This window comes from Mesorhizobium sp. M0772 (assembly GCF_040320135.1).
In the GTDB taxonomy this organism is placed as follows: Bacteria; Pseudomonadota; Alphaproteobacteria; order Rhizobiales; family Rhizobiaceae; genus Mesorhizobium.
The window spans coordinates 1-85,886 of sequence record NZ_JAMYPB010000025.1 but is presented as its reverse complement, the minus strand read 5'-3'; the positions used below and the strand labels follow the sequence as shown (position 1 = coordinate 85,886).

The 85,886-nt window shown below is 63.7% G+C and carries 82 protein-coding genes, 1 tRNA gene and 3 pseudogenes; 45 read left to right on the top strand and 41 right to left on the bottom strand.

Annotated elements, in window-relative coordinates; translation table 11 throughout:
• Positions 1-223: 223 nt before the first annotated feature.
• Entirely contained in the window at positions 224-721 is a 498-nt protein-coding gene (locus NKI06_RS18055; RefSeq protein WP_023689155.1) for a hypothetical protein, read from the top strand.
• 26 nt (positions 722-747) lie between these two features.
• Here NKI06_RS18055 and NKI06_RS18050 read toward each other — a convergent pair whose 3' ends face one another.
• The 5 genes from NKI06_RS18050 to NKI06_RS18030 are packed head-to-tail and all read right to left on the bottom strand — an operon-like array spanning position 748 to position 3,104.
• Complete coding sequence (locus NKI06_RS18050; RefSeq protein WP_023671231.1) at positions 748-1,053, bottom strand: urease subunit beta; 306 nt, start codon at positions 1,051-1,053, stop codon at positions 748-750.
• Between the two features lie 8 nt (positions 1,054-1,061).
• Positions 1,062-1,655 carry a HupE/UreJ family protein gene (locus NKI06_RS18045; protein ID WP_352986471.1) on the bottom strand — a complete coding sequence of 198 codons (594 nt, stop codon included), beginning with the start codon at positions 1,653-1,655 and terminating at the stop codon, positions 1,062-1,064.
• A gap of 29 nt (positions 1,656-1,684) precedes the next feature.
• Complete coding sequence (locus NKI06_RS18040; protein WP_023671229.1) at positions 1,685-1,939, bottom strand: DUF1272 domain-containing protein; 255 nt, start codon at positions 1,937-1,939, stop codon at positions 1,685-1,687.
• A 10-nt stretch (positions 1,940-1,949) separates the two neighbouring features.
• Complete coding sequence (locus tag NKI06_RS18035; RefSeq protein WP_023693076.1) at positions 1,950-2,252, bottom strand: urease subunit gamma; 303 nt, start codon at positions 2,250-2,252, stop codon at positions 1,950-1,952.
• Positions 2,253-2,282: 30 nt separating this feature from the next.
• Positions 2,283-3,104, bottom strand: a complete 822-nt coding sequence (locus tag NKI06_RS18030) for an urease accessory protein UreD (RefSeq protein ID WP_502900597.1) — start codon at positions 3,102-3,104, stop codon at positions 2,283-2,285.
• 235 nt (positions 3,105-3,339) lie between these two features.
• Between NKI06_RS18030 and NKI06_RS18025 the strand changes: the two genes are divergently transcribed.
• From NKI06_RS18025 to NKI06_RS18015, 3 genes are all read left to right on the top strand, one after another.
• A complete protein-coding gene (locus tag NKI06_RS18025) occupies positions 3,340-3,594 on the top strand; it encodes an acyl carrier protein (RefSeq protein ID WP_023671226.1) in 255 nt (84 codons plus the stop codon).
• A gap of 5 nt (positions 3,595-3,599) precedes the next feature.
• Entirely contained in the window at positions 3,600-4,808 is a 1,209-nt protein-coding gene (locus NKI06_RS18020) for a beta-ketoacyl-[acyl-carrier-protein] synthase family protein (protein WP_352986467.1), read from the top strand.
• 154 nt (positions 4,809-4,962) lie between these two features.
• The gene (locus tag NKI06_RS18015) at positions 4,963-5,667 is read left to right on the top strand and encodes a glutathione S-transferase family protein (RefSeq protein WP_352986465.1); all 705 of its coding nucleotides are present in this window, start codon (positions 4,963-4,965) and stop codon (positions 5,665-5,667) included.
• A gap of 25 nt (positions 5,668-5,692) precedes the next feature.
• Here NKI06_RS18015 and NKI06_RS18010 read toward each other — a convergent pair whose 3' ends face one another.
• From NKI06_RS18010 to NKI06_RS17995, 4 genes are all read right to left on the bottom strand, one after another.
• Positions 5,693-6,064 (bottom strand): hypothetical protein, encoded by a 372-nt coding sequence (locus NKI06_RS18010; protein WP_023711378.1) that lies wholly within the window; start codon positions 6,062-6,064, stop codon positions 5,693-5,695.
• A gap of 85 nt (positions 6,065-6,149) precedes the next feature.
• Entirely contained in the window at positions 6,150-6,770 is a 621-nt protein-coding gene (locus tag NKI06_RS18005) for a nucleoside triphosphate hydrolase (RefSeq protein WP_023689152.1), read from the bottom strand.
• Positions 6,771-7,039: 269 nt separating this feature from the next.
• On the bottom strand, positions 7,040-8,131 hold the full coding sequence (locus tag NKI06_RS18000; RefSeq protein ID WP_352986463.1) for a hypothetical protein: 1,092 nt from the start codon (positions 8,129-8,131) through the stop codon (positions 7,040-7,042).
• A gap of 236 nt (positions 8,132-8,367) precedes the next feature.
• A complete protein-coding gene (locus NKI06_RS17995; protein ID WP_352986462.1) occupies positions 8,368-10,179 on the bottom strand; it encodes a methyl-accepting chemotaxis protein in 1,812 nt (603 codons plus the stop codon).
• Between the two features lie 267 nt (positions 10,180-10,446).
• Between NKI06_RS17995 and NKI06_RS17990 the strand changes: the two genes are divergently transcribed.
• The 13 genes from NKI06_RS17990 to NKI06_RS17930 all read left to right on the top strand — a co-directional run bounded on the left by NKI06_RS17990 (position 10,447) and on the right by NKI06_RS17930 (position 23,009).
• The gene (locus NKI06_RS17990; protein WP_023707757.1) at positions 10,447-11,415 is read left to right on the top strand and encodes a D-alanyl-D-alanine carboxypeptidase family protein; all 969 of its coding nucleotides are present in this window, start codon (positions 10,447-10,449) and stop codon (positions 11,413-11,415) included.
• A gap of 431 nt (positions 11,416-11,846) precedes the next feature.
• Positions 11,847-12,749, top strand: coding sequence for a DUF1003 domain-containing protein (locus NKI06_RS17985; RefSeq protein WP_352986459.1), 903 nt, complete (start codon positions 11,847-11,849; stop codon positions 12,747-12,749).
• 164 nt (positions 12,750-12,913) lie between these two features.
• Positions 12,914-12,990, top strand: a tRNA-Arg gene (locus NKI06_RS17980).
• Between the two features lie 265 nt (positions 12,991-13,255).
• Positions 13,256-13,522, top strand: coding sequence for an acylphosphatase (locus tag NKI06_RS17975; protein ID WP_023689148.1), 267 nt, complete (start codon positions 13,256-13,258; stop codon positions 13,520-13,522).
• 157 nt (positions 13,523-13,679) lie between these two features.
• Positions 13,680-14,333: a Rieske 2Fe-2S domain-containing protein gene (locus tag NKI06_RS17970; protein WP_352986456.1), complete on the top strand. Its 654-nt coding sequence runs from the start codon at positions 13,680-13,682 to the stop codon at positions 14,331-14,333.
• Positions 14,330-15,175, top strand: coding sequence for an aromatic ring-hydroxylating dioxygenase subunit alpha (locus tag NKI06_RS17965; RefSeq protein WP_352986454.1), 846 nt, complete (start codon positions 14,330-14,332; stop codon positions 15,173-15,175). Before NKI06_RS17970 ends, NKI06_RS17965 begins: the two co-directional genes overlap by 4 nt.
• Positions 15,172-15,831: a glutathione S-transferase family protein gene (locus tag NKI06_RS17960; protein WP_023699368.1), complete on the top strand. Its 660-nt coding sequence runs from the start codon at positions 15,172-15,174 to the stop codon at positions 15,829-15,831. Before NKI06_RS17965 ends, NKI06_RS17960 begins: the two co-directional genes overlap by 4 nt.
• Before the next feature lies 1 nt (position 15,832).
• Positions 15,833-17,212 carry an amidohydrolase gene (locus tag NKI06_RS17955; RefSeq protein WP_352986452.1) on the top strand — a complete coding sequence of 460 codons (1,380 nt, stop codon included), beginning with the start codon at positions 15,833-15,835 and terminating at the stop codon, positions 17,210-17,212.
• Between the two features lie 26 nt (positions 17,213-17,238).
• Positions 17,239-18,336: a BMP family ABC transporter substrate-binding protein gene (locus NKI06_RS17950; protein WP_352986476.1), complete on the top strand. Its 1,098-nt coding sequence runs from the start codon at positions 17,239-17,241 to the stop codon at positions 18,334-18,336.
• Between the two features lie 3 nt (positions 18,337-18,339).
• Positions 18,340-19,863 carry an ABC transporter ATP-binding protein gene (locus NKI06_RS17945; RefSeq protein ID WP_352986450.1) on the top strand — a complete coding sequence of 508 codons (1,524 nt, stop codon included), beginning with the start codon at positions 18,340-18,342 and terminating at the stop codon, positions 19,861-19,863.
• Positions 19,860-20,960 (top strand): ABC transporter permease, encoded by a 1,101-nt coding sequence (locus NKI06_RS17940; RefSeq protein WP_023734808.1) that lies wholly within the window; start codon positions 19,860-19,862, stop codon positions 20,958-20,960. Before NKI06_RS17945 ends, NKI06_RS17940 begins: the two co-directional genes overlap by 4 nt.
• Entirely contained in the window at positions 20,957-21,868 is a 912-nt protein-coding gene (locus NKI06_RS17935; protein ID WP_023744942.1) for an ABC transporter permease, read from the top strand. The genes NKI06_RS17940 and NKI06_RS17935 overlap by 4 nt, the downstream gene beginning before the upstream one ends.
• A 547-nt stretch (positions 21,869-22,415) precedes the next feature.
• Positions 22,416-23,009 carry a hypothetical protein gene (locus NKI06_RS17930; RefSeq protein WP_352986447.1) on the top strand — a complete coding sequence of 198 codons (594 nt, stop codon included), beginning with the start codon at positions 22,416-22,418 and terminating at the stop codon, positions 23,007-23,009.
• A gap of 359 nt (positions 23,010-23,368) precedes the next feature.
• On the opposite strand, the gene NKI06_RS17925 is transcribed toward NKI06_RS17930, so the two are convergent.
• Entirely contained in the window at positions 23,369-23,566 is a 198-nt protein-coding gene (locus NKI06_RS17925; RefSeq protein WP_352986445.1) for a hypothetical protein, read from the bottom strand.
• Positions 23,567-23,762: 196 nt separating this feature from the next.
• Positions 23,763-24,872 (bottom strand): LacI family DNA-binding transcriptional regulator, encoded by a 1,110-nt coding sequence (locus NKI06_RS17920; RefSeq protein WP_352986444.1) that lies wholly within the window; start codon positions 24,870-24,872, stop codon positions 23,763-23,765.
• 580 nt (positions 24,873-25,452) lie between these two features.
• Between NKI06_RS17920 and NKI06_RS17915 the strand changes: the two genes are divergently transcribed.
• From NKI06_RS17915 to NKI06_RS17905, 3 genes are all read left to right on the top strand, one after another.
• Positions 25,453-26,415, top strand: a complete 963-nt coding sequence (locus NKI06_RS17915) for a sugar-binding protein (protein WP_023672352.1) — start codon at positions 25,453-25,455, stop codon at positions 26,413-26,415.
• A gap of 122 nt (positions 26,416-26,537) precedes the next feature.
• Positions 26,538-28,076, top strand: coding sequence for a sugar ABC transporter ATP-binding protein (locus NKI06_RS17910; protein ID WP_023672351.1), 1,539 nt, complete (start codon positions 26,538-26,540; stop codon positions 28,074-28,076).
• 44 nt (positions 28,077-28,120) lie between these two features.
• A complete protein-coding gene (locus NKI06_RS17905; RefSeq protein ID WP_023672350.1) occupies positions 28,121-29,107 on the top strand; it encodes an ABC transporter permease in 987 nt (328 codons plus the stop codon).
• A gap of 2 nt (positions 29,108-29,109) precedes the next feature.
• Here the strand turns inward: NKI06_RS17905 and phnN are convergent, their stop codons facing one another.
• From phnN to NKI06_RS17860, 9 genes are all read right to left on the bottom strand, one after another.
• Entirely contained in the window at positions 29,110-29,739 is a 630-nt protein-coding gene (gene phnN / locus NKI06_RS17900; protein ID WP_023703740.1) for a phosphonate metabolism protein/1,5-bisphosphokinase (PRPP-forming) PhnN, read from the bottom strand.
• Entirely contained in the window at positions 29,736-30,890 is a 1,155-nt protein-coding gene (locus NKI06_RS17895) for an alpha-D-ribose 1-methylphosphonate 5-triphosphate diphosphatase (protein WP_352986442.1), read from the bottom strand. Before NKI06_RS17895 ends, phnN begins: the two co-directional genes overlap by 4 nt.
• A gap of 34 nt (positions 30,891-30,924) precedes the next feature.
• On the bottom strand, positions 30,925-31,632 hold the full coding sequence (locus NKI06_RS17890) for a DUF1045 domain-containing protein (RefSeq protein ID WP_352986440.1): 708 nt from the start codon (positions 31,630-31,632) through the stop codon (positions 30,925-30,927).
• 154 nt (positions 31,633-31,786) lie between these two features.
• The gene (iolB, locus tag NKI06_RS17885; RefSeq protein WP_352986438.1) at positions 31,787-32,599 is read right to left on the bottom strand and encodes a 5-deoxy-glucuronate isomerase; all 813 of its coding nucleotides are present in this window, start codon (positions 32,597-32,599) and stop codon (positions 31,787-31,789) included.
• 192 nt (positions 32,600-32,791) lie between these two features.
• Positions 32,792-33,040, bottom strand: a complete 249-nt coding sequence (locus NKI06_RS17880) for a hypothetical protein (protein ID WP_023728866.1) — start codon at positions 33,038-33,040, stop codon at positions 32,792-32,794.
• A gap of 9 nt (positions 33,041-33,049) precedes the next feature.
• Complete coding sequence (gene iolE / locus NKI06_RS17875; RefSeq protein WP_352986436.1) at positions 33,050-33,967, bottom strand: myo-inosose-2 dehydratase; 918 nt, start codon at positions 33,965-33,967, stop codon at positions 33,050-33,052.
• Between the two features lie 141 nt (positions 33,968-34,108).
• Positions 34,109-35,959 (bottom strand): 3D-(3,5/4)-trihydroxycyclohexane-1,2-dione acylhydrolase (decyclizing), encoded by a 1,851-nt coding sequence (gene iolD / locus NKI06_RS17870; protein ID WP_352986434.1) that lies wholly within the window; start codon positions 35,957-35,959, stop codon positions 34,109-34,111.
• A 33-nt stretch (positions 35,960-35,992) separates the two neighbouring features.
• Positions 35,993-37,927, bottom strand: coding sequence for a bifunctional 5-dehydro-2-deoxygluconokinase/5-dehydro-2-deoxyphosphogluconate aldolase (locus NKI06_RS17865; RefSeq protein WP_352986432.1), 1,935 nt, complete (start codon positions 37,925-37,927; stop codon positions 35,993-35,995).
• Positions 37,928-38,079: 152 nt separating this feature from the next.
• Positions 38,080-38,925, bottom strand: a complete 846-nt coding sequence (locus tag NKI06_RS17860) for a MurR/RpiR family transcriptional regulator (protein ID WP_023672343.1) — start codon at positions 38,923-38,925, stop codon at positions 38,080-38,082.
• A gap of 213 nt (positions 38,926-39,138) precedes the next feature.
• Between NKI06_RS17860 and NKI06_RS17855 the strand changes: the two genes are divergently transcribed.
• Positions 39,139-40,248 carry a Gfo/Idh/MocA family protein gene (locus NKI06_RS17855; RefSeq protein WP_023748282.1) on the top strand — a complete coding sequence of 370 codons (1,110 nt, stop codon included), beginning with the start codon at positions 39,139-39,141 and terminating at the stop codon, positions 40,246-40,248.
• 12 nt (positions 40,249-40,260) lie between these two features.
• On the opposite strand, the pseudogene NKI06_RS17850 reads toward NKI06_RS17855, so the two are convergent.
• Positions 40,261-40,949, bottom strand: a pseudogene (locus tag NKI06_RS17850) (helix-turn-helix transcriptional regulator).
• A gap of 126 nt (positions 40,950-41,075) precedes the next feature.
• Here NKI06_RS17850 and NKI06_RS17845 point away from each other — a divergent pair.
• Positions 41,076-41,711 (top strand): LysE family translocator, encoded by a 636-nt coding sequence (locus tag NKI06_RS17845; protein WP_352986430.1) that lies wholly within the window; start codon positions 41,076-41,078, stop codon positions 41,709-41,711.
• Positions 41,712-41,826: 115 nt separating this feature from the next.
• On the opposite strand, the gene NKI06_RS17840 is transcribed toward NKI06_RS17845, so the two are convergent.
• From NKI06_RS17840 to NKI06_RS17790, 11 genes and pseudogenes are all read right to left on the bottom strand, one after another.
• On the bottom strand, positions 41,827-42,342 hold the full coding sequence (locus NKI06_RS17840) for an SRPBCC domain-containing protein (protein WP_352986428.1): 516 nt from the start codon (positions 42,340-42,342) through the stop codon (positions 41,827-41,829).
• On the bottom strand, positions 42,320-42,679 hold the full coding sequence (locus NKI06_RS17835) for an ArsR/SmtB family transcription factor (RefSeq protein WP_023687408.1): 360 nt from the start codon (positions 42,677-42,679) through the stop codon (positions 42,320-42,322). Before NKI06_RS17835 ends, NKI06_RS17840 begins: the two co-directional genes overlap by 23 nt.
• Positions 42,680-42,754: 75 nt before the next feature.
• Complete coding sequence (locus NKI06_RS17830) at positions 42,755-43,846, bottom strand: 3-deoxy-7-phosphoheptulonate synthase (protein ID WP_352986425.1); 1,092 nt, start codon at positions 43,844-43,846, stop codon at positions 42,755-42,757.
• Positions 43,847-44,319: 473 nt separating this feature from the next.
• Positions 44,320-44,741 (bottom strand): annotated as a pseudogene (locus tag NKI06_RS17825) (type II toxin-antitoxin system VapC family toxin).
• A 6-nt stretch (positions 44,742-44,747) separates the two neighbouring features.
• Positions 44,748-44,996, bottom strand: a pseudogene (locus tag NKI06_RS17820) (type II toxin-antitoxin system Phd/YefM family antitoxin); the annotation flags it as partial.
• A gap of 72 nt (positions 44,997-45,068) precedes the next feature.
• The gene (locus tag NKI06_RS17815; RefSeq protein ID WP_023687411.1) at positions 45,069-45,863 is read right to left on the bottom strand and encodes an SDR family oxidoreductase; all 795 of its coding nucleotides are present in this window, start codon (positions 45,861-45,863) and stop codon (positions 45,069-45,071) included.
• A 30-nt stretch (positions 45,864-45,893) separates the two neighbouring features.
• Positions 45,894-46,889 (bottom strand): inositol 2-dehydrogenase, encoded by a 996-nt coding sequence (gene iolG / locus NKI06_RS17810; RefSeq protein WP_352986423.1) that lies wholly within the window; start codon positions 46,887-46,889, stop codon positions 45,894-45,896.
• Positions 46,890-47,002: 113 nt separating this feature from the next.
• A complete protein-coding gene (locus NKI06_RS17805; protein ID WP_027049093.1) occupies positions 47,003-47,785 on the bottom strand; it encodes an ATP-binding cassette domain-containing protein in 783 nt (260 codons plus the stop codon).
• 2 nt (positions 47,786-47,787) lie between these two features.
• Positions 47,788-48,864 (bottom strand): ABC transporter permease, encoded by a 1,077-nt coding sequence (locus tag NKI06_RS17800; protein WP_352656462.1) that lies wholly within the window; start codon positions 48,862-48,864, stop codon positions 47,788-47,790.
• A gap of 160 nt (positions 48,865-49,024) precedes the next feature.
• Positions 49,025-49,966: a sugar ABC transporter substrate-binding protein gene (locus NKI06_RS17795; RefSeq protein ID WP_023684065.1), complete on the bottom strand. Its 942-nt coding sequence runs from the start codon at positions 49,964-49,966 to the stop codon at positions 49,025-49,027.
• A gap of 375 nt (positions 49,967-50,341) precedes the next feature.
• Positions 50,342-51,373 carry a LacI family DNA-binding transcriptional regulator gene (locus tag NKI06_RS17790; protein WP_023684066.1) on the bottom strand — a complete coding sequence of 344 codons (1,032 nt, stop codon included), beginning with the start codon at positions 51,371-51,373 and terminating at the stop codon, positions 50,342-50,344.
• A 174-nt stretch (positions 51,374-51,547) separates the two neighbouring features.
• Between NKI06_RS17790 and NKI06_RS17785 the strand changes: the two genes are divergently transcribed.
• The 3 genes from NKI06_RS17785 (at position 51,548) to NKI06_RS17775 (ending at position 54,285) form a co-directional block, all read left to right on the top strand.
• A complete protein-coding gene (locus tag NKI06_RS17785) occupies positions 51,548-52,651 on the top strand; it encodes a fatty acid desaturase family protein (protein ID WP_352986420.1) in 1,104 nt (367 codons plus the stop codon).
• A gap of 85 nt (positions 52,652-52,736) precedes the next feature.
• Positions 52,737-53,051, top strand: a complete 315-nt coding sequence (locus tag NKI06_RS17780; RefSeq protein ID WP_023672328.1) for a MocE family 2Fe-2S type ferredoxin — start codon at positions 52,737-52,739, stop codon at positions 53,049-53,051.
• A 16-nt stretch (positions 53,052-53,067) separates the two neighbouring features.
• Positions 53,068-54,285 carry an NAD(P)/FAD-dependent oxidoreductase gene (locus tag NKI06_RS17775; RefSeq protein ID WP_352986418.1) on the top strand — a complete coding sequence of 406 codons (1,218 nt, stop codon included), beginning with the start codon at positions 53,068-53,070 and terminating at the stop codon, positions 54,283-54,285.
• Positions 54,286-54,438: 153 nt separating this feature from the next.
• Here NKI06_RS17775 and NKI06_RS17770 read toward each other — a convergent pair whose 3' ends face one another.
• The 5 genes from NKI06_RS17770 to hslV all read right to left on the bottom strand — a co-directional run bounded on the left by NKI06_RS17770 (position 54,439) and on the right by hslV (position 58,709).
• A complete protein-coding gene (locus NKI06_RS17770) occupies positions 54,439-55,395 on the bottom strand; it encodes a DUF1402 family protein (RefSeq protein ID WP_352986416.1) in 957 nt (318 codons plus the stop codon).
• A 323-nt stretch (positions 55,396-55,718) separates the two neighbouring features.
• Complete coding sequence (gene hslU, locus NKI06_RS17765) at positions 55,719-57,032, bottom strand: ATP-dependent protease ATPase subunit HslU (protein WP_352986414.1); 1,314 nt, start codon at positions 57,030-57,032, stop codon at positions 55,719-55,721.
• 4 nt (positions 57,033-57,036) lie between these two features.
• Positions 57,037-57,636, bottom strand: coding sequence for a DUF2585 domain-containing protein (locus NKI06_RS17760; protein ID WP_023744925.1), 600 nt, complete (start codon positions 57,634-57,636; stop codon positions 57,037-57,039).
• A 4-nt stretch (positions 57,637-57,640) separates the two neighbouring features.
• The gene (locus NKI06_RS17755) at positions 57,641-58,168 is read right to left on the bottom strand and encodes a GNAT family N-acetyltransferase (RefSeq protein WP_352986411.1); all 528 of its coding nucleotides are present in this window, start codon (positions 58,166-58,168) and stop codon (positions 57,641-57,643) included.
• Positions 58,158-58,709, bottom strand: a complete 552-nt coding sequence (hslV, locus tag NKI06_RS17750) for an ATP-dependent protease subunit HslV (protein ID WP_352986409.1) — start codon at positions 58,707-58,709, stop codon at positions 58,158-58,160. The genes NKI06_RS17755 and hslV overlap by 11 nt, the downstream gene beginning before the upstream one ends.
• 257 nt (positions 58,710-58,966) lie before the next feature.
• On the opposite strand from hslV, the gene hisB reads away from it, so the two are divergent.
• The 9 genes from hisB to coaA all read left to right on the top strand — a co-directional run bounded on the left by hisB (position 58,967) and on the right by coaA (position 64,801).
• Complete coding sequence (gene hisB / locus NKI06_RS17745; protein WP_352986407.1) at positions 58,967-59,566, top strand: imidazoleglycerol-phosphate dehydratase HisB; 600 nt, start codon at positions 58,967-58,969, stop codon at positions 59,564-59,566.
• A 4-nt stretch (positions 59,567-59,570) separates the two neighbouring features.
• On the top strand, positions 59,571-60,047 hold the full coding sequence (locus tag NKI06_RS17740) for a DUF2628 domain-containing protein (RefSeq protein WP_352986405.1): 477 nt from the start codon (positions 59,571-59,573) through the stop codon (positions 60,045-60,047).
• Between the two features lies 1 nt (position 60,048).
• The gene (gene hisH / locus NKI06_RS17735; RefSeq protein WP_352986403.1) at positions 60,049-60,699 is read left to right on the top strand and encodes an imidazole glycerol phosphate synthase subunit HisH; all 651 of its coding nucleotides are present in this window, start codon (positions 60,049-60,051) and stop codon (positions 60,697-60,699) included.
• A gap of 1 nt (position 60,700) precedes the next feature.
• Entirely contained in the window at positions 60,701-60,991 is a 291-nt protein-coding gene (locus tag NKI06_RS17730) for a DUF1330 domain-containing protein (protein WP_023681412.1), read from the top strand.
• Positions 60,992-60,994: 3 nt separating this feature from the next.
• Positions 60,995-61,741, top strand: coding sequence for a 1-(5-phosphoribosyl)-5-[(5-phosphoribosylamino)methylideneamino]imidazole-4-carboxamide isomerase (hisA, locus tag NKI06_RS17725; RefSeq protein WP_352986400.1), 747 nt, complete (start codon positions 60,995-60,997; stop codon positions 61,739-61,741).
• Positions 61,738-62,574: an arginase family protein gene (locus tag NKI06_RS17720; protein WP_352986398.1), complete on the top strand. Its 837-nt coding sequence runs from the start codon at positions 61,738-61,740 to the stop codon at positions 62,572-62,574. The genes hisA and NKI06_RS17720 overlap by 4 nt, the downstream gene beginning before the upstream one ends.
• Positions 62,571-63,377 (top strand): imidazole glycerol phosphate synthase subunit HisF, encoded by an 807-nt coding sequence (hisF, locus tag NKI06_RS17715; RefSeq protein WP_352986474.1) that lies wholly within the window; start codon positions 62,571-62,573, stop codon positions 63,375-63,377. The genes NKI06_RS17720 and hisF overlap by 4 nt, the downstream gene beginning before the upstream one ends.
• Positions 63,378-63,385: 8 nt before the next feature.
• Positions 63,386-63,709, top strand: coding sequence for a phosphoribosyl-ATP diphosphatase (locus tag NKI06_RS17710; protein ID WP_352838799.1), 324 nt, complete (start codon positions 63,386-63,388; stop codon positions 63,707-63,709).
• 132 nt (positions 63,710-63,841) lie between these two features.
• Positions 63,842-64,801 (top strand): type I pantothenate kinase, encoded by a 960-nt coding sequence (gene coaA / locus NKI06_RS17705; protein WP_023672313.1) that lies wholly within the window; start codon positions 63,842-63,844, stop codon positions 64,799-64,801.
• Here the strand turns inward: coaA and NKI06_RS17700 are convergent.
• The 4 genes from NKI06_RS17700 to NKI06_RS17685 form a co-directional block, all read right to left on the bottom strand.
• On the bottom strand, positions 64,788-65,924 hold the full coding sequence (locus NKI06_RS17700) for a phosphatase PAP2 family protein (protein ID WP_023681407.1): 1,137 nt from the start codon (positions 65,922-65,924) through the stop codon (positions 64,788-64,790). The genes coaA and NKI06_RS17700 overlap by 14 nt on opposite strands.
• 124 nt (positions 65,925-66,048) lie before the next feature.
• Positions 66,049-66,678, bottom strand: a complete 630-nt coding sequence (locus NKI06_RS17695) for an alpha-ketoglutarate-dependent dioxygenase AlkB family protein (protein WP_023741284.1) — start codon at positions 66,676-66,678, stop codon at positions 66,049-66,051.
• A gap of 158 nt (positions 66,679-66,836) precedes the next feature.
• Entirely contained in the window at positions 66,837-67,271 is a 435-nt protein-coding gene (gene arfB / locus NKI06_RS17690; protein WP_023832656.1) for an alternative ribosome rescue aminoacyl-tRNA hydrolase ArfB, read from the bottom strand.
• Positions 67,272-67,357: 86 nt separating this feature from the next.
• A complete protein-coding gene (locus NKI06_RS17685; RefSeq protein ID WP_023714500.1) occupies positions 67,358-68,968 on the bottom strand; it encodes a phosphoenolpyruvate carboxykinase in 1,611 nt (536 codons plus the stop codon).
• A gap of 347 nt (positions 68,969-69,315) precedes the next feature.
• Between NKI06_RS17685 and NKI06_RS17680 the strand changes: the two genes are divergently transcribed.
• The 11 genes from NKI06_RS17680 to addA form a co-directional block, all read left to right on the top strand.
• Positions 69,316-70,017 carry a response regulator transcription factor gene (locus NKI06_RS17680; protein ID WP_010912942.1) on the top strand — a complete coding sequence of 234 codons (702 nt, stop codon included), beginning with the start codon at positions 69,316-69,318 and terminating at the stop codon, positions 70,015-70,017.
• A gap of 85 nt (positions 70,018-70,102) precedes the next feature.
• Complete coding sequence (locus NKI06_RS17675; RefSeq protein ID WP_023672307.1) at positions 70,103-71,884, top strand: sensor histidine kinase; 1,782 nt, start codon at positions 70,103-70,105, stop codon at positions 71,882-71,884.
• A 12-nt stretch (positions 71,885-71,896) separates the two neighbouring features.
• Entirely contained in the window at positions 71,897-72,358 is a 462-nt protein-coding gene (locus NKI06_RS17670; RefSeq protein ID WP_352986395.1) for an HPr kinase/phosphorylase, read from the top strand.
• A gap of 164 nt (positions 72,359-72,522) precedes the next feature.
• The gene (locus NKI06_RS17665; RefSeq protein WP_023672304.1) at positions 72,523-72,924 is read left to right on the top strand and encodes a PTS sugar transporter subunit IIA; all 402 of its coding nucleotides are present in this window, start codon (positions 72,523-72,525) and stop codon (positions 72,922-72,924) included.
• Complete coding sequence (locus tag NKI06_RS17660) at positions 72,921-73,211, top strand: HPr family phosphocarrier protein (RefSeq protein WP_023672303.1); 291 nt, start codon at positions 72,921-72,923, stop codon at positions 73,209-73,211. The genes NKI06_RS17665 and NKI06_RS17660 overlap by 4 nt, the downstream gene beginning before the upstream one ends.
• Before the next feature lie 207 nt (positions 73,212-73,418).
• Positions 73,419-74,819: an adenosylhomocysteinase gene (gene ahcY / locus NKI06_RS17655; RefSeq protein WP_023681401.1), complete on the top strand. Its 1,401-nt coding sequence runs from the start codon at positions 73,419-73,421 to the stop codon at positions 74,817-74,819.
• A 308-nt stretch (positions 74,820-75,127) separates the two neighbouring features.
• Positions 75,128-77,692 (top strand): sensor histidine kinase, encoded by a 2,565-nt coding sequence (locus NKI06_RS17650; protein ID WP_023672300.1) that lies wholly within the window; start codon positions 75,128-75,130, stop codon positions 77,690-77,692.
• An 8-nt stretch (positions 77,693-77,700) separates the two neighbouring features.
• A complete protein-coding gene (gene tsaE, locus NKI06_RS17645) occupies positions 77,701-79,212 on the top strand; it encodes a tRNA (adenosine(37)-N6)-threonylcarbamoyltransferase complex ATPase subunit type 1 TsaE (protein WP_023687431.1) in 1,512 nt (503 codons plus the stop codon).
• A 14-nt stretch (positions 79,213-79,226) separates the two neighbouring features.
• A complete protein-coding gene (locus NKI06_RS17640) occupies positions 79,227-79,931 on the top strand; it encodes a nucleotidyltransferase family protein (RefSeq protein ID WP_352986473.1) in 705 nt (234 codons plus the stop codon).
• On the top strand, positions 79,928-83,065 hold the full coding sequence (addB, locus tag NKI06_RS17635; RefSeq protein WP_352986392.1) for a double-strand break repair protein AddB: 3,138 nt from the start codon (positions 79,928-79,930) through the stop codon (positions 83,063-83,065). The genes NKI06_RS17640 and addB overlap by 4 nt, the downstream gene beginning before the upstream one ends.
• A partial coding sequence (gene addA, locus NKI06_RS17630) for a double-strand break repair helicase AddA (protein WP_352986390.1) occupies positions 83,062-85,886 on the top strand: 2,825 nt, incomplete at its 3' end. The genes addB and addA, both read left to right, overlap by 4 nt.

Below are 85,886 nucleotides of genomic sequence, written 5' to 3'. Positions count from 1 at the left end.
GCGGCGCCTCACACCTCGGGGCCCCCCTGGGCCACGGTGGGCCGCCTCACCCTCCCCCGCATGGGGCGCGCGTCCCGTGCCCACCAACAGCCACGCGTTAACCATCCGGTGGGGGGCCCCCCCCCGCCCCCCCCAGCCCACAGGGAACCTTCGCCCGACAGGAGGCGTTTCGTTCCTTTGGCGCCGAACGGCGTTGCACAGAAAAGTCCACCAGGAGTGAGCAATGCCTGTCTTTGCCGACACCAGATGGCTCCAGAGCCTTGCTGCCTGCACATTTCTCGCAGCTTTCGGCCCGCAAGCCGCGCAAGGTCTTGAAAGCGCTGACGCCGTCAACCGGGCCGACACCGTCAACAGGATCGTCGGCTCCGATGTCCGGCAGGAGGAGGCGCGGACGGAACCACAGACCAACAAGATCATCACCGCGATCGAGCGGACGCGTGAGAACATCGGCGCCGTGCGCAAGACGTCCAAGCTCGATACTGTGGATATCGTCTTCCTCACCGACGCGGCGCGCAGCGAAGGAGGCCCGCCGCCGGCGGTCGAGAGCAAGGTCGAACAGCATCAGGACGACATTGCGGAACTGCGCAAGGAGATCGACGCCAACGCCTTGCTGTTCAACGCCATCGATTCGCGGCGCGTGCTTACGGAAGACGTCCTTGCGGTGGAATTCGACGGCTCGGCAAGAATCGTCATCTACGCGGCGGCCAGGCCGTCGAACTGACCTCAGGGCGCCCGACCCCGTCGATCTCACAGCCTGCCCATGATCTTCTGCTGAAAACCGTAGACCTCGCGTTTTCCTCCGAACGGCACCAGCGTGACGTCCCGCTCTTGTCCCGGTTCGAAGCGCATCGCGGTGCCGGCGGCAATGTCCAGACGCATGCCGCGCGCTTTGTCGCGATCGAATTTCAACCCCTCATTGGTCTCGAAGAAATGGTAGTGGCTGCCGACCTGGATCGGCCGGTCGCCGCTGTTGGCCACCTTCAGCGTCACCGTCGGCAGCCCCTTGTTGAGCTCGATGTCGCCGCTTGCGGTGATGATTTCGCCGGGAATCATCGTTAGCCTCACAAAACGCCGAAGACCAGGCCGCCGCCGACTGCAGCACAAGCGGCGCCAGCGGCGCGGGCAAGCCCGCGAAAGCGCATGCCGAGGCCAAGGCCGGCAGCGATGCCCATGGCATGGAGAAGTGCGGTGGCAACGGCAAAGCCGGCCATATAGTCAAGCCCACCTGCATTTTCCGGCACTTCGGTGCCGTGGGCATGGCCATGGAACAGCGCGAACAGGCCGATGATGGCGACTCCGGCCGAGACCGGCAGATCGACCGCCAACGCCACCAGCAAGCCAAGCGCGACGACGGAGGCAAGGATGCCCGGTTCGACGAAAGGCACCGGCACGTGGAGCATGCCGAACGCGCCGCCGACCAGCATGACGCCGACAAAGGCCAGCGGCCAGGCCCAGATCGCCTTGCCGCCCTTGAGCGCCGCCCACAGGCCCACGGCGACCATGACGGTCATATGGTCGAGGCCGGACAGCGGATGCGCGAAGCCCGCCGCGAAGGACGAGGTGGTGGCGATGCCGACATGGGCATAGGCGGGCATCGCCGCCGCCAGCAGCAGGATCGCTGCAAGCGTGGTGCGTTTGGTTGAAGCAGAGATCATCGGTCTTCCCTTCGAAGTCACGAAAACAATCACGCAGCCTTGCGCGGGCCGCAGCCCTCGGCCTTGAGCACGCGTTGGGTCGAGGCCGGATATTTCACCAGTTTCTCCACTGGGCGGATCGGGCGTGCGGAAAAATTGCCGCCGCAGTTCGGGCAGACGCCGCCCAGCACATGTTCAGCGCAGTCAGCGCAGAAGGTGCATTCAAAGGTGCAGATCAGCGCGTCCGCCGCTTCCGGCGGCAGGTCCTTGTCGCAGCATTCGCAATTCGGTCGCAGTTCCAGCATCGTTTTCTCCTCACCTGATCGGTTCGTGCACGGTCACCAGCTTGGTGCCATCGGGAAAGGTCGCCTCGACCTGCACGTCGTGGATCATCTCGGCGATGCCTTCCATCACCTGCGCGCGGGTAACCACATGGGCGCCGGCCTCCATAAGTTCGGCGACCGGGCGGCCGTCGCGGGCGCCCTCGACGACGAAATCGGTGATCAGCGCGATCGCTTCGGGGTGATTGAGCTTGACGCCGCGTTCCAGCCGCTTGCGCGCCACGATCGCCGCCATGGCGATGAGCAGCTTGTCCTTTTCACGCGGCGTCAGGTTCATGCGCTTTCCTGGATTTGGCCTGGATTTGGCTCAGAGTGACCATAATTTGGGCAGACCCGCCCGCCCGTTGAGCAGTTCGACGAGCGGAACCAGCCGCTTGCGCAGCTGATAGCCGTCCTCGGCAAACAGCCTCGCAAGAAGCTTGCCAGATTTTTTGACACTCCAGGCGCTGGCATCGCCGTCGGCGCCGATGATGTCGCGGGCCGGTTCGAGCAAGGCTTCTGCCTGCGGCGAGACCATCAGCAGCGTCGCTGCGGCAATGGCGCCGCCGGCGACCGCCGGGCGGCCAAGTGCCGCCGCGATAGCCGGCCCGATGCGGGAATCCTCGGCATGAACGAGCGCATCATCCTGGCGGACACGCCAACGGTCGTGGAAATGGCCGTGCGCGGCCTCTTCGCCCATGGCGAGGCGGCCGAATACGGTGGCTTCAAGCAGCAATGCCTCGGCGCCTGCGGCAAGCTCGACCTCGAGCGTGCGGGCAAAGGCCGAGCGGTCGAAGACGATGGTTTCCTGGGGCAGCCAGGCGATACGCCCGCCCGCGCCGACGCTGAGCTTCACCCGAACTTCGGCGCGGTCGCTTGCGGCACGATAGATCTTTTCGCAGGCCTGGGTGGTTATCGAGGCGGAGGCACCTGGCCCGACATCGATTTCCCAGCCGAGCCGATCGCCGCCGGTCAGACCGCCGGCGGTGTTGATGAGCACGGCTTCGAGCGGATCGGCCGCAACGGCCGGCATGCGGATTTTGGCCGAGCCGTCCTGATAGAGGCGCAAAAGCCGGGTGCGTCCATCCCTGACGCCGCACGCAAGCCGGGCCGCCCCGGCCGCGCGCTGGGCCGGAAGAGCTGAGATCAAGACATGCTGCAACGTATCCACGGCGCTAACGTTAAGCACTCCCGGCGCTTTGTCGATATGGTGCTTGTTGATATAGCTTGTTGCTTGACAGCGTTTCCGTTTCTATAGAGGGAGCCTCTTTGGAACGGTCATGCTGCGCCTGGCGGGTTTTTGAAGGCGACGGCGATTTCAGTCCAGGCAACAGGGGCGCCAACCAATCGGCACCGCGACGTTATAAAATTGGGGAAGGAATCGAATGGCTGACGAGCTGGCAACGGAAATCATCGCCAAGATCAGGGCACATGCGGAGCCCGGTGGCGAAGAGATCACCACCAATACGGAATTGACCGCGCTTGGCATCCATTCCTTGGAACTGACCGAGATCATCTTCGATCTCGAGGAGCAGTACGGCATCGAGATCGAGATGAACACGGTCGATGCCTGGAGCAATCTCAAGAATGTCGGCGATATGGTTGAGGCTGTTCGCGCGCTGATTGCGAAAAAAGCCTGAGCTGAATGCAAAAGCGCGTCGTCATTACCGGCATCGGCGGCATATGCGGGCTCGGCGCCAATGCGCCTGCAATCTGGAACGAAATGCGGGCCGGCCGATCGGCCATCGGTCAAATCAGCAATCCCGGTTTGCATGATTTGAAGGTCAAGGTCGGCTGCGAAATCAAGACGCTGCCCGACCATGGCATCAGCCACAAGCAGACCGTGTCGATGGACCGCTTCAGCCTTTTGGCGACGATTGCCGCGCGCGAAGCCATGCAGCATGCCGGCCTGACATCGAATGAAGCAACCACCTACCGGATGGGCGCGGTTGTCGGCGTCGGCGTCTGCGGCTGGGAGGCGATCGAGGAGAACTACCGCGCCATCCTGGTCGACGGCAAGAACCGGGCCGGCATCTTCACCGTGCCAAAAGTGATGCCGAGTGCGGCGTCCGGCCATGTCAGTATGAATCTCGGCCTGCGCGGGCCGGTGTTCGGCGTCACTTCGGCCTGTTCGTCGTCGAATCATGCCTTTGCCTCGGCGGTCGACCAGATCCGGCTCGGCCGCGCCGATGTCATGGTCGCCGGCGGCACCGACGCGCCGCTGCTCTGGGGCATCCTGAAAGGCTGGGAAGCCCTGAGGGTGCTGGCGCCCGATACCTGCCGGCCGTTCTCGGCCGATCGCCAGGGCCTGTCGCTCGGCGAAGGTGCTGGAATGGCGGTGCTGGAAACCTATGAACACGCCATGGCCCGCGGCGCGACCATTCTGGCCGAATTTGCCGGAGCCGGCCTTTCCGCCGACGCTTCCGATATCGTCGCGCCGACTGTCGAGGGACCGACTGCGGCGATGCGCGCCTGCCTGGTGGACGCCGGGCTCAATCCCGAGGACGTCGATTATCTCAACGCCCACGGCACCGGCACCAAGGCCAACGACCAGATCGAGACGGCGGCAATCAAGCGCGTCTTCGGCGACCATGCCTACAAGCTGTCGGTGTCGTCGACCAAGTCCATGCATGCACATTGCCTCGGCGCCTCGGGCGGCTTGGAAATGATCGCCTGCGTGATGGCGATCCGCGAAGGCATCGTGCCGCCGACGGCCAATTTCCGGCAGGCCGATCCCGACTGCGATCTCGACATCACGCCGAATGTGGCGCGCGAGCGCAAGGTGCGCGCGGCGATCAGCAACGGTTTTGCCTTCGGCGGCACCAATGCCGTGGTGGCGTTCAAGGCGGTCTGACGGCAAGCGACTGGCCCTGAGCGACTGGCCCTGAATGACTGCGAAGACGGTGTGCGCACCGTCGGCCGGGTTGATCGGCAAAGACGCCGAGGATAATCCTTCGCAACACGCCAGATGGCGCGATACCGCGCCAAATTCCCGACCGGAGCTTTCGATGACCGACCTGTCCGCCTTTCCGATCACCAAGCGCTGGCCGGCCAGCCACCCCGACCGCCTGCAGCTCTATTCCGCGACGACGCCGAATGGGGTGAAAGTGTCGATCGCGCTGGAAGAACTCGGCCTGCCCTACGAGGCGCATCTGGGGGATATCGGCAAGGACCAGAGCTGGACGCCGGAATTCCTGTCACTGAACCCGAACGGCAAGATACCCGCGATCATCGACCCCGACGGTCCAGGCGGCAAGCCGCTCGGCCTGTTCGAATCCGGCGCCATCCTGCTCTACCTCACCGACAAGACCGGCAAGCTGATCCCTGCCGATCCGGCGCGGCGCTACGAGACCATCCAATGGGTGTTCTTCCAGATGGCGGCGATCGGACCGATTTTCGGACAGGTCGGGTTTTTCAACAAATTCGCCGGGCGCGAGATCGCCGACAAGCGGCCGCTGGATCGCTACCGCAATGAATCGCGGCGGCTGATCGGGGTGCTGGAGACGCGGCTGAAGGGTCGAACCTGGATCATGGACGACGACTATACGATCGCCGACATTTCGATGCTGGGCTGGGTGCGCAATCTGATCGGCTTCTACGAGGCGCGCGAACTCGTCGGCTTCGACGACTTCCCCACCGTCGCGGCATGGCTGGAGCGCGGGCTGGCGCGGCCCGCGGTGCAGCGCGGCCTGACCATTCCCGCCAGGAATTAACCTCGGCCGGCCGAAGCAACCAGGTCTATTTCGCCTTGGCCTTGCTTTTCGAGCCGCCCTTGCCGATGACGGACGCAGCGAGCGACGCGGCGCCCCTGGCTGTCGCCGCCACCGCACCAGCGGCGACATTGGCGGTCGCCTTGACCGTGCGCATGGCCCCGCCGGCCATCGAGCCGCGGCTTGCCGGCTTCTTGGGTTTGGCGGTTTTCACCGCCACCTTCGCCGTCGCGACCGGTTCTACCTTCTTTGGCGCCGCTTTGCCGAAAGCCGGCTTTGCGTCCTTGGACCGCTCGGCGATCGCCGGGCCGGCGCCTGCCTTGGCCTGCGTGGCCTTTGCCTGCCTGGCTTTGGGTTGAGCGGTCTTGCTCTTGGCGGGTGTTTTTGCCTTGGTTGCCATCTGACGGTTCCCTCACGGCGGCACGATTGCCGATGAGAGATAACGACCTGAAAGTCTTAAGGTTCCCGTTCCGAAGTCCAGCGAACTATGCGGGATCGCCAACAACCAGGTCGGCGGACCTGCGACGGCCGAGCACGCGATCGATGTTGGGCATGTCGTTGGAAGCGATCCAGGCGCGGGCGTCTTCGTCGGAGCGGCCATGCTCGTGCCAGCGCACCAGAAGGCGGCGCTCGAGTTCGGCCCGCGGCACATCGACAAAGATGGTGAAGTCGAACAGCGGCGCCAGCCGCGACCACGGCTCCTCGTCGAGCAGGAGGTAATTGCCTTCGACCAGGATGAACTTGGTCTCGGCGGCAACGATGGAGGCGGCGGCGCGCGACAATTCCATGCTGCGGTCGAACACCGGAATGGCGATGTCTGGCTCGCCCGAACGGATGCGCTTCAACAGCGTCTCGAAGCCGGCGAAGTCGAAAGTCTCCGGCGCGCCCTTTCTTGGCCGCAGGCCGCGCTGGTCGAGCACGATGTCGTCATAGTGGAAGCCGTCCATCGGCACGACTTCAGCCGCGCCCTCCGGCAGCAGATCATGCAGCCCGGCCGAGAGCGTCGACTTGCCGGCGCCGGGCGGGCCGGCAATGGCGACGATGAAGCGTTTCGCCTTGCCGGCGCGCTTGAAGATGGTGGCGGCGAGATGGGCGATTTCGGACATTGGGCGCTTCCAGCTATGCTTTGCATCTTGTCGGCAGTTTGAGGAAATTTCAAACCGCGATTTGGGCAATCTCACGACATCCGCCACGTCAGCGCCGCCCCTCGTCGCCCTGCCGGTGTCCAGCCGATAGATGGGTAACACTTCTCCCCCTATGCGTCCGCCGCAGCGCCAAGCAGATTGGTTGGCGCGGCGGTGCGGCGGACGAGCTCCATGTGCCGTGTGTCGAGGATGCCGGCAGGCAGGTGAGGGGCAGGGCCAGCGTTCGAAAATCAGCCGGGCTGGCCGATCCGCAGGAAATCGCTGTCGAACCTGACATCGCGGGTCGAACCATCGGCTCCGGTGAGACGCATGTGACCTGAGGCTGTCCCGATATCGCGCGGCGGCTCGCCGTTTGCCTGCGGCAGCGCGCCGATGACATGGCGGAAGGAGACTTCGCCGCCGAGGGTAAAAGCGGTCGCGACCCCTTCGCGCTTCAGCCAATTGTCGTCGATCGATGCGGCATGGCCGATGGCGGCGCGGCCGTCCTCGATGCCGAGCACGCCGCGATGGCGGCTGCTCCACGGCGCGTAGTCGCGGCCGCCATTGCTGAACCACAGCATGGTGACCGGAAGCTCCGCCGGGTTCTTCAGCACCAGCACCAGATCCTGTTCGGCCCGGCGCGCCAGCGCCGTCCAGCCCGGACCGTCATGATCGGCTTCGACCAGGGTGATGAAATCCTCGCGCTCATCCTCCATGCGGTAGTCGGTGAGATCGAGCGTGCCGCCGCCAGTGGCTGGAAAGCGCGTCAGATCGGTCGAGTGGGCGGGATAGGAAAGCTTGAAGCGACCGCGGGCCGGATCGGGCTCCAGCGGTGCGTCCAGTGTCCCGGCAAAGCGCTTCGGCGAGAAGGCGAGCCGGCCGCCATCGCGCATCGCCGCCATCGGATGGTGGGCGGCGGAGACCGCGCCGGAACCGCCGGAAAAGACATGCTCCTGATAGAGAAAGGGATGACTGTTGCGGAGCGTGAAGATCTTGTCGACCGTCGCGCCCATCACCGTGCGGCGCAACCGGAAGACGGCCCGCCAGCCGTCGGATGTCGCTTCGCTGGCGGTGACATCCCAGGCGCTGTTGGCCGGCCAGCCATGCAGCGGTGCGGCTTCGATGTCGCTGGCCGAAAACGGTGCGCATAGGAAATCGCCAGACAGCCGCACCGTGCCTTGAGGCAGATCCGGCGGCAGCGTCTCGCCGGCATCGATCCAGGGCGCGCGGTGCAGCGGCTTCAGCTGGCGGCCATCGCTGTCGACCGTCATGTCGGCGATATGGCCGACAGTGAGATCGAGCGTGACCGAAATGCCCTTTGCCTTGATCGTGACCGTATCCATCCGCGCACCTGCTGATTCTGATGGCAGCGAACAAACCCGCTCCGTGACGGATGCGCAAGCACAGCGACCGGCATTTTGCATCAGGGCGATTTTTACCCTCCCCCTTGTGGGGAGGGTCGGCGAGCGCTCGACGCGAAGCGGAGATTGTTCGACGGGGCGGGGGTAGCGCCCTACAAGGACCCCCACCCCGATCCGCTACGCGGATCGACCCTCCCCACAAGGGGAAGGGTGGACGCCTACTGCCGTTTGTACTCCCGGACCGGCGACTTGGTGCCGTCGGTGTAGGTGACCTGCACCGCCATCGATGTCACGTTGTCGGCGACCTTGAAGTAAGGCTGGTAGTCATAAGGAATGGCGTAGGGGTCCTTCTTGTCGCAAGGCGGCAGCTTGATCTCCTTGTCGAGCGCCGTGCCGTTCAGGCTGTAGCGCACCTCCTTGATGCCGCAGCGGAATGACAGCATCTGGGAGAAATAGACCAGGCCGTGATTGCCGCTGGCGTCGAAGGCGATCCACGACGTCCAGAACTGGTCGAGGATCTGTTTGTTGCCCTGTTGCAGCGCCGCGTCCGGATCGAAACTTATGTCGAACGGCCCGGTCTCGCGGCCCCTGAGATCGAGATATTTGACCCCGATGGTGGTGGCCGTGGTGCTGTCGGGCAATTCGAAGCTCGGATTGGGCATCGGCTTGCCGGTGCGCTGGTCGTTCATCGCCATCAGCCCGGTGTCGGTGAACGGACCTGACACACCCATGCGCCAGGAAATGCCGGTCGCGGCCTCGGGCAGCGAGATGGAGATCGTCCAGCCGGCATTGGAGCGCATCGGCGTCAGCGTCGGGGCAAAGCGTGCTGGGTCGAGCACGTCGCCAAGCGCCGTCAGGCGGGTACGGCTGCGGTCGAGCCAGTCGGCGAGCTGCGTCTGGTCGACGAAATATTTGAGCAGCCCGCCTTCCTTTTCATAGGAGACGAACCTGGTCAGCGCCTCGGCCTCGCTGCGCTTGTCGGACAGCGACTGGACGCCGAGGCGATCCTCGGAAAACTCCTGCGCGAGCAGGTAATAGGCCGGTGCGAAATCAGGATTGGCCGCGATGAAGGCGTTGAGCTTGTCGAGACGTTGGGCATCGTCGAACTGCAGGATATGGACCAGCTTGATCGACAGCGCCTTGGCCTTGTCGGCCAGGGCGCCGAACACTTCGCGGGCGCCGGCCTTGCCGTCCTGCACGCGCAGCAGGGTGGCGAACCGTGTGTAGGGATCGACGGCGTCGACGTCGAAACCGGCGAAAGCGAGATAGGAGCGCCGCGCATTCAGCATGTCGCCGGAAAGCTCGTAGACGCGGGCATTGTGATAGAATTCATCCGGCCGCTTCGGCTCGGCGATCGCCCCGCCCTGCGCGGCCAATGCGGCAAAGCCCTTGGCGATGGTGTCGACCGAGGCGGCGATCTGCTCGGTGGTCGCCTGAAGCTTGTCGGCCTGCTCGGCCTGTTTCTGCTGGCCGGCAGCAAGCGTTTCGGTCGTCTGCTTGACCGCCTCTACCGACTTTTGCGTCTGCGCGCCCTGCTCAGCCTGCTGCTGCTGGGTCGACGCAATTTCCTCGGTCTTCTTCGCCACCGCGTCGGTCGATTGCTTGACCTGATCGACCGCCAGCTTCGTCTCGGTTACCGTTTGCTCGATCCTGGCCACCCTGGCCGAGACGATGCCCATCTGCTGCTGCAGGTCGGCGATGGCCGGCACCAGGCCGGCGATCACACCGTTCTGCGAATTGGTCTGCTGCTGCAGGCCATAGACGCCGCCGGCGACGGCGGCAGCGCTGGTGGCAAAGATCAGCGCCGGCAGCGCTTTGGCGGCCAGCACCAGCCGCAGAACGATGGCAATGGCGATGATGGCCGCGGCAACCGAAGCGAGCAGCGCGATATAGGCGGCGAATGGCGCCAGCGGATTGAGGATGTCGGAGGCCGCACCGCCGATAAAGGCGACGCTGCCGGCCCATTTGCCGGTGCGGCTAAGCGAAGCCCTGATAAGAGATGGCGCCGCCGCGCCGATGTCACCGGTCATTGTCAAATCCCCCAAGCAATTGCCGCCTCTATAGCAGCACCGCGACCCCGCAGGCAAAACAGGACAGGAAGCAGGCGATTTCGGGGCGGGTGGGCGGATGTCGAGGTTGCCGTTTCAGCGCCGATGGTTGGCGAAGCCGAAGCGACATCTGATCTCCCCCCTTGCGGGGGAGATTGGCAGCGTCATCGGCAGCTCCGCCGTTAACCAAATGGACGAACACAATGGGTTAGGCTAGGTTCCGGCCCTCTCAGCAACGCCGGACTTGACTTGCCAAATTTCCATTTCCCCTCCCCCGCCCAGAAATTTCTCGCAGCCCTCCTGCTGCTTGTCTTCGTGGCCGGCTGCAGCACCACCGCACCGCCCGACAGCGTGCTGGCGGTGCCGGCGCCGCAGGAGAAATATGCGGCCATCGTCGTCGATGCCGGCAGTGGCAAGACGCTGTTCGAAGTCAGTTCGAGGGCGCAACGCTATCCGGCGTCGCTGACCAAGATGATGACGCTGTATCTGCTGTTCGAGGCGCTGGAGTCCGGCCGCGTCTCGAAGGAAACGCAGATCCCGGTCTCCGACAATGCCGCCCGGCAGCCGCCGACCAAATTGCGCTTCAAGCGCGGCGAGAGCATCGATGTCGATTCGGCGATCCGGGCGATCGTGGTCAAGTCGGCCAATGACGTGGCGGTGGCGGTGGGCGAATATCTCGGCGGCTCGGAGGACCAATTCGCCGCCATGATGACGTCCAAGGCGCGCCAGATCGGCATGAGCAGCACCGTCTTCCGCAATGCCTCCGGCCTGCCCGACGATGGCCAGCACACATCGGCGCGCGACATGGCGACGCTGGGGATGGCGCTGCGCGCCCGCTTCCCGCAGCAGTTCCACTATTTCTCCGAAAGCGACTTCATGTTCCGCGGCCGGCTGGTGCGCGGCCACAACGACATGCTCGGCCGGGTGCGCGGCGTCGACGGCATCAAGACCGGCTATATCAGGGCATCCGGCTACAATATCGTCACGTCCTACAATGCCGACGGCCGGCATCTGATCGTCGTGGTGATGGGCGCCGACAGCGCACGCCAGCGCAACGACCATGTCGAAGCGCTGATCCAGCGCAGTCTTTCGCCGATGCTGGCCGATACGAAGACGCGGCTGATGTTTGCGGGAGATCAGCCGGCCGCGTCGCCCGGCCTGCCGCCGCCTGGTTTGCCGGCGCAGGGGTCGCAGTTGCCTGGTTTACCGCCGCAATAGAACCCGTCGTTGGGTGGAGGAACTCTGAAACGCCGGCGGGACAGCACCCCCCTCTGGCCTGCCGGCCATCTCCCCCTCAAGTGGGGAGATTAGCAGCTTCGGCGTTTCGCCTCTTTTTCGTGTTTGGCGAAGCCATGGCAACATCTGATCTCCCCCCTAGAGGGGGAGATGTCCGGCAGGACAGAGGGGGGTCGTGAAGGATCGCTGCCTCATCTTAACTCTGCAGCAGGCGCGACCTCCGTCGGCAACAGCACTTCGGCGGTCTGGTTGCCGACCAGCAGGCGAGCGAGGCCCCGGGGGGCTGCGCCGCCACAGGCAATTGCAGCAGGCATTCATCACAAGCGCTTGCACAAGCCCCCAATCTTCACCGCCACAGTGGCTATGGCGTGCCGGCTTGGCGTATCGTGGGCGCGACAGCAGGAGCCGGCATCATGAGCCCAAAACCATCCGAACAGGCCGCCAATGAAAACGACAGCGGCGGCGAGTATTTCGAGGCGCCGACCGACCACGACGCCGAGCTGGCGGCCGACGAGGCGCTGGAAGCGCCCGATGTGCCGGACTCCGAACCCCATGGCCGCCTGAAGCCGAAGCGAAAGCCGTCGGCGATTTCGGGCCGCAAATTCCGCAAGCGCGACCTGGTGCGCATCGACGATCTGAGGCCGAGCCTGGCCGACCGCATCCGCTCCGATCATCCCGACGTGCCGCGCGGCGCCCGCATCAGCCGCGAGGAGCTCGGCCGCTACCGCATGCGCTACATGGAGGAGCTGCTGCAGCAGGAGCATGGCGAATTCTCCGAGCTCGACCGCCAGGTGGTCGAATCGATCGCCAGGCAGGACACGATTTCGGAAAACTCGGAAGAGGAGTTCGAGGAGCACCGCTCGTTCGCCGACCGCGTCTCCGACAATATGGCGGCTTTCGGCGGCAGCTGGTGGTTCCTGATCTCGTTCGGCAGCGTGCTTGCGGTGTGGATCGGCATCAATTTGATCGCGGGCGTGAGCAGCGCCTTCGACCCCTACCCCTTCATCCTGCTCAACCTGCTGCTCTCCTGCATCGCCGCCATCCAGGCGCCGATCATCATGATGAGCCAGAGACGGACGGAGGCCAAGGACCGCCTGCGCTCGTTCAACGACTACCGGGTGAACCTGAAAGCCGAGCTGGAAGTGCGCCATTTGCACGAAAAGCTCGACTATCTGATCTCGCGCCAATGGACGCGGCTGGCCGAAATGCAGCAGATGCAGCTCGATGCGATGCACGAACTGACCGGCGCGAAGAAGGCGAAGCGTGCGCCACGCAGGGTGCGCAGGCGGGTGGCCAAGGTGGAGGTGGCGGGGTGAGAGGCTAGGGCTGAGATTGCAGGGCGTACGCGAACTTGCCAAGTCGCGCGACGTGGCTTCGAAAATATCGCCACGCCAATTGCCCGTTGAAGCCCGGCGCGGCTTCCGCTAAGAAGCCGTGGCTGGCCGGCCTATCGGCTGGTTCGTTTTCAGGTTCCCTGAAGGCACCCGTAGCTCAGCTGGATAGAGCGCTGCCCTCCGAAGGCAGAGGTCACAGGTTCGAATCCTGTCGGGTGCGCCACTTACCGATGTATTACAATAGCTCAGATAACCCTAAAGCCCGTCACGCTGAACGGATTCATGCGACGCGCTTGAAGTCTTTGTTTTAATGCATGTCGTTGTCCCAGGACCGCGGCTCACTTCTGGGCGACATGCATGAGTGCCCGGGTCTAGGCACGGGCGATCAGTCGATATTCGGTGTTATTGGCGCGTCGATTACCACTTCCGCCCGTTCAGTCAGACGCTATGCTGCCGACCATGACACCAAGGTGCGCGTTCCGTCCGTGATGAAGCAAAGTCAACACCGCTTGCATGAGCGGATGACCATTCGCGGCCACCTCGAACCCGCGTCCTTCCTGCCCTGGATCATGCGCCATGCGGCCAAGCTCGGTCTCGCGCACCACATCGCTCATGCAAGTACCGATCGCATCGAACTCGATATTGCCGGTGCGGCGGAACTGATCGACATGATGGAGATGGGATGTTCGCTTGGGCCCATTGAAGTCTGGGTCGAGACGATCGACCGCGCGCCTGTCGAGCAAAAAAACATATAGCTTTGGGTGTGGTTACCCTCCGTTTGCACTTAATTTAATCAATATTGCAATTGCGAAATAATTATGCATACGTCAGCCGCATCGAGCGGTTCGCCAACTCCTTGCGCCGGCATCTCTCTGGTCGGGAAACAGTGGTATCAGTACGGAAAGTAAGGTCATGCTGTCCGACAAGACGGACACCTGGGTGCCGGTCGCCCTTACCCAGGATCTGCCAACAGGACAGGTAATGCCGGCGCGGACGCCCGCCGGTCCCATTGCCCTCTGGCGAAGCCAATCGGGGCGCTTGGCGGCATCGGCGGATCGCTGTCCGCATCGCGGTATGCGCCTCTCCCATGGCTTCGTGCGCGGCGAGGCGCTCTCCTGCATCTATCACGGCTGGACCTATTCGCAGGCCGGTCAGTGTCTGCGCATTCCTGCCCATCCCAGCCTCACGCCGCCGGAGACGATTCGCGTCACGACCCGGTTGGTCGAAGAGGCCGGCGGGATCATCTGGGCCGCTGATGGAGAGCCTGACGGCAAGCCACCCCTTTTTGAGGGTTACGTCCCGCTCCGTTCATTGACGGCCCGTGCCGGACATTCGGCGCTCTCGGTCGCTGCCGGTACGAAGGCCACCGTTGAAGGATACGTCTGGCAGGCGCCCGGCGCGCCGGCAATTCGCCTGCTGCCTATCCCGCAGGAAGCCGGCGAGACGCTGATCCACGTCCTTGTTCCAGCCGATTGCGATGCGTCCGAGCGCATCGCCGCCTCGCGAGCCGCCGAGAGCCTTCGGCGCGTGGCCGAAGGGATCGAGGCGAAAGGGGCTGTACCATGATCAACGATGCGATGCGCGACGAATGGTATCCGGTCGGGCTTTTCAGCCGGCTCGACCGCGAAGGACGCGAGACCACCCTGATGGGCGAGCCGATCAAGATTGCGCTCGACGCCAATGGCGCGGCGAAAGTGACAGGCGAAAACGGGCGCGTGCTGCCGGTTTCGGTGCGCTATGGCCATATCTGGTCGTCGCTCGGCGAACCGAAGAAACCGGTCTTCCCGATTCCCGAAGCAGACCAGCCCGGGCGCCGCTTCGTCGATGTCGGCGTGGTGCGGGTGCGCTGCTCGCCGCTCCGCGCCGTCGAGAACTTCCTCGACATCGCACACTTCCCCTTCGTCCATACCGACATCCTCGGCTCGGAGCCGCATACCGAGGTCGAAAACTACAAGGTCGAGATCCGCGAGGAGGAGGACGAGGTCTGGGCGACCCAGGTGAAGTTCTACCAGCCGCAGGCGGCGAAATCCGCGAGCGGAGGTATCACGACGGAATACATGTACCGCGTGCCGGCTCCGACCTGCTCAGTCCTCTACAAGACCTGCCCGCCGCGCCCGGGCGAATGGGATGTCATTACGCTATTCGTCCAGCCGCTTGCCGAGGATCTCTGCGACGTCTGGCCATGGATGGCGCTTTTCGATGACGAGACGCCACAGACCGACCTCATCCATTTCCAGCAGACGATTTTCCTGCAGGACCGCTCGATCCTCGAAAACCAGATCCCGCGTCTTTTGCCGCTCGATCCCGGCATGGAAATCCCGACGCGCGCCGACCTGACCTCGGTCGCCTATCGCCGCTGGCTGAAGCGCCACAATTATACCTACGGCGCGCAATTGGTGGCACAATGAAGCTTTACGACTACATCCTCTCCCCAAGTTGCTACAAGGTGCGCCTGATGGCGACGCTGTCAGGTGTGAAGCTCGAAATCCGCCCGGTCGACTTCCATCCCGGCGCCGAGCATCGCGGCCCCGAGCTTATGGCGCTTAATCCGGGAGGCTCCATCCCGATCCTTGAAGACGGCGACCTGATCCTGACCGAGTCTTCCGCCATGCTTGGCTATCTCGCCGCGAAGGCAGCACCGGCCTGGCTCGGCAGCGGCGCCCCCGAGGAGACGGCGCGCATCCAGCAATGGCTTTCCTTCTCGCACAGGCTGACCGCCAACCTCGGCGGCGCGCGCCTGCATGAGATGCTGCTGCGTCCCGGTGACATCGGTGCGCTTCAGGCCAATGGCATAGCGGCACTGCGTGAGCTGGAAGCCGGCCTCTTCGAACAAAAAATGCGTGGCGATCGGTTTCTCGCATCCGACCGGCCGACGATTGCCGACATTGCCTGCTTTCCCTACGTCGCGCTCGCGCCCGACGGCGGCGTTTCCCTCGATCCGTATCCCACGATCCGGCTCTGGTCGCGAGCGCTCCGCAGCCTCGACAATTTCATCGAGATGCCCGGTATCCACCGGCTGCACGAGTTGAAGCCCGAACCGCGACCCATGCTGGACGAGGCGTGAGGTGACCGGCTATCTCCTGAAGAATTGCGCAGCGGTCATCACCGACGAGGGCAGGGGTCCGATCGTCCGGCGCAATGTCGATGTGCTGACGAATGGCCCGCAGATCGAGGCAATCGGGGAAGGCCTGCACAGAAGCGAGTTACCGGCCGGTACTATCGTGCAGGATGCCGTCGGCTGGTTCGTCTATCCCGGCCTCGTCAACACGCACCATCACTTCTTTCAGTGCTTTGTGCGCAACCGTGCCGAACTCGACTGGACGAAGCTGTCGGTCATCGAATGGCTCGACCGGATCTATCCGATCTTCTCCCGGCTCAACGAGGATTGTTTCTACCACGCCTCGATCACGGCGATGGCAGAGATGATAAAGCACGGTTGCACGACGGCCTTCGACCACCAGTACAATTTTCCACGCCATGCCGGAAAACGGCTCATCGACCGGCAGTTCGAAGCGGCCGACCTTCTCGGCATGCGTTTCCACGCGGGCCGCGGCGGCAACACGCTGCCAAAATCGGAAGGCTCGACCATTCCAGACGAGATGCTGGAGACCACGGACGAATTCATCGCCGACTGCGCACGCCTCATCGACACTTATCACGACACCAGTCCCTTCAGCATGCGTCAGGTCGTGGTCGCTCCCTGCCAGCCGGTCAACTGCTACCGCGAGACCTTCGTGGAATCGGTTGCGCTGGCGCGTGATCGCGGGGTGCAGATGCACACCCATGTCGGCGAGGGCGAAAGCCCGATCATCGAGGCCCGCCATGGCATGCGCACGGTGGACTATCTCGAGGACCTCGGATTTGCCGGCCGAGACACTTTCTATGCCCATTGCTGGGAGCTGACGCATGATGAACTGCGGCTGATGTCGGCGAGCGGCACCGGTGTTTCGCATTGCCCGGAGCCGGTCTATCTGGTGGGTGCGGAGGTGACTGATATTCCCGCCATGTCCGCCTTTGGCCTGCGCGTCGGGCTCGGCTGCGACGGTGCTGCCTCAAACGACAATTCCAACCTCATGCACTGCATCCATTCCGCCTACATGCTGCAATGCCTGGCGGCCTCGACGCGCGCTCATCCCGTGCCTGCGCCGGTCGATTTCCTCGGCTATGCGACAACGGGCGGGGCCGCGCTTCTGGGCCGCAATGACATCGGCCGACTGTCGCCCGGCATGGCCGCCGACCTCTTCGCTATCGACACGCGCCGCATGGATTATGTCGGCACGCGCCACGATCCATTGAGCCTGATCGCCAAGGTCGGCATCGGCATGCCCACCGACATGACCATGATCAACGGCCGCATCGTCTGGGAGAAGGGTGCGTTTACCGGGCTGAACGAGACCCGGCTTGCTGCGGACGCGGAAGCCGCTTTTGCCGCGGTGGAATTCTAACAACTTAAGACAGGGGAACTGACATGCTGAACTATCTGACCCGCAGAACTCTGATCAAGGGCCTTGCCGCGACAGGGCTTGCCGGCGCGCTTGGCAGCCGTCCCGCCTTTGCGGCCGACGAGCCGCTCGGTATCACGCTCGTGCTCCCGTCGCCGGTCGGCGATGTCGGCTGGGGCCATGCGCTCGCCGCCGGGCTCGAGCCGGTCAAGGCCGCCTACGGCGACAAGGTGAAGATCACCGTCATCGAGAACATCGCCGAAGGGCCGGACGCAGACCGGATCATGAACAAGACCGTCGCCGACGGTAACAAGTTCCTGATCGCCGGCTCATTCGGCTACCAGAATGGTGCATTACAGATCGCCCGCCGCGATCCTGGGGTCACCGTGCTGCATGCCTCCGGCTTCCAGACCGCGCCGAATTTCTCGCCCTTCGCGGCGAAGTATTTCCAGGGCACTTACCTGCTCGGCATAGCCGCCGCAGCTCTTTCCAAGACCGGCAAGCTCGGCTCCGTCTCGGCCTTCGCCATTCCGGAGCTGATCACCTCGATCAACGCATTTACGCTCGGCGCACAGACTGTAAATCCCGATGTCGAGGTATCGGTCGTCTGGGTGAACTCCTGGTTCGACCCGGCCAAGGAACAGGAAGCCGCCAAGGCGCTGATGGCACAGAACTGCGACGTGATCTTCTCGAACGCGCAGGACACACCCTCCGTGATCTCGGCCTGCGAGGAGGCTGGCGTCTATGCGTTCAACCTCAATTCGTCGATGAAGAAATATGCGCCGAAGAAATATCTCGGCTGCATCGCGACGGACTGGTCGCCCTTCTTCAAGGCTTCCGTGGATGCCCATCTGGCCGGAACCTTCAAGGGCGCCAACACCTTCCTCGGCGTCGCCGAAAAGGTGGTGGAGGTCGTGGACTGGAACTCAGATATCCCAGCCGACACGATGACGAAGATCAAGGAAGTGGCGGCGAAGATCGCCGACGGCAGCTTCTCGCCCTTCACAGGTCCAATCACCAAGGCCGACGGCAGCGAAGCCGCCGCCGCCGGTGCGACGATAGCGGATCCCGAGATCGTCGCGATGGACTGGCACGTCAAGGGTGTCACCACACCACTGCCGAAGTAAGTCATGACCCCGCCCCTTCTGTCGCTCCGCGGCATCTCGAAGAGCTACGGCCAGATCCGGGCCAACCAAGCCATCGATCTGGACGTGGCGCCCCAATCGATCCATGCGATCCTCGGGGAGAATGGGGCGGGCAAATCGACGCTGATGAAGCTCATCTATGGCGTTGAACAGCCGGACGAAGGCACCGTCGTCTGGAACGGAGAGCCTCTGCGCCTTGCCTCGCCGGCTGAGGCACGGCGCAGGGGCATCGGCATGGTCTTTCAGCATTTCTCGCTGTTCGAGACGCTGACTGTCGTCGAGAACATCCAGCTCGTCGTCCCCGGCGGCAAGGCGGAGCTGGCCGGGCGCATCCGCAGCCTCGGCCAGGATTTTGGCCTTGAAGTAGATCCTCTCGCCGATGTGCACGCGCTCTCGGTCGGCGAACGGCAGCGGGTGGAGATCATCCGCTGCCTGATGACGGACCCGAAGCTGCTCATTCTCGACGAGCCGACCTCGGTCTTGCCGCCGCAGGCGGTGAAGAAGCTGTTCGACACGCTCAGGCGCCTTCGCGACCGCGGCGTGTCCATCCTGTTCATCTCCCACAAACTGGAGGAAATTCGCACGATCTGTGACCAGGCGACGGTCTTGCGTGGAGGGCGCGTTATCGGCACCGTCGACCCGCGCGACTATGATGCGCACGACCTCGCCCGGATGATGATCGGCCGCGACATGCCCGAGGTGATGCCCGCGTTGGCCATGCCCGAGGGGGAGAAGCGGCTGGAAATAATCGACATGGACTACACGCCGGACGACCCCTTTGCCACGCCGCTCTCCGGCATCAGCCTCACGGTACGATCAGGCGAGATCCTTGGCATAGCCGGAATATCGGGCAATGGCCAAGGCGAGCTTGCCGCGCTCATCTCGGGCGAAGCGATGCTGCTGAAGGAACAACGCGACCGGATCTACATGATGGGCCGCGACGTAGGCACACTCGATGCGGCCGCGCGCAGGAGATTTGGCTTCGCCTTCGTGCCCGAAGACCGGCTGGGACGCGGCGCGGTCCCTGAAATGTCGCTCGTGCTCAACACCGTTCTTACCGCCCATCCTTTCGATCTCGTGAGGCGCGGCCTCATCAACAGCGCCGGAGCGACGGCTTTCACCAGCGAATGCATCCGTCGGTACGACGTCCGCGCCTCCGGCCCGGATGCCGAAGCGGGCTCGCTGTCCGGCGGCAACTTGCAGAAATTCATCGTCGGTCGCGAGATGATGCTGTCGCCAAAACTGCTTTTCGTGGCGCAGCCAACCTGGGGTGTAGACATTGGCGCTGCATCCGCCATCAGAAGGCGGCTCATCGCGTTGCGCAACCTGGGCGTGGCGATCCTCGTAATTTCCGAGGAACTCGAGGAACTTTTCGAACTCTGCGATTTCATCCAGGTGCTCCATCATGGAATGCTGAGTCCGCCTCTGGTCACGCGGGACACGCGCCCCGAAGACATCGGCAGATACATGATCGGAGCACATGCCTCGCCAGAGAAGGTTCCTGCATGAGCGTTTGGGCCGCGCCGTTCCTCCCCGCGCTCGTCCGCCGGGAGCATGCCTCGCTCGTCGCGGCCATGCTGGCCCCGGCTGTCGCGCTTGGCATGGCGATCATCCTCAATCTGGGCCTTTATGTGCTGATAGGCCGAGATCCGGCGGCCGTCCTGTACGCGATGCTTCTCGAGCCGTTCCTCTCCTGGGCATCGTTTGCGGAGGTGCTGCTGAAGGCGGGGCCCCTTCTCCTCATTGCTCAGGGGCTGGCGATCGGTTTCCGCGCAAAAGTGTTCAACATCGGCGCGGAGGGCCAGTTTATCCTGGGCGCTATTTTCGCCTCGGCGATCCCCGTCTGGTTTCCGCAGGCGACCGGGCAGTGGATCTGGCCGCTGATGCTGCTTCTCGGTGCCCTCGGCGGTGCACTTTGGGCATCTATCACCGCCTTCTGGCGCGTCAGGCTCAATGCGAACGAGATCCTGGTCTCCTTGATGCTGAGCCTCGTTGCGGCGCAAGTCCTCAACTACCTGCTGCTCGGCCCATGGAAGGACCCGGCCGGCTTCAATTTCCCACAATCCGTCATGTTTCAGAACGACGCGATGGTGCCGACCCTGATCACCGGTACCCGCGTCAACGTCTCGCTGCTCATCACACTTGCGCTCTCGCTGGTGGCCTGGGTTTTCATGCAGCGAAGCTTCATGGGGTATAAGCTCAAGGTCGGCGGCCTTGCCCCGCGCGCGGCCGGTTACGCCGGCTTCAGCGAAGGGCGTGCGATTTGGCTGTCGCTTCTGATCGGTGGCATGGCGGCGGGACTGGCAGGCGCGGCGGAAGTCGCGGGTCCGCTCGGCCAGCTGCAGCGCTCGATCTCGACCGGCTACGGTTATGCGGCCATCATTGTCGCCTATCTCGGCGGCTTGCATCCAGTCGGCATCATCTTTTCCGCGCTCTTTATGGCTGTCCTCTATATCGGCGGCGACAATGCGATGGTGTCGGCAAACCTGCCGATCGCCGCCGTCCGCGTCTTCCAAGGCAGCTTGCTGCTCGCCTATCTCGGCGCTGTGGCCTTCGTGCGCTACCGCATCGAGTGGCGCCGCCCCCATCACCTGAGCCAGCCATGAACGCCGTCGAGTTCATTATTTCGGGCATGCTCGCAGCGGCAACCCCCTTTCTCCTTGCCGCACTCGGCGAGTTGGTGGTCGAGCGCGCCGGTGTTCTTAACCTCGGCGTAGAGGGCCTGATGGCCCTCGGCGCGGTGCTCGCGTTCATCGTCGTCTACCACGGCGGTGGACACCTGCTGGGGTTCGTTGCCGCCGGCCTCGGTAGCGCCGTCCTGTCCCTCGTCTTTGCAGTGCTGGCACTCGGATTCCGGGCAAACCAGGTCGCGACAGGCCTTGCGATCGGCATTCTCGGCCAAGGCCTTTCGGCGCTGTTCGGCAAAAGCTACGAGAGCTTGACGGTGAAGGGGCTCCCGAAACTTGCCTTTCCCGGCCTCTCGGAAATCCCGGTAGTCGGCAGGCTGTTTGTCCAGGACGTCGTCGTATGGCTTTCCCTTGCCGTGACGTTTGCGATCTGGGCGATGTTTGCCTATACGAGAGTCGGCCTTGTCGTGAGGGCAATCGGCGAGAATCCCAAGGCAGCCCACGCCATCGGCTATCCGGTCATCGCTATCCGTGTCGCGGCCATAGCTTTTGGTGGCATGATGGCGGGTTTTGCCGGCGCCTATGCGGCGGCGGTGTACACGCCCCTTTGGGCGGACGGTATGATTGCCGGACGTGGCTGGATCGCGATCGCACTCGTTGTCTTTGGTACGTGGCTCGCTGGCCGCATCTTCCTGGGTGCCTGCCTCTTCGGCGCGGTTTCGCTGATGAGCCTCGCCGCCCAGGCGACCGGTCTGGACCTGCCATCGCAACTGCTTTCCAGCCTTCCCTATCTCGTTACGATCGTCGTGCTCGGTGTCATCTCGGCGGACCGCCGCTTGCTCAGGCTGAACGGTGTCGCCTCGCTTGGCGAACCCTTCGAACGTTAGCCAGGATGCAAAGCGGATTTGCGAAACTGACGTAAGTTGAAGAGATCGAAACGCCAGCGGACGATCGGCATCCGATCCAAAGGGCAGAAACGCCAAACGGGGCGAAGGTATTTCCGCGAGGGTAGCGCTGACGCCGTCGACTGCGAGCAGGGGAACGATGTGGCGCTCAACGCGCCCGACACCGGTGGAGATCGTCGCGGGTTCTTGGATCGTCCCGTTTCCTCAGCACGAGCCCATTCTCGAGGGTCCATCCTCCACCGCAGCCTAGGGAAGCGGCTTCGCAAGACGGCCTGAGGCATGCGCCCGGTAAATTCCCGCATGCAAGCACTCGTCCTGCCTGTCTAAGGTTCCGAGTCTAGCTAACCGCAAATCCTCGATTTTCCCCACCAATCCACAAATATCTATCTGAACCACATTAAGCAACAACAACAACGATTTCCAGCACTACCTATTCTCGCAGAAACTAAAAACGCTACACTCGCGTAATCATATTGGTAACGGATGCTGTTCAACCTGCGCCCAGGCAACCAACACGGGGAGCGGCGTTATGGGTTTCTTTAAAAGTTTAACAAAGGTCTTGGCCGGCGGCGCGGTTACCGTGGCTTTGTGCTTTCCGGCTCGCGCGGGCGGGCTCAGTGTAGGCATCGGCGGCAGCGGCGGGGTGGGTGTTTCGGTCGGCGGCAGTGGCGGCGGGCTTGGCGTCGGCGTCTCGGTCGGCGGCAGCAAGGGCGCCAATGTCGGCGCAACGGTCGGCGGCACCAGCGGCACCACCGCTAGTGTCGGCGCTACGGTTGGCGGCACCAGCGGCGTTGCGGCCGGCGTCGGCGCATCGGTGGGCACGGGCGTCGGGGTCGGGGTCGGCGCAACCGTCGGCAACGGTGTCGGGGTCGGCGCCGGTGTCGGGGTGAGCAATGGGGTGACGGCCGGGGTCGGGGTCGGCATTGGCGCACCGACCGCGCCCACCAGCCCTCGGGATCCCAACACGCCGGCGGTGCCGACGCGACCGGCGGTGGTTGCCATCAGCGCCATGTCGGCCGGCCAGATCGCCAAGATGAAGAAACGCTGCGCCAGCGTGCTCAGCGGCAAGGGCACCTACGACCGGGACCTGAAGGAGCTCTGCCGGATATTGGCGCGGCGCTGAGTACCGCAACATCGCATGTGCCGTGGGGCGTCAGTCTCTCAGCCAGCCCCAATGCCGCAAGGTGGCGGGCATTCTTAGGGAGAGAGCTTTGCCGAGCGGTTCAGCGTTTTCGCGGAAAGGCGGAACCGGTCAGGCTGTGCGCTTTCATCGGCGGCATTCTGCATGGCTTGGTCACCGAGCCGAAGGAAGCGCGCCGCCCGGTTGCGGCCTTGCTCTGACCTCTGCCGTCCGTCCGGTCACCCGTTTGGGCCGGCTCGAAGATTCGCCTCTGGCCTTTTGTATCACCCGCTCTAGCTGCTTTGTGTTAGGCTCGTCATGTTAGCCTTGTCTTGCTGATGGAGGTTTTGATGGATCGGCGATCATTCTTGACAGCATTGTTTGGCGTTGCGGGGGCCGCGGCGCTTGCTACCGCGGTTCGGCCTCTCGAGGCCGTGGCCGGGGTTCCCAATGTCCGTAACGGCATTCTCGATGAACTCGACAAGCAGGATGCCAATTCGTTTGATGACGACGAAGGCGCTGGCGATGTCGAGCAGATCTCGCATCGGCGATGGCACCATCGTCGCCACCACAGGCGGCATGTCTGGAGACGGCACTGCCGCACGTTCTGGCGGCATGGCCGGTTGCGCCGGCGCTGCTATCGCAGGCGCTCCTTTGTCGTCTTGCGGTTCTAACCGCGGCACGTTCCCGGATAGACCCTGCCCTGAGGCGCAACACCAAACAGACCCATCCCGATTTGCATCGGGATGGGCTGGTTCAGCTTAATCCAGCCACCGCTGCCACCGAATCCCGCTGCACCAGCGGGCATTCCAGCTTGGTGATGGGATAGCGGCCGCGGCCGGCAGGCGGCGGCACTTCGAGCTGTTCGATCGCCCATTGGCCCATCGCCATGTGCGGCAGGATCGATGTCGTCAGCGGCGGGAACAGGTGGCGGGCGATCTCCTCGTCGTCATAGCCGACGACGGAGATGTCCTGCGGGATGTGCAGGCCCGCCTCCTTCAGCGCTTCGTAGCAGCCGATGGCCGTGCGGTCGTTCTGGCAGAAGATGGCGGTCGGGCGCTCTTTCAGCGCCAAAAGCTTCACGGTCGCGGCATAGCCGGCGCTCGCCGACCAGTCGCCCTCGACCACCAGTTCGGGATCGAACGGGATGTCGGCGGTGGCGAGCGCCCTGCGGTAGCCTTTCAGCCGGTCCTGCGCGGCCTGCATCCACGGCTCGCCGGTGATGATGGCGATGCGGCGGTGGCCGTGACCGATCAGATGCCGGGTCGAGTTCTGGCCGCCGGCGATCTCCGACGGCACCACGGCCGGGAAGGCATAGTCGGCCGTGTAGCAGTTGAGCAGGATGACCGGGATGTCGAGGCCGTAGAGGAAGTCCGGCGCCGTGATCTCGCGGGTGAAGATGGTCATGTAGATCAGCGCCGAGATGCCGCGCCTGGTGAGCGCCGCAATGGCGCGCGGCTCCATGACAGCGTCGCCCATGGTCTGCGCGACGAGCAACACATTGCCGGCGTTCCACGACGCCTGGCGCGCGCCCTCGATGGCGACAACGGCTTCTGGGCTTGTCGCCAGCTGGTCGACAGCGAAACCGATGACACCGTCAAGTCCATCGAAGGCGGGAACAGGTTTGCGCAGCGCCGAGAAGGCGGGGGCTGCGTAGCCGAGCGCACGCGCAGCGTCGATCACCCGCTCGCGCGTCTGCTGCGACAGCCGGATGCCGGGCGAATCGTTGAGCACGAAAGAGACGGTCGCCTGCGAGCACCCGGCTGCCCTGGCGATGTCGGTCATGGTGACGCGGCCGCCCTTGGCGGCTCTCGCCGGCGCCTTGCGCCGCTTCGCCGTGTCGTCCGGATCCCTCGTCTCGCTCATGGCATTGCGTCCCAATCCCCAGCCTGTCTAGTCGCAAGCCTGCCACGCCGACAAGATGGTGTCGCGCCGTCGACCAATGGAAATAGTCGAAGGCGATTATCTTTATTAGCAGCTTTGAAGTTCCCCGCCATGCCGCTACCGGCTGCGTGAAATTCAAGGACTGCAAGGCATCTGCTTGCGCGAAGCCGATGCTGCACCTGTCGGGCAAACTAGCCCTGGGGCTACCGCCGAGTCTTCGCGCGAGACCTCTGCTAATAGTGTTTACTAATACAAAACGACGCTGTAACGTCAATCCGCCGTGTCCGGTCAGGTGGGACCCGTGCGGCGAGAAGTGCACGTGAATGGCCCGATGGCGAGCGGGGTTTGCCTCCGCAAGCGTGGTCTCGGACATGTGATATGTCAGACAAATCAGACTATTTACGAGCACGGGATGAGTCTCTAATGTCCGTGATCGCGACCGACGACGCCATTCTTCAGCGCCGGGAACCCCTGAGGAGGAGGGCGTCCAAATCGCGAGCGGCAAGTCAGTGAATGCAAGATCGGTTCAGTCCGACGACTGAGCCAAAACGGGAGGTTGAACATGAAATCCTTGATACGACATGCATCCGTGGCCACCGCAGCCCTGCTGCTTGGCCTGACCGCGACAGCCATTGCGCGCGCCGACGACAAGCCGACGCTGGCCTTCGTCGTCAACGGCGCTTCCGATTTCTGGAAGGCCGCCGAAGCCGGCGTCAAGAAGGCGCAGGCCGAATTGCCCGACTACAATCTCGAACTCAAATATCCCGAGCAGTCCTCGGTCGCCATCCAGCAGCGGCTGATGGATGATCTGGTGACCGCCGGCGTCAAGGGCATCATGGTCTCGGCCGTCGATCCCAAGACCTCGACCGACGGTCTGAACAAGATCGCGTCGGAAACGGCGCTGTTCACCACCGACTCCGATGCCCCGCAGACCAAGCGTGTTGCCTATATCGGCTCGTCCAATGTCGACGCCGGCAAGCAGGCGGCCGAGATCGCCAAGAAAGCGATGCCGGACGGCGGCAAGTGCCTCGGCTTCGTCGGCCTGCTCGGCGCCGACAATGCCAAGGAACGCATCCAGGGCATGAAGGACGGCCTCGCCGGCAGCAAGATCGAACTGGTGGACGTGCGCGGCGACGACATCGACCAGGCGCGCGCCAAGAAGAATGTCGAGGACGCGCTGGTCGCCAGCCCCGACATCACCTGCATGGTCGGCTTCTATTCCTACAACACGCCGCGCATCTATGAAGCGCTGCGCGACGCCGGCAAGCTCGGCTCGATCACCGTCGTCGGCTTCGATGACGATCCGATCACGTTGGGCGGCGTCAAGGAAGGCACCGTGGCGGCCACCGTCGTGCAGCAGCCCTTCGAATGGGCCTATCAGGGCATGAAGCTGATGGCCGCCTATCTCAAGGGCGACAAATCAGGCATTCCGGAAGGCGGCCTGATCATCATCCCGACCAAGATCATCGGTAAGGACGATGTCGACACCTATGCCGCCAATCTGAAGGCGATGTCCGGAAACTGAGACCACGAGCAGTTGCGCCGGCTCAGGGTTCGCCTTGAGCCGGCGATCGTGTTGACGGGTCGGCCAAGGCCCGTCAGTCTGTAGCCCACCGGCTGCTGGCAAGCCTGATCAAATATGGCGTGATGAATTATTCCGACCCATCTATCGTCGCAACCACCCCGTTCCTCGGCCTCGAGAACGTGCGCAAAACCTATCCGGGCGTGGTGGCGCTGGACGGCTTTTCCATGGAGGTCAGGCCGGGCGAGGTGATCGGCCTGGTCGGCGAAAACGGCGCCGGCAAATCGACCTTGATGAAGATCCTCGGCGGCGTCACCAGGCCGGACAGCGGCGCCATCACCGTCGACGGCGTTGCGCATGACGGGCTCACCGTCGAAGGCAGCCTGGGGTCGGGCATCGCCTTCGTCCACCAGGAACTCAATCTCTTCGAAAACCTCGATGTTGCCGCCAATATCTTCTTCGGCCGCGAGCCGTTGCGCGGCGGGCCGCTGAGATTGGTCGACCGCGCCAAGCTGCGCGAAATGGTGGCGCCACTGCTGAAGCGCGTCGGCGCCAATTTCTCCGCCGATACGCCGGTTGCCTCGCTGTCGCTGGCGCAGCAGCAGATGGTCGAGATCGCCAAGGCACTGTCGATCAAGGCGCGGCTGGTGATCCTCGACGAGCCGACGTCGAGCCTGCCGCTCGCCGAAACCGACAAGCTGCTCGACGTCATCAAGGCGCTGAAGGCCGATGGCATCAGCGTCATCTTCATTTCGCACCGGCTGCATGAGGTCGAGCGCGTCGCCGACCGCGTCGTGGTGCTGCGCGACGGCATGCTGGCTGGCACCTTGCCGAAGAGCGCCATCAACCACGACCAGATGGTCAAGCTGATGATCGGCCGCATGCTGAAGGAGCGCGAGAAGGCCTCCGAGGCGGCTCGGGCGCCGGGCGCCACTGCGCTCTCGGCCAAAGCCATCCGCACCCCCGCCTACCCTGCCCGGCCGGTCGACCTCGACATCAGGCGCGGTGAAATCCTCGGCCTCGCCGGCCTTGTCGGCTCCGGCCGCACCGAACTGGCGCGGGTGTTCTTCGGCATAGACAGCACGCTTGGCGGTGGGCTCGAACTCGACGGCAAGCCGCTTGTGCTGGGTTCGGCGGCCGATGCGGTCGCGCATGGCATTTTTCTGGTTCCGGAAGACCGCAAGCTGACCGGCATTTTGCTTGACCTGTCGATCGCGCAGAACATCTCGCTGCCCAACCTGCCGGCGCATGCGAAGCGTCGACTGGTGTCGGCAAGCGCCGAGACCGCCACCGCCGAGAAGCAGAAGAGCAATCTCGGCATCAAGGCGCCGTCGGTGCAGACGCGAACCGGCACGCTGTCGGGCGGCAACCAGCAGAAGGTGGTGCTGGGCAAATGGCTGGCGATGAACCCGAAGGTGATGATCCTCGATGAGCCTACGCGCGGCATCGATATCGGCGCCAAGGCCGAGATTTACGGGCTGATGCGAGCCTTGGCCGATGCCGGCGTGGCCGTGCTGATGATCTCCAGCGACATGGAAGAGGTGATCGGCGTGTCCGACCGCATCGCCGTCATGCATGAGGGCCAGATCTCGGGCATTCTCGACAAAGAACAATTCAGCCAGGAAAACGTGCTGTTGCTGGCGGTCGGCAAGCCGGCAAACTAGCGGGCTTCAGGCGATTGCCGGTCCGGCGCATTGGGGAGAAGACGATGAGCAAAAAAGATCTCGGCCTGCTGATCCTGATCCTGGTGGTCGGCGCCGTGGTGACCGCCATCAACCCGCGCTTTCTTTTGCCGATCAACCTCGCCAACACCTCGAACCTGATCGGCCTGTTCGGGATCCTCGCCATCGGCCAGGCCTTCGTCATCATTACCGGCGGCATCGAATTGTCGGTGGGATCGCTGGTGGCGCTGCTCGGCACGCTATTCATCGATTTCATCGCCGTGCGCGACATGCCATGGCCGCTGGCGCTGCCGCTGATCCTGGTGCTGGGCGGCATCATCGGACTGGCGCATGGCTGGCTGATCACAAGGCTGAAATTGCAGCCCTTCGTGGTCACGCTGTGCGGCCTTTTGATCTATCGCGGGGTCGCCCGTTTCTATACCGCCGACGGCACCGCCGGCTTCGCCTTCGGCCAGAATTTTCCCGAGCTCGAATTCCTCACCGCGGGCCGCAGCTATGGCGTGCCCAACAGCTTCATCGCACTGATCGTCATTTCGATCGTCATGTGGGTGGTGCTGCACCGCTCGGTGTTCGGACGCTACCTCTATGCCATCGGCAAGAACGAAGAGGCGGCGAAATATTCGGGAATTCGCACCGGCCGTGTCGTCATGGCCGCCTATGTCATCTGCGGCGTGCTGACGGCGCTGTCGGCGATCTATTTCGCCATGTACACGCGCTCGATCTCGCCGGCCAGCCACGGCCAGTTCTACGAGCTCTACGCCATTGCCGCCGCCGTTCTCGGCGGCTTCTCGCTGCGCGGCGGCGAAGGCTCGCTGGTCGGCGTCATCCTGGGCACCGTGCTGCTGCAGGAGTTGCAGAACCTGGTCAATCTGCTCGGCATCCCGTCCTCGCTCAACTTCGCGGTGATGGGCGGCGTGATCCTGATCGGCGTGCTGGTCGACCAGCAATGGGGCGTGTTCCGCGCAAGGCGGCTGATGCTCGATGCCAGCCGGAAGACTGTCGCGGCGGAGTAGCGCTACATCACGCCGGATATATCCGAGAAGGCCATCGCATTGCGCAGCACCTCGGCGAAGCGTTCTCCGGCGGCTTCGCGCTGGCCGCCATTGTCGATCGAGGTGACGCCGGAGCCGGACAAAGCGATATTGGCGCTGCGGGCGAGCCGAGCCAGCACTTCGCCGCGCGATTCGCGGCCGCGCTGGGCGAGACGCTCGGCGAGGATTTCCGGCGAGGCGGTGATCTCGACGACAGCCAGATTGGCATAGCGCTCCCGCAGCACCGGGATGACTGCGCGCGAGACATTGGCGACCGCGACATAGCCGTTGGCGATGGACGAGTCGACATCGGCCGGAATGCCGTAGCGCAGGCCGTGCGCCTCCCAGGAAATGGCGAAGGCGCCGTCGGCCTCGGCTTCGACAAAGGCCGCGTCGGCCAGCGTGTCGTGATCCTCGCTTGCCGCATCGCTCGGCCTGGTGATGACCCGGCGGACGAACTCCAGCCTCGTCTCGTCGGCAAACAAGGTGCGGGCATAACCGATTACCGTATCCTTGCCGGCGCCACTCGGGCCGACGACGGCGACAAACACGCCGTTGCGGAGCGGAAAGGCCTCGCTGCTGAGTTCGCGCTCGATCGACGCCGAGACCATCAGGCGACCCGGCGCCCTTGGCGCCAGACAGTGCGCACGACCGGCACATGGTCGTCGACGCGCACACGCACGAGGTCGGCGCGGCGGCCCTGTTCGATGACGCCGCGGTCGTTTAGGCCGATCGCCTCGGCCGGATTCTTCGACACCATCGCAACCGCCTGCGGCAGGGAAATGCCCTCGACGACGTCGCCGAGGAAGAAGGCCGACTGGATCAGGCTGAAGGGAATGTAGTCGGACGACAATATGTCGAGCAGGCCGTCGCCGGCCAGCGTGCGGGCCGAGACGTTGCCCGAATGCGAGGAGCCGCGCATGACGTTGGGCGCGCCCATCAGCACGCCGAGCCCGGCATCCTTCGAGGCCTTGGCGGCTTCCAGCGTGGTCGGGAATTCCGCGACGCGCACGCCCTGCTCGATCGCTTCGTCGACATGGCCCGATGTGGCGTCGTCATGGCTCGCCAGCACAATGCCCCACTCGTTGCAGGCGGCTGATATCGCCACCCGGTTCGGTCCCGAATTCTTCGCTGATTCCGACATCCGCTTTTCGCAGAACAATTGGAAGTCGCGATCGGTCAGCTTCAGCTTGCGCTGGTAGTAATAGGCGTAGGTCTCGAGATTGACGAACTGGCGCTGTCCCGGCGCATGGTCCATCAGCGAGGCCAGTTTGACCCGCTCGTCGCCATCGAAATTGGCGAAAGCCCGCAAGCAATCCGGCGCCGAGACCTCGCAGCGCAGGTGCAAGAAATGGTCGGCCCGCAACCGGTCTTTCGCGACGCTGTCCTCGATCGCGCCGGCGAGCTTGCGGATGTCGTCGGAGGTAATATCCGCGTCCTCGTCCATGCCGACACGCAAAGCGTCGAGGACGGTGGTGATGCCGGCGGTGGCCACCTGCGCGTCATGGGCAAGGACGGCGGCGATCGGGTTCCAGCGCACTTTCGGGCGCGGCGCATAGTGGCCTTCGAGATGGTCAGTGTGCAGCTCGACCAGGCCGGGAATGATGTAGTCGCCGCCCATGTCCTCGCCGCCCATGCTCCCGCCGGTGTGGCCGGTGCCGGCGTCGACGCCGGAGATAAAACCGTCGCGCAGCACGAGCGACCCTTCGACGATCTCGTCGGCAAGCACGATGCGGGCGTTGTGGAGAACAGTTTCGGCGGTCATTCAGGCAGTCCTTGCTTACTCGGACGAATTGCGGTCAGGCGGTTTTTCGGGCAGCGCGGCGGCCGAGCGCATGATGCGAAAGCACCATGAACGGAGCGCCCGGTTCGGTTTCGACGAACAGCGTCAGCGCATCCACCAGCACCGGCTGCTGCAGCACATCGGCGAACAGGCTGTCGATTGCCGCGCGCAGACGTTGGCTTTCCTGCGGCCCGGCCCGGCCGGACAGTGTCATGTGGAAGCGAAAGGTCTCGAACACGTAGGGGTAGCCCCACTGACAGAGATTGCGGAACTCGGCGGGTTTCAGCGAATCCGGGCTGCGCCGCGCGCTCTCGGCCTCGGTGAGCGGCGCGCGAAAACGGTCGAAGCTAAGCACGACATCATCGGCGAAACGGTTGAGCGGCGGCAGCGGGCCTTCCGGCAGCAAAGCGAAGAAACCATCGATCTGGCTGACGACCAGGCGCGGGATGGTGACCGTCGGCGTTGCTTCGGCAAAGGCGTCCAGCGCCGCGCGCAACGAGCTTTCGGTTTCGTTGGCGGCCAACCGGAAGGGCGCTTTCAGCGTCGCATGAAAACCGTAGCGCCGCGCCGATGCGGTGTGAAAGGCGACTTCGGCCGCCGACAGCTCGCCCACCGCCTCGACCGGCCTGGTGGCGGCGCCAAAGGGGTCGCGGCCCAGCCAGTTGGCGGCGAGCCGCGCCAGCGGCTCGTCCTGCCTCGGGGTGAAATAGATGGCGTAGCGCATCGAAAAAAATCCTCGTCAGCCCGCTGCCATAGGTGATTTCCATGACGGATTGACGAAGCTTATGCGGGTTTTCGAAGGCAAATCGACCCCGCAGGTCCTTAGCCGACGATTTTTTCCTGCTGGACCAACAGCTTCCGCCGCAAGCGAAGGCCGATCAGGCCTTCATCAGCCATTCGTGCTCGAGCGCGTTGTGGAACTTCCATGTCCGCTTCGGCCCGGCCATGACGTTAAGGTAATAGAGGTCGTAGCCGTGGCAGGCGGCGCAGGGGTGATAGCCCTTGGGCACCAGCACAACATCGCCGTCCTCGATCGCCATGGCTTCGTCCAGTTCGCGGGCGCCGGTCTTGTCGGCGTCGGTGTAGACGCGCTGGAAGGCAAAACCCTGCGGCGGGTTGAGGCGGTGGTAGTAGGTTTCCTCAAGATAGGATTCGGCCGGCAGATTGTCCTGGTCGTGCTTGTGCGGCGGGTAGCTCGATGTGTGGCCGCCGGGCGTGATGACCTCGACCACCAGCAGCGAGTCGGCCGGCTTACCCTCGGGCAATATGTTGGTGACGTAGCGCGTGTTGGTGCCTTTGCCCCGAGTCTCCTGGCCGAGGTCGTCGGGTGCGATGACGCGAACGGGCAAGCCGCCGCCAAGGCCCGGCGCCGAGCAGACCGCGAGCTCGAGATCGGTGTCGGCGGTGACCGACCAATCCGACCCCTCCGGAATATAGACCGACCACGGCTTGCCCTCGAAGGGCGACATGCGCTCGCCGAGCAGGCCGAGTTCCTGGCCGCCGGCCCTTGCCGTGCCCTTGCCGGTGACGAACACCAGGCAGACTTCGCGATCCCGCGTCTTGCCGGATGCGGTCGCGCCCGGCTTCAGCCGGTGCAGGTCGAAGCCGACATAGGTCCATCCGGCGCTTTTGGGCGTGACATGGGCGACGCGGCCATGGCCCTTGTCGGCTTTGACGAGCAGTTTCGACATGTTTTGTCTCTCCTATCGCATGTCTTCGAGGTCGGCCTCTCAACTTCGTCATCCTAGGGCGAAGCAGGAGCGAAGCTCCGTCGCGAAGACCCTAGGATGACGAAGCGAGGGACGTTCCGGCCAATCATCGACGTAGGCGATACGCCAGGTGTCCAGTGTCCGACCCGCAAGCCCTTCCGAGCCACGGCCGCTTCATTCCTTCGGTCCGGCGTCCGCCTTCGCTTCGCCGGTCTTCGGTCGATCAGGCGCAGCCTTGCTCTCCTCCACCGGCTTGTAAAGATAGAAGAACTGCCAGACGGCGTAGGCGGCAAAGCCGAGCGCAATGATGCCCCAGAATGGGGTGCCGGAGGCGAATTCTATTCCGGCCCAGATCACGCAGACGGCGACGACGGCAACGCGCCGCCACAGCGGCCGGAAGAACGGGTGCTCGTAATCCTTCATCGGATCGCCTCAGGCATTGGGAAAACCCTGCGTTTCCACCGTGTAGCCGGCCGCCGTCATCACCCGCATCAATTCCTTGTGGCCGACCTGCGCCATCTTGAGCGGCGGGTTCTTCTTCGGGTCCTGCTCGGCCTCGACGACGAACCAGCCTTCATAGCCATGGTCGGCGAAGCGCTGCACGATGGCGCCGAAATCGAGCGAACCGTCGCCAGGCACCGTGAAGGCACCGAGCGCCACGGCCTCGAGAAAGGACTGTTTCGTGCGGTCGAGCCCGTCGATCACGCCCATGCGCACATCCTTCACATGGACATGGCTGATCCGCTTGTGGTGGTTGTCGATGGCGCGCAGCACGTCGCCGCCGGCAAAGGCGAGATGCCCTGCATCGAGCAGCAACGGAATGCCTTCGCCGGAATGGCGCATGAAGGCATCGAGCTCCGGCTCAGTCTCGACCACTGCCGCCATGTGATGGTGATAGGACAGCGGCATGCCTTGCTCGGCGCACCATTCGCCGAATTCGGTGAGGCGCCTGGCATAGGCCCTCATCTCGTCGTTCGACAATTTCGGCTTGGTGGCGAGAGGCCTGGAGCGATCGCCCTGGATCGAGCGGCCGACCTCGCCATAGACGATGCAAGGCGCATTCACCGCCTTGAACAGGTCGATCATCGGCTGGATGCGATCCTTGTTCTTGCCCATGTCCTCATCAACCAGGGTGCCGGAGAACCAGCCGCCGCACAGCGTCACGTCGGCCTTTTTCAGGATCGGCAGCATGATTTCGGGGTCGTTTGGAAAACGCCGGCCCATTTCCATTCCGGTGAAACCTGCCGAGCGCGACTGGCGCAGGCACTCTTCCAGCGAGACGTCGTCGCTGAGTTCGGCAAGATCGTCGTTCCACCACGCAATGGGGGACATGCCCAGTTTGGCTTTCAAGTTTTAGCTCCGGTTTTTTGTTCACCCTCCCCCTTGTGGGGAGGGTCGCTGCGAAGCAGCGGGGTGGGGTGCGGCGCCAGACCCCCACCGGACCTTCGGTCCGACCTCCACAAGGGGAGGTAGGGGGCGGGTGCATGTACATCAATCGCCGATTGTCTGCATCTGCCGCTTTTCGTCATAGGCCTTGCGGGCTGCGTTGACCTGCGGCCGTGCGGAGACTTCCGGCACCGCGACATCCCACCAATGGCCGCCGGCATCGGTGGAAATCAGCGGGTCGGTGTCGATGACCAGCACGGTGGTGCGGTCGTTGGTTTTCGACTTTTGCAGCGCGGTCTCCAGGCCGGTGATCGACGGCACGTTCTCGGCAATAGCGCCCATGCTGGCCGCATGCGCGGCGAAGTCGATGTCGGGCAAGATCTCGTGGCGCGCGTCCTTCAGGAGGTTGTTGAAGTTGGCGCCGCCGGTGGCCATCTGCAGCCGGTTGATGCAGCCATAACCCCTGTTGTCGAGCACCACGATGATCAGCTTCAATCCGAGCATCACCGAGGTGGCGATCTCCGAATTCATCATCAGGTAGGATCCGTCGCCGACCATGACGACTATCTCCTGATCGGGCTTGGCCATCTTGGCGCCGAGCCCGCCGGCAATCTCGTAACCCATGGTCGAGAAACCATATTCGCCATGGTACGAGCCGGGCGCGCCTGCCTGCCAGAGCTTGTGCAGCTCGCCCGGCAGGCCGCCCGACGCATTCAGCAAGGTCACGCCGGACCCCAGCGCGCGCTGCACGGCGCCGATCACCTGCGCGTCCGAAGGGAAGGCGGCGTTGGTCGACGCCGTCACCTTGGAGGCTTCGGCCTGCCATGCCTTCTTGCCTTGGGTCGCATTGTCGGTCCATGTCGCCGGTGCTTTCCAGCTCCCCAACGCCGCACCCAGTTCGACAAGCCCTTCGGCCGCATCGGCGACCAGCGGCAGCGCACGATGCTTGCCGGCATCGAAAAGCTGCACGTTGAGTCCGATGATGGTCTTGCCGGAATTCTTGAACAGCGCCCATGAGCCGGTGGTGAAATCCTGCAGCCGGGTGCCGATGGCGAGCACGACATCGGCTTCTTCCGCCAGCCGGTTGGCCGCGGACGTGCCGGTGACGCCGACCGCCGCCATGTTGCGCGGATGTGTGTCGGGCAGCGAGGATTTGCCGCCTTGCGTCTCGCAGACCGGAATGCCGGCGCTCTCGGCGAATTTCGCCAGTTCATCCGAAGCCTGCGAATACAGCACGCCGCCGCCGGCGATGATCAGCGGTTTTTTCGCACCCTTCAGCGCGGTGACCGCCGCCGCCAATTCATGCCGGTCCGGACGCGGCCGGCGCTGGTGCCAGACGCGCTCGGCGAAAAAGCTCTTGGGATAGTCATAGGCCTCGGCCTGCACGTCCTGGCAGAGCGACAGCGTCACCGGGCCGCATTCCGCCGGATCGGTCAGCACCTGCATGGTCCGCGCCAATGCCGGGATGATCTGCTCGGGACGGGTGATGCGGTCGAAATAGCGCGACACCGGACGGAAGCAGTCATTGACCGTCGCGGTGCCGTCGGAAAAGTCCTCGGCCTGCTGCAGCACCGGGTCGGGAATGCGGTTGGCGAAGACATCGCCCGGCAAAAACAGGACGGGCAACCTGTTTACATGGGCGAGCGCCGCCGCCGTCACCATGTTGAGCGCACCGGGGCCGATCGAAGAGGTCGCGGCCATGAAGCGGCGGCGGAAATTGGCCTTGCCATAGGCGATCGCCGCATGCGCCATCGCCTGCTCATTGTGGGCGCGGAAGGTCGGCAATTCGTCGCGCAGCTGGTACAGCGCCTCGCCGATGCCGGCGACATTGCCGTGACCGAAGATCGCCCACACACCGCCGAAGATGGGCACTCGTCTGCCGTCGATCTCGGTCATCTGCTTGCTCAGAAAGCGGGTCAGCGCCTGCGCCATCGTCAGGCGGATTGTCTTGCTCATGGTGTTTTCCTCCGCAGTCCTCTTGCCGCGCCTTTATGCTGCTTTACGGCCACGCGCGGCAAGCCACGCTTCGGTCAACTGTTCGAAGCGCGCGGCCATGTCGGCGACAGCCTCGTCATCCGTCATCTTGCCCGCCAGCCATTGTTCGGCGGCGTGGACGAAGATTGTGCGGCCGACGGCAAAGCCCTTGACGATCGGCGCCTTGGCGGTGGCGGCAAAGGCCGCTTCCAGTTCGTCCTGCGGCGCTTCGAGACCCAGCAGCACGACGCCACGACACCAGGGATCGTGCTTCAGGATCACCGCTTCGATCTTGGCCCAGGCGCCGGCCGACGCCTGCGGTTCGAGCTTCCACCAGTCCGGCTTGATGCCAAGCGCATAGAGTTCTTCCAGGGCGCGCGGGATCGTCGTGTCATCGAGCTTGCCGTGCTTGCCGGCGATGATCTCGACCAGAAGCTCCCGGCCGACCTTCCGCGCGGCTTCGAACAGCGAGCGCAGCTTCTGCTGCTGCTCTTCCTTGAGCGCTGCCGGATCGTCGGGGTGATAGAAGCACAGGCATTTGATGCAGTGGTCGACCGGCCATTCCACCAGTTGCGAGCCGATGTCCTGCGAGAACTCGAAGCGCAGCGGCCGGGAGCCCGGCAGTTCGACGGGACGGCCGAGCCAGGCAAAGGGGTGGCGGGCGAACTCGAACATCGCCTCGCGACCGTGCTTCTCGTCGATCAGCATGCCATAGCCGTCGCGGCCGGCGGCGACTTTCGCCGCAGCCTTGACCGCCAGCACCTTGAAGTCGCGGATGCGCGCCGGATCGGCGCCGGTCTTTGCCGCGACGTCCTCAAGCTGCACACGGTGGTCGCAGGCGAGCGCCATCATCGAGGGGATATCGCGGCGGCGGGTCGTCGCCCAATGGATGTGGTTGATCGCCTCGTCCTTGCGCAACGCTAAGTGCTTGCTGCCGTCCTTGAGGAAGAACTGCAATTCCTCGAAGGTCGGATATTCCGGCGCGCAGAGCAGCCGCGACACGGCGAAGGCGCCGCAGGCATTGGCCCAGGTCGCCGCCGTTGCCAGGTTTTCGCCACCGAGCCAGCCGCGCAGAAAACCGGACATGAAGGCATCACCCGCGCCCAGCACATTGTAGATCTCGATCGGAAAGCCCTTGCCGACGATACCGTCTTCCAGATCGTCGCTGACCGGCCCGTCATAGACGATGCAGCCCATGGCGCCGCGCTTCAGTACGATGGTTGCCTTGGACAGCGCGCGGATCGTCTTCAGCGCGCTCAGGCAATCGTCGGCGCCCGAGGCGATCATGATCTCTTCCTCGGTGCCGACGATGAGGTCGCAATCGGGCAGCACCGTCTTCAGCTGGGCTGAGACGCGGTCGGATTTGACATAGCGCTCAAAACCTTCGGCATGGCCGGCGAGGCCCCAGAGGTTGGGGCGGTAGTCGATGTCGAACACCACCTTGCCGCCCCTGGCCTTGATGATGCGGATCGCCTTGCGCTGGGCGGCGTCGCTGTTGGGCCGGGAAAAATGCGTGCCGGTGACGACGATGGAACGGGCCGAGGCGATGAAGGCTTCATCGATGTCTTCTTCGGCGAGCGCCATGTCGGCGCAGTCGCTGCGATAAAAGATCATTGGCGAGACGCCTTCGCTCTCGACCGAAAGCAGCACCAGGGCCGTCAGCCGTTCCTGGTCGGTCTTGAGCCCATCGACATTGACGCCTTCGCGCCTGAGCTGCTCGCGGATGAAGCGGCCCATCTGCTCGTCGCCGACGCGGGTGAGCAGCGCCGAGCGCAGGCCTAGTCTCGCCGTGCCAACCGAGATGTTGGCCGGGCAGCCGCCGACCGATTTGGCGAAGGAGGTGATGTCCTCCAGCCGCGAGCCGATCTGCTGGCCGTAAAGGTCGACGGAAGCGCGACCGATGGTGATGACATCGAGCGTCGCCTGTTTGGCGTCCATGGCTTCGCTCATTGGAACCTCCCGTCGGTCTTGTTGTCTTGAGCAACGTAGTTGGGGGACACGCGCGAGCGGCAGCGTGGCGCCGGGAATATGAAATAATAATTCCAATCCATAGTCAATATGGAATGAGCATTCCTCCGCGAATTCGAGCGCCGGGCGCCGGCCTAGGCCTTACGCTTCTTTCCGGTGCTGCGCCGCTTCTCGCCGACGCCGACGGTGAGCGCCATGGCCAGCGCCATGGTGGCCGACAGCGAGCGGAAGCCGGCGAAATCGGCCTCGGCGACCTCGAACCAGACCTTGGCGAACTGGGCGAGTGGCGAAAACGAACTGTCGGTGATGGCGACGATCGGCACGCCCTGTTCGGAAATGGTGCGGGCCTCCTCGATGGTGGCCGGTGCGTAGGGCGAGAAGCTGATGGCGATGACGGCGTCCGCCGGGGTGGCGAAGGCGACCATTTCGGCATTGAGGCCGGCGGCGGATTCGATCAGCTGGTTGCGGATCTTCAGTTTGCCCAGCGCATAGGCGATGTAGCTCGCCACCGGATAGGAGCGGCGCTTGGCCAGGACATAGATGGTCTCGGCCTTGGCCAGCAGCGCAATTGCGTCTTCCAGATGGGCCTCGTCCAGCGAGCGTGAGATGTCGTTGAGCGAAGTGCTGGCGGCGGCGACGAAGCCGTCGAAGATGGCGCGGTGTCCAGCACCCGCATCGGCCTTGGCGCGCAGCGCCTGCAGGCGTTCGTCATAAGAGGAATTGCGCTCGCGCAGCCGCTCGCGAAACACCTGCTGCAGGCTGGTGAAGCCGTCGAAGCCTAGTTGCTGGGCAAAGCGGATCAAGGTGGACGGCTGCACGCCCGCCGAAGCGGCGATGCTGGCGGCGGTGCCGAAGGCGATGTCATCGGGATTGTCGAGCGCATAGGCGGCGATCTGGGCGATGCGCTTGGGCAAGGTTTCACGGCGATCGAGGATCGTGGCGCGCAGCGTCTCGAAGTCGCGAGGTACCCGTTCGTCCATCGTCGCCCCGTCCAAGCTCATCTAGAGCATGATGCCGAAAAGTGTGCAGCGGTTTTCGGACGACATCATGCTCTCTTTAACTCAAGTGACGTCCTCTCTGCCCCATCATAGCGAGCCTGCGCAAGAAGGCCATAAAAAATGAGGCAGACATTCCATTCGGAGAAGAAATGGACTAATTCATCCATCGATCGCTTCAGGTATTGGGAGAAAGAAATGGTCGGCGTTGGTCTTATCGGCACGGGTTTCATGGGCAAATGCCACGCCATTGCGTGGAGCGCCGTCGGCGCCGTCTTTCCCGATGTCGCCAAGCCGAAGCTGGTCCATCTCGGCGAGGTCAACGAGGAGCTGGCCAAGCGCAAGGCCGGTGAGTTCGGCTTCGCCAAGGCGTCGGGCGACTGGCGTGCCGTCGTCAACGACCCCGAGGTCGATATCGTCTCGCTGACCACGCCCAATCAGTTCCATCCGGAGATGGCCATCGCTATTCTCGAAGCCGGCAAACATCTGTGGTGCGAGAAGCCGATGGCGCCGAGCTTTGCCGAAGCAGCGGCGATGGCGGCCGCGGCGAAGAAGTCCGGCAAGGTCGCAGCGCTTGGTTACAACTACATACAGAGCCCGGCCATCCGCCACATCGGCGCGCTGCTCGAGGAAAAGATCATCGGCGAGGTCAACCATCTGCGCATCGAGATGGACGAGGACTTCATGGCCGACCCCGAAGCGCTGTTCTTCTGGAAGCATGAGGCCGCATCCGGCTATGGCGCGCTCGACGATTTCGCCGTGCATCCGCTGTCGCTGGTCTCGACGCTGTTCGGCCGCGTCGCAAAAGTCATCTGCGACATGGCCAAACCCTATGTCGACCGCAAGCTGGCCAGCGGCGGCCGCCGTGCGGTGGAGACCTACGACATCGCCAGCGTTTTGATGCATCTGGAAAACGGCATTGCCGGCACGCTGCTGGTCAACCGCTCGGCCTGGGGCCGCAAGGGCCGCATCGCCATCCAGATTTTCGGCTCCAAGGGATCGATCCTGTTCGACCAGGAGCGGATGAACGAAATCCAGCTCTATGTCACCGCCGATCGCCCGACCGAACAGGGCTACCGCACCATACTGGTCGCGCCACATCACAAGCCCTACGACGCCTTCCTCCCGGCGCCGGGCCATGGGCTCGGCTTCAACGATCTCAAGATCATCGAGTGCCACGAATTGCTGACGCGGCTTGCCGGCAAGCCGGCACGGGTCATCGAGTTCGCCGAAGGGCTGGAGATCGAACGCACCGTGCACGCGATGGCGAGGTCGTTCGAGGAGAAGCGCTGGGTGGATGTGCGGTAAAATCCGCTCGCTTCAGCCGCCAGCGACAGCGTTCCAGCCATCGACCCAGACCTGCCGCAGGCGATCGCCTTCGCCCTTGAAGCGCAGGCCGGTCGCCCGGCAATCCGCGATGCGGTCGCTGCGGAAATTGCGGATGGCCTGGCGCAATTCGCACTAGGCGACGATGTTGGCGGTTTCTGAATAGTAGATCAGCGCGATTGGACGGATCAGCCGCTCGGAGGCGCGGCCGATTTCGTCGCGATAGGACAGGTCGAGCTTTTCCTCGTCGCGGATGGCGCGGCGCACAAGCGCCAGATCGATGGTCCCGATTGCCGGTGCTGCGAACCCCCAGACATGCAGTGCGTTGGCGTCGAACGCCTGGCGCAACGGCGGCGGCACGGCGCCGGCGATCTTGGCGCTGACGCGCTTGGCCGCCTGCTTGAGTTCGCTCCCGTGCGCTCCAGCAGGGCGAGCGACAGGACGATCGCTTCCATCTCCTCGATCGAAAACATCAGCGGCGGCAGGTCGAAGCCGGGCCGCAATATGTAGCCGATACCGCGCCCGCCTTCGATCGGCACGCGCATTGCCTGCAGTGCGGCGATGTCGCGATAGATCGAACGCATCGTGACTTCCAGCTGCCCGGCGATCATGGCTGCCGTCACCGGCTGCCGCGCCAGCCGCAGGATCTGGATAATCTCGAACAGCCGCGACGCCTTGCGCATTTCCTCTCCCTGATGAACGCTACTGACACATCCCCGTCAGTTGGGATGATTTATTGGACTGCCTATCGGGTTGAAAATCAACAAATTCCTCAACGGCACCCCAGCAGGAAGCGACAGGCAACTGACATGAGCTACGCGGAAAATCTCTGGCTGTTCTTTATCCTGCTGTTCGGCATCATCATCGTACCCGGGATGGACATGCTGTTCGTGCTTGCCAATGCGCTCACCGGCGGCCGCGACCGGGGCCTCGCCGCCACCGGTGGCATCATGGTCGGCGGCATCGTGCACACGCTGAACGGCGCCATCGGCGTCGGCCTGCTGATGCATTTCGTACCGATCCTGTACAAGCCGCTGCTGATAGCCGGCGCCGCCTACATGGCCTTCATCGGTATCTCGCTGATGCGCAGTTCCATCACCGTCGGCCACGACGGGCCCGCCGGCAGCCGTACGGCCTGGAAGGCCTTTCGCCAGGGACTGGTGACCTGCCTGATCAACCCGAAGGCCTATCTCTTCATATTTGCCGTCTATCCGCAGTTCCTGAAGCCGGATTACGGCCCGATCTGGATGCAGGCGACGGTCATGGGCTTGCTGACGATGCTGACGCAGGCCGCCATCTATGGCGGGCTCGCCATCACCGCCGGCCGCAGCCGCAATCTGCTGGTGGCCAATCCGCGGGCGACCGCTTTTGCGGGCCGGGCGGCCGGACTGCTGCTGTTTGCGGTCTCGGTGTTTACGGCATGGGAAGGGTTGAGGGCAGCGTGATCCCGATCAAGCGATGACGCCGCGTATCTTCGTCTCGGCGCTGCGCTTGCGGATCACTGTCCCGGTCTTTTCGTCGTCGAGGGGGGCAGCAACCCCGTCCCGGAGATCGATGACGTCATGACCGCCTCACGCTCTCGCCCAAGACGACGAGAAGCTCGTCCAATTGCTCGAACGTCTCGCCCATCGCATCCGCCGCCCCGGTACCGGCCGCGTCGAGAGCCTCCTTCGAGGGATAGAGTTCGTGCATGACCAGCAGCGTATTGCCACCCTTTTCCTCGAAGGTCAGCGTGGTGACGGGTCCACCGTCACCACCTTCGTCATTGGTCCAGACAAGGCGTGAGTGCGGTGTCACTTCGATATACCTGCCGAAGAATTCGTGAAGGTCCGAGGCGTCGTGGCCGAACACCAGGCGGTACGTGCCTCCTGTACGAGCATCCATCTCGCAGGAACGCAGGAACATGCCCATCGACTTCGGCACCCACCACTGCTTGAACAGCTCGGGCTTGGTCCACGCCTCGAACACGATGCGCGCCGGACCGTTGACTGTTCGCGTGACGACCAGCTCGCGCTCGGACGTCCGTTCGACCGTCGTGCGGTTGTTCGTGGGCTCACTCTCGGTTCTTTGGCGCATCGGCTTTCTCCTTCCGTTTCAATTCCTCGACAACCTTGTCCAACTCGTTGAAGCGTGCGTCCCAGAGCAGGCGGTGCCGCTCGATCCAGGCCGCCTCTTCCTCCAGTCCGCGCAGGCCGAGCTTGCAGGTCCGCACGCGGCCAACCTTCTGCGTGGTGACGAGCCCCGCCTGCTCCAGGACGCCGACGTGCTTCTTCATGCCCGTGAGGGTCATGTGGAACTTTCCGGCAAGCTCGGTGATCGAAGCATCTGCGCGTCCGAGCTGCTCCAGAACGCCACGCCGGGTGGCGTCCGAGAGCGCGGCGAACGAGGAGTCCAAGTCGGCATACTGAACCATATGGTTCAGTATCTAGCAGACCGGTGGCCGGGGTGCAAGGGGAGCCGCAGCGTCCTTCCCGCGCATCGCCTCGTATCAGGCGGCGCCCGGCCGGTTCTCCATCATGGCGCGGCGGGCTGAGCGGCGCCATTCTACGGCGCCGGCGAGGCCGTGCAGCACCGTCTCTGTGGTCGCCCAGTCGATGCAGCCATCTGTGATGCTCTGGCCATAGACGAGCGGCTTGCCTGATACCACGTCCTGCCGGCCGGCGACGAGATTGCTCTCGATCATGACCCCGATGATACGCTCGTCCCCTGCTGCCACCTGGCCGGCGACATCGGCCGCCACCTTCGGCTGGTTCTCCGGCTTCTTGCTCGAGTTGGCGTGGCTGACATCGATCATCAGACGGGGGGCGACGCCGATGCGGGCAAGTTCGACCGAGGCCGCCTCGACGCTCGCCGCATCGTAATTCGGCTGAACGCCGCCGCGCAGGATGACGTGGCAGTCCTCATTGCCGGTAGTAGTCGCAATGCCGCTGCGTCCGCCCTTGGTCACCGCCATGAAATGATGCGCCTGGGCGGCGGATTTCACCGCCTCGGCGGCGATCCTGAGATTGCCGTCGGTGCCGTTCTTGAAGCCGACCGGGCAGGACAGGCCGGAAGCCAGTTCGCGGTGGATCTGGCTCTCGGTGGTGCGCGCGCCGATGGCGCCCCAGGCGACGAGGTCGGCAATGTATTGCGGCGTCGTCATGTCGAGGAATTCGGTCGCTGCGGGCAGGCCGAGATTGTTGACCGCCGACAGCACGTTGCGCGCCATCCGCAGCCCCTTGTCGATGTTGAAGCTGCCGTCGAGGTCGGGGTCGTTGATCAGGCCCTTCCAGCCGACGGTCGTGCGCGGCTTTTCGAAATAGACCCGCATGACGATCTCCAACCGGTCGCACAGGGTCTCGCGCAGCGCCACCAGCCGGCTGGCATAGTCAACGGCCGCGACCGGGTCGTGGATCGAACACGGGCCGACGATGACAAGCAGCCGGTCGTCGGTGCCGTTCAAGATGGCATGGGTGGCGTTGCGTGAGGCGCTCACGGTGCGCGTTGCCGTCAGCGTGCGCGGGATCTCCCGCATCACCTGGTCCGGCGTGCTCAATTCTCGGATTTCCTTGACCCGAAGATCGTCTGTGGTGGTCAACACGGCTTTCTGCTCCTGTTTTTAGGGAGACCTGCCGGCTGATACAAAAAAGCCGCCAGGTCTGGCGGCTGTTCGGACTTGTTGCTGCAATCTTCAGATCGAGCGCAATCCTCCCGCCGCCAGCGAGCTCGTAAAGTACCAATAGGTGGCGGTCAGGTTGATCATGAGGCTCATATAGTCGATGCGGGGGTGTTTGTCACGTGGGGTATGCGGAGACAATTCGGGATGGGCCGAATCCTCGCGATTTCGTCATCCCTGGGCGGAGCAGGAGCGAAGCTCCGTCGCGGAGACCCTGGGATCCATTCCGTGACCTGGGCCGTGGAGTGCGGCGGAGCAGAATTCTGGACCGTAGCAGCGCTCTGAAGTCGCGGCGTGGATCCTCGGGTCTGCGCTGCGTCGCTACGCTCCTTGCTCCGCCCGTGGATGACGAAGTGCCGGCGGTTCGCCAATCGCCAACACGTATAACGCGGAGCGGCTCATGCGGTCCAGGGATCGAAGAGTTCAAGCCCAAAGCCTTCGAAATCTTTCGTATTGCACGTTGCCAAGGTGAGCTCGTGCGCAATCGCAGTGGCTGCGATCAGGCCGTCCATCGACGACAGACCACGACCGCGGCGCTTCGCAAGACCCATCAGGTCGCCCCAGGCAAGGCAACCGCATCGTCCACCGGCAAAACCCGCTGTTCGAAGCGCTGGGGCAGGTCCCGGGCGAGCCATTCGGCCAGCGCCTCGCGTTTGCGGCCCTCATCCATCAGAGAGACGCCGCGCCGGATCTCGGCGATCGACACTACGCTGATGAAGGAGCGGTCCTCATCAAGCGCGTCCAGCCAGCCCAGGACACGTGCGACAGGCGCTGGCCTCGTCACCTCGGACAGGACATTCGTGTCGAGCAGCAGTCTCACAGCGGCACGCGGTTCGTCGCGCTGACGTTCAAGCTCGAGATCGGCGCCGCGCAGCGGCGAGTCCAGCAGGAACTCGGCAAGCGTACCCTTGCGTGCGATCTTGCGCTGCCATTCCTCGGCCGAGACGACAACCACGCTTGGTTTGCCGTTCTTGGTGATCGTCTGCGGCGAGGACTGTGCGCGCTCGATGACCTCGGAGAGCCGGGCTTTTGCCCCGGCAACCGTCCAGTTGGTGTCTTTGGATGACGTTAGCATCGCATCCCTCGTGACTAGCCTGACTATCATGACTATCTGGGAATGGCGATGTTGCTGCAACAGGGTTTGAAGCTACTCCGGCGAGGTCCCCGCGACGTTCTGGTCATAGTCGACCAGCGAGCCGGTCATGACACCGGATTGCGGGCTGGCCATGTAGCTGATCAGCCGCGCCAGTTGGTCGGGCTTCACCAGTTGGCCCATGGGCTGGCCGGCCTCTGCCTTTGCCAGCCAGTCGTCGGAGGCACCGTGCCATTTCTTCTGCACGATGTCCTCGCCCTCAGTGTCCATCCAGCCCGGCAGAACGGCGTTGCAGCGGATGCGGTTGGAGCGATAGGCGTTGGCGACGTTCTTGGTCAGTGTCGCCAGTGCACCCTTGCTCGATGAATAGGGCGCCAGGAACGACTGGCCGCAATGCGCCGACATAGAGAGCACGTTGACGATCGAGCCCGGCGCCTTCTTGTCCAGCAGATGCGCCACCACGCCCTGCATCAGGAAGAAGGGACCACGCACATTGGTGTGGAAAATCTGGTCGAACACCTCTTCCGAAGTTTCGACAAGTGAACCACGCGCGGACGTGGCGGCGGCGTTGACCAGCGCGTTGATGGTGTCGAAATGCGAGACGGCGGTGGCCACGGCGCGCTTGCAGTCCGCCACTTTCGAGACGTCGGCGCTGATGAAGATCGCATCGACGCCTGCCTTCTTGAAGTGGGCGACAGCCTTGTCGCCCTTCTCCTGCGAACGGCCGATCAGCGCCAGCGCCTTGCAGCCTTCGTCGGCCAAGGCCTCGGCAACGGCGAAGCCGATGCCTTGCGCGCCGCCGGTGACGATGGCGCGCGTGTTCGAATTGCGATCGGCTGATGTGCTCATCGCTCTGCTCCTGTGCCCTGGTTTCGGTTCTTACTTGTCGAGGCGGACGGTCTTGCCCGATGTCGCCGATTTCAGCGCCGCATCGGCCAGCTTCAGCGCCACGAGGCCGTCGGCGCCGCTCGGCGATGCCTTCTTGCCCGAGGTTGCAGCAGTGATGAAGGCGGCAATCTCGATGGCGTAGGCGTCGAGATAGCGGGTCATGAAGAAATCGTGCAGCGGCGGGCGGGTGTAACCCTTCTCGTTGGCGACTTCGATCGACACCGGCCGCTGGTTTTCGGCGGCGACCATGCCCTTGGACCCATGCACCTCGATGCGCTGGTCGTAGCCATAGGTGGCGCGGCGCGAATTGGAGATGACGGCCTGTTTGCCGGACGCGGTCTCGAGGATGACGCTGACCGAATCGAAATCGCCGGCCTCGCCGATCTTCTTGTCGACCAGCACCGAAGCATGGGCGCTGACCGCCGCCACCTCTTCGCCGAGCAGGAAGCGCGCCATGTCGAAATCGTGGATGGTCATGTCGCGAAAAATGCCGCCCGAGCGCTTGATGTAGTCGACCGGCGGCGCACCTGGATCGCGCGAGGTGATGGTGACCATCTCGACCTTGCCGATGGCGCCGTCGTCGATCGCCTTGCGCACGGCGGCGAAATGCGGATCGAAGCGGCGGTTGAAACCGACCATCAGCGTCGCCTTGGCCTTGTCGACCACGGCCAGGCATTTCTCGACACGCTTGACGTCGAGGTCGATCGGCTTCTCGCAGAAGATCGCCTTGCCGGCCTTGGCGAAACGCTCGATCAGATCGGCATGGGTGTCGGTCGGCGTGCAGATGACCACGGCGTCGATGTCCTTGGCCTTCTCGATCGCGTCGATGGTGCGCACTTCGGCGCCATAGGCGGTTGCCAACTCGGTCGCCGCCTTTTCAAAAGCGTCGGCAACGGCCACCAGTCTGGCCTGCGGGTTGGAGCCGACGGCGCGGGCATGGACCTTGCCGATGCGGCCGGCACCGAGGAGGGCGAAACGAACAGTCATGGGGTATTTCCTCTGGGGGGATGGGTTCGAGAGAGTTGTGTCTCCACCTTCCTTTTGAGAAAGGTGGCAAGATAATTTTTCGAGCACGCCAGAAAACAGGATGACCATCCTGTTCAGGCCGCGAGTTCCGCCTCCCCGGTCTTGGCGCCAGTGATGTAGGAGACGATGTCGTTGCCGTCGGTGTTTTCCTTGCGCAGGTTGGCGACGATGCGGCCGCGCCGGAAGACGACGATGCGGTCGCACAGGTCGAACACCTGGCGCATGTTGTGGCTGATCAGGATCAGCGGCTCGCCATTGTCCTTCAGCGTGCGGATGATGTTCTCGACCTGCGCCGTCTCCTGCACGCCAAGGGCTGCCGTCGGCTCGTCCATGATGATCAGCTTGGAGGCGAAGGTCGCGGTCCGGGCGATCGCAACGCACTGGCGCTGGCCGCCCGACATGTGGCGAATGGTGTTGGACAAATTGGGGATTTTCACTGCCGTGCGGATCAGCGCCGCCTCGGTCGCCTTGCGCATGTATTTGCGGTCGAGGATCGAGAACGGCCCGAGATTGAAAAGCACCTTTTCGCGGCCGAGGAACAGGTTCGACGGCACGTCGAGATCGTCGGCCAGCGCCAGGTTCTGGAACACGGTCTCGATGCCCGCCGTGCGCGCTTCGATCGGCCCGGCAAAATTCACTTCCCTGCCGTCGAACCAGATCTGGCCACTGGTGCGTTGCTCGACGGCGGTGATCTGGCGCACGAAGGTCGATTTGCCGGCGCCATTGTCGCCCATGATGGCGACATGCTCGCCCTTGCGCAGCTCGAAATTCGCGCCTTCCAGCGCGTGCACGCCGCCATAACGCTTGGTCAGGTTTTCGGTCTTCAGGACGATGTCTGTCGTGGAGATATCTGGCATGGTCAAGCCCTCAATGCCCGCATGCGCTGGCGCCATTGGTCGAGAACGACCGCGCCGACGATGATCACGCCCTTGACCATCTCCTGATAGTAGGCGTCGAGGCGCAGGAAGGTGAAGCCGGAAATGATGACGCCGAAGATCAGCGAGCCGATCACGGTGCCGACGATCGAGCCGCGACCGCCCGACAAAGAGACGCCGCCGATGACCGCCATTGCGATGGCGTCGAGCTCGTACATGACGCCCATGCCGGACTGTGCCGTCAGGTTCTTGGAGGAGAGCACGATGGCGGCCAGCGCGGCGAGGATGCCGGCAATGACGTAGACGAGGATCTTGTGGTTGGCGATCTTGATGCCGGACATGCGCGCGGCATCCTCGTTGGAGCCGATGGCATAGCAATGCTTGCCGTAGCGTGTGTAGGTCATGATCAGCTGGAACAGCACCGCCAGCGACAGGAAGATGATGACCGGCATCAGGCCCTTGCCGATACCAGCGAAACTTTCGGTCGGAAACGAGATCGGCTGACCCTTGGACCACCATTTGGCAATGCCGCGCGCAGTCACCATCATGCCGAGCGTGGCAATGAACGGCGGAATGCGCGTGTATGCAATCAAGGAGCCGTTGACGAGACCGGCGAGCAGACCGCAGCCGATGGCGACTAGTACCGGCACGACGACCGGCAGGTCGGTCCAGCCTTGCGCCAGGAACATCGCCTTGGGGTTGGGATTACCGTTGACCGTCGCCACCTGGGCAAAACTCATGGCGATCATGGCGGTGGCGCCGACGATCGAGCCCGAGGACAAGTCGATGCCGCCGCAAATGATCACCTGCGTGACGCCGATGGCGATGATGCCGACGATCGACACCTGCAGGATGATGATCTGCAGGCGGGCCTCATTGAAGATGCCGGCGACGTTGTCGCGCGTGTTGAACAGGAAGCTGTCGCCAAGAAAGATGCGGCCGATCATTTCGAAGATGACGACCAGAATGACCAGCGCCAGGAAGACGTTGAATTCGGCCGGCCATGTCCGCCTCTTCGCGTCATAGCTGACCCCGCCGACGCCATGAGATGTCTGTGACATGCCTTGTCCTCCGTGAGGCCGCATTTGCCCTTCCGCCCCTCAGGGCGGTGGGGAAAACGGGAGCGGCGCGGTTGCGCCGCTCTCTTGTTTGTTGTCGCAATTCCGGACGGAAAACCGCTTCACACTTTTTCCTGGAATTGCTTACGCGTGAGTTGCCGGCTCAGTTCTTCTTCAGGAACTTGTCGATGTTGGCCGGCGTAACCAGCTGGAAGGGCACGTAGACCTTGTGCTCGACCTTCTCGCCCTTGGCGAGCTTCAGTGCCGCGTCGAGCGCGCCGGCGCCCTGGCCGGCCGCATCCTGGAACACGGTGGCATCGAGGTCGCCGGCCTGCATGGCGGCAAGCGCGTCCTGCGTGGCGTCGACACCGCCGACGACGACCGTCTTCATGTCGATGTTGGCGGCCTTCATCGCCTGGATGGCGCCGATGGCGCTTTCGTCATTGTTGGCGATGACGCCGTCGAACGGCTTGCCGGTTGACAGCCAGTTGGTCATCAGGTTCTGCGCTTCGTCGCGGTTCCAGTTCGAAGTCTGCTTGTCGATGATCTTGATGAAGCTGCACTCCGGCGTGGCGATCACCTCTTCGATGTCCTTGGTGCGCTGCACGGCGGCCTGGTTGGAAAGCTCGCCCATGATGACATAGACATTGGCTTCCTTCTTGCCGGCCTCGGTGAACAGGCGGCAGACTTCCTTGGTCTCGAGCGTGCCTGAATCGGCCTCGTTCGACGCGACGAAGGCCTGGTTGTCCGGCAGCGTGTCGACATTGACCGGCTGGCGGTTGACATAGACCAACGGGATCTTGGCGGCTGCGGCGGCGTCCGACATCGCCTGCGTGGCCGAGGTGTCGACCGGGTTGACGATGATGGCGTCGACGCCCGAGGCGGCGAAGTTCTTGATCTGGTCGAGCTGCTTGGCGACGTCGTTCTGCGCGTCCTCGACCTGCAGTTCCACGCCGCTCATGCCCTTGGCCTGCTCGATCATGCCGTTGCGCAGCACGGTGAGGAAGTTGTCGTCGAACTTGGCCATCGACACGCCGACCTTGGCGGCAAAAGCGGACGAACTCATCAGCGCCGCAAAGGCGACGCCCAAAATCAGTTTCTTCATTGTGTTTCTCCTCCACATTGGTGTCCGGCTGCACCGATCTACCCGGAATCCCCGATAGCCCGAGGAATCTCTCCCTGATGCCTTCCTGTTCCGTATGGCGTTTTGTCCAAGGGATGGAACGCCAGGCTCCCAGTTTGAAACAGATGTTCCGGAACGAAAGAACCAAAATACCAATCTAATGAAATATTTATTCCATTTTTTCGCGAGACGTCAAGAGCGATTCCTAAGTCGGAATGCGGATTTTCGGTCGCCGCGCCGCAATTTCACGTCGAATCAAGGCCGACAGCGGCCCAGGCCGAGTCTGAAGGCAGAATCTGATAGATTCTATCATCGCCGGGAGAGCCCACGCCGAACGGGTCGGCGCGGCAGAACGCGTTAGATATTTTCCGGCAGATAGATGTCGAAGGGCAGAAAGGTCTGGCCCGGCGCGTTGGCGGCGCCGGCCTCGATGGAATGCGCCATCAGGTCGACAAGCTCGCGGCACAAGGCGGCGAGCGGCGTCGAGATCACCATTGTCAGGATGTTGTCGGCGAGTGCCGCGCGCGATTCGGCGTTGATCTCGTTGCAGACGACCACCGGCATGTTTGCGGGCTTCGCTGCGCGCAGCGCCGAGACCGCGCCTTCCATGCCGCCGCCGGCGACATAGCAGCCGGCAAGATCCGGATACCGCACCAGGAGATCGATCATCGCATCGTGGGTGACCTGGTTGGCTTCCAGATTGACCAGCGTTTCCATCACCGTGAAGTCCGGCGCATGTTCGCGGAAGAAGGAGCGAAATCCGATCTCGCGCAGTTCATGGCCGTGGAAGCGATGACTGCCGACGAAAAGGGCGACCTTGCCGGGGTTCTTTGCCGCCCTGGCGATCATCCAGGCCGCGGTGCGACCGACCTTGCGATTGTCGAGGCCGACATATCCCTCACGGATGCCAGCGGCAAAGTCGGACAGCAGCGAGAAGACAGGTTGCCCCCTCGCTTTCAGCGACTCCACGACCGCCGTCAGCGTCGGATGGTCCGGACCGACAACGGCGATTGCTCTGGATTTCGCTGCCAGCTTGCGCATCTGGGCGGCGATCTCGTCGGCGGCTAGCGAGCTGGCGAAATCGATGGTAGCGACGCCGCGGAAGCGCTGCGATTGCGAGACCGCCATTTCTAGCTCTCTCGCGAAATCGCCGTAAAAAACATCATTGCCCCGCAGCAGCAGAAAGCCGAGGCGGTATTCCGGCAATTCCTGGCGCATGCGCCGCTTGATCAGCCCGGCGGCGTGGTAGCCGATGCCGGTCGCCGCCTCATAGACGCGGCGCGCGGTTTCCTCGCGCACCGGCAGCCGGTTGTTCAGCACCCTGTCGACAGTGGCGACGCTAACGCCGGAGATGCGCGCCAGATCGGTGATGGTTGGCCGTTTTGCCATGACTGTCCCGCATGAGTGCCTGCAACTGCTTACATCGTTCTGATGGAAAATGATAGAAACTATCTTTGTGATATTGAGACTATCACCGCATGGCGCTATTTTGCGCTCGGACACAGGCGCCTGTAATGGACATATCCGTCCTGACGGATGCTGTGGCCGACGGAGGCAGCCCCTATGGAAGCGACACTATCCACACCACCGTCCCGGCGCGACTACAGCCTGATCGGCCGCGACGCCAAGCTCGCCGTCGAGACCGGCCTGTCGGCGGCCGAGTGGTATCACACCGATATTCCGCGCAAGCAGATGAAGGAGCTGATGCAGCGCTCCGATGGGCCGGCGATCCGCGACACCACGATCTGGCTCGCCGCGCTGATCCTGAGTGCCGCCGGCGGCGCCTGGTTCTGGGGCAGCTGGTGGTGCGTGCCGTTCTTCTTCGTCTATGGCGTGCTCTACGGCTCCTCCACCGACTCACGCTGGCACGAATGCGGCCACGGCACCGCCTTCCGCACCCAGTGGATGAACGACGCGGTTTACCAGATCGCCTGCTTCATGATCATGCGCAATCCGGTGACCTGGCGCTGGAGCCACACCCGCCACCACACCGACACCATCATCGTCGGCCGCGACCCGGAAATCTCGGTGATGCGCCCGCCGGACCTGTTGCGCGTCGCGCTTGCTTTCGTCGGCGTGATCGACGCCTGGAAGGCGATGTCGGACATGCTGCGCAACGCCGCCGGCAATATCAGCGCGGCGGAAAAGACTTTTATCCCCGAACAGGAGCAGCCTAAAGCCATTCGCATCGCCCGAATCTGGACGGCCATCTATGCCGTCACCATCGCGATCACACTGTATTTCGGCTCATGGCTGCCGCTGATGCTGGTCGGGCTGCCCCGGCTCTACGGCGCCTGGCATCATGTCATGGTCGGCCTGCTGCAGCATGGCGGGCTCGCGGAAAATGTCATCGACCACCGGCTGAACAGCCGCACCGTCTACATGAACCCGGTCAGCCGCTTCATCTACTGGAACATGAACTATCACGTCGAACACCACATGTTCCCGATGGTGCCCTATCATGCGCTGCCTAAGCTGCATGCGCTGATCAAGCACGATCTGCCGGCGCCGACGCCGTCGATCATGGCCGGCTACCGCGAGATGATCCCGGCCTTTTTGCGCCAGCTGCGCAACGAGGACTATTTCCTCAAGCGCGAACTGCCGCCGACGGCGCGGCCGTACCGCGAGGAATTCCACAACGACGTCGTCGCCGCCGCGGCGGAATGATCGCGCGATTAAGCTTTTGTTTTGACGCAACTCCGAACGGAAAACCGCAACGCACTTTTCCTGGAATTGCTTTTGGGAGGAACACATGAGCGACTGGATCGAAGCCTGCGCCGCCGGCGACATCGACGAAGAAGATGTGATGCGCTTCGATCATGGCGGCCGCACCTTCGCCATTTATCGCAGCCCCGATGACGACTACTTCGCCACCGATGGCCTGTGCACGCACGAAAAGGTGCATCTGGCCGACGGGCTGGTGATGGATGACATCATCGAGTGCCCCAAGCACAATGGCCGCTTCAATTACAAGACGGGGGCGGCACGCGGCGCGCCGGTTTGCGTCAATCTCGCCACGTATCCGGTAAAGGTCGAGGCCGGCAAAGTGCTGATCCAGATCGGGTAGGACCATGCAGGCGGGAATGGTCATCATTGGCGCCGGCGAGTGCGGCGGGCGGGCAGCCCTTGCTCTGCGCGAGCTGGGCTATGACGGGCCGGTGACGCTGGTGGGTGACGAACCCCATCTGCCCTATGAGCGGCCGCCCCTGTCCAAGGACGCAATGACGAGCGACGCGGCCGAGATCAAGACGATCGCCAGCGACGAAATTCTGGCCGAGAAGTCGATCCGGCATATCCATTCCGTTCAAGCGGTGGCGATCGACCGCCCGGCGCATATGGTGCGGCTGTCGGACGGTTCGGCCCTGCCCTACGACAAGCTGTTGCTGGCGACCGGCTCGACACCGCGCAAGCTGCCGATGCCGGGATTGGGGTCGCGCTGCGTCTACCTCCGCACCTTTGCCGACGCGCTGGCCATTCGCGCCCACCTCAGCCCGGCAAACCGCATCGCCATCATTGGTGGTGGCTTTATCGGCCTGGAGCTCGCCGCTTCGGCGCGCAAGCTCGGGGCCAGCGTCACGGTCATTGAGGCGCAGCCGCGCATCCTCATGCGCGGGGTGCCGGCGGAGATCGCTGAAATCATCCATCAGGCGCATGAGGCCGAAGGCGTGACCGTGCTCACCGGTCAGGGCATCGCTGATATCGCCGACGACGGCGCTGAGGTGCACATCATGCTCGCCGATGGGCAGGACATCGTCGCCGATCTCGCCGTCATCGGCATCGGCGCCGTGCCGGTGACCGGGCTTGCCGCGGAAGCGGGCCTGACCGTCGATAACGGCATCGCCGTCAATGGCGAACTCCAAACAATCGATCCCGAGATCTTCGCCGCCGGCGATTGCTGCTCGTTTCCGCTCGCTGTCTATGCTGGCCGGCGGGTGCGGCTGGAAGCCTGGCGCAATGCGCAGGAACAGGGTGCGCTGGCCGCGAAGAACATGCTGGGCGCCCGCGAAGCGCATGCCGCGGTGCCATGGTTCTGGTCGGATCAGTATGGTTTGTCGCTGCAGATCGCCGGCCTTTCGGACGAGGGCAAAAGCACGGTCCGCCGCGATCTCGGCGACGGTGCTTTTATTCTGTTTCATCTGGCCGAGGATGGCAGGCTGGTGGCGGCGAGCGGCCTCGGTACGGGCAATGCCGTGGCGCGCGACATCAGGCTGGCCGAGATGCTGATCGCGAAACGGGCTAGGCCGGCGCCGGAGGCGTTGGGGTCGCAGGCGGTCAAATTGAAGTCGCTGCTGGCGGCGTGAACCCACCCTCCCCTTGTGGGGTCCGAAGGACGGGCGAGACCCGTGGCTCGCCTCGGCAAGTCGCTGCGAAGCAGCGAGGTGGGGGGCGGCGCAGACCCCCACCCGGACCTTCGGTCCGACCTCCCCACAAGGGGGAGGTAAAGGGCCCCAGCCCTAAAACAGCGCCTTCAGCTCGTCCAGCTTGTCGTTGACCAGCCAGCCGTAATAATTCTCCTCGGGCAGTTTGACCGTCTCACCCGCGGCGCGGCGCTTGTCGTTCTCAGCCTTCAGCGCATAGGCGCGCTGCTCGGGATTGCCGACATTGTAGAGCGTGGCGGTCAGCCCCGGATTGCCTGAGATGTCGAAGCCGGCAATGTTTTTGTAGGCGTCGACCGATTTTCTGATCGTCGCTGCGACGTAGGGCAATGTCAGATCCGGATCCATGATCGTCTTGTAGACCCCATTGGGGTCGCCGACATCGAGTTCGGGCAGCCCCGAAACCTTATGCACGAGATCGCTCATCTGCAGCGCGGTCAGCGGGTTGAGCTGGCCGAGGCCAAAGGTCTGGCCGGCATAATAGGGCTGGAAGAAGGTGGCGCCGAAGCGGTCGTTGGGAAAGCTTGTGCCGCCGACGGTCTTGCCGCGGAAGGAGCGGTTCCACACCTGCTCGCGGCATTCCCACAGGTCGTAGCTGTCCGACATTGTGCACTTCTTGAATTCCGGCCGCTGCACGAAATCGGTGATGTCCTCGCCGTCATAGGCGAAGGACAGCTTGCTGGAGAGGTAGGAAATCGCCTTGACGTAGTAGGTCTGCAGCCGGTCGTAGGCGTCGACATTGTAGGTGTGCTCGCCGACGATGGCGCCGACGATGTGCAAGGGGTTGATGCCGTAAGCGGCAGCCGCCTTCCTGATCTTGGCGCGCAGTTCGGCGTCGTTCTGAAGCAAGGCGTAGACCTTGCGGTATTTGGCCTGGAAGGTGGTGTTGGTGGCCTGGGTGCGGCGGCTGGAGGCGCCCGGTATGTCAGGTTGCACGGCATTGCGGTTGCCCGCCGGCACCAGTGTCGCCGCGTCGGCCGCGAACAGCGTCGCCGCCAGCGTCAAGCCGAGAATGAGCAGGATCAGTTTTTTCATGCGCCGCCGCCCAAGCAATTCCAGGAAAGTGTGAAACGGCTTTCCGTCCGGAATTGCGTCTAGAGAATTGCCGCGCAAACTAGGGAGTGCTCCCGGTTGAGTCGAGAGCGCCCTTGCACCCGGCAAGACGAAAGGTGGCCCGATGATACCATCCGGCCACACATCAACCTGTTAGCCGGATTGTTGCCTAAGCATCGGCCCAAAGATCGAAACCGATTTTTGGAAAGTCCTATGCGTCGATTCAATACTGCTAGAGCGACCTTTGCGTGTCCAAAGGACGCGCGGCGCTCTAATACCGGCGCCGGATGAACCGGCGCCCTCGTTTAAAGGATGAATCGCGACAAATCTGTGTTTCGCGAGAGGTCGCCGACATGCTTTTCCACATAGGCGGCGTCGATGGCGACGCTGGTGCCGTTGCGGTCCGGCGCGTCGTAGGAGATCTCGTCCAGCACACGCTCCATCACCGTCTGCAGGCGTCTCGCGCCGATGTTCTCGACACTGGCGTTGAGGTCGACGGCAATGCCGGCGAGCGAATCGATGGCGTCGTCGGTGAAGGTGAGATCGACGCCTTCGGTCTTCATCAGCGCGATATACTGCTTGATCAGGCTCGCCTCGGTCTCGGTGAGGATGCGAATGAAATCATCCTTCTCCAGGGCCCGCAACTCGACACGGATCGGCAGGCGGCCCTGCAATTCCGGCAACAGGTCGGAGGGCTTGGAGACATGGAATGCACCCGAGGCGATGAACAGTATGTGGTCGGTCTTCAACGGTCCGTATTTGGTCGCAACCGTCGTGCCTTCGATCAGCGGCAGCAGGTCGCGCTGCACGCCTTCGCGCGAGACGCCGGCGCCCATGCCACCTTCGCGCGAGGCGATCTTGTCGATCTCGTCGAGGAAGACGATGCCGTCATTTTCGGTCGCATCCAGCGCCCGGCGCACGACTTCGTCCTGGTCGAGCAGCTTGTCGGACTCGTCGTTGACCAGCAGCGCGTAGGATTCCTTGACCGTCGTCTTGCGCGCCTTGGTCTTCTTGCCACCGATCGCCTTCGACAGCATGTCGTTGATGTTGAGCACGCCGATATTAGCGCCCGGCATGCCGGGGATCTCGAAGCCGGGCATGCCGCCGGTGCCGGTGTCGGCAACCTCGATCTCGATCTCCTTGTCGTCGAGCTCGCCGTCGCGCAGCTTCTTGCGGAAGGAATCGCGGGTTGCCGGGCTCGCCGTCTTGCCGACCAGGGCTTCCAGCACGCGCTCCTCGGCGTTGAGGTGCGCGCGCGCCTTCACGTCCTCGCGCATCTTCTCGCGCACCAGGCCGATGGCGATCTCGACCAGGTCGCGGATGATCTGCTCGACATCGCGGCCGACATAGCCGACCTCGGTGAACTTGGTGGCCTCGACCTTGACGAAAGGCGCGCCGGCGAGCCGCGCCAGGCGGCGCGAGATCTCGGTCTTGCCGACGCCGGTCGGGCCGATCATCAGGATGTTCTTCGGCATCACCTCTTCGCGCATCTGGCCTTCCAGCTGCTGGCGGCGCCAGCGATTGCGCAAGGCGATGGCCACGGCGCGCTTGGCGTCCTTCTGGCCGATGATGAAGCGGTCGAGTTCCGAAACGATTTCACGGGGAGAGAAGGTGGTCATATCACTAAATTCCACTTTGCCACTGCTTGATGGACTCGAACGGATGCAGCAGCATGATCACGTTGAGCGTCAGATTGTCCCGGATTAGGTAGCCGACACCCAGTTCGAAGATGAGGGCGAGGCCGACGATGCTCCATATAGGTAGCTTTCGCGCCATCACAAATCCCAGCATCATGGCCAGTGTGTCGGACACCGAATTGATGATGCTATCGCCATAGTAATCCAGCGAGATGGTGCCGGCGCGGTAGCGCTCGATGATGAACGGGCTGTTTTCCAGGAGTTCCCAGCCGCCCTCGATGACGACGGCGAATGCCAGGCGCAGACCGATTGGCGAGCGCGGGAACAGGAACCAGGCCAAGGCGTAGAACAGGAAGCCGTGGATGATGTGCGAGAACGTGTACCAGTCGGAAATATGCTGGGAATTCTCCGAACTGTTCACCACACCGTGCCAGAGTTTGACATAACCGCAGGTGCAGATCGGCGTGCGGCCCATGCCGTAAAGCGCGCCGGCCTGGAAGATGAGCAGAGCGAGCACGAGCAGAAGCCCCATCCGCCAGCTGTCTTCGTAGGCCGAGTAATTTTTGGCAGTGCCCGGTGTCGCCATCAACTCATTCCCCTTCTTCCGCGTCGCTCTCTTCGGCATCGACGGCCATCAGCACGACGTCCCCATATCTAGAGTGTCTGCGATCGATGACGCGAAATCCGGCCTTTTCATAGGCGCGGATGGCACGGCCATTGCCGGGATGCGGATCGATTATGACGCGCGGCGCGCCTTCCTCGAACAGTTGCTCGACGAATTGCCTGACGATCGCCGAGCCATGACCTTTGCCAACCAGGTCAGGCACGCCGATCGACAGGTCGATGCCGATCGTGCCGAACGGCTGGTCGGCATAGGGATGGTCCTCTTCCAGATGCGGATCGTAGCTCTGCAGATAGGCGATCGGCCTGCCGTCGAGCTCGACGATCAGCGGCTCTACAGAAATAGAGTCAATGTGCTCCCGGATTTCGGCGATTTCCGTCTCCGGATCGTCCCACCATTCGGCGACATGCGGCTCGGCCAGCCAGCCGGCGATCATCGGCAGGTCTTTTTCGGTAACCGGTCGAAAATCATAGAGCACCGGCGGGTTAGCCGGCATCGAGCGTTTCGACAACGAAGTTGTTGTTGGTGTAGACGCAAATGTCGGAGGCGATCTGCATCGCCTTGCGGGCGATCTCCTCGGCATCCTTGTCGCTGTCCATCAGCGCGCGGGCAGCGGCCAGCGCATAATTGCCGCCGGAACCGATGGCCATGACGCCGAATTCGGGCTCCAGCACGTCGCCGGTGCCGGTGAGCGCCAGCGAAACCGACTTGTCGGCCACCAGCATCATCGCTTCCAGCCGGCGCAGATAACGGTCGGTGCGCCAGTCCTTGGCGAGCTCGACGCAGGCGCGCGTCAACTGGTCGGGATATTGTTCGAGCTTGGCTTCCAGCCGCTCCAAAAGGGTGAAGGCGTCCGCCGTGGCGCCGGCGAAACCGGCAATGACATTGCCGCCCTTGCCGATGCGGCGCACCTTTTTGGCGTTGCCTTTCATGATGGTCTGGCCAAGGCTGACCTGGCCGTCGCCAGCGATCACCACCTTGTTAGCCTTGCGCACCGTCACGATGGTCGTGGCGTGCATGCTCAGTTCATTGGACATCTGCTGCTCCGATTCGCGCGATCCCGATAAGGCGATTGGCGCGGGATTTCGATCGGCCATATGTATGCATGGGGCTAACGATTGCAAACCGCCTCCGCCATGGGCCGATAGCGGTCCGCATCGCAACTGGCCATCGCAGGATCATGCTGCTAGAAGGCTTTCGTTTTCAAGCAAATGAGCGCCTGGAGGCATTGTCTTTTCGTTTCGCCCCGGTCAGTTGCCAAAAGTGTCGTATGCCCAAAGACAAGGACAAGGTCATGGCGTCCCGTACCGCCGAAGTCAGCCGCAAGACCAAGGAAACCGAGATCAGCGTCTCGGTCCACGTCGACGGCACCGGAAAATCCGAGATGTCGAGCGGCGTCGGCTTCTTCGACCATATGCTGGACCAGCTGTCGCGCCACTCGCTGATCGACATCACGGTGAAGGCCAAGGGCGACCTGCACATTGACGACCACCACACGGTCGAGGACACCGGCATTGCGATCGGCCAGGCGCTGGCCAAGGCGCTGGGCGAGCGGCGCGGCATCATGCGCTACGCCTCTGTCGACCTTGCCATGGACGAGACGCTGACGCGGGCCGCGATCGACGTGTCGGGCCGTCCGTTCCTGGTCTGGAATGTCGCCTTCTCGTCGCCCAAGATCGGCACGTTCGACACCGAACTGGTGCGTGAATTCTTCCAGGCGCTGGCGCAGAATGCCGGCATCACGCTGCATGTCACCAACCATTATGGCGCCAACAATCACCATATTGCCGAAACCTGCTTCAAGGCGGTGGCGCGCGCGCTGCGTTTCGCACTGGAGCGCGACCCGCGCCAGCCGGAAGCGGTTCCCTCCACCAAGGGATCTCTGAAAGGGTAGGCTGATGGCCATCTATGTCGTGATGGAACCGCCAGGCCGCACCGAGGCGGCCGACGCAACCGTTTTGGTCCGCGACGGGTTTTCCTTGCTGGCTTTCCTGGTGGCGCCGCTGTGGCTCGCCTGGCACAGGCTGTGGATCGAGGCGGCGCTCGCCTTCGTCGCCATGGGGCTCATCTCGGTGCTCGGCCAATGGCTGGGACTGGACTGGGCCGGCTCCGCACTGTCTTTACTGGTCTCGCTCTATATCGGGCTGGAAGGCCAAGGGCTGCGGATCGCAGCGCTGCGCCGCCGCGGCTGGCATGAATGGGGCGTCGTCGAAGCCGACAATCCTGACGATGCCGACATCCGCCAGACGCTGGACGCCGAGGCGCTTGCCGACGAGCCGGCGCCGCTGCCGCGCATCGTGTCGGACGCCAGCCTGGCCCGGCCGACGCAGACCGGGCTGACGCTGGGCCTGAGCCATACGCCGGGAAAAGCCTGAGATGCGGGTTGCCATCATCGATTACGGGTCGGGCAATCTGCGCTCGGCCACCAAGGCCTTCGAGCGCGCCGCGCATGAAGCCGGCATTGCCGCTGCCATCGAGCTAACCGCCGACGCCGAGCGGGTGCGCAGCGCCGACCGCATCGTTTTGCCCGGCGTCGGCGCCTATGCCGATTGTGCGGCGGGCCTGCGCGGCGTCGCCGGCATGTGGGAAGCGGTGGAAGAGGTAGCGATCGCCAAGGCGCGGCCGTTCCTCGGCATCTGCGTCGGCATGCAGCTGATGTCGGAGCGCGGCCTGGAAAAGACCGTGACCAAGGGCTTCGGCTGGATTGCCGGCGACGTCAAGGAGATCACGCCCGCCGATCCGGCACTGAAGATCCCGCAAATCGGCTGGAACACCATCGATCTGGAGCGCAAGCACCCGCTGTTTTCGGGTATTACGACCGGGCCTAAGGGTCTGCACGCCTATTTCGTTCATTCCTACCATCTCGAGGCGACAAGGCCGGACGAAGTGCTGGCCGTCGCCGATTATGGCGGCCCGGTAACGGCGGCGGTCGCGCGCGGTAACCTTGCCGGCACGCAATTCCATCCGGAAAAGAGCCAGGCGCTCGGCCTGGCACTGATCACCAACTTCCTGCGCTGGAGGCCTTGAGATGAGCAAGAAGGGCTACTGGATGGCGATGGTCGATGTGACCGATCCGGAAAACTATCCGAAATACATCGCCGCCAACAAAGCGGCGTTCGACAAATACGGCGCGAAATTCCTGACGCGAGGCGGTCAGTCGTCAAGCCCGGAAGGGCCATCCGGCAATCGCCATGTGATCGTCGAGTTCGAAAGCTACGAGATCGCGCTGGCTTGCTTCCATTCCCCCGAATACCAGGCAGCGCTGAAATTCCGGCGCGCTTATTCGACCTCGCATTTCGCCATTGTGGAAGGGGTCTGAACGGTGATCCTGTTTCCGGCCATCGACCTCAAGGACGGCAAGTGCGTGCGGCTGAAGCACGGCGATATGGCGACCGCGACCATCTACAATGACGACCCTGCGGCCCAGGCCAAGGCCTTCGAAGAGCAAGGGTTTGAATGGCTGCATGTCGTCGACCTCAACGGCGCCTTCAAGGGCCAGAGCGTCAACAGCGCGGCGGTCGGCGCCATCCTCAAGGCGACGAAAAACCCGGTGCAGCTCGGCGGCGGCATCCGCACGCTGGCGCAGATCGAGGACTGGCTCGACCGCGGGCTGGCCCGCGTCATCCTCGGCACGGTGGCGGTGCGCGATCCCGACCTGGTCCGGGAAGCCTGCAAGGAATTTCCTGGAAAGATCGCCGTGGGCATCGACGCCAAGGGCGGCAAGGTGGCGGTCGAAGGCTGGGCCGAGGCCGTCAGCCTCGGCGTCATCGAACTGGCGCAGAAATTCGAAGGCGCCGGCGTTGCCGCCATCATCTACACCGATATCGACCGCGACGGCGTTCTGACCGGCATCAACTGGGATGCCACGATCGATCTCGCCGACGCGGTGTCGATCCCGGTCATCGCCTCGGGCGGGCTGGCCTCGATCGCCGACATCGTGCGCATGACCATGCCCGACGCAAAGAAACTTGAAGGCGCCATCTCCGGCCGCGCGCTCTATGACGGGCGCATCGATCCGGCCGAGGCGCTTGCGGTGCTGCAGGGCAAGGCGATGGAGGCCAGATCTTGAAAATCTCCATCATCCTGGCCTCTTATGACAGCGGCCACTATCACGGCGGTATGGGCCGAGGCCCGGATGCACTCATCGCCGGCGGGCTTGTCGACGCGCTGACGCTCTCCGGGCATGACGTCGTCGTCACCGATGTCGGCAGGGTTGGCGACGAACAGCAGCGCGAGATCGCCACCGGCTTTGCCGTGTGCGGTGCCGTCTCCGGCGAGGTTCGCATCGCCATAGACCGCGGCCGGTTCCCCATCGTGCTGGCCGGCAATTGCCTGACATCGGCCGGTGCGGTTGCCGGCGAGGATGCCGATGCGATCATCTGGGCCGACCAGCATGGCGATCTCAACACGCCGGAGACGTCCATCTTCGGCTTTCTCGACGGCATGGCGCTGGCCACGGTTCTCGGCCTGTGCTGGAAGCCGATGGCCTCGGCCATCCCCGGCTTCAGGCCGATCGATCCGGCGCGCTGCGTGCTGGTCAACGCGCGCGATCTCGATCCGGCCGAAACGGAGCTGTTGAAGACGTTGCCGGTCATCCGCACCGAATGCCCGGACTGGGCCACGGCCTGCGGCAGGCTAAAGGCGCCGGACGCGAAGCGGGTGCACCTGCATCTCGATCTCGACGTGCACGACCCCGGGGCGCTGCAGGCCAACCGCTACACCACGCCCGGCGGCCCGGAGCCGAAACAGCTGCGCCAGGCTGTCTGCGGCATGGCCGGCCTGCTGCCGATTTCCGGCATTACCATTTCCGCCTATGATCCGGCGTTCGATGCGCAGGCCGAGGTTCCGCCGCTGGTCGGCGAACTGCTAAGCGAGTTGCTGGCGACGATGGAGAAGGGCTGATGCTGAAGGCCCGAGTCATCCCTTGCCTCGACGTCAAGAACGGCCGAGTCGTCAAGGGGGTCAATTTCGTCGACCTCATCGATGCCGGTGATCCGGTCGAGGCGGCCAAAGCCTATGACGCGGCCGGCGCAGACGAGCTTTGCTTTCTCGATATCACCGCGTCGTCCGACAACCGTGAAACCATCTTCGACGTCGTCGCCCGCACTGCTGAGCAATGCTTCATGCCGCTGACCGTCGGCGGCGGCGTGCGCCAGGTGGCCGATATCCGCAAACTGTTGCTGGCTGGCGCCGACAAGGTGTCGATCAACACTGCGGCGGTGAAGAATCCCGATTTCGTCGCCGAAGCCGCCGACAAGTTCGGCAACCAGTGTATTGTCGTCGCCATCGACGCCAAGAGGGTGTCGGCGCCCAAAGAGCCCGGCCGCTGGGAGATCTTCACCCACGGTGGCCGCGAAAAGACCGGCATCGATGCGGTCGAGTTCGCGCGAAAAATGGTCGATCGCGGCGCTGGCGAGATTCTTTTGACCTCGATGGACCGTGACGGCACCAAGGCCGGCTACGACATTGCGCTGACCCGCGCGATAGCCGATGCGGTTCGCGTGCCAGTCATCGCGTCGGGCGGCGTCGGCACGCTCGACCATCTGGTCGAGGGCATTCGCGACGGCCATGCCGGCGCCGTGCTCGCCGCCTCGATCTTCCATTTCGGCACTTACACGATTGCGGAAGCCAAGGCGCATATGGCCGAGGCCGGGCTGCCGATGCGGCTGGACTATCCGGTTCAATCCACTCCACAAAGGCTGTAGGCTGCGCCATGGCTGAATTTTCGCTGTCCGATCTGGAAACGATCATTGGCGAACGCGCCCGTTCCGGCGACCCGGACTCGTGGACGGCAAAACTGTTCGCCAAAGGCATCGACAAGGCGGCGCAGAAGCTTGGTGAAGAGGCAGTCGAGACGGTGATTGCCGCCGTCAAAGGCGACAAAAATGCTCTCGTTTCCGAAAGTGCCGATCTCATATATCATTGGCTCGTCGTGCTTGGCATCGCCGGCGTTTCGCTAGGCGAGGTGCTGAAGGAGCTTGAGGGCCGCACCGGCCGTTCGGGCGTCACTGAAAAGGCATCCCGGCCGAAAGGCTGACCGCTAGAGCCGGATGATTTCGGGCCGAGGCCTTAAATCTGAATCCGTCTCTAAATTGACAGAGGGAGCATGATGTCGCCCGAAAAACGCTTCACACTTTTCGGCCTCATGCTCTAGAGGGCAGGAAACTCGATGGACCAGCTCGCTCCGACCGAGAAATATTCCCCCTATCGTTTCTTCTCGGCCGAGCAATGGTCGAACTTCCGCGCCGACACGCCGATGACGCTGGGCGAAGACGAGATCAACCGTCTGCGCTCGCTGAACGATCCGGTCGACCTGGAAGAAGTCAAGCGCATCTATCTGTCGCTCTCGCGGCTGCTTTCGGCGCATGTCGAGGCCAGCCAGTTGCTGTTTCGCCAGCGCCAGGCCTTCTTCAACGCGCTGGATGTGGTCAAGACACCGTTCATCATCGGCATTGCCGGTTCGGTTGCGGTCGGCAAATCGACCACGGCGCGCGTGCTGAAGGAGCTTCTGGCGCGCTGGCCGTCGAGCCCCAAGGTCGATCTCATCACCACCGACGGTTTTCTCTTACCCAACAAGGTGTTGCGACGAGACAATCTGATGGAGCGCAAGGGCTTTCCCGACAGCTACGATGTCGGTGCGCTGCTGCGTTTCCTCTCGGGCATCAAGTCGGCGCAGCGCAATGTCCGAGCGCCCGTCTATTCGCATTTGACCTATGACGTCATTCCCGGCGAGTTCGTCACCATCGACCGGCCAGACATTCTGATCTTCGAAGGCATCAACGTTCTGCAACCCGGCAAATTGCCGAAGGACGGCAAGATCGTGCCGTTCCTGTCGGATTTCTTCGATTTCGCCATTTATATAGATGCCGACGAAAAGCTGATCCACCAATGGTACATCGCCCGCTTCATGCGCCTGCGCGAGACGGCGTTCCGCAATCCGGACTCCTTCTTCCACCGCTATTCGCAGCTTTCGGAAGACGCCGCGCGCGCCATTGCGGAAGGCTTGTGGGCCAACATCAACCTGAAAAACCTGCGCGAGAACATCGTGCCGACACGGGCGCGGGCCGACCTCATCCTGCGCAAGGGCGCCAATCATCTTGTCGAGGAAGTGGCGCTCAGGAAACTGTGACGGCCGCCTCCGGGCGGCTGCCGCCAGCCGCCGATTGCCGGGCCGGGCCTGGCATCAGGATTTCGCCGTCGGGTACCAGCTTGCGGACGGCCGCACATAGGGCGATCGTGAGCGCGACCGCCGCATAACCATCGATCGCATAGTGCCAACCAAGATAGACCGAACTCGCGACTATGAAGGCGACATACAGAAATGCGATGGCGCCCAACCGCTGGTCGTACTCCCAGGTATACACCGCATTCAGGGTGATCAAGGCGACATGAACGCTTGGAAATGCCGATATTCCCGACGCGAGTCCAGTCACACCCTCGGTCTGGAGCGTCCACAGATACTGCTGGTACACGGCGGCGGAACTCGCCGACGGGCTTTGCGCAAGAAACGAAAGCTGTTCACCGAAGCGTGGCACATCGCCGGTGACATAGCCGTAGAACGCCGGTCCGGCCGACATGAACAGCCCGGCCAGGATGTTTCCGACGACTACCCACACCACCATGAAGGACAGCACATAGCGTCTCTTCAGATGCGTGGTGCGTGGTGACGTGACCATGAAAAACAGCATGCTGTAGCAAATGATGAACCACAGCATGTCGTAGTTCCATCCGACGGATTCCCGTACCCAGTCATGCTTGCCGATAACGTAGAGCCATCGCCACGGATCAGTGCCGAAATGCAGATAGGCATCGATATCTGCCAAGGCGCGATCATAGGGGAAACCTTTCCACAGGACGGACATGCCGTTCTTGACCGAGGTGAAGGTGCTTTGGAAAATCATGATGCCCATCAACAGACATATGCCGGAAAAGAGAACCGCCATCCGCTCGGCTGAGAACATCTTGCCCGCAGCAAATTTCCGCCGACGCTCAAATCGATGCAAAAGCCAGCCGGTTTCCAGGAGAAGCGATACCGCCGGCAGCACGAAACCGAAAACCATAAGCCATATCGGCACGTAGGTCTGGTATGCGGTGCGATGGAGCGCGCCGACCCAAGCCAGAAACCCCAGCCCCGTTGCAGTGTAGATGCCAATGAACAGGTAGAGCGATGCATCCGAGCGGGCGATCGAAACCGTGCGCCATGCGGCATTTCGAATGTAGCGCCAAATCACTTCGGATTCGATTTCGAGCATGGTATCCACACCGGGAATGATGACGTTTTGGCGCAGACTAGCGGCCGAAACCTTAAATTCCGTTAGGGACTTTTCATTCGCAAGGTCAGTGGTTCAGTAAGTGCAAGAATGCACTCTCACCTCTTCAAGGCAAGGTCACCCGCCGCAGCGTCAGATTGATCCTGCCGCCATTTTTCAGCAGCGCCGAGGTCGACGGGTAGATGCGGTCGACGCCATGGAAGCAGAGCCGGCCTTCGCCGCCGAGCACGACGACGTCGCCGCTTTTCAGGCGGAACGATTTGGTGCCGCCGTCGCGTGTGGCCCCCCTGCCCGTCACTTGGCCGACCCGGAACAGGCAATCGTCGCCAAGCGACACCGAGACCACTGGGGCCGAGAAATCGGCTTCGTCGCGATCCTGGTGCAGACCCATTTTGGCGTCCTGCGTATAGAAATTGACCAGGCAGGCCTCCGGCGGATTCGGATAGGCGGCGACCTCCCGCCACAATTGCAGCAGCGCGTCCGGGATCGGCGGCCATGGCTCTCCGGTGAGTGGGTGCGTGGGCTGGTAGCGATAGCCCAGCTCCTTGTCGGTGACCCAGCCGAGCGTGCCGCAATTGGTCATGCGCACGCTCATCTCCTTGCCGGTCCGCGGCATCGCCGGCACGTACAGCGGCGCGCGCTGTACAATGGTCCTCACCTCTTCGACCAGCGCTTCCTGCGCCGCGCGGGACAGATGACCAGGCATGTGGCGGACGCCTTTGGGCAGAACGAGCATGACTTCGCCTCCGGTTGATACTGAAACCATGCCACCGCCAATCAGAAACAGCGACCCGAAAGCCACCGTTGTCGGTCTCCCTTTCTGTGGCAATGGTGAAACCTTGCGGCTGCGGCTCCGAAGGGGAGGCCGCTTTATGCACGCAGTCGGCACGGTCCTTAGTCGTTCTCTACCCGGCCGCGCAGCTTTTTGATCGTGCCGCGCCCTGCCTTGCTTTGCAGCCGCCGCTCCACCGAGCCTTTCGACGGCCTGGTCTTCTTGCGCGGCGGCGGCGGCGGTTCCGCGGCCTTGGCGACCAGCGCCGTCAGCCTTACCCGGGCATCGGCCCGGTTCTGCTCCTGGGTGCGGAAGCGGCCGGCCTCGATGACGATGACGCCGTCCTTGGTGGCGCGCTGGCCGGCGAGCTTGATCGTGCGCGCGCGCACGCGTTCGGACAGGCCAGCCGCATTGGCGGCGTCGAAGCGCAATTGGACGGCGGTCGCCACCTTGTTGACGTTCTGGCCGCCGGGACCCGACGAGCGGATGAAATCCTCGTGCAGGTCGCCCGGATGGATTACGGCTTCGTCTGATATGATGATGTCGTCGATAGGCATGCCGCAGTCATGGCGCGGCGGACCAAAAAAGAAAAGGCCCGATCGAGATCGCGCCTTTCAAGGATGCTTCGGTGAAGACGCCTCGACTATTCCGCAGCTTCCTGCAGGCGGGGTGCTGCGCCGAGCACGACGGCATCGACATGGCTCTCGAATTTCTCGAAGTTGACGGCGAACATGCCGACCAATCGCGCTGCCTGCCGGTCATAGGCTGCCTTGTCGGCCCAGGTCGAACGCGGGTCGAGAATGGCGCTGTCGACGCCAGGCACAGCAACCGGCACCTCGAAGCCGAAATTGGCGTCGGTGCGGAAACCGGACGCCTTCAACGAACCGTCAAGCGCTGCGGCCAGCAAGGCGCGCGTCGCCTTGATCGGCATACGCTTGCCGGTGCCGTAGGCGCCACCGGTCCAGCCGGTGTTGACCAGCCAGCAATCGGCGCCGTGGCGGGCGATCAGCTCGCGCAGCAGATTGCCGTATTCCTTGGGGTGGCGCGGCATAAACGGGGCGCCGAAGCAGGTCGAGAACGTCGCTTCCGGCTCGGTAACGCCTTTCTCGGTGCCGGCCACCTTGGCGGTGTAGCCGGAGAGGAAGTGATACATCGCCTGCGCCGGGGTCAGCCGTGCGATCGGCGGCATGATGCCGAAGGCATCGGCGGTCAGCATGATGATGTTTTTCGGGTGGCTGGCCCGTCCGCTCTTCGAGGCATTGGGGATGAAATCCAGCGGATAGGCGCAGCGCGTGTTTTCGGTGAGCCGGCCGTCGTTGAAGTCCGGCACGCGGTCGGCGTCGAGCACGACATTTTCTAGCACCGTGCCGAAACGCTGCGTGGTGGCGAAAATCTCCGGCTCGGCCTCGGCCGACAGCCGGATCGTCTTGGCGTAGCAGCCGCCTTCGAAGTTGAAGATGCCGTGCGGTCCCCAGCCGTGCTCGTCGTCGCCGATGAGCGTACGTGACGGATCGGCCGACAGCGTCGTCTTGCCCGTCCCGGAAAGCCCGAAGAAGATCGCTGCGTCGCCGCCCGGGCCCTCATTGGCCGAGCAGTGCATCGGCATGACGCCCTTTTCCGGCAGCAGATAGTTGAGCATGGTGAACACCGACTTCTTCATCTCGCCGGCATAGGAAGTGCCGCCGATCAGCACGATCTTGCGGGCGAGATCGACCGCAATCACCGTATCGGTGCGGCTGCCGTGACGGGCCGGATCGGCGCGGAAGGACGGCAGGTCGATGATCGTCATCTCCGGCACGAAATCCTCGAGCTCGGCGGCCTGCGGGCGGATCAAAAGATTGCGGATGAACAGCGAGTGCCAGGCGAATTCGGTGATGACCCGCGTCGGCAGCTTCAGCTCGGCATCGGCGCCGCCGACGAGGTCCTGCACATAGAGATCCCTATTCGCGGCGTGGACAAGGAAATCGGCGAGCAGCATTTCGAACTGGCCCGCCGAAATCGCCTTGTTGTTGTCCCACCAGACATGGGGCTCGGTGGCGCCATCGCGGACGACAAACTTGTCCTTGGGCGAGCGGCCGGTGTGCTGGCCGGTCTCGGCAAGCAGCGCGCCGCCGGCGGTCAACCGGGCCTCGCCACGGCGGATCGCTGCCTCATAAAGGGCGGCCGCACCAAAATTATAATGCACCGTGCCGGTGGTTTTCAGGCCGATACGATCGATCGCGCAAGCAGAATTGCGTTTGCCGACTTCCGACATTAAGGGTCCCTTCTTCTGGATTCGCCGCACTTTGCCGGCGCGTTTCCGGCGAGCCCGCGTTAGGGGCTGAGACGGTGAGAACCAGAAAACCCGAATGATATCAAATCATTAATCGATTTAAAAATTTTGAAAGTTGTTTAAATCGTTTATATGTGCAAAAAATCACGGTGGTTGCCCAAAGGATTGGCACACAGTGTTCGTCCAACCCGTGTAGAGGTTCTGAATGGGGCCGCCGGCAAGCCGTCCGCGACAGCGGGTGGAGCCTGTGCCACATTTTGTACCTAATTTGTCCTGCAAAAGCCCCTTCTCTAAGACAGAAGGGACAGCTCATGAGGGAGCCGCTTGAAATGGCAACAATCGCGCTTGTCGATGACGACCGCAACATTCTGACATCGGTGTCGATCGCCCTCGAGTCCGAGGGGTATCGCGTCGAGACCTACACGGATGGTGCGTCGGCGCTGGAAGGCCTGGCGGCGCGGCCGCCGAATCTCGCCATCCTCGACATCAAGATGCCGCGCATGGACGGCATGGAGCTGTTGCGCCGGATGCGGCAGAAGTCCGACCTGCCGGTGATCTTCCTGACCTCGAAGGACGATGAGATCGATGAGCTTTTCGGCCTCAAGATGGGCGCCGACGATTTCATCCGCAAACCGTTCTCGCAGCGCCTGCTGGTCGAGCGGGTGCGCGCCGTGCTGCGCCGCGCCAGCGCCCGCGAAGCTGCGGCAAAGGCGCCCAGCCAGCAGGCCCGTTCGCTGGAACGCGGCCAGCTCGTCATGGACCAGGAACGCCATACCTGCACCTGGAAGGGCGAGCCGGTGACGCTGACGGTCACCGAATTTCTCATCCTGCACTCGTTGGCGCAGCGCCCCGGCGTGGTAAAAAGCCGTGATGCGCTGATGGATTCCGCCTATGATGAGCAGGTCTATGTCGACGACCGCACCATCGATAGCCACATCAAGCGGCTGCGCAAGAAGTTCAAGGCCGTCGATGACGACTTCGAAATGATCGAAACCCTTTACGGAGTCGGATACCGGTTCCGCGAAGCTTGAGTTGATGCATGTCGCCCAAAAGTGGTCGCGGTTTTTGGGACGACGACATGCATAAAACCAAAGACTAGGCGGGAGCTGCTATTCGATGGCAGTGGATGTACAGCGGAGCAGACGAACGAGCGCTGTCAGGCGGTCGCGGATTCTGCCCGCATTCCTGTCGAGGTTGACGGTGCCGATGCGCCGCTTCCTCGGCCACCACATCTTTTCCAGCCTGACCCGGCGCATCCTGTTCCTCAACCTGGCCGGCCTCGCCGTGCTGGTCACCGGCATCCTCTATCTCAACACCTTCCGCGACGGGCTGATCGACGCCCGCGTCGAAAGCCTGATGACGCAGGGCGAGATCATCGCCGGCGCCATTGCCGCGTCGGCAACGGTCGAGACCGATTCGATCAGCATCGATCCGGAAAAACTACTCGAACTGCAGGCCGGTGAAAGCCTGGGGCCGGGCTCAGACCAGCTCGACAATCTGGATTTCCCGATCAACCCCGAGCGCGTCGCGCCGGTGCTGCGGCGGCTGATTTCGCCGACGCGCACCCGGGCCCGCATCTATGACCGCGACGCCAATCTGCTGCTCGATTCGCGCCATCTCTACTCGCGCGGCCAGATCCTGCGCTACGACCTGCCTCCGGTCGAGGACGAGCAGCCGGATATGCTGGAGCGCGTGCAGAAATTCGTCTTCGACTTCTTCCGCAACAAGGACCTGCCCGTCTACCATGAGCAGCCCGGCGGCAACGGTGCGGCCTTCCCGGAAGTGGTCAAGGCGCTGACCGGCAGTCCGTCGACGATCGTGCGGGTGAGCGAACAGGGCGAGCAGATCGTTTCAGTGGCGGTGCCGATCCAGCGCTTCCGCGCCGTTCTCGGCGTGCTGATGCTGTCGACGGAAGGCGGCGACATCGACAAGATCGTCGCCGCCGAGCGCAAGGCTATTTTGCGCGTGTTCGGCATCGCCGCCCTGGTCACCGCCATCCTGTCGATGCTGCTCGCATCCACCATCGCCAATCCGCTGCGCCGGCTATCGGCGGCGGCAGTGCGGGTGCGGCGCGGCGTCAAGAGCCGCGAGGAGATCCCCGACTTTTCCGACCGCCAGGACGAGATCGGCAATTTGTCGGTCGCGGTGCGCGACATGACCAATGCGCTCTATGCCCGCATCGAGGCGATCGAAAGCTTCGCTGCCGATGTCTCGCACGAGCTGAAGAACCCGCTGACCTCGCTGCGCAGCGCGGTGGAGACCTTGCCGCTTGCCAAGAACGACAATTCACGCGGCAGGCTGATGGAGATCATCCAGCACGATGTCCGGCGTCTCGACCGGCTGATCACCGACATTTCCGATGCCTCGCGCCTAGACGCCGAACTGGCGCGTGAGGATGCCGCCACGGTCGATTTGAAGAAATTCATCACCGATCTCGTCGCCGTGTCGCGCGAAGCGACGCGCAACAAAAAGGCTGTCGAGATCGAATTCAAGGCCGCCAAGCTGCCGCAAGGCGTCAAAGGCTATTTCGTCACCGGCCATGATCTGAGGATCGGCCAGGTCATCACCAATCTGATCGAGAATGCCCGCTCCTTCGTGCCGGAGGACCACGGCCATATCGCCATTTCCCTGGCACGCTCGGGCAAGGTCAACATCGTCACCGTCGACGACAACGGCCCCGGAATCCGCGCCGACGCCATCGACCGCATCTTCGAGCGCTTCTACACCGACCGCCCGGCCGGCGAGGCGTTCGGCCAGAATTCGGGGCTTGGCCTGTCGATATCCAGGCAGATCGTCGAAGCCCATGGCGGCACGCTGACCGCCGAGAACATCCCCGGCACCAAGCCCGGCGACATCAAGGGCGCGCGCTTCGTCGTTACGCTGCCGGCCGAAGGCTGATCGCGGCTGCGCATGCCCGATCCCACCGCGGAACCCGAGAACATCCATGCCACCGCAGTCCTGATTGGCGAGCGGGGCGTCCTGATCACCGGGCCGTCCGGCTCGGGCAAGACAACGCTGGCGCTGGCGCTCATCGACCATTTCAGCCGGCTCGGGCTGTTTGCGCGGCTGATCGGCGACGACCAGCTGTTTGGCGCGGCGCGTTTCGGGCGGCTGGTCTGCCATGCGCCAGCCAGCATTGCCGGCCTCGCAGAGGTGCCCGGACTTGGTCCGAAGCCGCTTTTGTTCCAACCTGTGGGAGTCATCGACCTTACGATCCAGCTGGTTGCCGCTAACGCTGTGGAGCGTTTCCAGGAAGAGTCGAGCGCGACCATTGCCGGCTGTGTGGTGCCGCGCATCGACCTCGTTCAGCGCAACGTCACTGCGGCTTTGCCGGCGGTAATGGCGCGGCTGGCGATTGCGCCTTTCGTATGATCCGCCGCCGGTTTTTTGCTGCAATGCGTCAAATTGGCCATGGCCGACGCAATTTTGGGCTTGTCAACGCGCCGCGCGTCGACAAGATAGCGCTCCCGCCGCCTGGGATGGCCGGCGAGCATAAAAAGCGCCTGTGAAGCGGCGATGACGGGAGCCACCATAGAATGATCGGACTCGTGCTTGTAACGCACGGTCAACTGGCCGCCGAGTTCCGCCATGCCGTGGAACATGTCGTGGGGCCACAAGACAATTTCGAAACCGTGGCAATCGGCGCCGATGACGATATGGAGCAGCGTAGGCGCGATATCGTCGACGCCGTCGGCCGCGTCGACACCGGGACCGGGGTCATCGTTCTGACCGATATGTTCGGCGGCACGCCTTCCAACCTCGCCATTTCGGTGATGGAATCCGGTCGCACCGAGGTCATCGCCGGCATGAACCTGCCGATGCTGATCAAGCTGTCGTCGATCCGCAAGGGCGACAACATGGCGACCGCGCTCGACGAGGCGCAGGCCGCGGGGCGCAAATACATCAACGTCGCAAGTCAGCTGCTGAGCAGCAAATGAACGCGCTGTCGCCCGGTGAGATCGTGCGCGAGTTCCCGATCGTCAACCAGCGCGGCCTGCATGCGCGCGCCTCGGCGAAGTTCGTCCAGGTCGCCAGCGGCTTCGACGCCACCGTCCATGTCGAGAAGGATGGTCTCAAGGTCGGCGGCACCTCGATCATGGGGCTGATGATGCTGGCGGCGAGCCCCGGTTATTCGATCCGCGTCACAGCCAGCGGCGCTGAAGCCGCAGCGGCGATGGACGCGCTGGAGCAGCTGGTCGCCTCGCGCTTCGGCGAAGAGTGCTGAAGCTCTTTTTTGTTTGAGCATGATCTTGTCCGAAACCGGCTTCCACTTTTCGGGATCATGCTCCGCAACCACATGCGCGCATAAAGATTTCTTTATATCCCATTGTCGTCTTGGCGGCGATCTGCTAGTCAGGCCGGCATTCCGCGCCCTTCGACGCGCCGTGTGGCGCAGGCGCATTCTGAAGACAAATCGCACCGGAGCACTGCCATGACAGGTAGCAAGGACTATGTGGTTGCCGACATCTCGCTTGCCGGCTGGGGCCGCAAGGAACTCGATATCGCCGAAACCGAAATGCCGGGCCTGATGGCCTGCCGCGAAGAATTCGGCGACAAGAAGCCGTTGAAAGGTGCGCGCATCACCGGCTCGCTGCACATGACCATCCAGACGGCGGTGCTGATCGAGACGCTGAAGGCGCTTGGCGCCGATATCCGCTGGGCCTCGTGCAACATCTTCTCGACCCAGGACCATGCGGCCGCGGCCATCGCCGAGGCCGGTATCCCGGTGTTCGCCGTCAAGGGCGAGTCGCTCGAGGAGTACTGGGACTATACCGACAGGATCTTCCAGTGGGCCGATGGCGGCCTCTCCAACATGATCCTCGATGATGGCGGCGACGCCACCATGTACATACTGATCGGCGCCCGCGCCGAAGCCGGCGAGGACGTGCTGTCCAACCCGCAGAGCGAGGAAGAGGAATACTTCTACGCCCAGGTCAAGAAGCGCCTGAAGGCCTCGCCCGGCTTCTTCACCAAGCAGAAGGAAGCCATTCGCGGCGTCACCGAAGAGACGACCACGGGTGTCAACCGGCTATACCAGCTGCAGAAGAAGGGTCTGCTGCCGTTCCCGGCGATCAACGTCAACGACTCGGTCACCAAGTCGAAGTTCGACAACAAATATGGCTGCAAGGAATCGCTGGTCGACGGCATCCGCCGCGGCACCGACACCATGATGGCCGGCAAGGTTGCGGTCGTCTGCGGCTATGGCGACGTCGGCAAGGGCTCGTCGGCTTCGCTCAAGGGCGCCGGCGCCCGCGTCAAGGTCACGGAAGTCGATCCGATCTGCGCGCTGCAGGCGGCGATGGACGGCTTTGAAGTCGTCACGCTGGAAGATGCCGCACCGACCGCCGACATCGTCATCACCACCACCGGCAACAAGGATGTCGTCACCCTCGACCACATGCGCTCGATGAAGGACATGGTGATCGTCGGCAATATCGGCCACTTCGACAATGAGATCCAGGTCGCGTCGCTGCGCAACCTGCAATGGACCAACGTCAAGCCGCAGGTCGACATGATAACCTTCCCGGACGGCAAGCGGATGATCCTGCTGTCCGAGGGGCGCCTGCTCAACCTCGGCAACGCGACCGGTCATCCGAGCTTCGTGATGTCGGCTTCGTTCACCAATCAGGTGCTGGCGCAGATCGAACTCTACACCAAGCCCGGCCAGTACCAGAACCAGGTCTATGTGCTGCCCAAGCACCTCGACGAGAAGGTGGCGCGTCTGCATCTCGACAAGCTTGGAGCCCGCTTGACCGAACTTTCCGGCGAACAGGCCGCCTATATCGGCGTGACCCCGCAGGGTCCGTTCAAGCCGGAACACTACCGCTATTAGCCAAAGCGGCGTTTACCACTAGATATTGAAGCCGGGCGATTGACTTTTCGCCCGGCTTCTTTTTTGCGCGGATGATTCTTCACGCCGATTCCAGCACGCGCTATTGTGCTGATTCGTGGGCCGGGGACGAGGCCGGCGTACGCATCGAGAGCATGATTCGAACCGAAGGACCGCGTCGGCGAAAAGTGGGAAGCGGTTTTCGGAAAAGATCATGCTCTTTAGAAAAGAGTTAGGTCAGAAGGGCGTTTCCATCAAACGTGATCCTGATCTGGGCGGTCTTGCATTCAGGCGGCGAAGAGGACCAAGGCATGCCGGGGGAAAACCCGCCTCGCGCGGGATCGGCCGTTTCCGGCGGCCATGACGATTCCGATAGCAATGGCTCCGTCACGACAGGCGGTGGCCTGAAGAGGCGCGTCGGCGCCCGCACCGCCGGCTTTCTTGCCACCTCAGCTCTTGCCGGCCCGCTCACCTCGTTTGCCGCCCATGCCGAGCCGGCCATTGCGCAGAAGGCCGGACTGTCGGTCAGCGCGGTCGAAGTCATCCAGCTCGCCATGTTCGTCGGCGTCATGGGCGCGGCACTGGTCTCGGCCATCTTCCTGATCCGCGAAAGAGCCCGCACCTCGGCGCAGAATGTCGAACTCAGAGCCCGCATTGCCGACATCAATGCGGCGCTGCAGCGCTCCGAGGCGCTGCTCAATCTGCGTGACCAGCGCGTCATCGTCTGGGCGTCGGAGAACAAGAAGCCGGAGCTGATCGGCACGCTGCCGCTGGAAAGCGGTGCGCCGGACGACCGTGCAGCCTTCCTCGCCTTCGGCCGCTGGCTGATGCCGCGCTCGGCGGCGGCGCTCGAAAATGCCGTCGCTGGTCTGCGCGAGAAAGCGAAACCCTTTGATCTCGTGATCGAATCGCAGGCCGGGGCGCCGCTTGAAGTGCATGGCCGCAAGAGCGCCGCGCATGTGCTGGTGCGCTTCGTCTCGCTGTCGGAAACTCAGAGGAGCCAAGCCAGGCTGAAGATCGAGAACCAGCGTCTGGCCGCCGACTACGAGACCATGATCGGCCTGCTCGACGCCTTGCCGATGCCGGCCTGGCTGCGCGCCACCGACGGGCGGCTGAAATGGGTCAACCGTGCCTATGCCGGAGCGGTCGAGGCACCGAACGCCGAGACCGCCGTGCGCGAAGCCAAGGAATTCCTCGGCGCCCAAGCGCGCGAACAGATCGCCGCGCAGCACAAATCGCGCCCAATCTTCGAACAAACGCTGTCGACGGTGATCGAGGGCGACCGCCGCGTGTTCGCCGTCACCGACTTCGCCGGTGCGGACGGCTCGGCCGGCCTTGCCTGCGACACCAGCGCCACCGAAACCATTCGCGGCGAATATGAGCGCACGGTGCGCAGCCATGCCGACACGCTCGACCAGCTCAACACGGCGGTGGCGATCTTCGATGCCAACGAAAAGTTGCGCTTCTTCAACCAGGCGTTCCAGAAACTGTGGGGGCTGGACCCGGGCTTCCTGCACAGCGCGCCCGACAATGCGCTGCTGCTCGACCGGCTGCGCAGCGAAGGCAAGATCGCCGAGCAGCCGGAATGGCGGCGTTGGAAAGAAGGCCTGCTTGGCGCCTACCGCGCGGTGGAATCGCAAGAGCATTGGTGGCATCTGCCCGACGGCAAGACCATCCGCGTGGTGGCCAACCCGCAGCCGAAGGGCGGCGTGACCTGGGTGTTCGAGAACCTGACCGAGAAGATGGACCTGGAAAGCCGCTACCAGACGGCGGTGCGGGTCCAGGGCGAAACGCTCGACAATCTGGCCGAAGGCGTCGCGGTGTTCGGCCCCGATGGGCGGCTGCGCCTGTCGAACCCGGCCTTTGTCGCGCTGTGGGGACTGAGCCAGGATGTGATCAAGCCCAACGTCCATGTCTCGGCGATCCGCGATCTCAGCGACCAGCGCGCCGTCGACAGCCCGTGGGGCGGGTTCGTCGCCGCCATCACCGGTTTCGACGACGAGCGCCGCGACCGCCATGGCCAGACCGAACTGAAGAACGGCACAGTGCTCAGCTACGCCGTCATCCCGCTGCCCAACGGCCAGGTGATGATGACCTTTGTGGACGTCACCGACAGCGTCAATGTCGAGCGCGCGCTGAAGGACAAGAACGAAGCGCTGCAGAAATCCGACCAGCTGAAGAACGAGTTCGTGCAGCACGTCTCCTACGAGCTGCGCTCGCCGCTGACCAACATTATCGGCTTTACCGAGCTTCTGTCGCTGCCGGCGACCGGGCCGCTCAGCCCAAAGCAGCGCGAATATGTCGAGCATGTCGGCTCGTCATCCTCGGTGCTGCTCACCATCGTCAACGACATACTCGACCTCGCCACCGTCGACGCCGGCATCATGCAGCTCGACATTTCGGAAGTAAGCGTCGAGCGCACCATCGAGGCCGCGGCCGAACTGGTCGCCGACCGGCTGCAAGAGCATTCGATCAAGCTCCGGATCGACGCCGCTGCGGCGCCGAAGAGTTTTCACGGCGACGAGACCCGGGTTCGCCAGATCCTCTACAATCTGCTCAGCAACGCCGCCAATTACGCGCCGGAGGCGAGCACTATCACGCTTGCCTGCCGGCATTTGGAGCAAGGTGTGGAATTCTCCGTCCATGACAACGGCCCCGGCATGCCGCCGGACCTGCTCGATTCGGTGTTCCGCCGCTTCGAGCCGCGCACCAATGGCGGGCGCCGGCGCGGTGCGGGCTTAGGCCTGTCGATCGTCAAGAGCTTTGTCGAGCTGCACGGCGGCAGCGTGCGCATCGAGACCGGCAAGGACAAGGGCACCACCGTCATCTGCACCTTCCCCGATGCACCGTCGGGCATCCGCGCCGCGGCCGAGTAGCGCGCTCGATGACTGTTGTTGTGCTGGAGCGTTTTCTCGCCGACGAGGCTGCGACCGCAAGGCTCGGCGAAGACCTGGCCATGGCGCTGCGGCCGGGCGACGTGCTGGCGCTCAAGGGCGATCTCGGCGCCGGCAAGTCGACGCTGGCGCGGGCCCTGATCAGGGCGCTGGCCGATGATGCCGGCCTCGATGTGCCGAGCCCTACCTTCACCTTGGTGCAAAGCTACGACACGCGCATCCCCGTGCACCATTTCGATCTCTATCGCCTGTCCTCGGCCGGCGAGATGGACGAGCTGGGTTTCGACGAGGCGCTGCTGCAGGGCGCTGCCCTTGTCGAGTGGCCGGAACGGGCGGAGGCCGCTCTTCCGAGAACGTCGATCTGGATCGAACTCGTCCATCAGGACGAAGGACGATTGGCGAAACTATCGGGCCAAGGCGTTGCCTTCGAACGCGTGGCGCGATCGCTGGCGATGCGCGATTTCCTCAAAACGGCCGGTTGGGGCGACGCCGCGCGGCGTCATTTCGTCGGCGACGCCTCGGCGCGCTCTTACGAGATTGTTTCGCTCGCCGGCCTTGCGCCGCGCGTGCTGATGAATTCGCCGCGGCTGGTGCTGGGGCCGCCGGTGCGCGACGGCAAGCCCTATGCCGTGATCGCCCACACGGCGCAGTCGGTCACCGCTTTCGTCGCCATCGACAAGGCGCTGCTGTCGCAAGGTGTCAGTGTCCCAAAAATCCATGCCGAGGATCTCGAACGGGGCTTTCTGCTGCTGGAGCATCTGGGCTCGGAAGGTTTTCTCGACGGCAATGATGAGCCGGTGGCCGAGCGCTACGCGGCAGCGGCCGAATTGCTGGCGATGATGCATGGGAAGACCTGGCCGCAGCGCATGGAGGCCGTGCCGGGCGTCTTCCACGAGGTGCCGCCGTTCGATCGCGACGCCATGCTGATCGAAGCCGATCTCTTGGTCGATTGGTATGTGCCGATGGTGACCGGCAGCCCGGCAAGCGAGGCTTTACGCGCCGGCTATCACAGGGAATGGAACGCGGTTCTCGATCGGCTGGACACACAGAAATACACGCTGATGCTGCGCGACTTCCATTCGCCCAACATCATCTGGCGCGGTGACCGCAAAGGCCACGACCGCCTCGGCATCGTCGACGTCCAGGACGCGCTGATGGGTCCTGCGGCCTATGACGTTGCGTCGCTGGCCATGGATGCCCGCGTCACCGTTTCGCCCGATATCGAGCAGCGGACCGTGGACGCCTATGTCGCTGCGCGGCACGCCGCCGTCGGCTTCGATGAGGACGCCTTCCGCAGGGCCTATGCGATCATGGCGGCGCAACGCAATTCAAAGATCCTCGGCATTTTCGTGCGGCTCGAAAAGCGCGACGGCAAGCCCTATTATCTCCGACACCTGCCGCGCATCCGCGATTATCTCAGGCGGGCGCTGGCGCACCCGGCGCTGGCTCAGCTGAAGGAGTTTTACATGGCACATGGCCTGCTGGAGGAACGGCTCCCGTGACCTTGACCACAGCGATGGTGCTGGCGGCGGGTCTTGGCAAGCGCATGCGGCCGATCACCGACACCATGCCGAAGCCGCTGGTGCGGATCGCCGGCAGGACCTTGCTCGACTGGGGGCTGGACAGTCTCGAAGCGGCCGGCGTCGAGAAAGCCATCGTCAACGTGCACTATCTGCCGGACCAGATCGTCGCCCATATCGCCCACAGGCGGGCGCCAAAGATCGTCATTTCCGACGAGCGCGACGCGCTGCTGAATTCGGCGGGTGGCATCGTCAAGGCATTGCCGCTGCTGGGTGCCGAACCCTTCTACATCATCAACGCCGATACGTTCTGGATCGACAGCGGCCAGCCCAGCCTCGAGCGCCTTGCCCTTGCATGGGACGGCGCGAAAATGGATATTCTGCTGATGCTTACCGATCTCGACTCGGCCACCGGACACGGTGTCGGCACGGATTTCCTGATGGCGCCGGATGGCGGCCTGCGGCGCTCGAAAGGCGATCCGGCCGGGTTGATCTATGCCGGAGCGGCAATCGTCAATCCCGCCATCTTCAGGGATGCGCCGGCCGGGGCGCATTCGCTCAACACCTATTTCGACAAGGCAATCGCCTCTGGCCGTCTGTTCGGCATGCAGATGCGCGGAAGCTGGATCACCGTCGGCACTCCCGACGCCATTCCGCAGGCGGAAGCGGCGGTCGCCGACGCTCTCGCGAAGTTGGTTTGAGCGGCGCGCGCCGCGTTCTTTCGATCCCGCCCGGAGCGCCATTCCTGCCGACTCTGGCCGAGGCCTTGCTGGCCGGACGGCTGGTGCCCGGCTTCCGGTTCGACGGCGATCCGCTGGCGCTGGCTGATGTCACCATCTATGTGCCGACACGGCGCGCGGCCCGTGCGCTGCGCGGCACTTTTGTCGACGCGCTTTCGGGACCGGGAGGGAGCCGCCGTTCGGCGATCCTGCCGGTCATCCGCCCGCTCGGAGAGTTCGACGAGGACGAAGCCGCCTTCGACGCCGGCACGCCGACCGAGCTTGAAATGGCGCCGCCGATCGCAGCCATCGAACGCCTGCTGCTACTGGCGCCGCTGGTGCGGGCCTGGAAGCGCACCTTGCCGGCGCATGTCCTTGATATGTTCAACGAAGAGATCGTCGTGCCGGCCTCCGCCGCCGATGCGATCTGGCTAGCGCGTGACCTCGCCCGGCTGATGGACGAGATCGAAACCGAAGGCACGGACTGGACCAGGCTTGCCGATCTGGTCACCGGCAATCTTGCCGGATGGTGGCTTGTGACGCTCGATTTCCTCCGTATCGTCACCGAGGCCTGGCCGAAATTACTGGAGGAGCGCGACCGCTCCAACCCGGCCGCGCACCGCAATGCGCTGATCCGGCGCGAGGCGAAGCGGCTGGAACGCAACCCGCCCAAAGGCCCGGTGATCGCCGCCGGCTCGACGGGCTCTATTCCCGCCACGGCCGAACTGCTTGCCACGGTCGCCAGCCTGCCCAACGGCGCCGTGGTGCTGCCCGGGCTCGATGGGATGCTGGACGAACCGTCTTTTGCCGCGATTGGGGCGCCCGGTGCGCGGCCGGCACTGCTTGGCCACCCGCAATACGGCATGGCCAAGCTGATCGGCAAGATTGGCGTGCTGCGTGGCGATGTCGAGGAAGTGGTCTCCGCCGAGCCCGCACTGGCGCTCCGCGCGGCCCTTGTCGGCGAGGCGCTGCGGCCGGCCGAGACCACGGAATTATGGGCCGAGACCCGCATATGCTTCAACGCCGTAGACATCGCCGAGGCCTTCGCCGACGTGACGCTGGTCGAAGCCGCCAGCGAACGCGACGAGGCGGCGGCGATCGCCATCGCGCTGAAAACCGCCGTGGAACAGCCGGGGCACAGGGCAGCGCTCGTTACCGGCGACCGCGGGCTGGCGCGGCGCGTCTCGGCTGAGCTGTTGCGCTTCGGTGTGATCGCTGACGATTCCGGCGGCACGCCGCTCGCCAACACGCCTGCAGCCAGCCTGCTGCGGCTCACACTTCACGCGGTATTCCGGCCCGGCGATCCCGTCGACCTTTTGTCGCTGCTCAAGCATCCGCTGCTCGGGCTCGGACTTGAGCGCACCGGCGTGCGCCATGCCGCCGAGCTCATCGAACTCGTGGCGCTGCGCGGCGGCACCGGACGCCCCGACATCGCCGCCTTGCCAGCACTGTTCGAGGAGCGTCTCGCCGGGCTGAGCGGGGACAAGCGCCAGCCCTTCTGGTTTTCGCGCCTGAGCGTGCGCGGCATCGACGATGCCCGCGATATGCTGAGCAGGCTTGTGGCGGCGCTGGCGCCGCTGACTGCCTTTCGCGGTGAAGAGAATGCCGATCTCGTCGCGTTGACCAGAGCGAGCGTCGCCGCGCTGGAAAATCTCGGCCGCACGGCGGAGGGCAGCCTGGCTGAATTTTATGCCGGCGACGCCGGCGAGAAACTCGCCGAGCTGCTGCGCGGTGTGGTCGCCGCGTCTGCATCGTTCGACTTCCCGGCCGACGAATGGCCTGATGTGATGGACGCGCTGGTAGCACCGGAAACGGTCAAGCCGGGGCAAGGCACAGACCGCAACATCGCGATATGGGGCGCGCTGGAGGCACGGCTGCAGAGCGTCGACACGCTTGTCATTGGCGGGCTGAACGAAGGCGTGTGGCCACGCAAGCCGGAAAGCGATCGCTTCATGTCGCGGTTGATGAAGGCCGGCATCGATCTCGAGCCGCCGGAGCGGCGCATCGGCCTTGCCGCCCACGACTTCCAGATGGCGATGGGGGCGAAAAAGGTGGTGCTGACGCGCTCCGCCCGCGCCAGCGACGCACCGGCGGTGCCGTCGCGCTGGTTGCAGCGCATCCTCACCTTCATCGGCAAGGATCCTGCAGCCGCACTGCGCGGACGCGGCGACGAATTGCTTGCCTGGGCGCGCGCGCTCGATGCCGGCGAGCGGCAGCATTTCGCGCCGCGACCGCAGCCGAAACCGCCGCTGAGCATGCGGCCCACCCACTTCTCGGTGACCGAGATCGAGACGCTGCGCCGCGACCCCTATGCGGTCTATGCCAAGCGTATTCTGAGCCTTCTGCCGCTCGAGCCGGTGATCCGCGACCCCGGCGCGGCCGAGCGCGGCACGCTGTTTCATGACATCCTGCATCTGTTCTCGACAGAGGTGGCGGATCCCCGCGCGCCCGAAGCTCTGGAACGCCTCATCGCTGCCGGCCGGACCTGCTTTGCCGAGATCGCCCTGCCCGCCGACGTCGAGGCGGTGTGGTGGCCGCGCTTCGAAAAGCTCGCCGCCAACATCATCGAATGGGAGCGCGGCCGCGCCCCTGCCGTCGCCCGGCGGCATGCCGAGGAGCGCGCCGAAAAGACGGCTGTCGGCCGTACCGGTGTGACGCTGTCCGGCTATGCCGACCGCGTCGACCTTTTGGCCGGTGGCATGGCCGACATTCTCGATTACAAGACCGGCTCCTCGCCATCCAAGGCGCAGGCGCACACGCTGCTGGCGCCACAGCTGGCGCTCGAAGGGGCGCTGCTCCGGCGCGGCGCCTTCAAGGGGCTTGGCGCGCGCGAACCCTCGCAGCTTGCATTCGTGCGGCTGAAGCCGAATGGCGAAGTGTTCGAGGAATCCATCCTCGACTACAACCGCCAGCCCCGGACCGCCGAAGACCTCGCCGAGGAGGCCTGGGCGCGGCTGGAAAAGCTGCTGGTCCATTATGCCGATCCGACGACCGGCTATCTGTCGCGGGCGCTGCCTTTTCGCGAGGGCGAGAGCGATGGCGATTACGACCATCTGGCGCGCGTGCTCGAATGGTCGGCCGGCGGCGACAGCGATGACGAGGCGGGGGAGGCATGAAAAAAGCCTATCCCATCCCCAGCGAAACCGCCGCCAGCCAGGCGCGCGCCTCCGACCCGAAGAACTCGGCCTGGGTGTCGGCCAATGCCGGCTCGGGCAAGACGCATGTGCTGGCCCAGCGCGTCATCCGGCTGCTGCTCAACGGCACCGATCCGTCGAAGATCCTGTGCCTGACCTATACGCGGGCGGCCGCCGCCAACATGTCGAACCGCGTGTTCTCGACCCTGTCGGAATGGACGGCGCTCGGCGCTGCCGCGCTTGCCACTGAGTTTGTGGGGGTGGCCGGCCGCCGACCCGACCGCGACACGATGCGGCGGGCGCGCCGGCTGTTTGCCGAAGCGCTGGAAACGCCGGGCGGGCTGAAGATCCAGACCATCCACGCCTTCTGCGAATCGGTGCTGCACCAATTTCCGCTGGAGGCCAACATCCCGGCGCATTTCGAAATGCTCGATCCGCAGATGGAGGCCTCGCTGTTTGCCGGCGCCCGCCGCGACATGATTTCGGGCACGTCAGCCGGAGACGCCGGACTGACCGTGGCCTTTGCCACCGTGCTGGAGCGCGGCGGCGAACACGGACTCGATACGCTGCTCGCCGAAATCGTGCGCAAGCGCGACGGTTTACGCGGCTTCATCGATGCGGTGAGGCGCGAGGGCGCCGGCTTTCAGGCCCTGTTCGACGAATTCCATTTTCGCCCCGGGCAGAGCGCCGAAGACATAGCGGCATCGGCATGGCCGCTGCCTGGTTTCCTGCCGGACTTCTTTGCAGTGTTTTCCAGTGCCGCCGAGGCCACCGACGCCCGCACCGTGCTCAACAATCTCTTGCCCTATGCTCGCTTGGCCTTTGCCGAGACGGACCCGATCCGCCGGCTGCAGATGCTCGGCAAAGCCTTTCTCAAGGGCGATGGCGACCCCTATGATCCCTCAAAGTTGTTCAAGAAGGCGCTGCTCGGCCGGCTGCCCGACCTTCCCGAGCGCTATCTGGCGGCCGTCAAGGCGATAACAGAGGTCTCCGACCGGCTGGCGCTGTTCCGGATGCTGGAAGGCACGGTCGCGGCGTTGACCATAGCCGACTGGCTGATCGTGCGGTACGAGCGCCTGAAGCGCAGCCGCGGCTTTCTCGACTTCAACGACCTCATCACCCGCACCGTCAACCTTCTGGCGCGGCCGGATGCCGGACCCTGGGTGCAGTACAAGCTCGACCAGGGTATCGACCACATCCTGCTCGACGAGGCGCAGGACACCAGCCCCGACCAATGGGAGGTGGTGAAGCGGCTGGCGGAGGAGTTCTTTGCCGGCCACGGCCAGCGCGGCACGACCAATCGCACGGTGTTCGCCGTCGGCGACGAAAAGCAGTCGATCTATTCCTTTCAGGGTGCCGCGCCGGATTCCTTCGCCGACAGCCGGCTCTTGTTTTCCGGACGCGTGAACGCCGCCAATGCTTCGTTTGCCGACCTGAAACTGACCTGGTCGTTCCGGTCGACCGACGACGTGCTTGCCGCCGTCGACCGTGTCTTTGCCGAGCCGGGCGTGCGGCGCGGCATCAGCCATGATCCCGACCCGCTCGACCACAAGGCGATCCGCAACGATGCGCCGGGCTATGTCGAGGTCTGGCCGTCGCTCGGCGCTGACGCCGTCGAGGAGCCCGACGACTGGACGTTGCCGGTCAATCATGCCAGCGCGCCGGCTGTGCGGGTGGCCGAGCACGTGGCTGCGACCATCCAGACCTGGCTGAAAAACCGCGAGATCATCGAGGGCAAGGGACGCAGGCTGAGGGCCGGCGACATTCTTGTGCTGGTGCGCAAGCGCGACCGCTTCGTCCATGCGCTGTCGCGCGCGCTGAAGGACCGCGATATTCCCGTCGCCGGCGCCGACCGGCTGAGCCTGCCCGGCCACATCGCGGTCAAGGACCTGATCGCACTCGGCCATTTCCTCATCCAGCCGCAGGATGACCTGTCGCTCGCCGCCGTGCTGCGCAGCCCGGTTTTCGACGTGTCGGAGGAGACGCTTTTTACGCTTGGCGCCGGACGGCCAGCCGGAACATCGCTGATCGCCTCATTACGCCAGCATGCTGGCGACAATACCGCGCTGACCGATGTCGTTGCCCGGCTCGACGGCTGGGCCAACGAGGCGGCGTTCCGGCCGGTGTTCGAATTCTACGCCGGGGTGCTGGCTCGCGACGGCCTGCGCAAGAAGATGATCGCCCGGCTTGGACCGGAAGCCGGCGACATCCTCGACGAATTCCTGAGTTTCTGCCTGGCCGAGGAACGCACCGGACTGCCGGGGCTGGAGGCTTTCCTGGCGACGCTGGAGAACACCGGCCCGGAGATCAAGCGCGAGATGGACCAGACGCGCGACGAGGTCCGCGTGATGACCGTGCACGCCGCCAAGGGCCTGGAAGCGCCTGTTGTCTTCCTGGTCGATGGCGGGTCGGCGCCGTTCAGCGACCAGCATCTGCCGCGGCTGATGCCGTTCGACGCTTCGGGCCGCAATTTCGACGGCAAGGGCTATCTCTGGCGCTCGGCCGCCGATGTCGCGAACGGCTTCTCCAAGGCGGCCTCGGCCAGGGCGCGGGAGCTTGCCGACGACGAATACCGCCGGCTGCTCTATGTCGGCATGACGCGCGCCGAGGACCGGCTGATCGTCTGCGGCTATCACGGCAAGCGTCAGCCCAGCACCGGCACCTGGCATTCGATTGTCAGCCGCGCGCTGCTTGCCGCGCCGGAAAGCACGGAGCGCCGCCATCCCGCCAGCGGCGAGCCGGTGCACCGCTTCGTCATGACCAAGCTGCCGGCGGTGGCGCCCGCGGCGGCCGCCGCGCGGCG

Coding starts and splice junctions, on each gene's coding strand:
- NKI06_RS18055 (WP_023689155.1), top strand. CDS start 224: ATGCCTGTCTTTGCCGACACCAGATGGCTCCAGAGCCTTGCTGCCTGC.
- NKI06_RS18050 (WP_023671231.1), bottom strand. CDS start 1,053: ATGATTCCCGGCGAAATCATCACCGCAAGCGGCGACATCGAGCTCAAC.
- NKI06_RS18045 (WP_352986471.1), bottom strand. CDS start 1,655: ATGATCTCTGCTTCAACCAAACGCACCACGCTTGCAGCGATCCTGCTG.
- NKI06_RS18040 (WP_023671229.1), bottom strand. CDS start 1,939: ATGCTGGAACTGCGACCGAATTGCGAATGCTGCGACAAGGACCTGCCG.
- NKI06_RS18035 (WP_023693076.1), bottom strand. CDS start 2,252: ATGAACCTGACGCCGCGTGAAAAGGACAAGCTGCTCATCGCCATGGCG.
- NKI06_RS18025 (WP_023671226.1), top strand. CDS start 3,340: ATGGCTGACGAGCTGGCAACGGAAATCATCGCCAAGATCAGGGCACAT.
- NKI06_RS18020 (WP_352986467.1), top strand. CDS start 3,600: ATGCAAAAGCGCGTCGTCATTACCGGCATCGGCGGCATATGCGGGCTC.
- NKI06_RS18015 (WP_352986465.1), top strand. CDS start 4,963: ATGACCGACCTGTCCGCCTTTCCGATCACCAAGCGCTGGCCGGCCAGC.
- NKI06_RS18010 (WP_023711378.1), bottom strand. CDS start 6,064: ATGGCAACCAAGGCAAAAACACCCGCCAAGAGCAAGACCGCTCAACCC.
- NKI06_RS18005 (WP_023689152.1), bottom strand. CDS start 6,770: ATGTCCGAAATCGCCCATCTCGCCGCCACCATCTTCAAGCGCGCCGGC.
- NKI06_RS18000 (WP_352986463.1), bottom strand. CDS start 8,131: ATGGATACGGTCACGATCAAGGCAAAGGGCATTTCGGTCACGCTCGAT.
- NKI06_RS17995 (WP_352986462.1), bottom strand. CDS start 10,179: ATGACCGGTGACATCGGCGCGGCGGCGCCATCTCTTATCAGGGCTTCG.
- NKI06_RS17985 (WP_352986459.1), top strand. CDS start 11,847: ATGAGCCCAAAACCATCCGAACAGGCCGCCAATGAAAACGACAGCGGC.
- NKI06_RS17975 (WP_023689148.1), top strand. CDS start 13,256: ATGAAGCAAAGTCAACACCGCTTGCATGAGCGGATGACCATTCGCGGC.
- NKI06_RS17970 (WP_352986456.1), top strand. CDS start 13,680: ATGCTGTCCGACAAGACGGACACCTGGGTGCCGGTCGCCCTTACCCAG.
- NKI06_RS17965 (WP_352986454.1), top strand. CDS start 14,330: ATGATCAACGATGCGATGCGCGACGAATGGTATCCGGTCGGGCTTTTC.
- NKI06_RS17960 (WP_023699368.1), top strand. CDS start 15,172: ATGAAGCTTTACGACTACATCCTCTCCCCAAGTTGCTACAAGGTGCGC.
- NKI06_RS17945 (WP_352986450.1), top strand. CDS start 18,340: ATGACCCCGCCCCTTCTGTCGCTCCGCGGCATCTCGAAGAGCTACGGC.
- NKI06_RS17940 (WP_023734808.1), top strand. CDS start 19,860: ATGAGCGTTTGGGCCGCGCCGTTCCTCCCCGCGCTCGTCCGCCGGGAG.
- NKI06_RS17935 (WP_023744942.1), top strand. CDS start 20,957: ATGAACGCCGTCGAGTTCATTATTTCGGGCATGCTCGCAGCGGCAACC.
- NKI06_RS17930 (WP_352986447.1), top strand. CDS start 22,416: ATGGGTTTCTTTAAAAGTTTAACAAAGGTCTTGGCCGGCGGCGCGGTT.
- NKI06_RS17925 (WP_352986445.1), bottom strand. CDS start 23,566: ATGGTGCCATCGCCGATGCGAGATCTGCTCGACATCGCCAGCGCCTTC.
- NKI06_RS17920 (WP_352986444.1), bottom strand. CDS start 24,872: ATGAGCGAGACGAGGGATCCGGACGACACGGCGAAGCGGCGCAAGGCG.
- NKI06_RS17915 (WP_023672352.1), top strand. CDS start 25,453: ATGAAATCCTTGATACGACATGCATCCGTGGCCACCGCAGCCCTGCTG.
- NKI06_RS17910 (WP_023672351.1), top strand. CDS start 26,538: ATGAATTATTCCGACCCATCTATCGTCGCAACCACCCCGTTCCTCGGC.
- NKI06_RS17905 (WP_023672350.1), top strand. CDS start 28,121: ATGAGCAAAAAAGATCTCGGCCTGCTGATCCTGATCCTGGTGGTCGGC.
- NKI06_RS17895 (WP_352986442.1), bottom strand. CDS start 30,890: ATGACCGCCGAAACTGTTCTCCACAACGCCCGCATCGTGCTTGCCGAC.
- NKI06_RS17890 (WP_352986440.1), bottom strand. CDS start 31,632: ATGCGCTACGCCATCTATTTCACCCCGAGGCAGGACGAGCCGCTGGCG.
- iolB (WP_352986438.1), bottom strand. CDS start 32,599: ATGTCGAAACTGCTCGTCAAAGCCGACAAGGGCCATGGCCGCGTCGCC.
- NKI06_RS17880 (WP_023728866.1), bottom strand. CDS start 33,040: ATGAAGGATTACGAGCACCCGTTCTTCCGGCCGCTGTGGCGGCGCGTT.
- iolD (WP_352986434.1), bottom strand. CDS start 35,959: ATGAGCAAGACAATCCGCCTGACGATGGCGCAGGCGCTGACCCGCTTT.
- NKI06_RS17865 (WP_352986432.1), bottom strand. CDS start 37,927: ATGAGCGAAGCCATGGACGCCAAACAGGCGACGCTCGATGTCATCACC.
- NKI06_RS17860 (WP_023672343.1), bottom strand. CDS start 38,925: ATGGACGAACGGGTACCTCGCGACTTCGAGACGCTGCGCGCCACGATC.
- NKI06_RS17855 (WP_023748282.1), top strand. CDS start 39,139: ATGGTCGGCGTTGGTCTTATCGGCACGGGTTTCATGGGCAAATGCCAC.
- NKI06_RS17845 (WP_352986430.1), top strand. CDS start 41,076: ATGAGCTACGCGGAAAATCTCTGGCTGTTCTTTATCCTGCTGTTCGGC.
- NKI06_RS17840 (WP_352986428.1), bottom strand. CDS start 42,342: ATGCGCCAAAGAACCGAGAGTGAGCCCACGAACAACCGCACGACGGTC.
- NKI06_RS17835 (WP_023687408.1), bottom strand. CDS start 42,679: ATGGTTCAGTATGCCGACTTGGACTCCTCGTTCGCCGCGCTCTCGGAC.
- NKI06_RS17815 (WP_023687411.1), bottom strand. CDS start 45,863: ATGAGCACATCAGCCGATCGCAATTCGAACACGCGCGCCATCGTCACC.
- iolG (WP_352986423.1), bottom strand. CDS start 46,889: ATGACTGTTCGTTTCGCCCTCCTCGGTGCCGGCCGCATCGGCAAGGTC.
- NKI06_RS17805 (WP_027049093.1), bottom strand. CDS start 47,785: ATGCCAGATATCTCCACGACAGACATCGTCCTGAAGACCGAAAACCTG.
- NKI06_RS17800 (WP_352656462.1), bottom strand. CDS start 48,864: ATGTCACAGACATCTCATGGCGTCGGCGGGGTCAGCTATGACGCGAAG.
- NKI06_RS17795 (WP_023684065.1), bottom strand. CDS start 49,966: ATGAAGAAACTGATTTTGGGCGTCGCCTTTGCGGCGCTGATGAGTTCG.
- NKI06_RS17790 (WP_023684066.1), bottom strand. CDS start 51,373: ATGGCAAAACGGCCAACCATCACCGATCTGGCGCGCATCTCCGGCGTT.
- NKI06_RS17785 (WP_352986420.1), top strand. CDS start 51,548: ATGGAAGCGACACTATCCACACCACCGTCCCGGCGCGACTACAGCCTG.
- NKI06_RS17780 (WP_023672328.1), top strand. CDS start 52,737: ATGAGCGACTGGATCGAAGCCTGCGCCGCCGGCGACATCGACGAAGAA.
- NKI06_RS17775 (WP_352986418.1), top strand. CDS start 53,068: ATGGTCATCATTGGCGCCGGCGAGTGCGGCGGGCGGGCAGCCCTTGCT.
- NKI06_RS17770 (WP_352986416.1), bottom strand. CDS start 55,395: ATGAAAAAACTGATCCTGCTCATTCTCGGCTTGACGCTGGCGGCGACG.
- hslU (WP_352986414.1), bottom strand. CDS start 57,032: ATGACCACCTTCTCTCCCCGTGAAATCGTTTCGGAACTCGACCGCTTC.
- NKI06_RS17760 (WP_023744925.1), bottom strand. CDS start 57,636: ATGGCGACACCGGGCACTGCCAAAAATTACTCGGCCTACGAAGACAGC.
- NKI06_RS17755 (WP_352986411.1), bottom strand. CDS start 58,168: ATGCCGGCTAACCCGCCGGTGCTCTATGATTTTCGACCGGTTACCGAA.
- hslV (WP_352986409.1), bottom strand. CDS start 58,709: ATGTCCAATGAACTGAGCATGCACGCCACGACCATCGTGACGGTGCGC.
- hisB (WP_352986407.1), top strand. CDS start 58,967: ATGGCGTCCCGTACCGCCGAAGTCAGCCGCAAGACCAAGGAAACCGAG.
- NKI06_RS17740 (WP_352986405.1), top strand. CDS start 59,571: ATGGCCATCTATGTCGTGATGGAACCGCCAGGCCGCACCGAGGCGGCC.
- hisH (WP_352986403.1), top strand. CDS start 60,049: ATGCGGGTTGCCATCATCGATTACGGGTCGGGCAATCTGCGCTCGGCC.
- NKI06_RS17730 (WP_023681412.1), top strand. CDS start 60,701: ATGAGCAAGAAGGGCTACTGGATGGCGATGGTCGATGTGACCGATCCG.
- NKI06_RS17710 (WP_352838799.1), top strand. CDS start 63,386: ATGGCTGAATTTTCGCTGTCCGATCTGGAAACGATCATTGGCGAACGC.
- coaA (WP_023672313.1), top strand. CDS start 63,842: ATGGACCAGCTCGCTCCGACCGAGAAATATTCCCCCTATCGTTTCTTC.
- NKI06_RS17700 (WP_023681407.1), bottom strand. CDS start 65,924: ATGCTCGAAATCGAATCCGAAGTGATTTGGCGCTACATTCGAAATGCC.
- NKI06_RS17695 (WP_023741284.1), bottom strand. CDS start 66,678: ATGCTCGTTCTGCCCAAAGGCGTCCGCCACATGCCTGGTCATCTGTCC.
- arfB (WP_023832656.1), bottom strand. CDS start 67,271: ATGCCTATCGACGACATCATCATATCAGACGAAGCCGTAATCCATCCG.
- NKI06_RS17685 (WP_023714500.1), bottom strand. CDS start 68,968: ATGTCGGAAGTCGGCAAACGCAATTCTGCTTGCGCGATCGATCGTATC.
- NKI06_RS17680 (WP_010912942.1), top strand. CDS start 69,316: ATGGCAACAATCGCGCTTGTCGATGACGACCGCAACATTCTGACATCG.
- NKI06_RS17675 (WP_023672307.1), top strand. CDS start 70,103: ATGGCAGTGGATGTACAGCGGAGCAGACGAACGAGCGCTGTCAGGCGG.
- NKI06_RS17670 (WP_352986395.1), top strand. CDS start 71,897: ATGCCCGATCCCACCGCGGAACCCGAGAACATCCATGCCACCGCAGTC.
- NKI06_RS17665 (WP_023672304.1), top strand. CDS start 72,523: ATGATCGGACTCGTGCTTGTAACGCACGGTCAACTGGCCGCCGAGTTC.
- NKI06_RS17660 (WP_023672303.1), top strand. CDS start 72,921: ATGAACGCGCTGTCGCCCGGTGAGATCGTGCGCGAGTTCCCGATCGTC.
- ahcY (WP_023681401.1), top strand. CDS start 73,419: ATGACAGGTAGCAAGGACTATGTGGTTGCCGACATCTCGCTTGCCGGC.
- NKI06_RS17650 (WP_023672300.1), top strand. CDS start 75,128: ATGCCGGGGGAAAACCCGCCTCGCGCGGGATCGGCCGTTTCCGGCGGC.
- tsaE (WP_023687431.1), top strand. CDS start 77,701: ATGACTGTTGTTGTGCTGGAGCGTTTTCTCGCCGACGAGGCTGCGACC.
- NKI06_RS17640 (WP_352986473.1), top strand. CDS start 79,227: ATGGTGCTGGCGGCGGGTCTTGGCAAGCGCATGCGGCCGATCACCGAC.